Source organism: Phytopseudomonas straminea (assembly GCF_900112645.1).
Taxonomy (GTDB): Bacteria; Pseudomonadota; Gammaproteobacteria; order Pseudomonadales; family Pseudomonadaceae; genus Aquipseudomonas; species Aquipseudomonas straminea.
Map to the genome: position 1 here is coordinate 1 of NZ_FOMO01000006.1, position 112,695 is coordinate 112,695.

Genomic DNA, 112,695 nt, shown 5'->3' on the forward strand with positions numbered 1-112,695 from the left:
CCTCATTTGCTGTCAAGCTGTTTTTGAAGAATTTTTTCTTTCTTCTCAACACCTTGCAGCGCCCGACCAGACCATCTTCTCTCCAGCGGGAGGCGCATTCTACAGCGTTACAAACCGCTGTCAACACCCTCATTTACCGCCTTCGATCAACCTGACCGAACCATCCACAGAACCACTCAAACCGCCCTGTCGATGCCGGCGCATTCTACTCGAATTCGCCGTCCGTGCAACCTTTATCTTCGTCTAACTCGTTGATCTACAAAGAGTTTTCAGATCAGACTGCACCGGAAGTGGTGCGCATTATAGGCCCCTCGAAACTCAGGTCAAGGACTTATTTCATTTTCCCTGAACTTTCTGCCCTGCCCTGCCGAAGCGCGGGATTCTGCGCATCAAAGCGGGAATCCGTAGTAGCAGCAACAGCGCACCAATGACAGCGTAAACCGTCCACTCTTCAAGATCTGCGCGGACAATCCACAACATATGCAGCAGAGCGAGCGGCAAAATCAGGTAAACGAGGCGGTGCAGCTTCTTCCAGGACTTACCCAGGCGCCGCTGGCTATAACGGTTTGAAGTCAGAGCAAGGAGCAGCAAGCCGAACAGCGCGATAGCCCCAACAATAATGTAAGGCCGCTTGCGCAGCTCCACGGCCAACTGTGACCAATCCAACCCCAGGATGAATACCGCATACGCCGCCAGGTGCAGAATCCCATAGGCGAAACACCACAGGCCAAGCTGACGGCGCACCGCCATCCAACCCGACCAGCCACTGAGTTTCTGCAAAGGCGTCATGCCCAGGGTGATCAATAGAAGGATGAGCGCGCCCAACCCGAGGCGCTCGACCAACACCTTGCCTGGATCGGGCCCCAGGGCGAACGACCAGGCCTGATACAGCCAATACAGCGGCCATACGGCGACCAGCAGGAAAACGAAAAGACGCCAGAACGGATGCCGCATCAATAGTTCTTCCGCAGATCGAGATTGCTATAAAGGCTAGCGACCTCATCGGCGTAGCCGTTGAACATCTGGGTCTCGCGTACATTGGGGCTGAACAGCCCGCTAGGCAGACGGCGCTCGCGAGCCTGGCTCCAGCGCGGATGGTCGACGGAGGGGTTTACGTTGGCATAGAAGCCGTACTCCTGGGCCGCAATGCTTTGCCAGGTGGTCTTCGGCTGCTCGCTGACCAAGCTGATGCGTACGATCGACTTGATGCTCTTGAAGCCATACTTCCATGGCACCACTAGCCGCAGCGGCGCACCGTTCTGATTGGGCAGTTCGCGACCGTACATACCAACGGCGAGGATTGCCAGCGGATGCATGGCCTCATCCAGACGCAGCCCTTCCACATATGGCCAGTCGATCAACGCGAAGTTCGAGCGCTGCCCCGGCATGCTCTCGGGATCCTTCAGGGTTTCGAAACGGATGTACTTGGCGGCCGAGGTCGGCTCGACCTTATCAAGCAGCGCAGAGATGGGAAAGCCGATCCATGGGATCACCATCGACCAGGCCTCGACGCAACGCAGTCGGTAGATGCGCTCCTCGAGCTGATACGGTTTGAGGAAATCCTCCAGCGCATAGCGCCCCGGCTTGCCAACCTCGCCATCGATCACCACGGACCAGGGCTCGGTTTTCAAGCTGCCGGCGTTCGCCGCCGGATCGGACTTGTCGGCGCCGAACTCGTAGAAGTTGTTGTAGTGGGTCGCATCCTGGAATGGGGTGATCGCCTCATCCTTGACGGTGACCGCATCCCACTTGGTCGCAGCAATGCGCTTGGCCAACCAGTCCGGCGCGCTGCTGGCCGCAACGTCGGCATAACGCTCGCCGGTAGATTGCGCCCAGGCAGGCAGGCTGCTCAGCGCCATCCCGGCTGCAGCAGCGCCCATAAAGGTGCGACGGGAGAGATAGATCGATTCGGGGGTGACATCCGATTCATTGCATTCGGATGACTGACGCAGCTTGATCAGCATGGTGACTCCGCAGTATCGGGACAGGCCTGCCCAATAGACTACGGAGTCTGCAGGAAATTACATCACTCCACTGGCTTGCGGCGACGCAAACGCAGCAGATACTGGATCGGACCAGAAGCGGCATAGGCCAGGAAGATCAGCAACAGGATGCGCGGTGGATCGCTGAATACCACGGCGAACACCAGCACCACAGCCAGAATCGCCACGAACGGCACACGGCCTTTCAGATCCAGATTCTTGAAGCTGTTGTACTTGATGTTGCTGACCATCAGCATGCCGGCGGCAGCGACGAGGATGGCGACCACGAATGACATGTTCGAGCCCTGAATACCGAAGTCACTGAACGCCCACACGGTACCGGCCACCACGCCAGCAGCGGCCGGGCTGGCCAAGCCGATGAAGTAGCGCTTGTCGACGCTGCCGATCTGCGTATTGAAACGCGCCAGGCGCAGTGCAGCACCGGCCACATAGATGAAGGCGACCATCCAGCCGACCTTGCCCATGCTGCCCAGCGCCCACTCGAAGGCCAACAGCGCCGGTGCGACACCGAAGGCCACCATGTCGGACAGCGAATCGTATTCGGCGCCAAAGGCGCTTTGGGTATTGGTCAGGCGGGCAACCCGGCCGTCCAGACCATCGAGCACCATGGCCACGAACACCGTGGCAGCGGCCACGTAGAAGTTACCGTTCATGGCGTTGATGATGGAATAGAAGCCAGCGAACAGGTTCGCGGTCGTGAACAGATTGGGCAGCAGGTAGATGCCGCGATGGCGAACCTTGCGCCCCTCGTCGTCATGCCCCTCCTCAATATGCTCGTCGATGGGCAGTAAGCTGTCGTCGTCTCGGGACGACTTGGGCTCTTGCGGACGCTCGCTCATGAACAACACCTTGCATCGGATTTGAATTTTCGACCGAGCCACCGGACAAGCGTTCGCCCTAATCGGCCTGGATACCCAGGCTTTATACCAGAAGCCCGTCCTAGAACGAAAAAACGCGGCCGGGGCCGCGTTCTTCTTGGATCGATTCGACTCAGTTCTTGGCTTTGTCGACGATCTTGTTGGCTGCAATCCACGGCATCATGGAACGCAGTTGCTCACCGATCACTTCGATACCGTGAGCTGCGTTGTTACGACGCTTGGCGGTCATCGACGGGTAGCCGGTAGCACCTTCGCTGATGAACATCTTGGCGTACTCGCCGTCCTGGATGCGCTTGAGTGCATTGCGCATGGCCTGACGGGATTCGGCGTTGATGACTTCCGGGCCGGTCACGTACTCGCCGTACTCGGCGTTGTTGGAGATCGAGTAGTTCATGTTGGCGATACCGCCTTCGTACATGAGGTCGACGATCAGCTTCAGCTCGTGCAGGCACTCGAAGTAGGCCATTTCCGGCGCGTAGCCCGCTTCGACCAGGGTTTCGAAACCGGCCTTGACCAGTTCGACGGTACCGCCGCACAGAACGGCCTGCTCGCCGAACAGGTCGGTTTCTGTCTCGTCCTTGAAGGTGGTTTCGATGATGCCGGTACGGCCGCCGCCAACGCCCGAAGCGTAGGACAGCGCGACGTTCTTGGCATTGCCCGAAGCGTCCTGGTAAACGGCGATCAGATCAGGGATGCCGCCGCCTTTGACGAACTCGGTGCGCACGGTGTGGCCCGGGGCCTTAGGTGCGATCATGATGACGTCTAGGTCGGCACGCGGAACGACCTGGTTGTAGTGGATCGAGAAGCCGTGGGAGAACGCCAGGGTGGCGCCCTTCTTGATGTTCGGCTCGATTTCGTTCTTGTACAGGGCGCCCTGGAATTCGTCCGGGGTCAGGATCATTACCAGGTCGGCAGCGGCGACGGCGGAAGCCACGTCGGCAACTTTCAGGCCGTGAGCTTCAGCCTTGGCAACGGTAGCAGAGCCTTTACGCAGACCGACGGTGACGTCGACACCGGAGTCCTTCAGGTTGCACGCCTGAGCGTGGCCCTGGGAGCCGTAACCGATGATGGCAACTTTCTTGCCTTGGATGATCGAGAGGTCACAGTCTTTGTCGTAATAAACTTTCATGTTCTTGGCTCTTGTGTATCGAAAGGGATGGGGTGCCAGAGCACCGCGACAGAGCCACCTTAAGTGATTCGCCCCATTGCGTAAAATGATATATTCGCAACACTGCATGCCGATATATGAAACACAAATGGATACTCACGCACTCAGCCTTTTTCTCTCACTCGCCGACAACCTGCACTTCGGCAAGACCAGCCGCGAGCAGCATGTCAGCCCTTCTGCTCTGAGCCGCAGCATCAAACAGCTCGAGGATGAAGTCGGAGCACCGCTGTTCGTGCGCGACAACCGCTCGGTGCGCTTGACCCGCGAAGGCCAGCAATTTCGCGAATACGCCAGCAACGTCATGAATGGCTGGCAGGCCATCCGCCAGACCTTCAAGCAGGATCAGCTGGTGCTGCACGGTGAGCTGTCGCTGTACTGCTCGGTGACGGCGAGTTACAGCTTCCTTTATGAAATTCTCAGCAGTTTCCGACAGGACTACCCGCGCATCGAAATGAAGCTGCACACCGGCGACCCGGCCAAGGCCGTCGAGCGAGTGCAGCAAGGCCTGGAAGACTTGGCCATCGGCGCCCGTCCGGACAATTTGCCTGCCGGCGTTGAATTCCAGTCGATCACCCGCTCGGCGTTGCGCTTCATCGGCCCGCAATCCCCGCAGCTGCTCAGCGACGAACAACTGAAGAACCCAGGAGCAGAGAGCTGGCAGGACGTGCCGCTGATTCTCTCCGAGGAGGGCCTGGCGCGAACCCGCACCGATCGCTGGCTCAAACACCACAACATCAAGCCGCGTATCTACGCTCAGGTCAGCGGCAACGAAGCCATCGTCAGCATGGTCAGCCTGGGCTTCGGCATCGGCGTGGTGCCGCAAATCGTGTTGGACAACAGTCCACTGGCCGCACGGATCCGGCTCTACGACATCCAGCCGCCGCTGACCGAATACGACATCGGTCTGTTCGCCCTGCAAAAGCGCCTCAAGGATCCGCTGATCGCTGCCTTCTGGAACCGCAGCAGCGAATCGCGCCCATAAAAAACCCCGCACATGGCGGGGTTCTTCATTTCCTTTTCGCGATCAGATGCTCAGCACCTTGTCGCCGCGGGCGATACCGGTGACACCGCTGCGTACAGTTTCCAGGATCAGCGCGGTGCCGATGGCCTGGATGAAGCTGTCCAGCTTGTCACTGGTACCGGCCAGCTGGATGGTATACACGCTCGGCGTCACGTCGACGATCTGCCCACGGAAGATGTCGGTGGTGCGCTTGACCTCGGCGCGCTGGGCGCCGGTGGCCTTGACCTTGACCAGCATCAGCTCGCGCTCGATGTGGGCGTTTTCCGACAGGTCCACCAGTTTGACCACCTCGATCAGCTTGTTGAGGTTCTTGGTGATCTGCTCGATGGTGTCGTCATGACCGATGGTGGTCAGCGTCAGACGCGACAGGGTCGGGTCCTCGGTTGGCGCCACGGTCAGGCTTTCGATGTTGTAGTTGCGTTGGGAGAACAGGCCGACCACACGCGACAGGGCTCCCGGTTCGTTTTCCAGCAGCAGGGAAATGATATGACGCATGTCAGGTACGCTCCGTCTTGCTCAGCCACATGTCGCGCATCGCGCCACCACGAATCTGCATCGGGTAGACGTGCTCACTGGTATCCACGGCGATGTCGAGGAACACCAGGCGATCCTTGATCGCGAACGCCTCTTCCATCTTCGACTTGAGATCCTTGAGGTCGGTGATGCGCATGCCCACGTGGCCATAGGACTCGGCCAGTTTGACGAAGTCAGGCAGCGATTCCATGTAGGAGTGCGAGTAACGGCTGCTGTACTGCATGTCCTGCCACTGGCGAACCATGCCCAGCGCGCCATTGTTCAGGTTGATGATCTTCACCGGCAGGTCGTACTGCAGGCAGGTCGACAGCTCCTGAATGTTCATCTGGATACTGCCCTCGCCGGTCACGCAGGCGACATCGGCATCCGGGAAGTTCAGCTTGACGCCCATGGCGGCCGGGAAGCCGAAGCCCATGGTGCCCAGACCACCGGAGTTGATCCAGCGATTCGGTTTGTTGAAGCGATAGTACTGGGCCGCGAACATCTGGTGCTGGCCCACGTCGGAGCTGACGTACGCCTCGCCCTTGGTGACTTCGCACAGCGTCTCGATCACGGTCTGCGGCTTGATGATGCTGCCGTCGCCCTCGTTATAAGGGAACAGACGGCCGCCACCGCGCCACTCGTCGATCTGCTTCCACCAAATGGCCTGGGATTCCTTGTCAGGTGCCTGTTCGATTTCCTTGAGTGCGGCGACCATTTCGGCCAACACGCTGTCCACCGGGCCAACGATCGGGATGTCGGCCTTGACGGTCTTGGAGATCGACGCCGGGTCGATGTCGATATGGATGATCTTCGCGTTCGGGCAGAACTTGGCAGCGGTCTCGCCGTTGATGACGCGGTCATCGAAGCGCGCGCCGACGGCCAGGATCACATCGGCGTGGTGCATGGCCAGGTTGGCGGTGTAGCTGCCGTGCATGCCGAGCATGCCGACAAACTGACGGTCATCGCCCGGATAGGCGCCAAGGCCCATCAGAGTGTTGGTGACCGGCACGTTGAGGGCACGAGCCAGCTCGGTGAGTTGCGTCGAAGCGCCGCCGAGGATCACGCCACCGCCGGAATAGATGATCGGGCGCTTGGCCGCGACGAGCATTTCCGCCGCCTTGCGAATCTGGCCAGAGTGGCCACGGGCAGCCGGGCTGTAGGAGCGCAGCTTGACCTTCTTCGGGTAGCTGTATTCGAACTTCTGGGTCGGATCGCCCATGTCCTTGGGGATATCGACGACCACCGGGCCCGGACGGCCGGACTCGGCCAGGTAGAAGGCCTTCTTGATCACTTCGGGGATTTCCGAAGGATGCTTGATGATGAAGCTGTGCTTCACGATCGGTCGGGAGATGCCAACCATGTCGACTTCCTGGAAGGCGTCGGTGCCGACCACGGTGCTGGCCACCTGACCGGAGATGATCACCATCGGGATCGAATCCATGTAGGCGGTGGCGATACCGGTCACGGCGTTGGTCGCACCCGGGCCGGAGGTCACCAGTACCACGCCGGCCTTGCCGGTGGCACGGGCATAGCCGTCCGCCATATGGGTCGCTGCCTGCTCGTGACGAACCAGGATGTGGGTCACCTCCGGCTCTTTGAACAAGGCATCATAGATGTGCAGGAGGGCACCGCCCGGGTACCCATAGATGTACTTAACGCCTTCGTCACGCAATGAGCGGACGACCATTTCAGCGCCGGATAAAAGCTCCACGTTGTTCACCTCTATTACGCCAGAAAACCGCCCTTTTGCAGGGTCGGCCCGAGTAGGTTTACTGCCAGCAGAGCATGAGCGACTGTGGTCGCCGACTACGTCAGCTACAACTGAGCAAGTATTGGGACTGCCCCAGATCTGTTGCGGGGCTTTCCCACCCAGCGCGAGGTAACGCGTTGCGGGTGTAACGAAAGGTCGGCGCGGGTAGCGCCTCATGTCTACTGAGCTGAAGCCAGCTTGCGGCTGGCCCCACTACAGCGAGCAGCCGATTGTTGATATTCGCCAGCGGCAAGTCAAGCGATGCGTGACGGAATATGCAATATCCGGCAACAACGCCGCCCGCGTGCAAGCCGATGCGAAAGCGGCGCCGATGTGAAACAGACCAGACTGTGCCGAACGCCGATTGGGTATAGTGGTGGCCTGCGTTGCAACTTCACGCTCCCCACACTTCAATCAGTCGATGGACCCTGGATAAGGAAACGCCATGCGCCGCATGATTCTCACCAGCAGTCTGCTGCTCGCCCTGAGTGCGAGCGCCATGGCAGCACCGATCTACAAATGGGTCGACGCTCAGGGCGTTACCCACTTTGGCGAGCAGCCGCCACAGGGTCAGCAATCGACCACGGTCAATCCGTCGGCAGCGCCACCTTCCTCCACCACGCCAGAAGCGAAACCGGCGCCGACCTTCGACGCCATCGCCGACCCCGAGCAGGCCGCGGCCGATGCCAAGGTGAAGCAGGAAGTGGCGGCTCAGGAAGCCCAGCGCAAGAAGTACTGCGAGACCCAGCGCAACAACCTGGCGCAGCTGGAGAATAACCCACGAGTGCGGGTGGAAGACGGCGGGGAAATGCGCCGCCTGGGCGAGGACGAGCGCCAGAAGCGCATCGCCGACGCCAAGCAGGCGATCAAGGATAATTGCCAGTAAACAGTAGCGGGCCCTAACGGCCCGCGCTGATCAGGCGATCGAAGTCGCCCAGCGCCTTGAGCAGCGCGGCGGCCTCGTAATTGTCGGCACCATAGACCTGTTCGGCCATGGGCAGGATGCCCGACACGGCCGGCAGGTCAGCGCCCGCTTCGATGATGACCTTCATGCGGGGCAGGAATATCCACTGCAGCCACTGGGAAAAATCCAGGGTGTCGACGCAGAACGGCTGCTCGCTGGACAGCGCTTCCACGCTCGGCGCGCAAGCTTCCCACAAACCCTGAACTCGCAGCGCCCGCTCGATCAGCAACAGCTGATCGGCAACCAGGGCAGACGACGCAGCACTCACAGATTGACCCGAGCCCGCTCGCGAGCCTGGGAAGCACCAGCGGCGTCGCCTTGCTGCTCACGGGACTTGGCGATCAGCTGCCACAGGCTGGCTTGCAGCGCCGGGCGGCCATTGGCGTAGCTCAGGCCACGACGGGCGAACTGCTCGGCCTGGGCAGCGTCACCCTGGGCCAGACGCACTTCAGCCAACCGATACAGAACCTGCGGCTCACGTGGGGCGATACGCTGGGCGCGCTCCAGACTGGACGCGGCGCCATTGAGGTCACCACCGGTCTGTTGCTGCTGGGCGCTGGTCAGCAGCGCCAGCACAGGGCCATCGAGCTGCTCGTCGGCCGCCAGACCGCCACCAGCGTTACCGCTGGGAATGCCGCTTGGCGTCGATGACTGGGATGGTGCCGAGTTGCCGTAATTGGGCGAACCCAGCGGCTCGCTGCTCAGCGGTGGCTCGTCGAAGGTCAGGCCACCGCTGTTGGCAGGCGCACCGGCCGGGGCCGAGTAGGTGTCGATCGGCGCCGACGAAGGCGCGCCGCCGCCCGGCACCATCACCACCACGCCGGAATCCTCAGGCATGGACTGCGCCTGCTGCTGTTGCTGCGGCGCATTGTTGTAACCACCGCCTGGGCGGTCGTCCTGCTCGTAAGCCGAACTACCGGAATCCACAACCGGGATGGAACCACGCGGAACGCTGGCACAGCCACCCAGAACCACCGAGGCGGTCAAAACGGGAATCAACCACTTGCTCACGGCAAACCTCTCTTATTCCAACCAGCCTTTCACCCAGTCCATCACCGAGTCGACGGGCGCCTGAATACCACAACCTGTGCCCGGTGCCGGTTCGCTGCCGCGAATATACGGCATCTGTACGGCACCCGGACAATTCTGCGCCGAGCCCTGCCCGGTCGCTGCATCCACCCAGGCCATCACCACGTTATCCGGCACCGGCATGTCCAGCGGCAGCGGGTCAGCGCGCCGCATGAAACCGGTCCAGGCCTGCAGCGCGCCGGTCGCGCCGGTGAACGGCGTCGGGCCGTTGTCGTCACGGCCCATCCACACCACGGCCAGCAGATCCTGGCTGAAGCCAGCGAACCAGCTGTCACGCGAGTCGTTACTGGTACCAGTCTTGCCTGCCAGTGTCAGCGAACTCGGCAATTGGCTGTAGACCGAGCGGCCGGTGCCTTCGCGCATGGTGCGCTGCATGGCGTTCTGCAGCAGGTAGATGGCACCAGCGTCGAAACGCTGTTGAATCTGATACGGATAACGCTTGAGCGGTTCGCCCTCGGCGGTCAGCACGCTGCGGATACCGCGCAGCGGCGTATTGAAGCCGCCACTGGCGATGGTCTGGTACATACCCGTGACTTCCATCGGGGTCAGCGCACCAGCACCCAGCAACATCGACGGATAAGCCGGCCACTGGCGAGACACGCCCAGGCGCTCGAGGGTTTTGAGCACATTTGGCACGCCCAGTTCCAGGCCGAGTTTGGCGGTGGAAAGGTTGTAGGAATGCGCCAGGCCCTGATACAGGTAAATGCTGCCGTGGGCCTTGCGATCGTAGTTCTGCGGCTTCCATACCTGGCCGTCCTGGCCCTTCACCGAGAAGGGTTCATCCTGCACGCGAGTGGTCAGGGTGTACTGGCTCGGACGCTCCAGGGCCGTCAGGTAGATGGCCGGTTTGATCAGCGAGCCAATCGGACGAACAGCGTCCAAAGCGCGGTTGAAGCCGGCGAAGCGTGCCTGACGGCTGCCGATCAGCGCTTGGATCTCGCCGGTTTCCGGATTGGTCACCACCATGCCGGCTTCCACCTCGTCGGCGCCCTTGCGGCCGGCCTGACGCTTGAAGGTATCGGCCAGGGCCTCTTCAGCTTTGATCTGCAGGATCGGATCGAAACTGGTGAAGATGCGCAGGCCTTCCTCGGTCAAGTCTTCGTCACGGTAGTCCTGGCGCAACTGGCGTTTGACCAGATCCAGGAACGCCGGGAACGAGCCATTGGCCATGCTGCCGCGTTGGGTCACGCCCAATGGACGCGCCTTGGCGGCGGCCGCCTCTTCGGGCGATACCACACCCTGCTCGGCCAGCAGGTCGAGGATCATGTTACGGCGATTCAGCGCCCGCTCCGGGTTGCGGCGCGGGTTGTAGTAGGTCGGCCCCTTGACCATGCCGACAAGCAGCGCCACCTGATCGAGTTTGAGCTCGGACAGCGGCTGGCTGAAGAAGTACTGGCTGGCCAGACCAAAGCCGTGCACCGCGCGCTGGCCGTCCTGACCGAGGAACACCTCGTTGAGGTAAGCCTCGAGAATTTCACGCTTGTCGTAGTGCAGCTCCAGTAGCACTGCCATCATCGCTTCGGTGATCTTGCGGGTCAGGCTGCGCTCGTTGGTCAGGTAGAAGTTCTTCACCAACTGCTGGGTCAGGGTGCTACCGCCCTGGCGTAACTGGCCAGCGGATGCGTTGATCCAGATGGCGCGGGCGATGCCCTTGGGCGATACGCCGAAGTGGTCGAAGAAGTCGCGGTCCTCGACCGCCACCAGGGTTTCCACCAGATAGGCCGGCACCTGATCGAGCTTGATCAGCACGCGGTCTTCCTGATGCGCCGGATACAGGCCGCCAATCAGCATGGGTTCCAGGCGTGCCACGGCCAGGTCCTTGCCGTCGGATTTGGTCAGCGAGGCGACGTAGTCACCGGAGAAGCGCACGTTGACCTGCTGGGCCGGCTCGGCACTCTCGTAGAACTGGAAGCCGCGCGAATAAAGCGACACGTTATTGCCGGAAACGGCCACGCCGCCAGGACCATCCACGGCACTTTCACGGCGATAGCCCAAGGCGTCGACTTCCTTGAGCAAGTCGTCCTTGGCCAGCTTCTGGCCGACGAACAGCTCAAGTGGCCGGGCGTAGACCTTGGCCGGAACGGTCCAGCGTTTGCCGGAGAATTTCTCCTGGACGATGGCATCGAGGTAAACCGCAAAACCGGCGAACAGCACCAGGCCAACCAGGCCGAGCTTTACAGCCCAGCCCAGCAAGGGGCGCATGCCACGGGGGCGGCGTTTGGAACGGGAGCGGGAAGATCGGGTACGAGTCATGGCGCGGCATTATACGCACTTTGCGAAGCGCCGGCAGCGACCGCCAGCGGTTTGCAGTACGCAAGCCAGGGCCCATAATGCGCGCCTGTTCCCACTTCTAGAAGCCAAGGATCGCCCGTGAGCCAAGCCCTGATTACCGCCTTGCAGAACCCGGCCCTTTATCCGCATCCGGTGAGCGGTTTCAGTGTCATCGAGACCCATATTTCCTGGGTCGTGCTGACCGGTCCCTTCGCCTACAAGATCAAGAAGCCGGTGAATTTCGGCTTTCTCGACTTCACCTCACTCGAAGCACGCAAACACTTCTGCGAGGAGGAGCTGCGCCTCAATCAGCGTTTGACTCAGGACCTGTATCTGGAGGTTTTGCCGATCAGCGGTAGCGCCGAGGCCCCGCTGATCGGCGGCGACGGCCCAGCATTCGAATACGCCCTGAAGATGCGCCAGTTCCCTCAGGAACAATTACTGGCCCAGGTACAGGCGCGCGGCGAGCTCAATGAGTCGCATATCGACGCACTGGCCAAGCAGATCGCCGCCTTTCACGCTGACACCCCCGTGGTCGCGGCCGACCACGAGTTATGCAACGCCACCGCCATCGTCGCCCCGCTGCGCCAGAACTTCGAGCAGATCCGCCCGATGCTCAGCGACAAAACCGACCTGCAGCAGCTCGATGCCCTGGAAGCCTGGACCGAGAGCAGCCTGGAGCGCCTGTGGCCCGAGCTGGAAGCGCGGGCGCGCGACGGCTTCATCCGCGAGTGCCACGGCGACATCCACCTGGGTAACGCAACCCTGCTGGACGGCCGCGCCACGCTGTTCGACTGCATCGAGTTCAACGAGCCCTTCCGCTTCACCGACATCGCTCTGGACACTGCCTTCTTGGTCATGGACCTTGAAGACCGCGGCCTCAAATGCCTGGCCCGCCGCCTGCTCAATGGCTGGCTGGAGCACACCGGCGATTACGGTTCGCTCAAGCTATTCAACCTCTACAAGACCCACCGCGCCCTGGTGCGTGCCAAGGTCGCGCTGTTCCGCCTCGGCCAGGAGCAGGACGCCGTGCAGCGCGCGGTGATCCTGCGCCAGTACCGCGCCTACGCCAGCCTCGCCGAAAGCTACAGCGCCATCCCGTCGCGCCTGCTGGCGATCACCCGCGGCGTCTCGGCTGTCGGCAAGAGCCAGGTGGCGCTGCGTTTGGTTGAGGCTCTGGGTGCAATTCGCATCCGCTCCGATGTCGAGCGCAAGCGCATGCTCGGTCAGCAAATCGGCAACGAGCTCAATGGCGGCATCTACAGCCAGGACGCCAGCGAGGCGGTATATCAGCGCCTTAACGACTTGGCCGAACTGACCCTGCACGCCGGCTATCCGGTTGTGCTCGACGCCACTTTCCTGAAGCGCTCACAGCGCCAGGCGGCGCAGCGCATTGCAGACGAAACCGGCGTGCCTTTCCTGATCGTCGACTGCCAGGCGCCGGATGCTGTGCTCGCCAGCTGGCTGCAGCAGCGTCAGGAGGAAGGCAGCGATCCGTCGGATGCCACCCTGGCGGTGATCGAGGCGCAACGTGCTAGTCAGGATCCACTGGAAGACGCCGAACTCCCCTACTGCAAGCGCGTCGACACACCGGATGCCGCCAGTCTGGCGGAGCTGGTCAGCGCGGTGCGCCAGCGCTTTCCGAGCCTCTGACGGCCGGCCAGCGGCGCGGTAAAGCTCTTCTATACTGGCAGTAAGCCTCCCTCGGATGACTGCCACCATGAGCCAACCGCACCAGCTGGACACCCCGCTCTACCGCCTTCTGCACAACGACGACGTCGCCGCCTTCAACCAGCAACGCCCCCAGGGCGAGCCCATCGACCTGCGCGGCGGCGACTTCCGGGGCCTCGACCTGCGCACCCTCGACGCCACGGGCATCGACTTCACCGACGCCTATTTCCGCGGCGCCGACCTGCGCGGCGTGGACTTTCGCAACGCGCAGCTCGAAGGCGCCAGCATCGCCCATGCGCAGATCTCGGGGGCCTATTTCCCGATCGAACTCAGTGCGGACGAAATCCTCATGTCGATGAATTTCGGCACCCGGCTGCGCTACCGCACCCACCCCAACCATCAGTAGCAGCCTGTAACGCGCTGCCTGCGGCAGCACGGTCAGATAGCACTACACTTTGCGGGAGCGGCCAGCGACAGGCCGCCGAGGAGGCGGTGTGAACGACGAATTGCAGACCCTCAAGAACCTCGGCAAGACTTCCTCGCAATGGCTGCACGCGGTGGGCATCCACAATGCCAGCGACCTGCGCCGCCACGGTGCGGTCGAGGCCTATCGGGCGGTGCGCGCCCGCGGTTTTCGGGCTTCCAAGGTGCTGCTGTATTCCATCGAGGGCGCGCTGCTCGACATTCACTGGAGCGAGCTGCCGATCACCCGCAAGGAAAGCCTCAATTTGCAACTGCAAGCTATCGCCAGCGATGATTGAATCAATCGACTTCGCAGGGTCAACCTGCGCTGGAACAGGCGCTGGTTCACAAGCCCCAGCGAGACCGATTTACCTGGAACGCGGCGGGTATTATCGTTTCAGGGATTTTCGTGCGCATCCAGCATGAGCCGCCCAAGGAACCATCATGTATCTACTCGGGGAACAACCGGCCTACGCCGACCAACTGATCAGCCGCTTGCAAAGCATCCCCGCAAAACTCCTCGACGGGCTCACCCCATGCGGTGAGCCGCTGCAGATCGAGCGCAGCGAGAACCTGGCGGCGGACCTGCCTAGCAATCAACTGTTCATCATCGACAACGGCCTCCTGCATGCACTGGTTGACGAGCGCCCGCTGTTCTACCTCCAGGAGGGTGATCTGGTCGGGCTGCGTCAGGGCATCGACCTGCCGAGTTGCCGCTATACCAGCGACGAGCCGCTGACCTTGATCCCCTACTCGCGCAGTGACGTGTTCAAGCACATCTATGCCGAAGAAGCGCGCCAGGAGCTGTTCATCCAGTACCTGGTCGGGCATACCGCGCTGCTTTCCGATGCCCTGGCGCGCATCAAGCAGCCCGAGATCCGTCCGGCCACCGGCTTCAAGCATTTCGCCCAGGGCGACGCGCTAATCAATCAGGGCGACGAAGCCGACCACGTATTCATCATCATCGAGGGCCATGCCGAGGCTTTCGTCGACGATGTGAAGGTCGGTGATGTACAGAAGGACGAGATCTTCGGCGCCATGGCGGTGTTCACCAACGAGAAACGCAGCGCCACCGTGCTGGCCAGCCAGCCCTGCACCGTGATGGTAATTCCCAAGGATCAGTTCCTCAGCCTCATGGAAAGCAACCCGCGCATCGCCCACAGCCTGGTGGAAAGCATGGCGCGGCGCATCGACCTGCTGAACAAGGAAATCACCGGGCTACGCCAGCCGAGCTGACAATCAATGCGTTTATCGAGAACCCGGCCATGCGCCGGGTTCTGTCTTTTGGAGCGCCGGAAACGCTATGGCGGTGATCGCCGAAAATAATTTCCAATCAACGATTGACTATGTAATGAGAATTGCTATTATTTTCATCAGCTGATCGCGAGATCGGCAGATAAGCTAAAGAGACCTTAGGTCGGACTCTTCAGGTTATCTCCTCATCAGGCTAATCACGGTTATTGACCCGGCACTTTGCCGGGTCTTTTTTTGCCTGGTGTTTTCCCGGAGAGCTGTTGCCAGTAATCCGTCACCTCGTCGGGCGGCGCCGCATCCGCTGGCGGGCTAAACCTCAAGCGTTCGGGTGGCCGGCGCGTCGCTCCGCCCAACGGGTGAACAGCGAAGCGCTGACGGCCAGCACGCCGCAGCCGGAAATGACCAGCGCCATCGGCACAGCACTGCCGTCATGCAGCGCACCGACCAGCGAGGCCGCGCTCGCCGCGATGGTGAACTGCAGGCTACCCATCAGCGCCGACGCACTGCCAGCATGGCGGCCCTGGCCGGCCATGGCGCAGGCCGAGGTATTGGGCAGCAGAATACCCAGCGAAGCGATGCAGCCGAACAGCGGGATCATCAATGGCCACAGCGCCTTTGGCCCGATCCACGCCAACACCAGCAAAGTGGCGCCGCAGGCCAGGTAGAACCAGACGATCCGCCGCGCCCAGTAGGCCGGCCCGTGCCGCGCCACCAGCCAGGCATTCACCTGGGCGGCGAGAATGAAACCTGCGGCGTTGGTGCCGAACAGCCAGCCGTAATGCTCGGCCGGTACGCCATAAAGCTGGATGAACACGAAGGGCGAGCCGGCGATATAGGCGAACATACCGGCAATCGCCAAGCCGCCGGTCAGTGCATGGCCGATAAAGGGCAGGTCGCCGAATAGCCGCCGATACTCGCGCAGCGCGCCGCTCAGCGGCGGCGGCTGAATGCTCGGGCTGAGGGTTTCCGGTAGCCAACGGCCGAGGGCGAACAGGCAGGCGGCGCTGAACAATGTCAGGCAGATGAAGATCGACGGCCAGCCGAACAGGTTCAGCAACAGCCCACCGGCTACCGGCGCGAGGATCGGTGCCAGGCCCATCACCAGCATCAGTTGCGAGAACACCTTGGCGGAGCTGATCGGGTCGCACAGGTCGCGCACCACTGCGCGGGAAATCACCATCCCCGCGCAACCGCCCAGGGCCTGGACGAAACGTGCAGCGATCAGCCATTCAAGGCTCGGTGCCAGGGCGCAGGCCAGTGACGCCAGGGTGAACAGCGACACGCCGACCAGAAGCGGCGTGCGCCGGCCAAAACGGTCGGCCAGCGGCCCGTAGACCAATTGCCCGATGGCAAGGCCGGCGAAATAGGAGGCTAGCGAGAGCTGTACATGTTCGGTGTCAGTGGCAAACGCTTGCGCCAGCGTGGGGAAGCTGGGCAGGTAGAAATCGATGGCCAGTGGGCCGAAGGCGCTGAGCGCGCCAAGAATCAGTAACAGGCGAAGCGGCATTGGCAAGGTACTCGACAGGTGTCCCACCTCGGGATGAATGGAAAGCGAACGCGGCGCGCGTCGAAAGCAGGTGAGACGTGCGCAATTACATACAAGTTCGTCTGTAAAACAAACATCGGCTGCAAAAAATAATTACACTCGCAGCTTCCTGAACCGATTGATCCCTGTCGTATGCGCCGAACCAAAGAGCAAGCCGAGCAGACCCGCACCTCCATCCTGGCCTCCGCCGAAGTGCTGTTTCTGGAGAAAGGCGTCGCTCATACCAGCCTCGAACACATCGCCAAGCACGCCGGTGTCACCCGCGGCGCGGTGTACTGGCATTTCCAGAACAAGGCCCACCTGTTCCACGACATGCTCAGTCAGGTCCGCCTGCCACCTGAACAACTGGCCGGCCGCCTGCAGGAAGACCAGGCCAATGGCCTGCAATCCCTGCATGCGCTATGCGTCGAAGGTATCGCCGGCATCGCTAAAGATGAGCAGAAGCGGCGCATCTTCACCATCCTGCTGCATCGCTGCGAATTCACCGAAGAACTGCGCGAAGCCGAAGAGCGGCACGATGCCTTCGTCAATCAGTTCATCGCCCTGTGTGAAGGCATCTTCGCGCAGCCCGCCACCATGAAGAGGCTGCGCCCTGGCATGACGCCGCGACTGGCAGCCCGCACCCTGCACGCGCTGATCGTCGGCATGCTCAGCGACTGGCTGCGCGACGACAAGCTGTTCGATCCGGTGCAGGACGGCCCGGTGATGTTCGACGGGCTGTTCCGCGGCCTGATCAGTGACTGGTCTTAGCCGCTGGTACCGCTTCGGCCTTGTAGCCTTCGTTAATGATTGCCTCGAGTACCTGATCGACCGGGTGCGTGGTATGCACGCGCACCTCGCCGGCAGCCAGGTCCACCTGCACCTGCGCCGCACCATCGACTGCCTGGACGGCGCCGGTGATCGCCCGCTCGCAGTGCGCGCACGTCATGCCTTCAACCTTGAATATTTGCATCGTCTTCTCCTCAGCCCGTAGGCGCTGATTGGGGTGCCGGCGAGTATCGGGCTTGCCCTCGTGGCAAGGTCAACACGCGGCTTGTTGAACCCGCCAACCTCAGCCAAGCTCAGATCACTCAACCATCCTATGGTCTGACCATGCGCCACCTTCTGTTCTCACTATTTCTCGCCCTACCCCTGCCGGCACTCGCCCAGGTACTGCCGTCGCACACCACCATGGGCGACGGTTACGCCGTGCTGATCATTTCCCGCGAGCGCCTGGAAGTGGCCTCGCCGTGCGAATTCGGCGTGTACCTGCAGGATCAGCTCGCCGCGCGGCTGTTCCAAGGCCAGTCGGTATCGTTCAACCTGCCGCCCGGCGATGTCTCGGTGCGCTTGGGCATGATCGGCACGGAAAGCTGCCAGGCCGGCATCACGCCCCTGGACAGCCAACGCATGGTGCTGCAGGCCGGTGAAATCCGCCGCTACCGCATCGCACTGAACCCTTCTGGCCCCTACCTGACGCCCGCGCCTTCCAGCCAGTGATTTCGGACGGTCGCAGCAGGGCTTGACCTTGCCCATATGGCAAGGTTGATCCTGTAGGCATCTGTCAGGCATCACGGAGGCCACCATGTCCAGCTTCGATCTGCCGATTCGCGGCATGACCTGCGCCAGCTGTGCCGGCCGGGTCGAACGCGCCCTGCGCGGCGTGGCCCAGGTCAGCGACGCCAGCGTCAACCTGGCCAGCGAGCGGGCACGGGTACAAGCACCGGCAGAGCAACTGCCGGCGCTGGTGGCTGCGGTGGAAAAGGCTGGCTACGAAGTACCAGGACAGACACTGGATCTGGCCATCACCGGCATGACCTGCGCCAGCTGCGTAGGGCGCGTCGAGCGGGCACTGAGCAGGCAGCCCGGCGTGCTCTCGGCGAGCGTCAACCTGGCTACCGAACGAGCGCGACTGCAAGTGCTGCCGGGCACCGATACCCAGGCGTTGCTGAAGGCAGTGGATGCCGCGGGCTATTCGGCCAGTACGCAGGAAATGAACACCGACAAAGACGACAGCGCCGAGCGCCAGTTACGCAACGAACGCTGGCGGCTGGCACTGGCCCTGCTGCTGGCCGCGCCGCTGGTGCTACCCATGCTGCTCACGCCTCTTGGCGTGCACCTGATGCTGCCGGCCTGGGCGCAGTTCATGCTGGCCACGCCAGTGCAGTTCATCCTCGGAGCCCGGTTTTATCGCGCCGCCTGGCACGCGTTACGCAGCGGCGCCGGCAATATGGATCAGCTGGTCGCCCTCGGCACCAGTGCCGGGTATGGCCTGAGCCTCTATCAATGGACGATCACCCCGCCCGGGCAGATGCCGCACCTGTACTTCGAAGCCTCGGCGGTGATCATCGCGCTGATCCTGCTCGGCAAATACCTGGAGAGCCGCGCCAAGCGCCAGACCACGGGTGCCATTCGCGCCCTGCAGGCGCTGCGCCCGGACGAGGCAACTCGCCTGCAAGGCGGTGTCGAACAGCGGATCGCGGTCAGTGCGCTGAGCATCGGCGACCAGATCGTAGTCCGGCCCGGCGAGCGCTTCGCAGTCGACGGCAAGGTGTTGGAAGGCCACAGCCACGCCGACGAGGCACTGATCAGCGGCGAAAGCCTGCCCCAAGCCAAGGCGCCGGGCGATCAGGTGACCGCCGGCGCGATCAATGGCGAAGGCCGCCTGCTGATCGAGACCACCGCCCTCGGTGCGGAAACCGTGCTGGCGCGCATCATCCGCCTGGTCGAAGACGCCCAGGCCGCCAAGGCGCCGATCCAGAAACTGGTGGATCGGGTCAGCCGGGTATTCGTGCCGGTGGTCCTGCTGATCGCCCTACTCACCCTGATCACCTGGCTGGCCATCGGGGCAGGCATCGAGCAGGCGCTGCTTAACGCCGTCGCCGTACTGGTGATCGCCTGCCCTTGCGCCCTGGGCCTGGCGACGCCCACGGCGATCATGGCAGGCACCGGCGTGGCGGCCCGCCACGGAATTCTGATCAAGGACGCCGAAGCCCTGGAAGTCGCCCATGGCGTGACCGTGGTGGCCTTCGACAAGACCGGCACCCTGACCTCCGGAACACCGCGGATCGCGCACCTGCACGCCGCCGGGATCGATGACCAACAAGCGCTGCGCTTGGCTGGCACGCTGCAACAAGGCAGTGAACACCCACTGGCCAAGGCCGTACTGCTGAGTTGCCAGGAGGCTGGCCTGGCACTGACCACGCTCGGCAACAGCCAGGCTCTGGCCGGCCGCGGCATTGCTGGAGAAATGGAAGGTCGCAAGCTGCTGCTCGGTAACCGCCGTCTACTGGAGGAAAGTGGCGCCGCCGAGCCAACTGAACTGGCAGAATCCGCACGGCGTTGGGAGGCAGAAGGACGCACGCTCTCATGGCTGGTCGAACAAGGCTACGCTCCACGGGTGCGGGCCTTGTTCGCCTTCGGCGATACCCTCAAGGACGGTGCCCAGGACGCTATCGCCTCCCTCAAGGTCCGGCATATCGACAGCCACCTGATCAGCGGCGACAACACGGGCAGCGCCGGGGCGGTTGCCCGCCAGCTGGGTATCGAGTCGGTGCATGCTCAGGTGCTACCAGCGGACAAGGCGCGTATCGTCCGCGAGCTGAAGGCCAATGGCGTTGTGGCCATGGTCGGCGACGGCATCAACGATGCCCCGGCCCTGGCAGCGGCACACGTCGGCATCGCCATGGGCGGCGGCACCGACGTGGCCATGCAGGCAGCCGGCATCACCCTGATGCGCGGCGACCCGCGCCTGGTACCTGCCGCCCTGGATATCGCCCGGCGCACCTATGCGAAGATCCGCCAGAATCTGTTCTGGGCATTCATCTACAACCTGGTGGGTATTCCCCTGGCGGCTTTCGGGCTGCTCGACCCGATGCTCGCCGGCGCGGTCATGGCGTTGTCGAGCGTCAGCGTGGTGAGCAATGCCCTGCTCTTGAAAACCTGGCGCCCCCATTTCGAGGATTAACGCGATGAATATCGGTCAGGCCGCCAAGCACACCGGGCTCAGCGCCAAGATGATCCGCTACTACGAAGCCATCGGCCTGCTGCCCAGCGCCGGGCGCAGCGAGAGCGGCTATCGCCAGTACGGCGAGGATGACCTGCAGCGCCTGCGCTTCATCCGCCGCGCCCGTGACCTAGGCTTCTCGCTTGCCGAGTCCGGCAGGCTGCTGGCCCTGTGGCACGACCGCGAGCGGGCCAGCGCCGATGTGAAGGCTCTGGCGGTGGAACATATCGAGGCACTCAACGGCAAGATCGCCGAACTCGAAGCGCTGCGTGACACCCTGCAAACCCTGGTCGATCACTGCCAGGGCGACAATCGCCCCGACTGCCCGATCCTCGAAGACCTGCAGGCAGGCAGCAGCTGCTGTCAGCCTGCTGCTGCGGCGCCCAGCGCCAGACGCTGAAGCGCCGCGCAATCGGCGACGAAATGATCGGTCAGCTCCGGCCAGGGATTGCTCGGCAGGTTGACCAGCACAGTAGCAGTGCCGGCGGCACGGCCGCTGGCCAGGTCATGGCGGTGATCGCCGACCATCACCATGTCCTGGGGGGTGACCTGCCAGCGGTCGGCCAGGTGCAGCAGGCCGCCTGGGTCGGGCTTGGGCGGCGCCTCATCCCGGCCGAGGATGTCGGCCGGCGTGAAGCAGTCGTCCACGCCGATGGCCTGCAAGGTCAGCAGTGCCAGCTCACGGGCGTTACGGGTGAGAATGCCCAGGCGCAGGCCGCGGGCATGCAGGCCACGCACCAGGGCTACCGCGCCAGCAGCCGGGCGTGAGGCGATGGCCAGTTCACGTTCGTGCTCCAGCAACCAGGCGTGCTTGGCCTTCGACACCTCAAGCGGCAAGGCGGCCAGGTGATGGAGGATGTCGTCTTCGGGCGGGATGTCCAGCGCCACGCGGATGGCGGCGAAATCGTGCACGGCAATGGTCAGGGTGCCGTCCATGTCGAACACCCAATGGGTATAGCGCTGCAGGCTCATCGCCCCTCCGGCAAGCGTGGAATCGAGGCCGCAGCATACCTGCTCGCTAGCGGTTGATCACACCTACACCTCAGCGCCAGTCTTCACGCAGGCGGATCAAACCTTCCTGGGCGACCGAGGCGACCAGCTGGCCCTGGCGGTTGAATACGCTGCCACGCGAGAAGCCGCGGGCGTTGCCGGCCCAGGGGCTGTCCATGGCGTAGAGCAGCCAATCATCCATGCGCAGGTTGCCATGGAACCAGATGGAGTGGTCGAGGCTGGCCACCTGCATGAACTTCTGCCACACCGAAACGCCGTGGGGCAGCATCGAGGTGGTCAGCAGGTTGAAGTCCGAGGCGTAGCCCAGCAGGTACTTATGGATGGCCGGAATGTCCGGCAGCTCGCCGTCGGCGCGGAACCACACGTACTTAACCGGTTCGCTGACCTGGGGGGCGAACGGGTTGTCGACGGTGACCGGGCGGATCTCGATGGGCTTGTCGAACAGCACGCGCTCGCGCACCCGCGGCGGCAGCATGTCGGCGACCTGGCTGGCCAGTTCGGTCTCCGAGCGCAGGCCCTCAGGCCCTGGCACGTCGGGCATCTGCGCCTGGTGGTGGAAGCCGTCTTCCTGGTACTGGAACGAGGCGCTGCAGGTGAAGATCGCCTTGCCCTTCTGCACCGCCGTTACCCGGCGCGTGCTGAAGCTGCCACCGTCACGCACACGGTCGACCTGGTAGACAACCGGCAGCGTGGCATCGCCCGGGCGCAGAAAGTAGCCGTGCAGCGAATGCACATGGCGGTCGGCCTCGACCGTCTGGGTGGCCGCCGACACGCACTGGCCAAGTACCTGACCACCGAAGAGCTGGCGAAAGCCCAGATCCTGGCTCACGCCGCGGAACAGGTTTTCCTCGATGGCTTCCAGGCTCAGCAGTGCCACCAACTCATTCAGGACTTGACTCATAAGCGATCTCCACGGGCCCTATCCAGGGCAATGCTGCGACACGCGCGGGCTGCGCGGATGCTGAATGGTAATGCCTTTGCCGCCGCTCAGGAATCGCGCCGTGGTGTCATGGACGACAGGCTCAGCTCCGCTTCGGCCATTCGCTGCGGGGCATTTCATACAGCACGTGGCGGCGCAGCGGGTGCCCGGGCGCCAGCGACGGGTGCTCGAATTCGCCGGCGGCCTGCATGCCGAGCCCCTGCATCACCCGCTGCGATGGCGTGTTGGAAAGCGTGGTGAATGCCACCACGCGATCAACCGCCAGCTGCGTGAAGGCAAAATCCAGCGAGGCCCGTGCCGCTTCCTGGGCCAGGCCCTGGCCCCAGAATGCTGGCGATAGGCGCCAGCCAATCTCCACCGCCGGCGTGAAACTCGCCTCGAAGCCGACATGGGCCAATCCGGTCATCCCGACGAAGCGCTCGTCCTCGCGGCTCCACAGCGACCAGAAGGTAAAGCCATGCTCCGCGAAGTGCTGCTGCAAACGAATGAGCAGCGCCTGGCTCTGCTCGCGGTTCAAGGTCGCCGGGAAATGGCGCATCACCGCCGGGTCCACGCACAGCGTCGCCAGCTCGTCCAGGTCCTCGTCACGCCAGGCGCGCATCAGCAGGCGCGGCGTCTGCAGCTCGGTCCCTTCCACTTCGCTTCTCATGCATACTGCCTCAGGTTCACCCGATGACCGCCATTGTATGCCCCTGCCGCTGATCTACCACGACGACTACAGCCCGCCGTTCCCCGACGGCCATCGCTTCCCGATGGAGAAATTCCGCCTGCTGCGCGATTACCTGGTGGCCAGCGGCCTGACTCGAGATGAAGAACTGCTGCGCCCGGAAATCTGCCCGGCCGATATCCTCGCCCTCTGCCACTGCCCCGCCTATATAGAGCGCTACCTGAGCGGCGAGCTGAGCCACGAAGACCAGCGCCGCCTCGGCCTGCCCTGGAGCCCGGAACTGGCGCGGCGCACCGTGCGGGCCGTCGGCGGCTCGCTGCTGGCCACCGAGCAGGCCCTGCAGCACGGCCTGGCCTGCCACCTGGCCGGCGGCACCCACCACGCCCACTACGATTACCCGGCGGGCTTCTGCATCTTCAACGACCTGGCGGTGATCGCCCGCTACCTGCTGGAAAGCGGCAAGGCCGGGCGCGTGCTGATCTTCGACTGCGACGTGCACCAGGGCGACGGCACCGCGCGCCTGCTCGAGCACGAGCCCGACGCGATCACCGTGTCCCTGCACTGCGAGCAGAACTACCCGGCGCGCAAGGCCAGCAGCGACTGGGACATCCCGCTGCCGCGCGGCATGAGCGACGCCGATTACCTCAAGGTGATCGACGACACCCTGGCTTATCTGCTGGCCCTGTACCAGCCGGACATCGTGCTCTACGACGCCGGCGTCGATGTGCACAAGGACGACGCACTAGGCTACCTGCAACTCACCGACGCCGGCGTCGCCGCCCGCGACGAGGCCGTGCTCAACCACTGCCTGGGCCGCGACATTCCCGTGGCCTGCGTGATCGGCGGCGGCTACAGCAAGGACCGCCACGCCCTCGCCCGCCGCCACGGCATCCTCCACCACAGCGCCGCGCGGGTATGGCAGCAGCGAGGGCTCGGGTAGCACCGCTGCGAGCAGACCTTCCCTCAACAAACATGTGCTCGCAGAATAATGGCTGACTGCTAGCAGTCACCTCTGCCCGCTGCTAGAGTCGCCGCCTCACACACAAGGATGTTTCCATGCAAGCCAATGCCTACCAGGCGCCCAGCGCCAACCTCGAAGTAGAAAGCGTGTACTGCCGTCAATGCGGCTCGCGCATTACAGCTACCGCGCAGACCTGTTCGAACTGCAATGCCAACCAGAATCTCAACCCTCGCAGCAAAATCACCGCGGGCCTGCTCGCGCTGTTCCTCGGCGGTCTAGGCTTCCATCGTTTCTATCTGGGCCAGTGGTGGGGACTGTTCTATCTGCTGTTCTGGGGCACTGGCATTCCAAGCCTGATTTCGCTGATTGAGGCCATCGTGTTCTTCTGCACCAGTGAGCAGAAATGGAATGCCAAATATGGCCGGACCAAAGGCAGTGCCTGGTTGATCGGCCTGGCCGGTGGCTTTGCCATGCTGGTAATGATCGGTTTTCTCGCTGCCACCGCGATCCCCGCATACCAGCAATATGTAGAGAGGGCCAAAGCCGCCCAGGCCAGCATGCAACAGCAGACCGAGTCGCAAGCGCGTCAGCAGTAGTAAGCAGTACGGGCGCCGCTCTGTGCGGCGCTCATGCCCGATGGCGAAGCCTGCGTTAGAATGCGCGCCAGCCCAACTTCGCCAAGCCTTATGACCCAGAACTCCCTGTCCGTCGCCATCATCGGCGGCGGCCCTGCCGGCCTGATGGCCGCCGAAACCCTGGCACTCGCTGGCGTGCGGGTCGGCCTCTACGACGCCATGCCCTCGGTAGGCCGCAAGTTTCTGCTCGCTGGCGTCGGCGGCATGAACATCACCCACTCCGAAGCCTATCCAGCCTTCGTCGGCCGCTACGGCGAGCGCGAGCGGGAAATCCACGCCCTGCTGCAAGGCTTCGATGCCGATGCACTGCGCGAATGGATCCATGGCCTGGGCATCGACACCTTCGTCGGCACCTCGGGCCGCGTATTTCCTACCGACATGAAGGCCGCGCCTCTGCTGCGCGCCTGGCTCAAGCGCCTGCGCGAGGCCGGTGTGCAGTTGCACACCCGGCACCGCTGGCTGGGCTGGAATGCCGACGGCAGCCTGCGTGTGGAGGGCCCCGAAGGTGAAAAGCAGCACCGCGCCGATGCGGTGCTGCTGGCCCTGGGCGGTGGCAGCTGGCCGCGGCTCGGTTCGGACGGCAGCTGGGTGGCACGTTTGCAACAGGCTGGCGTGCCCGTCGTGCCGCTACAACCAAGCAACTGCGGGTTCGACGTGGCGGCCTGGAGCCCGCTGCTGCGCGAAAAGTTCGCCGGTGCGCCGCTGAAGAACGTGGCGCTGGGTTTGCCAGACGAAGCGCCGCGCCCAGGCGAATTCGTGCTGACCGCCACTGGCATCGAAGGCAGCCTGGTGTATGCGTTGTCCGCTGGCATTCGCCAGCGCATCACTCGCGACGGCAGCTGTAGCGTCTACCTCGACCTGCTGCCACAGCGCAGCGAAGCGGCCCTTGGCAACGCCCTGAGCAAACCCCGCGGCTCGAACTCTATGGCCAAGCACCTGCATCGCCAGGCTGGCCTGGATGGCGTGAAGGCGGCGCTGCTGCGCGAGGTGACGCCCGCTGAGCTTTTCAACGATCCCCAGCGCCTGGCCGCAGCCATCAAGGCGCTGCCGATCACCCTGCGCCAGGCGCGCCCGATCGAAGAAGCGATCAGCAGCGCCGGCGGTGTACCTTTCGAAGCCCTCGACGACAATCTGATGCTGACGCAACTGCCCGGCACCTTCTGCGCCGGTGAAATGCTCGACTGGGAAGCACCCACCGGTGGCTACCTGCTCACCGCCTGCTTCGCCAGCGGCCGCGTGGCCGGCCAGGGCATGCTGCGCTGGCTCAAGGCCCGCGCTCGATAATCCAGGGAAGAGGAAAATCCATGCTCACGAGCCTGCAACTCAAAACCTTCGTTCCGGCCAGGGACTACCCCCTCAGCCAGGCCTTCTACACCGCCCTGGGCTTCAAGGCGGCGTGGCAAACGGACGAGATGAGCTACTTCAGCCACGGCGAGCACTGCGCCTTTCTGCTGCAGAACTTCTACGTGAAGGAGCAGGCGGAGAATTTCGTCATGCACCTGATGGTCGATGACGTGCAGGCCTGGTGGGGCCATGTGCAAGGGGAGAACATCGGCGAGCGCTTCGGCGTGCGCACCTTCGCCCCAGAGGATCAGCCCTGGGGCATTCGCGAATTTATCGTCTTCGACCCCAGCGGCGTGCTGTGGAAGATCGGCCAGGAAATCTGAGCCCGGCCGCTTCCGTCGCCATTGCTAACGCTTCCCCTTCGGCTTACCACCGAAACTCGGCACCTTGCGGATAGCCTTGACCGGCGGTTCGGCCGGCTCGTCGCTTTCCATCCAGCGGCCCAGACCACCGGCTTTACCGCCGCCCACCACCTTGGGCTTTTTCGGTTTCTTGGGCTTTTTCACCACCAGGCCACCAGCGACCGTCTGCGGCACGCGGTGGTCGGGGATGAAGTCCGGTTCGTCGACGCGCTGCAGGATCTGCTGGATCAGCGCCTCGATGGCCGACAGCAGTTGCACCTCGTCGGCGCAGACCAGCGATACCGCCTGGCCAGTGGCGCCCGCACGGCCAGTGCGGCCGATGCGGTGCACGTAGTCTTCGGCGACGATGGGCAGGTCGAAGTTGACCACCAGCGGCAGGTCGTCGATATCCAGGCCACGGGCGGCCACGTCGGTGGCCACCAGCACGTCGACTTCGCCAGCCTTGAAGCGCTGAAGGGCACGCAGGCGCGTCGGCTGCGGCTTGTCACCGTGGATCGAGTCGGCTCGGATACCTTCGGCCAGCAGCGCCTGCTCGAGCTCGTCGACGCCCTTGCGGGTCTTGGCGAACACCAGCACTTGCGACCATTTCTTGCTGCGATACAGGTGCAGGAACAGCTCGGCCTTGCGCTTCTTGTCCACCGGAATCAGCCACTGCTTGACCGACTTGGCGGCGGCGTTGCGCGGGCTGACTTCGATGCTCAGCGGCTCGCGCAGCATGTCCTTGGCCAAACCGCGGATGGCGTCGGAAAAGGTCGCGGAGAACAGCAGGGTCTGGCGTTTCTTCGGCAGGGCGGCGAACAGATCATCCAGCTCGCGGGCAAAGCCCAGGTCGAGCATGCGGTCGGCTTCGTCGAGCACCAGCACCTGCAGCTGGGAAAACTTCACCGCGTTCTGACGGTACAGGTCGAGCAAACGGCCCGGCGTGGCGACCAGCACATCAAGGCCCTTGCGCAGCTTCATCATCTGCGGGTTGATGCTGACCCCGCCGTACACCGCATAACTGCGCAGGGGCAGGAACTGCGAGTAGGTCTGCACGCTCTGCTGCACCTGCTCGGCCAGCTCGCGGGTCGGCACCAGCACCAGGGCGCGCACCGAATTGCTGGCAACCACTGGGCCTTCCATCATCAGGCGCTGCAGGATCGGCAACGTGAAGGCGGCGGTCTTGCCAGTGCCGGTCTGCGCCGCCGCCATGATATCGCGGCCCTTGATGATCGGGCCGATGGCCTGGGCCTGAACGGGCGTCGGGGTCTTGTAGTCGAGGCCGTCGAGACAGCGCAGCAGGGGTTCGATCAGGCCGAGGGAAGCGAAGGTCATGGCGGGCACATGGTGAGCTAAGGAAATGGCGCGCAGTTTAGCGCGTCCGGGTGGCTATCGCTCGGCCGTTGCCACCCGAGGGACGTAGCCTTCGAGCGCAGCGACACCCGGCAAAGAAAAACCTGGGTATCGCTGCGCTCACCCCAGGCTACGCGGCAGCGAGCAGCGCGCGTACCTTGGCGGCGGACATGCCCTGCAGCTGACGCAGGAAGTCGTGATCGACAGCGCGGCGGCCATGCTGCTCGCGCAGCACCTTGCACAGGTGCAGGGTCAGGTTGGCGGCCATTTCCGCATCAGCCAGCGCCCGGTGCGCCTTGCCGGTATCGGGCAGCCGCGCCCAGCGGTTGAGGTTGCCGAGCTTGTGGCTCGGCGCACCCGGCAACAGACGCCGCGACAACAGCAGCGAACAGGCGAAATGCTGCACGCGGGTACGGCCGATCAGGCCCAGCTCGGCGTCCCAGAACTTCTGGTCGAACGCGGCGTTGTGCGCCAGCATCGGGATGTCGCCGACGAATTCGGCGACCTCATGCATCACCTCGGCGGCTGGCGGCGCGCTGCGCACCATGGCGTTGCTGATGCCGGTCAGTTGCTCGATGAAGGGCGGCACCCAGGCGCCGGCGTTCATCAGGCTCTGGTAGCGGGCGGTGATCTGACCGCCTTCGATGATCACCACACCGATTTCGGTGGCGCGCGCCTGTTGGGCCGGCGACATGCCGGTGGTTTCGAAGTCGATGACAGCGATGGGTTTCACAGGAACCTCAGTGTTTGAGCAACAGATGGCCCTCGATGGGCACGTAACGGCTGGCTGCGCGCACCAGCGACTGCGCGGTAAGCCCGGGCACGCCGTAAGCCACGGCTTCGACGCCATGACGCTGGCGAATGCGCTCGAGCAGCAGGTCGAAATCACCGTCGCCGGAGGCCAGCACCACGCTGTCGACATTCGCCGCGGCGTCCATCACGTCGATGGTGATGCCCACGTCCCAGTCGCCCTTGGCCGAGCCGTCGCTACGCTGGATGTAGGGTTTGAGCTTCACGGTGAAGCCCAGGTTACGCAGGATCTGCTGGAACTGCTGCTGCTTGGGGTCACCGCGGTCGATGGCGTAAGCGTAGGCCGCGACGATCTCGCCGCCCGCGGCCAGCTCGTTCCACAACGCCGTGTAGTTGAAGTGGCAGCCATAGGCCTGGCGCACGGTGTAGTAGAGATTCTGTACGTCGGCGAACACGGCAATTTTCTTCACCGGACATCCTCACAAGGGCTCGCGCGGGTTGCACGGCGGCCAGTATGCCAGCCCTGGCCCCTAGAGGTCGAAGGCAGCGCCACGGCGGCGACGAACGTCATCACTGGTGGCAGGCCGGCCACGCTCGTATCATGGCGGCCTGTTTTTCTGGCTACGACCATTCATGAATCCCCTCGACGCCCTGCGTGACGCCTGGTTCTTCTTCCGGCAAAACCTCTTGCACATCCTCGTGCTGTGCCTGCCCTTCCTGCTCCTCGAAGCCTTCCTGAGCCTGCACCTCGAAGAGCTGGTCAGCGCCGCCAAGGTGCCGCTCTATGAAGTGCTGCTCGGGCTGTTCTTCTATCCGCTGTACAGCGCCGCGCTGATCCTGTTCATCGACGCGCGCAGCCGCGGCGAAGCGCCGGGCAAGGGCGCGCTGGTGGCCATGAGCCTGAGCCTGTGGCCGCGCTTCGTGCTGCTGGCCGGCATTGGCACCCTGGCGATCATGCTCGGCATCTCGCTGTTCATCCTGCCCGGGCTGTGGCTGATGGTGCGGCTGGTGTTCGCCGATTACCTGCTGGTGCTGCGCGGCCTCACGCCATTGCAGGCGCTGCATGCCAGCCTGCAGCTGACCGACGGACACTTCTGGCCGATCTTCACCTGCGTGATGCTGGTGATGGTGCCGCCATGGGTCGCCAGCTTCTGGGCCGGCGATATCGCCAGCGAGCCCGCCGCGCGCCTGCTGCTGGATATGCTGTTCGGCCTCTGCCAGCTGTTCACCACGGTGGTGGTGTTCCGCCTGTATATGCTGCGTGCGGGCGACAATACGGCGCGCCTGCCGTAACCTTCTCCGCACAACTGCATCCCATCGAGACCAGCCCGTGGCAAGAAAATCGCGTAGAGAACTGGCCAAAGACCGCGGCGACCTCGGCGATCTGCCGGTAACGGTCAAGGACGTCGCCCTCAGGGCCGGCGTATCGCCGATCACCGTGTCGCGGGCGATCCAGCGGCCGGAGCTGGTGAGCGACGCCACCCGCGCCCATGTTCTGGAAGTGGTGCGCGCCATGGGCTACGTGCCCAACCTGATGGCCGGCGGCCTGGCCACCAGCAAGAGTCGCCTGGTGGCCATTGTGCTGCCGACCATCGCCAACTCGATCTACGCCAGCGTGGTGCAGGCGATCATGGATCGTCTCGCCGAGGCGGGCTACCACACCCTGGTCGGGCCCAGCGGCTATATACCGGAGCAGGAGGAAGCCCTGCTGGCCGCCATTCTCGGCCGGCGCCCGGACGGTATCGTGCTGACCGGCACCTTCCACACCCAGGCCAGCCGTGAGCGATTGGCGTCCGCCGGTATTCCGGTGGTCGAGGCCTGGGACCTGAGCGATAACGGCCTGGACATGCAGGTGGGCTTTTCCCACGAACAGGTCGGCGCCACTGTGGCCGAGCACTTCTTCGCCAAGGGATACCGCCGCTGGGCGGTGATCGGCGTCAACGACCCGCGGGCGCTGCGCCGCTGCAAGGCGGTGATCGGCCGACTCGCCGAACTGGGTGTGAATAACGTGGCGGTGCAGACGCTACCGCTGCCCGCCACCTGGGAGGTCGGCCGCAAGGGCCTGGCCAACCTGCTCGATGCAGGCGAGAAGCCGGACTTCATCTTCTGCAGCTCGGACACCGTCGCCCTCGGCGTACTGGCCGAAGCCTCTACCCGCGGGCTGAACGTGCCAGGCGACCTCGCCGTACTGGGATTCGGCGACACCCTCAATGGCCAATTCGCCGACCCGGCGCTGTCCACCGTAAGCGTCAATGCCACCGAGATGGGCCACCAGGTCGCCGAAGCCCTGCTGCGTCGTTTCGATGGCCAGAGCGCAGAGCCGAGAGTGGATACAGGCTTCACGATCGTTGAGCGCGGCAGCACGGCTCGAACCTAGATTCGTAGGCAATTGATGGGTTTCACCTACGCGGCCCGCCCTATCCACAAACTGGCCAACCGGCCGAGCACCGTGTCGATACCCGCTTAGCCATCATCGAGTGGACCAGCACCGCCCAAGGCAAAACCACCTCTCGTAGCCTGCGGTAGAGCACAGCGATATCCAGGTTTGCGATGTTCGCGCCGCGATGCCCCGGGTGCCGCTACGCTCGCCCGGGCTACGAACTGTGGGAGCGGGCCATGCCCGCGAATGACTTGTGCCCCAATAATCCATTGACGGGTTGCACCTACGCGGCCCGCCCCACCCTACGTCCTACCTTTCAGGACCACATGCGCGTCCACCGAGCCGTAAATTTTCGCTTGAATGATAACGTTATCTGGCTATGATGATAACGTTATCTTAAGCGCTGCCCGATACGCAGCCAGACACTCCCTAACGTCAGTAACGGCACAGGAACCACGCGATGAACAATAACAACACTCATGCAGGTACCCCGGTTATCACCGCTCTGGAAGTCATCCCGGTCGCCGGGCACGACAGTTTTCTGCTCAACCTCAGCGGTGGCCACGCGCCCTTCTTTACCCGCAACCTGCTGATCCTGCGCGACAACGCCGGCCACGTCGGCGTCGGTGAAGTGCCGGGCGGCGAAGCCATTCGCCAGACCCTGGAAGACGCCCGACAACTGCTGCTCGGCCAACCCATCGGTCAGTACCAGAAACTGCTCGGCCAGGTGCGCCAGACCTTCGCCGACCGTGACTCCGGCGGCCGTGGTCTGCAGACCTTCGACCTGCGCATCACCATCCATGCGGTCACCGCCGTCGAGGCTGCCCTGCTCGACCTGCTCGGCCAGTACCTGGACGTCCCGGTCGCCGCCCTGCTCGGCGAAGGCCAGCAACGCGATGCCGTGGAAATGCTCGGCTATCTGTTCTACGTCGGCGATCGCAAGAAGACCGACCTGCCCTATCGTCAGGAAGCCGATGCCGACAACGCCTGGTTCCGCGTGCGCAACGAAGAAGCGCTGGACGCACAGGGCGTGGTGCGCCTCGCCGAAGCCGCCTACGAGCGTTATGGCTTCAAGGACTTCAAACTCAAGGGCGGCGTGCTGCGCGGCGACGAGGAAATCGAAGCGGTGACCGCCCTGGCCGAGCGCTTCCCGGAAGCGCGCATCACCCTGGACCCGAACGGTGCCTGGTCCCTGGCCGACGCCATTCGCCTGTGCCGGGACCAACACCATGTGCTCGCCTACGCCGAAGACCCCTGCGGCGCCGAGAACGGCTATTCCGGCCGTGAGGTAATGGCCGAATTCCGCCGCGCCACCGGCCTGCCGACCGCCACCAACATGATCGCCACCGACTGGCGGCAGATGGGCCATGCGATCCAGCTGCAATCGGTGGACATCCCCCTGGCCGACCCGCACTTCTGGACCATGCAGGGTTCGGTGCGCGTAGCGCAGATGTGCAACGACTGGGGCCTGACCTGGGGCTCGCACTCCAACAACCACTTCGACGTGTCCCTGGCCATGTTCACCCATGTGGCAGCGGCCGCGCCGGGCAAGATCACCGCCATCGACACCCACTGGATCTGGCAGGACGGCCAGCACCTGACCAAGGAGCCGCTGCGTATCGAAGGCGGTCTCGTGCAGGTGCCGAAGAAGCCCGGCCTCGGCGTGGAGCTGGACATGGACGCCGTAGCCAAAGCCCACGAGTGCTACAAGGGCATGGGCCTGGGCGCGCGCAACGATGCGGTGGCCATGCAGTATCTGATCAGCGGCTGGACTTTCGATAACAAGAAGCCCTGCCTGGTGCGCTGAGCACGTTTAGTCAATTGGTGGGCTAGCGCTCACCCTGCAAAACTGTGTGAGGGCGCCATGCGCCCGAATCGCGAGTATGAGCTAGGCAGCCCCGCCCACTCCCACGGCCCGACGCTGATCTGGCTACAGTGGTTGACCTAACCGTGATTCAACTGCGCCTTGAGCCGATCACGAAAGCTCTGGATCAGCGGTTCCCGTGATCGACCACGGCGCAGCGCCAGGGTGAAAGGCGCCTGGTAGCCGAAGGTGGTGGGCAGCAGCACTTTCAGACGTTTCTGATCGGCCCACTGCTGGGCGTAATGCTCGGGCAAATAACCGATGTAGGCGCCGGAAAGCACCAGAATCAGCTGCGCCTCCATCGACTCCACCGTCGCTGCACTGTGCTTGAAACCATGGCGCGCCAGCTCGGCCTGGCTCCAGTAGCCACGGCCGACCATACGCTGCTGGGTGATCACTTCCGCCGGAATCTGCCGCTGGGTATACAGCGGGTGCCTATCGCTGCAGTAAAGCCAGTGCTGCTCGCGGTACAGCGCCTGGTAGATCAGCCCGTTGGTGCGCACCGAAAAGGCGCCGATGGCCAGATCCAGCCGGTTCTCCAAAACCCCCAGTTGCAACTCCGCCGGACTGAGCACCGCCAGGTGCAGGTGCACCGCCGGGTGTTCCTGGCTGTAGGCGCCGATCACCTCGGCCAACGGCAGGGACGGATCGCTCACCGTCGAATCCAGTACGCCCAGATTCAGAGTGCCCCGCAGCTCACCCTTGAGCGCCGCCGAATAGCGCTCGAACCCCTCCAGCTCGGCCAGCAGCCGCAGTGCCTCCTGATGGAACAGCTCGCCCTTGCTGGTCAGGCTGAAGCCGCCACGCCCGCGATGGCAGAGCACGAAGCCGAGCTGCGCTTCGAGCTGGCTCATATAGGTGCTGATCGCCGAAGTAGAAAGATTCAGCTCCTGCTGCGCCGCAGCGAAACCCTGGTGGCGCACGACACAGACGAACAGGCGCAGCAGCTTGAGATCAGGCATTGGCGAACCATGACGGTGAAAAGAACCGGGCCCATGCTAAAGCCTGCTCGTTAGTTTAGGAATTTCTGAACTGATTATTTGCGCTGCCCGATTCTTCACGCCGCCAACCCTGACCAGAATCGGACCACGACAACCACAATAACTGCGAGGCCCCCGTGGATAATTCCCTCCACCAGCCCCTGGGCGGCAACGAAATGCCCCGTTTCGGCGGGATCGCCACCATGCTGCGCCTGCCCCACGTGCAGGCACCCGAAGAGCTGGACAAGCTCGACGCTGCCTTTATCGGCATCCCCCTGGATATCGGCACCTCCCTGCGCTCCGGCACCCGCTTCGGGCCACGGCAGATCCGCGCCGAGTCGGTGATGATCCGCCCCTACAACATGGCCACCGGCGCCGCACCCTTCGATTCCCTGAACGTGGCCGACATCGGCGACGTGGCGATCAACACCTTCAACCTGCTCGACGCCGTGCGCATCATCGAAGAGCACTACGATCGCGTGCTGGCCCACGACATCATTCCGCTGACCCTGGGCGGCGACCACACCCTGACCCTGCCGATCCTGCGCGCCATGCACAAGAAGTACGGCAAGGTCGGCCTGGTGCACATCGACGCCCACGCCGACGTCAACGATCACATGTTTGGCGAGAAGATCGCCCACGGCACCACCTTCCGCCGCGCCCAGGAAGAAGGCCTGCTCGACAGCCAGCGCGTGGTGCAGATCGGCCTGCGCGCCCAGGGCTACACCGCCGACGATTTCAACTGGAGCCGCAACCAGGGCTTCCGTGTGGTGCAGGCCGAAGAGTGCTGGCACAAATCCCTGGCCCCGCTGATGGAAGAAGTGCGCGCCAAGGTCGACGGCGGCCCGGTATACCTGTCCTTCGACATCGACGGCATCGACCCGGCCTGGGCGCCCGGCACCGGCACTCCGGAAGTCGGCGGCCTGACCACCATCCAGGCGCTGGAAATCATCCGCGGCTGCCAGGGCCTGAACCTGATCGGCGGCGACCTGGTCGAGGTCTCCCCGCCCTACGACACTACCGGCAACACCTCGCTGCTGGGTGCCAATCTGCTCTACGAAATGCTCTGCGTGCTGCCGGGTGTGGTGCGTCGATGAGCCGCAAAGCCGAAGTGCTGAAGGCGGCTGCCGGGCTGGTGGACGCCTTCGCCCATAACGATACGCCGCGTTACTTCGCCTGCTTCAGCGAGGACGCCACCTTCGTGTTCCACACCCTGGCGCAGCCGCTGCTTTCGCGCGCTGCCTACCAGGCGGTGTGGCAGCAATGGCAAGCCGAAGGCTTCGCAGTGCTCGACTGCCGTTCCAGCAATGGCCACGTCAGCCTGCAGGGCGACGTGGCGATCTTCATTCACGACGTCGCCACACATTTGCGCGTAGCCGGCGAGGAACAACACCTCAACGAACGGGAAACCATCGTGTTTCGTCACCAGGACGGCCGCTGGCTGGCCTGCCACGAGCACCTGTCGGCTTAGAAGTAAAGAAGCCCCTTGGCGTGAGTGAACCGCCTGAAGTTCGCCGCGCCGGATACACCTTGCGACTTGGAACCCGTTGGGTTTCCCGCGGCCTTGCCGCACTGCCAGAACACCACCACCCGATGACTGTCGGGGGTGCATAACAGGATCAGCGTGCCTGCGCTGCCCCTATAAAAATCGTGAAAAGGCGCTGGAGAACACCATGAGTAACGCGACGCGTATCGAGACCTTCGGTGTCGAGCAGATCCCCGACAACCAACGCAGTGCCACACCCACCGATCTGTTCCGCCTGATCTTCGGCGGCGCCAATACGTTCTCCACCGCCGTACTGGGCAGCTTCCCGGTGCTGTTCGGCCTGTCTTTCCAGGCCGGCATGTGGGCGATCGTGCTCGGCGTCGCGGTCGGTGCGCTGATCCTCGCGCCGATGGGTCTGTTCGGCGCGCTCAATGGCACCAACAACGCCGTGTCCTCCGGTGCCCACTTCGGCGTGCACGGGCGTATCGTTGGCTCGTTCCTGTCGCTGCTCACCGCCGTGGCGTTCTTCTCGCTGTCGGTATGGAGCTCCGGTGATGCGCTGATCGGCGGCGCCAAGCGGCTGATCGGCCTGCCCGAGAACGACCTGACCCTGGGCCTGGCCTACGGTCTGTTCGCGGTGCTGGTGCTGGTGGTGTGCATCTATGGCTTTCGCTTCATGCTGTGGGTCAACAAGATCGCCGTGTGGGCCTCCAGCCTGCTGTTTCTGCTCGGCATCCTGGCGTTCGCCGGGCCCTTCGATGCCAATTACGCCGGCACCGTCAGCCTGGAGCAACCGGGCTTCTGGGCGGCCTTCATCGGCGCGGCGCTACTGGCGATGAGCAACCCGGTGTCGTTCGGCGCCTTTCTTGGCGACTGGTCGCGCTACATCCCCAAGCACACGCCCAAGCGCCGCATCATGCTGGCGGTGCTCGCCGCCCAGGCCGGCACGCTGATTCCCTTCCTGTTCGGCCTGTGCACCGCCACGCTGGTGGCCACTCAGGCGCCGGATTACATCGCCGCCAACAATTATGTGGGTGGCCTGCTGGCCATCTCGCCGGCCTGGTTCTTCCTGCCGGTGTGCCTGATCGCGGTGATCGGCGGCATGTCCACCGGCACCACCGCGCTGTACGGCACCGGGCTGGACATGTCGAGCCTGTTCCCGCGGCTGATGAGCCGCGCTGGCGCCACGCTGCTGATCGGCGTGGCGGCCATCGCCTTCATCTTCATCGGCCGCTTCGCCTTCAACCTGGTGCAGAGCGTGTCGACCTTCGCGGTGCTGATCGTCACCTGCACCAGCCCGTGGATGGTGATCATGATCCTCGGCCTGATCGTGCGCCGCGGCTTCTACCACGCCGATGACCTGCAGGTATTCACCCGCGGCGAGCGCGGTGGCCGCTACTGGTTCCACAACGGCTGGAACTGGCGCGGCCTCGGCGCGTGGATTCCCAGCGCGGCAGTGGGCCTGTGCTTCGTCAACCTGCCGGGCCAGTTCGTCGGCCCGCTGGGTGAGCTGGCCGGCGGCATCGACATCAGCCTGCCGATCACCCTGGGCATGGCCGCAGTGCTCTACCTGACCCTGCTCAATCTGTTCCCCGAGCCAGCGAGCGTCTACGGCCCCGTTGGCCCGCGCTGGGTGCGCCTGAAACCTGACACCAGCGCCCCGGTGAACGGTGCCGGGCTCGCCTGACAGCTTCGCACCGGGCGCGCTGCGCCCGGATCTTCACCAGAAAACGAGAACAACACCATGATTCTGGATATATCCGTCGTCATCCTTTACGCCGCCGGCATGTTGCTGCTCGGCTGGTATGGCATGCGCCGCGCGCGCAGCCAGGAAGATTACCTGGTGGCCGGCCGCAACCTCGGCCCGGCCTTCTACATGGGCACAATGGCCGCGACGGTACTCGGCGGCGCCGCGACCGTCGGCACCGTGCGCCTGGGTTACGTGCACGGCATTTCCGGTTTTTGGCTGTGCGCCGCACTTGGGGCCGGCATCATCGTACTCAACCTGTTCCTGGCCAAACCGCTGCTCAAGCTGCGCATCTTCACCGTCACCCAGATTCTCGAACGCCGCTACACACCGGCGGCGCGCCAGGCCAGTGCGGTGGTGATGTTCGCCTACGCACTGATGATCTCGGTGGTCTCGGTGCTGGCCAGCGGCACGGTGCTGCAGGTGCTGTTCGACCTGCCCTTCTGGGCGGCCATCCTGCTGGCTGGCGGCGTGGTGGTGGTGTATTCGAGCATCGGCGGCATGTGGTCGCTGACCCTCACCGACATCGTGCAGTTCGCGATCAAGACGGTCGGCCTGATGTTCGTGCTGCTGCCCATCTGCCTGTACCGCGTCGGCGGCTGGGACGCGCTGGCGGCCAAGCTGCCGGACACCGCCTTCAGCCTGACCACCATCGGCTACGACACCATCCTCACCTACTTCCTGATCTACTTTTTCGGCATCCTCATCGGCCAGGACATCTGGCAGCGCGTGTTCACTGCCCGCAACGAGAACGTCGCCCGCGTAGCCGGCAGCCTGGCCGGCGTGTACTGCGTGATCTACGGGCTGGTCGGCGCGCTGATCGGCATGTGCGCCAAGGTACTGCTGCCGGACCTGGCCAACGCCAACAACGCCTTCGCCTCCATCGTACAGAGCGCGCTGCCCGACGGCATTCGCGGCCTGGTGATCGCTGCTGCCCTGGCCGCGATGATGTCCACCGCCAGCGCCGGTCTGCTCGCCGCGTCCACCACGGTGACCGAAGACCTGCTGCCGAAACTGCGCGGCGGTCGCCCTTCGAGCCTGGGCGTCGCCCGCCTGTTCACCCTGCTCACCGGCCTGCTGGTGCTGGCGATCTCCCTGGTGGTCAGCGACGTGATCGGCGCTCTGACCCTGGCCTACAACCTGCTGGTGGGCGGCATCCTGATTCCGATCCTCGGCGCCATCTACTGGAAGCGCGCCACCACCACCGGCGCCATCGCCAGCATGGCCCTGGGTTGCGCCACCGCCCTAGTGTTCATGTTCAAGGATGGCCTGGAAGCCAATACGCCGATCTACTACAGCCTGGCAGTCGGCCTGCTGGCCTTCGTGATCGGCAGCCTGCTGACCCGCCCACAGGCGCGAGCTGCCAGCCTCGCCTGACCCCGTTACAGGTGCCGGCGCTGCTACCGGCACCTGCAAATCCATCAGCAAGGAGCCAGCATGACCACCTGTGGTGAATTTCTCGTCAAGCAACTCCAGGCCTGGGACGTCGACACCGTGTTCGGCATTCCCGGCGTGCACACCATCGAGCTGTACCGCGGCCTGCCGGGCAGCGGCATCCGCCACATCACCCCGCGCCACGAGCAGGGCGCGGGCTTCATGGCCGACGGCTATGCGCGCGTTTCCGGCAAGCCCGGTGTGTGCTTCATCATCACCGGGCCGGGCATGACCAATATCGCCACGGCCATGGGTCAGGCCTATGCCGATTCGATCCCGATGCTGGTAATCTCCAGCGTCAACGAACGCGAGCGCCTGGGCCGTGGCAACGGCTACCTGCACGAGTTGCCGGATCAGCGTGCTTTGGTGGCCGGCGTCGCCGCCTTCAGCCATACGCTGATGAGCGTCGACGAATTGCCCGACGTGCTGGCCCGCGCCTTCGCGGTATTCGATGGCGGGCGGCCACGGCCGGTGCATATCGAACTGCCGCTGGACGTGATCACCGCATCCGCCGACCACCTGAGCGTGCAGCCGCGCGTTACAGCTCCGCGCCCCGCACCGCAGGCCGATTTGATCCGGCAGGCGGCGCAGCACCTGAGTCAGGCCCAGCGCCGGCTGCTGCTGATCGGCGGCGGCTGCGTGAACGAGCCCGATGCGGTGCGCCGCCTGGCCGAGGCGCTGGATGCACCGACCGCGCTGACCATCAACGCCAAGGGCCTGCTGCCGACAGCGCATCCGCTGCTGATTGGCAGCAACCAGTCGCTGCCGCCGGTACGCCAACTGGCGCAGGACGCCGATGTGGTGCTGGCTATTGGTACCGAACTGGGCGAAACCGATTACGACGTGGTATTCGACGGCAACTTCAGGATCAGCGGCGAACTAATCCGTGTCGATATCGACGCCGAGCAGTTGCAGCGCAATCACGCGCCGGCATTGGCGATCAACAGTGACGCCGGCCTGGCCATCGAAGCGCTTCTGAAGCAATTGCCGCAACGCGAGCGCGACGAACACAGCAGCGGCGCCAAGCGCGCATGCGCAGTTCGCCAGCAGCTGGCTGACGAATTCACTGGCTGGGCGCACTACCGTCGCCTGTTCGACTGCATCCTCGAAGTACTGCCAGAAGCGCGCTTCGTCGGTGACTCGACGCAAACCGTGTACAGCGGCAACCATGTGGTCGAACTGGACGGCCCGCGTCGCTGGTTCAACGCCTCCACCGGCTACGGCACTTTGGGCTATGGCCTGCCGGCGGCCATAGGCGCTCGGCTGGCCGAACCGACCCGCCCGGTGATCAGCCTGATGGGCGACGGCGGCATCCAGTTCACCCTGCCGGAGCTGGCCAGCGCCGTGGAAGCGCGGGTCGGCATCATCGTGCTGCTGTGGAACAATCAGGGCTATGGCGAGATAAAGCGCTACATGGAGCGCCGCGACATCACCCCACTGGGCGTCGACATCTACACCCCAGACTTTTTGACCATCGCCCGCGGCTTCGGCTGCCTGGCCGAACGCGCCCGCGACCACGCACACCTGCAAAGCCTGCTGCGTGAGGCACCAAGCGACCGGCCACTGCTGATCGAAATCGCCGAGGCGCCACCGTTCGCGCCGTAAAAGCACAGCACCGGTCGCTACTTGCGCGGCTTCGCCCGCGCCGTCGGCTCGGCGATCAACGGATCGTCGGGCCAGTAGTGTTTCGGGTAGCGGCCCTTCAAGTCCTTCTTCACCTCGGCGTAGGTGGTGCGCCAGAAGTTGGCTAGATCCTGGGTAACCTGCACTGGCCGCCGCGCCGGGGACAACAAGTGCAGCAGCACCTGCTGACGACCATTGGCGATGCGCGGCGTTTCGGCCAGGCCGAACAGTTCCTGCAAGCGCACCGCCAGCACCGGCGGATGTTCGCTGTAATCCACACCAATACGCGAGCCGGACGGCACGCCGATGCTGCGCGGCGCCCACTCGTCCAGGCGCTGGGGCAGCGGCCAGGGCAGCAGGGTTTGCAGCATGGCGTGCAGGTCGAGATTGGCGAAGTGACTGAGCCGGGTGACCTTGCCCAGGTAAGGCGCCAGCCAGGTTTCCAGCGTGGCCAGCAGCGCCGCATCCGATACATCCGGCCATTCGCTGCCGGCCTGGGTTTGCAGATCGAGCCCGCGCAGCAGCATCACCCGCGCCTGCCACTGGCGCAGCTCTGGCGTCCACGGCAGCAGCGCCAGGCCCTTGCGCCGCACCAGACCGAGCAGCGCCGTAGTGCGCGCCTCGGCATCCAGCCCTGGGAGCGCCTCGCTGCTGAGCACAAGATCACCGACCTTGTGCTGTCGCTCGGCGCGCAGCACGCCTTCGCGCTCGTCCCATTCGAGCAGATCCAGGCTGCTCACCTGCTCGACCAGCACCGACTCGAACAGCGCCGGCTCCAGCTCCGCGGCCAGGTAGATGCGCTCCTCGCGCTGGCCGTGGCGGCTGCCCAGGTCGGCAACCACCAGCCAGCTGTGCTTCATCAGAGCATCGGCTTCGCCAAACTGCGCGGCACGCCCGTTGGCCAGGCGATATTCGGCGCCGCCCTCGCGGCGCTGGCGGGCGATGCGGTCCGGGTAGGCGAATGCCAGCAACGCGCCCAACCAGCGGCCGTGTTCGGGATCGCCCACCGGCTCGCTGACCGGCACCCGGCGCAGATACCCCTGAAACTGTTTGGCCAATTGCCGAGCCCGTTGCACGCCACCCTGAGCACCGCGCGCAGCCCAGCTCTCACCCGACAGCAGCGCTAGGCGGCTATGCAGGTCGGCACCGGCGCCACGCAAGATGTCGCGTTCGCCCAACAGTGCCGCCAGGTCACTGGCCAACTCGCCGAGGCCCAAGGCCTGGCCACGTAATAACAGATGAGCGATACGCGGATGGGCCGGCAGCTCGGCCATGGCCTGGCCGTGAGCAGTCAACACGCCACGTTCGTCGAGGGCGCCGAGGCGCTGCAACAGGTCACGCGCCTGGGCGTAGGCGGCAGAGGGCGGCGGGTCGAGCCAGACCAGCTCGTCCACCTCGACGCCCCATCGGGCCAACTGCAGCGCCAGGCCGGCCAGGTCGGCCTGCAGAATTTCCGCCGCGGAATACGCTGGCAATTGTTCGTGCTGTGCCTGGGACCACAGCCGGTAACACGCCCCGGGTTGCAGACGCCCCGCACGGCCAGCCCGCTGAGTGGCCGAGGCGCGGGAAATACGCGCGGTATCCAGGCGCGTCATGCCGCTGCCCGGGTCGAAACGCGGCACGCGCGCCAGGCCGGCGTCGACCACTACGCGCACGCCATCGATGGTCAGGCTGGTCTCGGCGATGTTGGTGGCCAGCACCACCTTGCGCAGCCCGGCCGGCGCCGGCTCGATGGCCGCGCGCTGGGCCGACAGTTCCAGCTCGCCATGCAGCGGGCAGACGCGCACGTCGCTGCGCCCGGCCAGCGTTTCGTCCAGTTGTTCGGCCACGCGGCGAATCTCCGCCTGGCCGGGCAGGAACACCAGCAGGCTGCCGGGCTCGTCGTCCAGCGCCTGCAAAACGGTTTGCAGCACCCTCGGCTCGAGCCACTCGCCGGCCTGCCAGGGCGCGTCCCAGCGAATGTCCACCGGGTACGTGCGCCCTTCGCTGCGCAGCACCGGCGCGTCATCGAGCAAACCAGCCAGGCGCTCGCCTTCCAGGGTCGCGGACATCAGCAACACCTTGAGCGGCGCCTCGCCACTGTCAGCGCCGCGAAACATCGCCCGGCCATTTAGGGTCAGCGCCAGGGCCAGATCGGCATCCAGGCTGCGTTCGTGGAATTCGTCGAAGATCACCAGGCCCACGCCTTCCAGCGCCGGGTCGTCCTGCAGGCGCCGAGCGAGAATGCCCTCGGTGACCACCTCGATGCGCGTGCTGGGGCCGACCTTGCTGTCCAGGCGGATGCGATAGCCCACCGTCTCGCCGACCTTCTCACCCAGCTCGCTGGCCAGCCGCTCGGCAGCGGCGCGGGCGGCCAGGCGCCGCGGTTCGAGCATGATGATCCGTTGCCCGGCCAGCCACGGCTGATCGAGCACGGCCAGCGGCACGCGGGTGGTTTTGCCGGCACCGGGCGGCGCCTCGAGCACCACTTCATCGCGGTCGGCTAGGGCGCGGCACAGGTCAGGCAGCAGGGAATCGATCGGCAGGGTGTTCATCGGGACTCCATTTCAGGCTGGCGATTATAACGGCGAACCGCCGCCCTGCTTGCCCTGTCTTATACCGTCGAAAGCTGCGAATTGCTGCGCCACAGCAGCTTTGCCATGCTCGCCTTGCTATAGTGGCGTCCACTTTTTCTGGAGGTGCTCGATGCGCACGAAATCCCGCGTTATCGGCGGCGTTCTCGCCGTTACATTGGTCACTCAACTGTCTGCCTGCGGCACCATCTTCTTTCCGGACCGCCGCGGCCAGATCGAAGGCCGCGTCGACCCCCTGGTCGTCGGTCTGGACGCCATCGGCATTCTCTTTTACGTGATTCCCGGCCTGATTGCCTTTGGTATCGACTTCGCCACCGGCGCCATCTACCTGCCAGGCGGCACTACCGCGCAGGTGGACACCCAGTCGCTCAAGGACGTGGTGGACGCCGACGGCAAGGTCGACAATGCCAAGCTCAAGGCGCTGATCGAAACCCAGACTGGCCACAACCTGCCGCTCGACGACCCGCGCCTGATCCAGCACAGCGGTAGCGCTGAACAGCTGGCGGCTTACGGTCTGCGCCCTTCCGCCTAACGCCCCCCGGCCCGTCAGCAATGACGGGCTCAGCTTAACCCCATGGATCGCCCATGACCCTCGACCGCCAGCACGCCCGCCTGATGCGCCAGGCCACCGCTGCAGCGCTCTGCGTGGCACTGACCCTGGTGCTCTGCAAGGCCATCGCCTGGTGGGCCAGCGGCTCGGTCAGCCTGCTCGCCGGCCTGACCGACTCGCTGCTCGACAGCGCCGCCTCGCTGCTCAACCTGATCGCCGTGAACATCGCCCTGCGCCCTGCCGACGATGATCACCGTTACGGCCATGGCAAGGCCGAAGCTCTTGCTGGTTTGGGCCAAGCGCTGTTCATCGGTGCCAGTGCCATCCTGGTTGCCGTGCAGGGTTTCGAGCGCTTGCGCCAGCCCGAGCCATTGACCGCCCAGGCGCTCGGCATCGCAGTTATGCTGCTGTCCATGGTGCTGACCGTCGCCCTGCTGATGTTCCAGCATCACGTGGTGCGCAAGACCGGCTCCACCGCGATCCACGCTGACTCGCTGCACTACCGCTCCGACCTGCTGCTCAACGGCGGCATCCTCCTCGCCCTGCTGCTCGCCTATCTGGGCTGGCAACAGGGCGATGCGCTGTTCGCCATCGGCATCGCCGCCTACATTCTATGGAGCGCGGTGAGCATTGCCCGCCAGTCGGTCAGTGTGCTGATGGACCAGGAACTGGCCCCCGACGTCAGCACCCGCATGAGCGAGCTGGCCTGCGCCGTACCTGGCGTCATCGGCATCCACGACCTGCGTACACGCCTCTCCGGTACCCGCTGGTTCGTGCAACTGCACGTCGACCTGCCCGGCAACCTCACCCTCACCGAAGCCCACGCACTGTGCGAGCAGGTGGAAGATGCCATCCGCGGTGAATTCGCTCAGGCCGAAGTGCTGGTGCATGCCGACCCGGCCTAACCGCACCGTTTTGTGGCAGGCGATGCGCTACCAGAAAAACACTGAACCGTCATTGCGAAAGGCCAGTCAGCTTCACTAAGCCCAAACGATTTGGGCGGGACGCTCCCGGCTCTCCTCACCCTCAACCAGGGCGGCACCGGGAATCTATTCGTGATGAGAGGATTACCACATGAAGCGCGTATCCATGTTCGTCATTGCCGCCGTACTGGCCGCACCGGCCTTCGCAGCTGATGACCTGTGCACCGTCAACCTGCAGAAACTCGACAACGCCATGACCACCAAACCGGTGGTGGCCGAGCCCCTCAAGCAGCAGGTCGAGGAAGCCAAGAAACAAGCCACCGATGCTCAGGCAGCCGGCGACCTGAAGACCTGCGGCACCCACGCTCAGCGTGCCCTGCAGCTGCTCAACGCGCCGAGTGAAGACGGCAACAGCGCTGATAGCTGACCATGACACAGGCCGGTTCCAGACCGGCCTGTTTGCGAGCGCGCCGTGTCGCCCGGGTCGACGCCACGAACCCTTTTGGCGTACACTGCGCATCTCGCAAGTTTCGGGGCCGATTAGGATTCGACGCCGGTGGCGAAGCTCGAGGTGCATGCCGACTTGGTAACAGAAGTCGTAAATCCACTGTTGCAACTTTCTATAGTTGCCAATGACGAAAACTACGAGGGCTACGCTCTCGCTGCGTAAGCGGCGCGACTAGTCCTTCTGGTAGCTTCGGCTCCAGCGATCACTAGGGGATGCCTGTAAACCCGAAGTGATTGTCATGCAGAACAGGATCGCCGCGTAGTACGTTGTGGACGAAGTGGCTAAAACTTACACAACTCGCCCAAAGCACCCTGCCCGTCGGGCGGCTGAGGGTTAACTCAATAGACACGGCTAAGCATGTAGTACCGACAGTGGAGAACTGGCGGACGGGGGTTCAAATCCCCCCGGCTCCACCAAATAAACCCCTGATTTTCCTAGCGAAAGTCAGGGGTTTTTCTTTGAGTGTCGACAAAGTGTCGAAACCTTAACGCAGTCCAATCGGGATAGATGGATTCATGGAAGATAAGAAAAAGCTGGCAACAGAGCAAAGCGACAGCCTAGATAACTTTATCCAGCTAATAAGAGCAAATTTAAAATCCATCATAAAAGTGGCACCAATAACCATTGGTTTTTCCCTCTTCCTGATTTATTTTTGCGAATATCAGTTCTTCCCAAGCTTTGACCTTTTCTCACTAGGATCATTATTAGTTTCTGCATCTGTATTAGGACTCGCAGTGTTCTTAGCCATAACACTAGGAACCTGCATACCTGGGTTACTGTGGGCTGATGTTTTCTTCAAAGACAAGGAAGTTAGAGATGAGCTTGGCTACTTCCTACCAAAAGACGAAAAGAATGAGCGGCTAGCAAATACAACATTCATTCGGTCTTATTTTCTTTGGCCGACAACGTTATGCTCATGCACTATTATTTACGTCCTATTTAGCGACAATGACTATGCTAGCTACTTCATTGCACTGCCTCTACTAGCATGTTTAGTTTTGGCATTAGAATTAAGTTCCCGATACAAGCTATCGGGTACAAGTTTAGTAAAATTCATACTCGCAAGCACGATGGCATACACGCTCGCAACCATCATAAGCCTAGCGGTGGGCATCTTCAGCGTAGAAACCCATTTACCTGAGGGCTCCGACTTCTCTCAGATTATGTTGCTGATCCTAATAGCACTTACAATGAATATTGTATTTGCAACCTGCGCAATCTCACTCCAAAACCTAAAAAACAGTCAAACAATATTTTTCAGCACATTATTTTCACTACTCTTGTCGCTCGGAAACAACCTATGGGGAATATTACCAGAAGGTATAGCGAGGATACTTGGCGTCGGAAATTATATCGCACAGGAAATTCACGTGAGCGGCAACCCTTGCGAAATCAAAACAATACCTTGGAAACAAGGCGAAAATGGATTATGCACGTTAGAGAATACAAAAATAATATGGAGCCTCGGAGATACATACAGAATAAGAATCTCGATAAGTGAGAAACTGATAGACGTAAGCATACCAACCGGTGATGTGATTTCAGTAATCAAGTCTGCTGAAAGGGATAAGAAATCGGCAACCCGGGACCAAAGTTAATTGCATCAACAAGGTGGTCTGGAGCCAAATGCGCATATCGCATGGTCATTGCCAAACTCGAATGCCCCAGGATGCGCTGCAACGTGACGATGTTTCCGCCGTTCTGGATGAAATGGCTAGCGAAGGTATGGCGCAGAGCGTGCGCTGCCTGCCCCTTCGGAAGCTTGATGGTCGTACGGGCCAAGGCACGGCGGAACGCGGTAATGGCGGAGTTTGGCTGGCCATGCTCACGCCAGTGACGAACGATCCTGGCTTCAAGCTCGACAGAGATCGGCACCGATCGCACCTTGCCGCTTTTGGTGCCGCTGAAGGTGATCACACGGTTACGCACCGAATGCGGCTTGAGCTTTTCGGCCTCAGACCATCGAGCACCAGTAGCCAAGCAGATCAATACGATGATTTCGACGTGCGGGTTATCGCAGCCCGACCGGATCGCCTGCAGGAGTTCGGCTATCTGCTCATTGGTCAGCCAGGACAACTCACGTTCCTGGACACGCAACGGCTTCACCAGCTCCAACGGGTTCGGGTAGTCGATGACGCCCAGGCCGCGAAGCTCGTTGTATACGGCGCGCAGGTAGCCCAGCTCGTTATTCAGCGTCTTAGGTGAGGTGCCAGCTTCCATCCTCAAACGCCGGTCATTCGCATAGACGTGTGGGTCGAGTCGGATAGCCACAGGATCGCGCAGGCGATCAGCCAAATAGAGCAGCTTGCGCAGGCGACCGGCTGCATATCGCAGGGAGTGGCCGTGCAGGTCGTACCAGAGCTGCATGAGGTCAGAGAGCCGTCGTTTGTCCTTGGGCTTGGGTGACCAATGCTTGTCTTCTACGAGCTTGGCACGGCACGAGGCTTCGAAGCGCTGGGCTTCACCCTTGGTCTTAAACGTCTTGCGGAAGCGCTTGCCCTTGATGGGCTCAACATCGACTTTCCAGCGACCGTCAGGCTGTTGCGTTATTGCCATCAGACCGCCCTACCCCACCGCACATGGCGTTCCTGCAGCAGATGCTTGATGTGTTTGTAGAGATCGTCCTGGGTCATTTCCTTGGCGGCGTAGTGATCGCGGATGACCGGCCAGCAGTCCCATTGCTGCAGGGTCTTAAACGCCTTTTTTGCGCCCACCTTTTCCCTTGCCAGCAGGCTGACGAAGTTTCCCAGGAACAGCTCCACGTTCTTGCCTGAGAAGCCACGCGAGGTCTTGTAGTAGCGTTTGTATTCGGTGTCATCGAGCAGAGAGTCCACCGGCAGATCGACGCGCACGTCTTCACGGATCAGCGTCCAGATGGGCTCAAAATAGCCAGGGCGGCAGAGCAGCTTGAATTGACGCAGGCCATAGCGCCAAAGACCGTCCAGATGCCCCGCGAAGGCGGCAAAGGAGCTGGTGTCGATCACTGCATGGGTTTTCAGATCGAAAGAGCCGCTGGCGAATTGCTGGATGACCGAGTGGTGATAGCGCAGCTCTACGCGCCACACGTCAGCGTCAGGATCGTAGTTGTCCGGATCTTGCGGGTCGAAGCTGTCGCGGCGCTTCCACACGCTTTCCCAGTAGTCCAGCTTGTCGGTTGCCCGGGCTTGCTCGGTCTTGTTGTAGATGGCTAGTTGCACGCCGCTGGCCGAGCCGAACATGAAGGTTTCACCACGACCGTAGGTGCTGGACTTGGTGGTCCAGTTGATTTCGTTGATGCCGGAAATATCACGTTGGGTACGTGCACGACAGTGCATGCGGGCGACTAGATCCACTGGCGGTTTCCAGCCCTGCAGATCCAGGGCGAGGTGGACGGCGCATTGGTTGATTTCACGATGGGTCAGAACAGCCGAGGCGTAATAGTCCATACGATCTTGCAGGCGCTCAGGCGACAGGGCGTCGATAGCATGGGGCGAGACTTCGATTTTCAGGTGGGCGCCGATGGCGTCGATCTTGGCGTTGAAGTTCTTCACCAAGAGGATGATGCCCAGGTCAGCGTTCTGCAGCTTGTACTGATAGCCAGAGTCTTTGCTGACACGACCTGAGTGCCAGATCTGGCCAGCGAATTCGACCATGGCGCCGGGCTTCTCAAACAGGCACATAATCTCAGGGCGGATCAGGCCCCGGTACAACTGGCGCACGGTATCCACCCCACAGCGGAGCAAGCGGACGTTAGTCAGATCGGTCAGTGCCGCTGATGCCGCATCCATGAAAAGACGACCCGTCTTGCTCTCAAGGCCGGTTGCTCGGTCAATCCGTCGCTGATCTTTAACGCTCATGTGTTTTTCCTCTATTGGCCAGTAATGGCCACTTTCAAGCTGATTTATCTGACGTGTTACAGGGACGTCACCGGGCGCCCGTCGCGCGCCCGGCGGTGTCACGGGCTGCGCCCAAACCACCGCCGGGCAACGCGCCGAACGAAAGATCCATCCACGGCCCCGCATCAGCCGGCATCAGCTCGTTGTGGTTCAGGGCTTGTATGCGGGCAGTTATGAGCACCACTAGGTTGGTGGTACGTACGCGGTTGGATTCGTAGCGAAACGCGCGCCCCAGGTAGGGGATATCGCCGAGGATGGGCACGGAGCTGACAGAGCGATCGGTCTGTGTGGATCGCAGCCCGCCGAGCATTACCCCTTGGCCATCCTTGAGCTGCACCTTCGTGAGGATGCGGCGGGTATTGGTGATGATGTCGGAGGCTCTGGTCTCGTCGGCCACACTTGAAGCCGACTGGCTGACCTGCAGCTCTATCGCATCGGCCGGCGTGATGAAGGGAGTGACCTGCAGGGTTACGCCCACATCCTGGCGCACGATGGTTTGAAACGGATCTGATGCCGGCGTGGAGCCGCTGGTGGTCTTGCCGGTGATAAAGGGAACGTTCTGGCCGACGACGATGGAGGCGGGCTCACGGTTGAGAGTCAGCAACTGGGGCGTGGATAACAGGTTGCTGCTGGAGCTGGAGCGCACCGCCTGCAGGAAGGCCGATATGGACGGGCCGGAGAACGTGAGGCTGAAGCCAAGATCGGAGCGATCAGCCGACCGGATACTGCGCCCCGAGAGGTTGAGGCGATTGGCTGTTGCAGCCGCATTGAGGCCGAGTGCTTCGAAGTCGTTATCGGAGAGCTCAGCCACCACCGCGGTGATTTGCACTTGCCGCCGCGGTCGGTCGATTTCCGTAACCACCTCTTTGATGGCGTCGAGCTGGGGGCGTGTGGCGGTAACGATCAGGGCGTTCGAAGTGGGCGACGGTGTGACGAGTACCTGGCCAGTGGTGTTGTTCTCAGTGTTGCGGTCAGCGCGGGAGGCCAGCACATCGCGCACGGACTGTTCGGCAAAGTCGGACTGAAGGTGTTGGAGCTGAATCACCTCAGTGACCAGGACGGGTGATTCCTGAATCGGTTGCGCGCTGATGCGGATCGCGTTGGGGCTTTTGGAGTAGTGAAAGCCGGACGACAGGACGGCGTTTTCCAAGAGCTGTTCGAGTTCCTGAGGGCCATCGAAGGTGGCGAAGATGGAGATCGGCGCGGAGCGGATATCGGAGCCGACCACCACCGATTTATTGAGCATCACAGCGGCCCACTCTACGAAGTCCTGCAGGGTGGAGTCGTAGAGTTCGATCTTCTCCACGGCAGCGCGGGCCAGGGTTGAAGTGAGTGCGAGCGGCAGCAGTGCCAGGGAGAGCCAGCAACGTTTCATGGCCGATTACCTGTAGACGGTGAGAGAGTCAGTGCCACGCAGCAACCGCACTTCTCGCGGCCCCCGTGGATCGATGGTGATGGCGCGGGACAACAGATCCTCGGAGCGAATGCGCTTGCCGTCGGGATCAACGAACACATAGCGGGCCTGCCCGGACAGGAGCCCATAAGAGGCGATGCGGTAGCCCTCGAACTCTTCAGCCAAGGTGGCTTTTTTCTCTTCCTCTACAGCGGCTGGTTTTTCCTGTACGGCAACGCCCGGTGTACGAATCCAAGCGATGGCCGAGAACACCGGCAGCGAGACAAACAAGGTGATCAGGCCGCCCAGGAAAAAGGCGTTCACCACCCGAGTGCGGCGGAAAAAGATTTTGGTGGTGCGCATGAGAAACCCCAGGTCGCGAGGTGATGCAGGAAGGCGGCGATGCCAGTAGCCGGGCGGGAGCATGGAATACGAGCCTTTGTCGTAGTCCTTGTTGTATTCCTGGGTGGTGTCGTAATAGCTGTAGAACTCTTTGCCCTGATAGAACCAGTCCTCCACCTTGGGCGAGTTGAACTTGGCGCCGTATTTCACGATGGCCTGATGCAGCTTTGGCAGATTGCCTTTCCACATGCCCAGGCTCAGCACGCGCAGCGGCAGGCGGAACACGAAGGGAATCTTCAGCTTGTCCCAGCGGTTGATGTACACCACGTGTTCAGCGATGGATTCGCGGATCTGCTTGTCGATGACGTTGACGTTTTGCACGCACAGCCACAGATCCCAGCGGCGTTTGCGCAGGAACAGGAAGAACTTCAGCAGGTCGGTACGTCCACCCGAGTTCCAGTCGCGGGAGTTGAGCCACACGCCGGCTTCGTCGAGAAAGATCCCACCGAATTTTTCCTCGTCGTAGGTTTCATGGCCGAAGCCCAGGCCGATCAAATCCTCAGCGGATGGCAGATCCGGCAGGCGGACAAGGCGCGAGTACTTGTTATCGGCCCGGCACAGCTTGTCCATTTTCACATCGACGTTGACCGCAACGCGGCGACGGGCTTTGAGGTACTCAAGAATCTTGAGAATGCAAAGCAGGGTTTTGCCAGCACCCAGCTTGCCGGTAACGATATAGACGGCCACGGGCGATCCTCAGGTGTGGATAAACTTTTCGGTGAGGCGGTGTGCCCACATGAAGATCAGCGATTGCAGCCGGGCGAACAGCAAAATGGTGATACCCGCGCTGAGGTTGGACGGCAGAAACATGCGGCCGAAACTGATCAGGTCGGGCGCCATGGCGTTTACCAGACCACCGGCAATGCCGTTGATTGCGGCGGCGAAGGCCATCAGAAGAACGCCGATGGCGGCGATAATCGCGAGGAACAAGACGACCTTGCGAAAGAACTTGGTGATGAACTCGAAAAACGGCGCGATCAGCGGCGTGATAAAGGCCAGCAACCAGCCATTGAGGCGCTTGAACAGGTTGGGGAAGAACTTGCCCAGCCAACCGGTAATCCAGCGAAGCCCAAACATCAGAAGCCTCCTTTCTCAGCTTTAGCGTTTTCCAGCCGCAGACCGGCATAGGCGATGCGCCACACCCCGATAAGGGTGAGCATCCAGATGATCCACTCGAGCAATGGCTTGATACGGCTCAGCTCGCAGGCGTCCAGCCGCAAATTGGTGTGCAACTTGCCGGCATCAATCTTCACGTCGAAGGGCGAACACGACGTGCTACGGGGTAATACGCCGTCGATGATGTAAATGGCCTTATAGGCAGCGGTGCCGGGGCCAAACCACTCGTTGTTAACGATGTTGGAGATGTCCGCCAGGGTGGCGATATCCGAGGCTTCTTGAGCGGCTAGCGTGTCGGTCATGCCCTGGCCGAAGACACCGGCAAAATTGCCGGCAAGTCCTGCAGCAGCTTCGCCAATGCTCTGATCGTCGCCGTCACCTTCCCCGTCGTACTTCTCGCCCAGGGCATCCTCTGCAAACTCTTTGAAGGCATCGCCCAGGTTGCCCAAGGCCTTGCTGATGCCATCGAGCAGGCTGTTGGTCTTGTCGATCTTGGGGCCGAGTTTTTCTTTGTCGCCGTCACCATCACCACCGGGCGTGCCGGGTTCTCCGTCGCCATCACCAGGGCCGTTACCGTCATCGCCTGGATTGTTAGGGTCGGTTGGATCGGTGGGGTCTGTTGGATCAGTGGGATCGGTTGGCGGGCAGACTTCGCCGGTAGATGGGTCGCATTCCTTGGGTGGATCTTTTACGCAGGTAGTGCCTGACCAGCTGTAACCAGGGCCGCAGACCGGAGGCGGATCGCTGGGATCTGGCGGCTCGGTCGGGTCAGTGGGGTCGGTTGGTGGCGTAGTCGGGTCAGTTGGGTCAGTCGGCGGGTTGCCGAGACCGGACGGCGTGTCGCCGCTCTGGCAAACCTGGCCGTTGTAGGTAGCGAGGCCCCAGCAAGCAGAGATGCCTTGATCATTGGTGCCGCACTCGCCAGACCATGCAGCGCGGCAGCCCTCCTGGCAAATGTATTCACCGGGCAGACTGGAGCCACCGTTAGGCACGTTGGCAAAGAAGCTGAAGCGTTGACCGGTAAGCGGCTCACAGTTTTTGGGTGGTTCTTCGCATTGACCGTTAGCAGGGTTGAAGGTCTGACCCGTGGGGCATCCGGTGCCACCACGACTGATCAAGATATCTTCGACTGGTCCTTTGATATCTGGCTGATCAGCTGAGCCGGCATTGAAGTAATAAACACATACGCCAGTAGTCGACGTTCTTACAGAGGCAGATATCGAGGTAATGGATTTCACTTGGTTTTTAACCCAGCTACAGGCGGCAGACGGGGAAGCAAAACGAGGGCTTAACGCGCTGTTGTAGTGGGATTGCCAATAATAATCCTCAGCAAAAACAAACTGCCCCCACCCCATAAGGGTGAGAGCAAGTAGCAGGCGGAGGCCGAAAGCCGTGCGCATCAGTCGACCCCCAACCCTGTTTAGGCGCCCGCAGCGCTGAACACGCGACCGGCGATCTTGAACAGGGCCACACCACCACGGATGACGCCGAACAGCACGGCACCGGCAGCCATCAGGGTGCCGAACGCGAGTGCCAGATCGGTGAAGACTTCGAGCAGCTCAGGCGGGACGGTGATTGCAGCATTGGCGGAACCGGCAGTCAGCGAGGCTGCACCGGCAGTGATCAGAGCGAGCGATTTGCCGCCCAGTGCTTTACCGACACTGGCCTCGTTCTGTACGAGCTGGCTGCCACGAATGGCAGCTTCTTTTTTGCTTTGGTACATGAGTTGTTTCCTCAGTTGGTTGAAGCGTCGACGATTTCCTTCCAGCCCAGCCGGAAGGCCCCCCAGGACACGCCAATCCCGAGAGCACCCACAAAGAGCCCAGCGATAACGAGGTACTGCCCCCAGGTGAAAGCCATAAACCGTTACCTCTGGTGCCCGTGGATTAGGCCAAGGGCGGCGATGGTCACCACGCCTTGAATGAACTGCAGGGCCCAGAGATCACCGAGGGTGACGTTGGCCAGATAGGCGTCGATTCCCATGCGGTGAGCTCCAGGCGGTAAGGGTTAGGCTTTGGCCGGATCGGCAGGCTTGCCGGTGCTGGCAGCAGGCGCGGGGCTCGCCGTGGTGCGGGCTTTGTTGTCCACGGCTTCGATATGCAGGGCGAGGTTCTTGCCCTTGTTCTGGCCGCCGCGGGCCACGTCGAAGGTGATGCGCACCAGTTGCAGGGGCTCGAACTGGGCGCCGGCCATGAACACTTCGTCGGCAGCGTCTTCAGCGATCGCCATGCCGATGATCGACAGGCCGTGTTCGGTCTTGCCGTCCGGTTCGTCGCCGTAGAAGACCTTGGCGTATTTGGTGTCATCAACTTGGGTCATCTGAGTGCCCAGGAATGCAACTTCCATAGTCGAACGTGCCATTGGGTGTTTCCTCTTTTCAGTTGCGCGTAATTGCGCGGTTTTGCCTTTCAGCAGGCCGAGCGAGTCCGTGCAGGTGAACTTCAACGTTCAAAACCTGCAGGTGCTTATCGGTCTACCGGGGGTTAAAGCCGGGTCAGGCGGTGCCTGATCGTTTGTTCACACCAAGGGCCTTGCCCTTGTCATCCCATTTCGCCACCGTCGCCCGCGACTGGCGGTGCGCGCGGTGAACTGGCCGGGTGATCGAGTTGGCCAGTCACGGACGCCGGAGGCGACTGATTCGGCTGCCCACTACGGCGCGGGCAGAACTCACGGCGCAGCAGCAGGAAGGCGAACAAAAGGCCGAGGGTCACGAAGCAGATGACCAGAAGGCAGTACGTGATAACCACAAACAGCTCAGGCGACATACACCACCCCGTGAACGATTGGGCCTTGTAGGGCTTCTACGATTTCCTGCCATTCATCCACACCCCAGTTTTCCGGGATGCCTTTTTCGTTGGCAGCGTCCTGTTGGTGCTGGATGCGGCCCAACTGCTGGCTGGCCAAAGGCAGCAGCTCAGCAGCTTGGGCGACAGTCAGGACGATGCCGGGCATCAATCGGTTTCCTTGCAGGCAGATACGGCCTGCAGCACAGCTTCCGAGGCGACCTGCTCAAGGCTTTGCATGCTGAGAATAGAGAGGATGGCGACCAGAGAGGCGCCCATCACGAAACCGAGCAATACAGGCCAGAACGCTTGATCAGCCATGGCTCAGCTCTCCAACTCGAACAGATCCCAGCGCGGGACGTAGGGCGTTGGCTTGCCGATGTTTTCCACCATGTACCAGTACCGAGGCGGGCGCGGTGTTGGCGAGTGCTGGGGACAGGTAAAGCCCGAGACCCAGCGGTACGTACTGCTCACGTGCAGCCAGTGCCCGTTCACCAGCCGCATTTGGCCAACGACCGGAAAACAGCGAGAGGGGAGGCATTGGGTGCAGCGTGGCGACAGGCTGATAGGCCCCAGTCTTTTGACATAGCAGACAGAGCAGTCGCAGTCCGACCTGTGGGGCTGGTGCAGGTACTTTTGCATCGATCATCTGCCCTCCCCCATGGCTACGCGGAAACCGATAGCGATTGCACCGATAGAAGCGGCAACGATTGCAGCGATGGCCTGTACAGGCACATCGACGACCAGTGCCCAAAGACTTTTGAACAGGTGGCTAAACAGCACGCAGAAGGCGACGTAAGCCGAGAGCCAGAACAGCCAGACGCATAGGTCTTTGAATTGCTGAACAGAGAACAGGGCAGGTGCTTTCATCACTCCCACTCCTCTTCCATGAGCTGCTTGGTCAGCAGTGCAACGTTCACCAGCACGTATTTGCCGATCTTCTTGGATGGCAGGTAGCCGTTGCGAATCCAGCCCCGGACGGTGTCGTGCTCGTTCTCCATGCGAATCCAGTTGGCGAACTCGCGCCATGGCATCACGGGCGGGGCTCCAATCACACGGCTTAAAGTCAGGTCGGTTCCTTCCACAATCTTGCCCTTTGTTGCACTATGAAGGTCTATGTTGGGAAAAATGAACCGGCAATATTTGCCGGTTTCATATTGACGATTATAGGCATGCGTAAAACTATGCCTAGCAATATTTGCCGGTTATTTAGACGAAATCAGAATATGAGAGAACGCATAATCGCTATCCTTGAGCATAAGAAGCTCACAGCGAAGCGGCTCGAAGAGCTCAGCGGGATTGATCGCGAGAAGTGGTATGCGCTCAGGAAAGGCGGCCGAAGGGTCAACGAGGATGACATCAAAGTTATCGTTGATATCGCCCCCGAATACGCCCTATGGCTGGTTAGCGGCCAGATCGCACCCGAGAGTGGCCAGACAAGCCCCGATTACGACGAGGCCAACCGAACCTTGACCGGTCAAAACGCGGGATAGCGATCACTCAGGAAGTAGCTAGGCGCTGGTACGCCCGAAGGGAATCGAGATAGGGATGAAACGGATTATTGCGACAGCGAGCTTAGCCATCTGCATGTCCGCAAATGCGGACTTGTTCGACGATGCAGCCAAGGGCATCGGCGACTACGTTATGAAGCCTATGGCCGACTCCCTCAATAAGCGGGTGCAGCGTTCCCTAGCCGAAGGGAATGGCCCGATGGCCAAGGGCGCCAGAGCTAACCTCAAGCAACAAGAACTCGCCGAGAAAGAAGCGAATCGTGGCGTGCGCCGGTCGGTTAAAGACTGCATGAAACCGGGCAACGTAATCGATGACGACGTACAAGAGTGCGTACAGGGCTATCGAGAGAAAACGTGGTGATTAGCTAGACGCACACAAGGATGAACATATGAAAGCTGACAAGGATGACGCACCTACCTACGTCAGACCGAGCGCCCGCAGAAGCAACATGACAACATGGGTTGTTGCTTCATTCCTGGGCAGCGCCTTCACAGTCGGTCTGCTATACACACTGAGCTCGCTTTATATGCAGGACAAAGTTGATCGGCGAGCGAACACACCTAAGCCAAAGCCAGCTCCCGTTGCAGAAATCACTAGAGCGGCGCCTGCAGAGAAAGACTGGGACAGGATAGTGGAAGAGCAGGCGCGACGAGACGCAATGTCTGAGCAACGATATGAACAGCCCACTGGCTTAGATAGCGACGCCGTCAAACAAACCGTTTTCGACGATAAGAACTACACGCGTAAGGATGCGATAAACCTGATCAACGCCAGAGAATGGGGCTCTGCCGAACCATACGAAGAAACTCGAAAGCACCAAAAAGAGCAAAAGATTCTGGTGATCGGCCAAGAAAACACGACAAAAGACTGGATTTGCTCATACCAAGGAAAGGAAGGAAGCATAAAACAGCGTGACTGCAAATCACGTTACCAGTTGAACAACAGAAATACAGAGCGATAAGAGTTGGGCCTGTTCATCCATATGAAATATTTGAGCGTATTATTAAAAACGCTAGGATGAGTGCGCATCTACCGACATCATTCGCCTCATTTCCGCTAACGCAGAATTCTTCGCTTCGCGAAATTTTATTACGAACTCAGCGGGAGTGTGACCGTCAAGTGACTGGGTGAGAACATTATGTGCCGCTGTGATTGCATTTAAAACCAAGCAATCCATCGACTCGGGGATGTATATCCTGACTTTGTGATAGTGATTCGCAGCAGCTCTGATTTTGTCTCGGTATTCGTTCCACTCACTCGGATTGCGTATAAACTCAGCATATAGCTCGAGCTCTAGCATAATACTGTAAAGACTGGCTAGAGCTTTTGCTTGCTCTGCGTATATACCTCCGAACGAAATATTCATTCTCAGATTTGTTGCTTCTAATCTTGCTTTATATGAGCTTAAATCCTTATCTAGGAAGTGATGAACAAGCGATTTGAAAAGAAATCCAAGAGCGCCAAGGACTATAGAATTAGAAATCACGGCTGCGATTATAACTTCCCATACGCCTTCAGACATATTTGAGCCCCTGCAACCCAGTATGGGAGACCTTTTAATTACGGCGAAGCCGCAACTTAAAAGCTGTCGCTGTATTTGGCATCGTTAGCTGTGGCACACCTGAGACTCGAACTCAGAGCTACTCCTTCATAAACACCCTGAAACAAGGTGCTTATGAAGGGAGTTGCTTTACCAATTAAGCGAGTGGGCCATAAAACTTATCTACAATCTCTGCAGCTTTATCTAAGCTATAGCAATACTGAGAGCGAATATAATTTCTAGCTGACCTTTTTAGTTTTTCGTGATCTTCCCCATACTTTCTCCACTGTTCAAAAGGAACCTTAGAATAGACCATATCCTGCGCCGGTTCAAGTAAACTAGCGATTTTCTCCGTATAATCCAAAAGGAACTGACACCAAAATTTTATATCATGGAAGGAAACACTATTTGGCTCATTTGGAGCCGAGACCATTTGATACCTGGCCCTAATGAAATCAATAGATTCCTTTTTTGATTTAAAGAACTCAACTGCTTTAACTTTATTCTCTTCACTTGGATGCGCTATCGAGTTTCGTAGAATCCTAAAATAATTTATAGAATCAGTTTCGTATCTAAAATGCGTTTTATTATCTGGCAACTTTGTGAAGTTTTTTTCAAGAACTTCTAATGGAGACACCTTTTCAGGTTTCACCCACTCAAATCCAAAAAACTTACACTCGGACTCAATCTCTTCCAAAAACAAGTCAAAGCCACTATAAATCGATACGATTGAAAGCCTGCTCTGGCTATTTAATATTTTCTTGGAAGCGATACCCTCAAGCTTTATTCCTGCTTCTGCAGCTTTCTGAGTCCAGTAATTGTCATCTGCATGTTCGAGCTTTTGAGATTCGAATAGAGAAACATGAACAGCGGCAGCCTGAGAAGTAAGCTCACCAATGAACAGCTTGAAGTTTCTCACGCTCGGAGGTCTATACATAATTATTACAGCTACCGTTTACTTAAGGAACGAGCTTAGTAGGTTGCGGCGAGCAAAACTAGCGTCTTAACCATTTACAGACTGGCCTAAGTCCTACCAGAATTACGGAATTAGGAATTAAATATCTCTTCTATGCTAGCCACTCGATAAGCTATATCCCAATAATCAAAACCATCTTCCACCCGATCAATCAGAACATCAAGGAATATGCTGGCAACGTCATAATTCCTCCGTTCAAAATCATTGAAATAAGGCAGTGGTGCTATTTCAAAAAACTCACGTCGCCCGTTAATTCGATGATCGTCCAAAATAGCGTGAGCTGCTCTTTCGGCAAGCCACTTATCACTTACGCGCCACACATGGTATATATTCATTGGCAAAGCCGTACCAGTGGTGTGGAGTTGCATTCGTCTTGCCGCGGGATTCTTACTGAGCCCAACCTTAATTAAATTATTGTTCAAGGGGTCTCTGAATACATATATGTAGCCAGCTTCCGGGGACTTGGTTTTTCTACTCATGCGGCCTACTTTTGCCTAACTGTTAACTACGCGACAGTGCTGCCGTATAAAATACCCGCTGGTGTCCGGCAACCTTATCTAGTACGTCATTAGGAGACACGCAAAATATCCAGATTTCAGGCGATCTAAGGTGACCTGATGGCTAGACGCTACCCGGCCACCGGAATGCTGTCTAGCTGCGTGTCGAAAAGTGTCGAAATCAACGGGCGATAGAGTGCCCCAACAGGCAGAAGGCATGAGACGAAAGCATTGATTTTGCTGGCGTTGGTCAAGGATAGGCAACAACAGGCACTAGAAAAAAAGGATTCAAATCCCCCCGGCTCCACCATCAACCACACAAGAGCTTGATTTCACAGGCTTTTGTGCTCAGTCTACCGGCCGTTCCTGGCCGGTGTGACACTGAGGTGTGACACTCATGTGGGGCATCGCTTCGGTGCCCACCATGAAACCCTCCCCCTCCTACCTCACACGCAACCGACACGGAACCTTCTACTTCCGCATCGTGATTCCACGACCATTGCGAGCCTTGCTCCATGGCCAGCGAGAAGTCAGGCGTACCCTGAAGACAGACAGCGAAAGGCTGGCGCGTAAGCGTGCCCGGCAATACGTCGCACGCTACGAAGCCATCTTTGACAAGGTAGTGAACATGGTTGAGCGTGATGAACTCGGCCTGACCGAGGCCGATTACAAGGAGCTGATGGAACTCCTCCCTGATACAAAGCCGACGCCGGATTTCTCCAGTCCGCAGGACGAAAACCAATCAGCCGAGCCCATTCTCTCCGAGAAGGAAATCGAGGCTCGCCAGCGCCGCAGGGAAGTAGAGCGCCTACTAACTGGAGCCTATGGCCGCCCAATACCAGCCGAATTAGAGCAGGTGGCGCAACGACTGCTAGAGCTTTCCCGCACCTACCAATCGACAGAGCTACGAGCAATCCTGCCAAAGCTCCGAGATCAGCTGGCGCTAAGCGGTCTTGCCTCGACAGCTCCAGCCTTGATTACACAGAGGCCTGACTTTGATCTTGCAATAGCAAAATGGACTCTCTACGACGTATGGAAACACCAGCTTGAACGGGACAAAGCCGATACCTCAGAGAAGGGCGGGCAAGCAAACCACGGAGGCACCTACGAAGAGAGCGAGCGCCGGGCTCGTGTGATGACCGTACTTACTCAGCACAAGGCCGTATCCCAGTTGACTAAACGAGACTGGCAGGCTGCTTACGACGCTGCGCGCAAGGTAAAAGTCCACGCTGTTGCATCCCTTAACCCCCCAACCCCTATAGATGACCTGACAACTGACACGCCAGAGCAGATGCTTGGGCACGAGGCGACAAGAGCCCTTATCGGCGCCATGAAAGACATTCAAAAGCACGCCGCTAGCATCCTCGATCTAACGACTATCACCCCAGATGAATTAGTCATTAAACCTGTTCAGGAAAGGAAAACAGCTCGCACGCGAGGCGGTAAGGCCTTCACGAACGCGGATATTGAAGCAATTTTTTCCGGCTACATTTATCGCGGAGAACTTCCAGCTAACAGAACCAAAGCGTATCCGTTCTGGTTCTGGCTTCCGCTTGTAGGCTACTTCACCGGCGCCCGCACGAATGAAATCGCACAATTGGATACTGCGGACATTCGAGAGATTGACGGCTATCCGTGCTTCGACTTTTGCCCCGATGCCCCAGGGGCCTTTGAAGCAAAGCGAGTTAAAACAGAGGAAGCGCGGCAGGTTCCTATTCATCCACGACTTATTGAATTAGGCTTTCTTGACTACGTCGAGAGCCAGCGAAGAGCCAAACAGAAAAAGCTCTTTGGGGACGGCCTTGCTTACCTGCCTCCTCGAAATGAAGATCTAGACCACAACAAAGAAGGGTGGGCCAAGAGCGCTAGCAAATTTTTTAACGAAGCACCTAAAGGCTATCTCGTCGAGATAGGCGTACATAAAGCGCATGATGGCAAAAGCCTGTATTCATTTAGACATACTCTTGAGACCAACTTGCGGAACGTTCGACGCGATGGGAAACAGAATGCAGAGCAGCACTTAATTGACTCAATTACAGGGCATGCCACAGAAGAACAGCAAAATACTTTTATAGACAAAACCGTAACAGATGCAATATCCGGGAGAGCGGCCAGGGACATGGGCGGGTTACATTATGATGAAGGCGCCGCAATCAGGCATAAACTGGAAGCACTAAAATTACTCCCCATACCAGAAGCAATTCTGCGATTAACTAGCTATCATGTGGATTTTGTTGAACGCTTTGGCGAAAGGCTTACCAAGAGCATAAACAGCCACCGCCGCAGGCGCCCGCGACTCATATAGCCCAATCAAAGCCCCGCCAAGCAAGCGGGGTTTTTAATGTCCGAAAAAAACCAGAAGAAGCTACGCCTCCATCATAACCACTGAAAAGGTGGAGCTATATTTTTCCGCCACTGAATCAAGCACCCCTCTGAGCGCATCCTTTTGTATATCTCGCCCCGTTGGAGTTACCAGCTTTTTCTCCACCTCGACATCCGTACTCAACAGCGTATATCGCCCACCCTCAGACTCTAAAACATTACCTTTAACAGAAATTATTGCACCAAGAACATTACCCCCAAGGGGGACAGAAATCATCACAACACACGCCACAGGCATACTTGAATCAAAATCGTCCCCTTCAACACCAAATTCAACTCGAAAAGCCCCCTTTAAGTTAAGAGCACGATCCATGTAATGAAGTACATCCGCATATTTAACCAACTCTTCCAAGGATATTTTTACATCACTACCAAGATCAAAGAATGAAGCCAACCTCATTGCACACTCTAGTGCCTCCAACTCCTTCTCATATACAAACTCTCCCTTACTGCCCTTTAAAGTAAACTCAAGCAGTGGATACCCCTCGAACTCCAACTCACAATTCAACTTCTTCCTTGCGCTAGCAATCAAGCCAACAAAAATAAGCAAATCCCTGAATTGTTTCAGCCCTGCACTTGCTCCAGCACCAAATGAGAAATTGTACACAGCCGCGCTGGTGTACGGATTTAGGCATATATCAAAGAAGTCACTCTCAACCCTCATCCTCGCCATTTCTCGCGGCACAGAAGAGTTAAATGGAGATACATATAGGCGCGCAGGAAAATCAGCACCAACAGAAAAAACATCCTCTTTAAATCTAATAACCCCGACAGCTGTGGGACTTAGACTTGGCATTTCCATTCGCCCATCTTTCAAACTAAGAAATGGATTTTCATCCTCTATCCCAAATCGTCTATAAAAACCTTTAACGCTAGATACAGGGACAGACTCCTTGGCACCTATAGAAACATCAATCAAATCCTGCAGATTTTGAGCACCCTCAGTTGTAAAGCGCATTTGCGCACAACCATCTTCAAACCCCGCCGAACTCAAAAGATCGGACTTATCCGAAACATATTTCGCAAGATCTTCCCCCACATACTCAACTATCTTCTCCCTTAAAGCATTACCACTAGCAACAGGCAGCTGCTCTGCCTCACCATAACTTATGGTCATTGTTTTCTTATTAAGTGCAACTCTTTCACCTAGCTCTCTAATTCTTTTTAAAACCCTGGAAATTATATCCTCACCCACATGCACTAAATACGCCCGTTCAACACCACTACCGCCATCAAACTCTAGAAACAAAAAGAAGGCTGGCATTGGAGCCGTAACCAGCCGCCGCAGGTTTGACAGCTTTATTGCCAAGCTCCGCTTTCTCTTATCAGTAGATTTCACTTGAACTTTGCATTCACACGGCCCCCTGTGCAAATCCATGGGCCCACCAGATGAGGAGAACGGAAATTCCACATAAAAATCCCACCCAGTGACATCGGCAGCTGAAGAGTCATTTGGAATAAGCCCTGCATCTGCACACCAAGCACTAAATATGCTCTCTCCCAAGCGCCCCAAATCCCTCATAACCCCTCCAAGCACCAATGCCATTCACAACTAATGATGCACGAACGAAAGCTGCACAAACAGCAACGCCCGGCCAATTGATGCTAATCCCCCTGTAGTGCTCCCAGAGATCAAATTTGGTGTAGTGAAAAGGCATGCCCATCAAGCCTCATCAATCCGTCCTTGTCAGCATATTTGCTGAGAATGTGCGGCGTACACGCCAAGAACTCGGACTCTCGCAAGAAGAGCTAGCCGAGCGTGCAGGCGTACACCGTACATACGTGGGCATGCTTGAACGGAGCGAAAAGAACGTGACGATCTACAACATCGAACGGATTGCGCTGGCGCTGGGCGTAGAGCCGGCCATTCTCCTGACCCGAACAGGGAGCCGGTGAGCCTTGCTGGATAAGCCCAAGCCCCAAGTGCGGGCGCCGGTTCAAATCCCCATTGCCACCCGGGGCGACAGCAACGTAGATTCTCGGTGAACCATCAACCAGCCCCATCAGGGTGTGACACTGCAGAGCTGGTGCTGGGCCTCAAGCGCAGGGATTTAGCGGCTTGTAGAGGGGACGTAGATTCACGGTTGACCATTCCCCCGGCTCCACCAAACAAACCCCTGATTTTCCTAGAGAAAGTCAGGTTTTTTTCTTTGGGCAGACTTCTCTATAAAAGCTTGCTACCTAAGTTCGGTAGGACCACACGGTTTAAATACGGTGGTAGTGCTAGGTCGGGGAGGCAGAGGAGCGGCGCAGCTGGCGCCCTCGCCTCTAACCATCGACACTCGAAAAGGGATTTCCATGAGAGCGTTTCTGATAGCGGGCCTGGCTTTGGCCGTCAGTGCCTGCGGCAACATTGCCAATATGCGTGCTTACTCCAAGGCCTATATGGAGCCAGCCTCGGGTGATACGGCACGGTTGCGCGTCATCACTAACGGTATGGCCCGTGGCGTGCCGGGCAGCGATTGCATCGACTGGCGCGTGCCCGGCGCCGGGATAATGGCCGTGGCCCAATCCGGCTTTGCCGACCAGAACAACGGCCGCAGCCTGGGGATGCCCCCAGGTGGCCGCGAAGTACGCGGCCACCTGGCGCGCAGCGAGATGAAAGTACCGGCCGGCAAGCCTTTTGCCATGAACTTCCAGAGCACCGGCTACATCTCGGGTGGCTATTCCTACAGCTGCCAGCAGACCTTTCGCTTCACACCGCAGGCGGGCCAGGACTATGAGCTGATCCTGCTGGATAGCGGAATGTGCGTGGTCGGCCTGCAACACTTGAACTCCGAGGGCAAAGCCGAGAACGAGCCTGTTGAAAAGGCTGGTCTCTGCAATGCACTGGATGCCTTTTAGTCTGCTGAAACCCCACGCTGCAGCCCCCCGAAAATAAAAAACCACGCCAGGCGTGGTTTTTTATAGCCGTTCGCATCAGGCCGTCGCCCTTTTCTGTAGCGGCGCGGTGGCGCGGTTGACCCGCGTCTTGGCGCCGAAGAAGGCCACGCTGAGAACATGCAGCGGGCCGATGCGCTCCAGCACCAGTTTGAATGCCACCGGCAGCAGCAGCCCCATCGCCATGCTGACGACGAAGACCAGCAAGTCCTCCTGCACCTGCAGCTTATTCAGTACGATGCGCGCCCCCGCCGTACCGAAGACGTGGAACAGGTAAATCTCGAAGGAGAAATAACCCAGCCAGGCCAGCGGCATGAAGTAGAAGCGCCGGGCGATCAGCAGGCTGATGGCGGCCAGGCCCAGCGCCGTTCCGACCAAGGCCAGGTTGGCATCGTCGAGGTCAAGCAGCGCGAACAGATAGGCCTGGTCGATACCCACCAGAATCACCAGCGCCGCGGCCATGGTGATGACGCTACTGCGGGTGATCAGTTGCGCGCTGAAGCGGTAGAGCCCCAGGCCCAGCAGGAAGAACGGCAACAGTTCCACCGCCCGGTCGAGGCTGAACAGGTTCGGGAAGCTCTCCGACGCGAAGGACGCCGCCAGGGCCGCGGCGAACACCAGCCCATAGTTGCGTAACGTCAGCAGCAGGCCAGCCTTCTCCAGCAGCGAAATCACCACGAAGATGCAGAAGATCGCCTGCAGGAACCAGAAGTGCGCGTAGCTGAAGAAGTAGATGCTGAAAATATCGCCCAGCTGCGGCTTGTCGTTGGTGTTGGGCACGATCATCTGCATGACGAAGAACAGCGTCGAGACCGTCAGTAGCGGTATGCCGACGCGTTTAAACTTGCCCTGGTAGAAGCGCGACAACTCACAGTCGGCGTTCACCGGCCGCAGCGCGTAGACATAGCCCGAGATGGCGGTGAACAGCGGCATGCGGATGTAAACGAGGGAATCGTAGAGGTAGCGCAACGCCGAGTCGTCCGGCACCTTCATGCCCAGGTCGGGCGAACTGCCGATGACATGGCCCGCTACCATCAGAAACAGCGCCAGTCCGCGAATCGTCTCAATTCGCAGATCCTTCTCGGGCGTGGTCTTGGTCATGCTGAGTCCTCTGTACTAGCTAAGCGAGACAGCGTTTCCCCGAAGATGGGAACGGATGCCGACGAATCGATCATCTGAGCGCGATGGGCTTCGACTAGTTCAGCGGTGAGGCACTAAAAGCGGGCAGTCCTGAAGCATGGGCCGATTGAGACAACAACCTGTACCGATGAAAGCGTCGAGAGAGTGCCAAAGTCGATACGGCACTCGGATCTAGAGGCGGATCGCAGGGAGGCGATAAGGAGCATCAGACCGGCCACCTTTTGAGGTGTGGCAGACTTCCCCATCAGCATGACGCCTATCGCACCCATGACAATTCGTCTGCCAACCAGGGCTTGCCGCCCCAGCTAAAGTAAACAACAGCCATCAAACCTTGAAACGACGCACCAGCCCACTCAGGTCGCCGGCCAGGCGCGACAGTTCCTGGCTGGCGGTCTGGGTTTGTTCGGCGCCGGCGGAGGTCTGGATCGACAGGTCGCGGATGCGCACCAGGTTGCGGTCCACTTCGCGGGCGACCTGGGCCTGTTCTTCGGCAGCGCTGGCGATTACCAGGTTGCGTTCGTCGATGCCGCTGACCGCCTGGGTGATGGTGCTCAGGGCCTGATTGGCGGCGCTGGCCTGCTCCTGTGTCTGGCGGGCCTGGTCGGCGCTGGTCATCAGGGCCGAGACGGTCTGGTTGGTGCCCTGCTGGATGCCGCCGATCATTTGTTCGATTTCTCGGGTCGACTCGCCGGTGCGATGGGCCAGCGAGCGCACTTCGTCGGCTACCACGGCGAAACCGCGCCCAGCCTCGCCAGCACGCGCGGCCTCGATGGCAGCGTTGAGGGCCAGCAGGTTGGTCTGCTCGGCCACAGCGCGGATCACGTCCAGCACCTTGCTGATGCTCTGGGTCTGCTCGGCCAGATTACGAGCCTGATCCGAGGCGCTCAGCACGTTGCCGGTCAGAGAGCCGATGGCGCTCAGGGTATCGGTGAGCTGCACCTGGCCGAAGCGCGCGGTTTCGGCGGCGGCTTTGGAATCGGCCGAGGTGGTTACGGCGTTGGACGCCACTTCTTCCACAGCGTGGCTCATCTCGGTCACGGCGGTGGCGGCCATCTCGATCTCGTTGTTCTGCTGCTGCAAACCCTGGGCGCTCTCGCTCATCACCGCACTCATCTCTTCGGTGGAGGCAGCCAGTTGCTCGGCGGACTTGCCAATGTGCTCCAGGGTGCTGCGCAGGGTGGTCTGCATGGAGTGCATGGCCTGCAGCAGCTGGGCCGCTTCGTCCTTGCCGGAGAGATCAAGCTGGCGGGTGAGGTCGCCCGAGGCGATGGTCTGGGCGGCGGCAACAGCACTGCCCAACGGCGCCGTCAGGCTGTGGGTCATCCGCCAGGACAGCAGCAGGGTTAGCGCCACGGCGACAATGATGGCCAGCACGGTGACTTTCTGCGAGTTGGCGAACAGCGCCACTGCCACTTCGGTGTGATGGTTGGCCTCGTCGAGGTTGATGCTCTGCAACTTGCCCGAGGACGCATTCATGGCGATGCCCAGATCGTTCAGCCGTTTCGCTAGCAGGTCGCGCACATCATCCATGCGGTCCTGTTTGATCAGGGTGACCAGGGTCGCGTCATGCTGCAGGTACTCATGGAAGATGTCGGTCAGTTTGCCGAAGTGCTCCTGCTCCTCGGGCGACACGATCATGGTTTTGTAGCGCGCCAGTTCGGCTTCGATCAGCACGCCGATGTCCTGGATCTTCACGTAGGTGGCATCGACCTTGGCGGGGTCGGCGGCCAGACGCAGGGTCTCCAGGCGCAGGCGTGCCAGCGCCAATGCCAGCTTGCTGCTCGACACGATAGCCGGAATCGAGTTCTGCTCGATCACTTCGCTCTCGCTGCGGATATTGCTCATCTGGTAAAGGCTGAACAGTCCCAGCATCACTACCAGAATGGCAATGGTGCCAAAACACAACAGACTCCGGCGGGCGATGGGCATGGATCGAAGGTTCATGGCGGATCTCATCCTTAAGAAGGTCGGGGAGCGAGGCAGGAGCGGCGGCAAGGCGTGCCGCTGCTAAACAGCGGAACTTTGTTACAAGGCTTAACAGGTTAGCAGCAGAACGTGGCTGAGGCGTACCTGAAAGTAGCTATCTAGAGCGGTCAAGCAGGATTCTCCAAGGGCAATCTTTCAGTGCCAGGCTGCGGTTTAATCAGTGCATCAAGAGCATGCTCTGCACGTTCATATCGACTTACCTGCAAGAAACTTTATTTTGTCGCCAAAATTTGGACGCCCAAGCTATCCAGTGATCTTGGCCGATATGCCATCCGCATAAGCAACGTATTTAGCTTTCACCTTCGTCCTCGTCACGCGCCCTCAAAAAACGCCTGCCTGTGCACGCTCGAATGCTTTCACTTTCGCGAAAGTCAGCTTGAGAAACCCGGAATTTACAGCCTTCCAGAGCGCCCCCAATACTGAGGTCGCCTGCGCAGGCATGGGCTCAGCCCGCAGTGCAAAGGCTTCCAGATAAGCGCATAACAACAAGAGGCGCCCTATGAACACGCCGAGCAATGCCGGACGTGAGCTGCCCAAGCTCGAAGTCCGCTCGATCGATTACGTGCCGCGTGAAGAACGCCATGGAAAGATCTGGCACCAGGGACCGTTCTGGTTCACCGGCAATTTCGTCTTCCTGACCATGATGGTCGGCTTCACGGGCCCGAGCATGGGGCTCGGCTTGCTGTGGAGCATCCTTGCGGTGGCGCTCGGCGCCTGCTTCGGCACCATTTTTATGGCGCTGCACGCCAACCAGGGCCCGAAGATGGGCTTGCCGCAGATGATCCAGTCCCGCGCGCAGTTCGGCAGCCGCGGCGCCATCGTGCCGTTCGCCGCGACGGTGTTCGTGTACATCGGTTTTATCGTGTTCGGGGTGATTCTGGTCACCCAGGCGCTGCAACTCGTGCTGCCGGGCTCCAAGGCGTTCTGGTACCCGGCGCTGGTGGTGCTGTCGATCATCCTGGCGGTGGTGGGTTATGACCTGCTGCACTTCGTGCAGCGCTGGCTGACCTATGTGCTGATTGCCACCTTCGCCGTGGTTACGGTGATGGCCGTCACCGCCCTGCCCCAGGCCTCGACCGTGACGGTAGCCGCCACGCCGCACTGGGACACCACCGCGTTTCTGGTGCAGCTGTCTCTCGCCGCCGGCTACAACATCAGCTATTCGGTGTACGTGTCCGACTACTCGCGCTACCTGCCCGAGGATGCGCCGAGCGGCAAGCTGATCTTCTGGACGTACCTGGGCGCGGCCGGCTCGGCGGTGTGGCTGATGTCGCTGGGCGCGGTGCTGGCCACCTACCTGCCGGGCGCCGATGGCATCGTCGCGCTGGTAACCACCGGCAACTACTTCTTCGCAGGTTTTGGCGTGTTCGTGGTGCTGGTCGGCGCCGCCGCGCAGCTGTCGGTGACCGGGGTGAACTGCTACGGCGCGATGCTCACCGGCCTCAGCGCGGTGGACGGCTTCCGCCCGGTACGCCCGACCCTCGGCCTGCGCGTGGTTGGGCTGACGCTGGTGGGCGTGGCATCGATCATCGTTTCGCTTTCGCTGCCCGAGGCGTACATGACCAGCTTCAATGGCTTCGTGCTGCTGATGCTGTACTTCCTGATCCCGTGGACGGCGGTGAACCTGGTCGACTTCTATGCGGTGCGCAAGGGCCAGTATTCGATCAGCGAAATCTTCAACCCACAGGGCATCTATGGGCGCTGGGCCTGGCAGGGCATTGCGTCCTACGCCGCGGCGTTCCTCAGCATGATTCCGTTCTTCTCGCTGCCCTTCTATGTCGGCCCGGTCACCGAGGCGCTGGGCGGTGCAGACGTGGCCTTCATCCCCGGCCTGCTGGTGGGTGGCGGCCTCTATTACCTGCTGGCCCTGACCGGCAACGAGCGCCCAAGCGCTGCACCGAATCAGCTCTAACCACTTCCTTGTTTCTGCAAACCTACCTCTGAGGGCGGCCGGGCCGCCCTCGCTCACCCGCTTTTCAGGTGCATGCCCATGAACGAGAAAACCATCGCCCTTATCCAACAGCCACCAGCAGTGCTCGACACCGCGCAAACGCTGGAACGCGCCGTCGCGCATATCGCCGAGGCCGCGGCCCGTGGTGCACAGTTGATCGTGTTTCCGGAAACCTGGGTGAGTGGCTACCCAGCCTGGGTGTTCGGTATGGCCGGCTGGGACGACGCCCATGCCAAGCGCTGGTATCAGCGGCTGCTGGCCGACAGCCCGGTGCTCGGCGCCCACGACGATATGCATGATGGCCTGGCACCGATACGCGCCGCCGCCCGCGAGCACCAGGTGAGCGTGGTGGTGGGCATCAACGAACGGGCACGGGCGCAGAGTGGCTCGCTGTTCAACTCGCTGGTGACCATCGGCGCTGACGGCTGCCTGCTAAACGTGCACCGCAAGCTCACCCCGACGCACACCGAGCGCAACGTGTGGGCCAATGGTGACGCCGCCGGCCTGCGCGTGGTGGACACACCGGTCGGCCGCGTTGGTGGGCTGATCTGCTGGGAGCACTGGCACCCGCTAGCCCGCCAGGCGCTGCATGCCCAGGACGAGCAGATCCACGTCGCCGTCTGGCCGGACATGCCTGAGATGCACCATATCGCCGCCCGCTCCTACGCCTTCGAGGGGCGCTGCTTCGTGCTGTGCGCCGGGCAATACCTGACCACCGCTGATCTGCCCTTTGACCTGCTCGATGCCTATCGCCAGGGCGCCGGCGCTGAACAATCGGTCGATGGCGTGCTGTTCGCTGGTGGCTCCGGAGTGGTCGGCCCGGATGGCATGTGGCTGGCGCCGCCGCTGGTGGGCGAGGCTGGCATCGTGATGGCGACTCTCGATTTGGATTGCGTCGATGCCCAGCGCCACGACCTTGATGTGGCCGGGCATTACCTTCGCCCGGATGTGTTCGAGCTGCACGTCGACCGCCGCCCGCGCACCGGCATCGCGCTGCGCGACAGCTGATTGCCCTCGCTGGCGCTGACGAACCCTCGCCAGCGCCATCTTATTTATCTCTTCGAATAACTCATCATGAACGACGTACTGCTTGCCACTGCCCTGCTGTCCCTCGCCCTTGGCGCCCTCTCCGGCTTCGCCGTGCTCACCTGTGTCGACTACCCGGAAAAGGCCCGCGCACTGGGCGTGATCAATCCGATGCGCATTCGCCAGGCGCATATCGACTGGATAGTGATGGGCACCGTGATGGTCTCCACCGCCCTCGCCGTGCCCGACATGCCGGGCTGGATCTACGCGCTGGTGATGTTCGGCGGCGTGGTCAATCCGCTGACCTTCGTGCCCATGGCCTTCTCGAAGACCGTGGACACGACGCAGGCGTTTCGCCTGGTATCGCTGGTGTCGTTCACCTCATTGAGTCTGGGGTTGGTGCTGGCGGCAGGGCATTTCATCAGCACCCATTTCTGAGCACAGCGGCGAACGGAGAGCTGCCATACTCGGCGGGCCTTTAACACAGCCCCAATGAGCGGACGACACCATGCTGGCCAACCTCTCGGATATCGACCTGAAAATGCTGCGCATCTTTTGTTCGATCGTCGAGGCGGGCGGCTTTACCGCCGCCCAGGTGCCGCTGAACACCAGCCTGCCGCGCCTGAGCGTTACGGTGCGGGATCTGGAGACGCGCCTGGGTTACACCCTGTGCCGGCGCGGCAAGGGCGGCTTCCAGCTGACCGAGCAAGGCGCCCAGGTATACGCCGCCGCCCAGGAGCTGTATGCAGACATGGAGCGCTTCCGCCAGCGCCTGGTGCTGCTCAATGCTCACCATCCGGAAACGCTGCGCGTCGGCAGCCTGGACAACCTGATCACCCTGGAGCCGGCGCCCCTGCCCTACGCTCTGAGCAAGCTGCGCGAAGCTATCCCGGACACTCGCCTGGTGCTACAGGTGCTCACCGCCGAAGGGCTGGAACAGGCGGTGATCAATGGCGACCTGGATCTCGCCATCGGCGTGTTCGATCACCAGCTCTCGGGGCTGCATTACCTGGAGTTGTTCGGCGAGGAACAGAACCTCTATTGCGGCCGGGGCCACCCGGTGTTCGAACGCGCCGACAGCACGCTTGGCGATGCCGATATCTTCACCGCCCAGTACGTCGACCGCGGCCTGGTGGTGGAGAACCGCAAGCCGTTCACCTTTCCGTTCAACAGCGTATCCAGCGCCGCGTCGACCGAAGCCGTCGCCTCGCTGGTCGCCTCCGGCCACTTCATCGGCTATCTGCCTACCCACTATGCCGACGTGCTGGTGGCGCGCGGCGTGCTGCGACCGATATGGCCAGCGCGCTTCGCCTACCACGCGACCTGCCACTGCATCACCCGCCAGGGCAGCGCCCGCAGCGCGTCCATGGAGATCTTCATCGACGCGCTGCTCGACGCGGCGGCGCTCGCCTCATAGATCTGAACGCGAGTAACAAAACGTTGCGGATCATTTTCTAGACGATACAACATAACATTACTATATTGCCCGCCCGTTTTTCTTATCGGGCAGTGTGGCGCTAGCTCCTGCTCGTCAATCGGACTTGCCAAGGATCTGCCCATGCCTCTCAGAACCCGCCCTCACCTTTCACTGCTCGCTGGCGCCCTCGCCGCCTGGCTGACACTGACATCCGGCCACGTCGGCGCCGAAGATCGCGTGTTCGACGTGGTCGCGCCGTTCGAGATCGGCGGGCTGGATCCGGCGATTTCCGGTTTCATTTTCCAGCGCATGCAGATCACCGAAACCCTGCTCGAGGCCGATGCCAAGGGTCAGCCACTACCGGCACTGGCCGAGCGCTGGAGCGTTTCGGGCGACGGTAGGCAGTGGACCCTGTCGATCCGCCAGGGCGTGAAGTTTCATGATGGCAGCGACCTCACCGCAGCCGTCGCCGCTCATGCTCTGGAGGCGGCGCGCAAGAAGCCCGGCATGCTGCGTGACGCGCCGATCACCGCGATCAGTGCCAATGGCAATGACGTGGTGATCGCCCTGAGCAAGCCCTTCAAACCGCTGGCGGCGCTGCTGGCGCACTCGTCCACCAACATTCTGGCCAGCGCAGCCTATGACGCCGACGACAACGTCAAGCAGATCATCGCCACCGGGCCCTATCGGCTGACCCTGCTGGAGCCGCCGCAGCGCCTCGCCGCCGAGCGCTTCGACGGTTACTGGGGAACCAAACCGAGTATCGAGAAGGCCACCTACCTCGGCGCCGGTCGCGGCGAAACCCGCGCTCTGATGGCCGAGAGCGGTGGTGCTGAACTGGTGTTCCAGCTCGATCCGCCGAGCATCGCGCGCCTGCAGCGCAACCCCAACGTGCAGGTGCTGATGGGCCCGGTGCCGCGCGTGCTAGTGCTGGCGGCGAATGCCGGCAACGGCGCCACGGCGCCGGTCGAGGTGCGCCGTGCCCTGAGCCTGGCGATCAACCGCGAAGGCATCACCGCCGCCGTGCTGCGCGCCCCGGGTACTGGTGCGACGCAGATGTTCGCCGACAGCGTGCCGGCCTGGCATGACGCCAGCCTGCCGCCACTGAAGTACGACCCGCAGGCGGCTCGTGACCTGCTCAAGGCCCAGGGCTGGGCGCCAGGCGCCGACGGCATTCTGGAAAAGGACGGGCAGCGCCTGCAGCTCAAGCTGCTCACCTACTCCGACCGCCCGGAACTGCCGCTGATCGCCACCGCCCTGCAGGCGCAACTACGCGAGGTGGGCGTGGATGTGGAGGTTGCCGTGGGTAACGCCAGCGCGGTTCCCGCCGCCCATAACGACGGCACCTTGCAACTGGCCCTGTACGGGCGCAACTACGCCCTGGTGCCCGACCCGCTGCTGACCCTGATGGCCGACTTCGGCAACGGTGGCGCCGAGTGGGGCCCGCTGGGCTGGAACAACCCGCAGTTCGACCAAACCCTGACCGCCCTGCTGGCCAGCAATGACCCGGCCGAGCAACAGCAGCTGCGCAACAAACTGATGGCGCTGGTGCAGACCGATCTGCCACTGATTCCGATCGCCTGGTATCGCCAGTCCATTGCCGTGTCCAAGCAGATCGAAGGCGCCGCTATTGACCCATTCGAGCGCACCTTCGGCCTGAGCACCATGCGGTGGCGCCCATGATCCGGCTGCTGGGCTTTCGCCTGCTGCAGGCGGTAATGGTCGCCGTGCTGATCGGCGCGCTGACCTTTCTGCTGATGAGCCTGCTGCCCGGTGATGCCGCCTACCGCATCGCCGCCGGGCGCTATGGCTACGACATGGTCAACAGCGCCGCCGCTGAAGCGGTGCGCGCCGAACTGGGCCTGGACCAACCGGTACTGTGGCGCTTCACCGCGTGGATCGGCGACTTGCTGACCCTCGATCTGGGCAACTCGCTGGTTACCGGCCGGCCGGTGATGGACATGGTCGCCCACGAACTGGGCAGCTCCGTGCGCCTGGCGGTCGGTGCCGTGCTGCTGTCCTTTCTGATTGGCCCGCCGATCGGAGTGATCGCCGGCTTGCGCCCGGGTGGCGTGCTGGATCGCGGCCTGCTGCTGCTCAGCACGGTCACTCGCGCCATCCCGCACTTCGTGCTCGGGGTGATTCTGGTGATGATCTTCTCGGTGTGGCTGATGGTGCTGCCGTCCGCCGGCCACGGCAGCTTCACCCACACCATCCTGCCGACGCTGACCCTGGCGCTGGGGCTCGCGGCGGTCTCCTCCCGGGTCGCAAGGGACGCCACCGTGGCGGTGGCGTCGTCCGCCTACTTCGCTTTCGGGCACCTCAAAGGTCTGAGCGGCACCCAGGTATTCCTGCGCCACGGCCTGCGCAATATCGGCGTGCCGGTGGTGACCTACCTCGGCGTACAGCTGGTGTACCTGATCGAAGGCGTGGTGGTGGTCGAGACCCTGTTCGCCTGGCCGGGCATCGGCCATGGCCTGGTGCACGCCATCGTCCAGCGCGACGTGCCCATGGTGCAGGGCACCGCGTTGGCCATGGGGCTGATGTTCGTGCTGCTCAATACCGCCGTGGACCTGCTCAACCACCTGATCGACCCGCGCCGGAGAACCGCATGAGCCTGGAAATCGCCATCGCCGAGGCGGCGCCCGCACCGCGCGCGACCGTCCTTTACATCGGCCTCGCCCTGCTCGCGGCACTGGTCGCCTTCGCCGTCTGCGTACCACTGTTCTGGGGCGTGGACATCGCCAAGCAGGACTACAGCGCGATTCTCGCAGGCCAGAGCAGCGCCCATCCGATGGGCACCGATCACCTGGGCCGCGACATGCTCGCGCGCCTGGCCGCTGCAGTGCGTCTGTCGCTGGGCCTGGCGCTAGTCAGCGTCGCCACCGCGGCCATCCCCGGCGTGCTGCTGGGTATCCTGGCGGCCTGGAAAGGTGGTTGGGTCGACAAGGGTCTTGGGCTGCTGGCCGAGATGTTCCTGGCCCTGCCCGGCCTGCTGTTGGTACTGCTGATCGTGGCCATCTACCCCGGCTCGTTTCTCGCCCTGTATGGCGCGGTGGCGCTGGTGCTGTGGATCGAATATTTCCGCATGACCCGCGCCCTGGCGCGCACCGTGCTGGCCTCGCCAGCGGTGGCCGCCTCGCAACTGCTCGGCTTCGGTCCGCTGTACATCGTTCGTCGCCACCTGTTGCCGGAACTGGCTCCGCTGCTGATGACCATCGCCGCCTTTGGCGCGGCCGCGGCGATCATGGCCATCGCCGCCCTGGGCTTCGTCAGCGTCGGCGTCAAGCCGCCGACCGCCGAGCTGGGACTGATGATCACCGAGCTGCTGCCGTACTTCGCCGAAGCGCCGTCGGTGATCGCCCTGCCGATCACCGTGATCTTTCTCATCGTTCTGTCATTGCTGCTGATTGCCGGGGGGCGCAAGCCATGAAACCACTGCTGAGCACCCGCGCCCTGGAAATCCGTACCGCCAGCGCGCAACTGGTCGAGCCGCTGTCCATCGACCTGTGGCCAGGCAAGGTGCTGACCATCATCGGCGAAACCGGCTCGGGCAAGAGCCTGTTCGCCCAGGGCATCGTCGGCAACCTGCCACCGGGCCTCGCCGCCCACGGCGAGATCGAACTCGCCGGCGGCCTGCGCGAACCCGGTCAGGCCAACGGTCGCCGCGCCACCTGGGGTCGCGAACTCGCCGTACTGCCCCAGGAACCCTGGCTGAGCCTGGACCCGACCATGCGTGCCCTCGATCAGGTGGCGGAAACCTACCGCTACGTGGTCGGCAAGAGTGCTCAGGAATCCCGTCAGCAGAGCCGTCAGGACCTTGCGCAGTTGGGCATCGAACAGGCCGAGGCGAAGTTTCCCTTCCAGCTCTCCGGCGGCATGGCCCAACGCCTGGCCTTCGCCGCCACCCACGCCGGTGGCGCCAAGGTGATGATCGCCGACGAACCCACCAAGGGCCTCGACAGCGCGCGTATCGGCGAGGTGATCGGCCTGCTGCAGGCGGGTATCGCCGAGGGCGGCGCGCTGCTGATCATCACCCACGACATCGAGGTGGCGCGCCGGCTCGGTGGCGAGGTGATGATCATGCTCAAGGGCCGCGTCATCGAGAGCGGCAGCGCCGAGCAGGTCCTCGACGCACCGAGCCACGAATACACCCGCCGCCTGCTGAACGCCGATCCGGCGCGCTGGCCGCGCGAAATGCCGTCAACGCTGAGCGGCGAGCCGGTGGTGCAGGTGCGCGACCTGGCCGTGGAGCGTGGCGAACGGGTGCTGTTCGAGGGCTTGTCGTTCGACGCGCGCCCGGGCGAAGTGGTCGGCGTGACCGGCCCCTCGGGCTGCGGCAAGTCGACCCTGGGCGACGTCATTCTCGGCCTGATGCAGGCGCGCAGCGGCAGCGTGACCAAGCACCGCGAGGCGCCGCGCGTGGCCTTCCAGAAGCTCTACCAGGACCCGGTGGCGGCCTTCGCGCCAACGGTCACCCTGGGCCGCTGCCTGACCGATCTGGTCAAGCTGCATCGCCTCGATGCCAGCCGTATCGACGGGCTGCTGCACCGCCTGCGCCTCGACCGCGGCCTGCTCGACCGCCTGCCCGGCAACGTCTCCGGCGGCGAGCTGCAGCGTTTTTCCCTGCTGCGCGTGCTGCTGCTCGACCCGGTGTTCATCTTCGCCGACGAACCCAGCTCGCGCCTCGACCTGATCACCCAGCAGGAGATGATCGAACTGCTGGTGGAAACCGCCCGGGAACGCCGCACTGCGGTCTTGCTGGTCAGCCACGACGAGGCGCTGATCGAGGCGGTAGCGGATCAGCGTATTCGCCTGGGCAGCTGAATGGGTACGGCGGATTCAGCTCTTGGCTGAACCGCCGTCCGCAGCCAGCATCTCGTCGATCCAGCGCACCTGACGCTCCAGCTTTTCATCCGTCTGGCCCTGCTGAGCACGGGTCAGGCCGGCCAGGGTCTTTTGCTTGAGGCGCAGCAGACGCTGCCACTTGGCGAGAAAAGCCGGGCTGCGGTCTTGCAGCAACAGCGGGCCGAAGTACAGCTCCCGTTCGCTGTAGCACGTCGGCTCGCTGGGCGCGGCAACGATGATTTCGTAGAAGAAGCGATTCTCCTGCAGCAGCTCTTCATGGCGGATGCGGTAGCCGTTATCCATCAGCCACTGACGCAGCGGCTGTTCGCCGCCATTGGGTTGCAGGATCAATAGCTCGTTTCCGGCGAGCCGCGTCCTGTCCCGCGCGAGGATGTCGCGAATGGTCTCGCCGCCCATGCCGCAGAAGCTGATGGCGGTGATGTGGTCGCCAGGCTCGATGGCCGCCAGACCATCGGCCAGGCGTACGGCGATGCGATCACCCAGCTCGTGTTCGCGCACGCTGCGCGCGACCGCGCGCAATGGTGTGAGCGCTACCTCGCCGGCCACCGCCGCGCTGATCACCCCGCGCTGCATCAGGGCGACGAGCAGGTAGCCGTGATCGGTGCCGATATCGGCAAGCCGGGCCCCGGTGGGCACCTGGGCGGCGACGCGCTCAAGGCGTGCGGAGAGTTGGCGTGGGTTCAACGGCGGCCTCGTGGTCAGCGCGCGTAACCAAGGCTTGGCCGCGCGGCCGGCGATTCTGTCGGCCAACGGCCGGCGAGGCAACTGCCAATGGCACTGCCGTGGCGTACTCAGCAGGCGCGCTGGCCGCCGATCAGTGCGCTCACACTGAGCGTGCCCACCTGCACACCTTCACAGGTGCGCGCCTCCTCCAGGCATTGCAGGCAGTACTGCGCATCGACGCCGTGGACACATAACAGGTTCGTGGCGTCCGCATCGAGCAGGATGGCGCCGGCCTTGCGCGAGCGCATGTCCGGCAGCAGCTCGCTAACCACTGCGGCCAGACTCAGTTCGCTAGCCTCGGCGACGTGATCCGGCCCATTGCTGGAATCCAGGCCGTAATACATGGCGTCGATGGGCCCGACGCTGCTGCGAATGGAGCGGATCATCGCGCGGGCCTGCTCCGGGTGCGACAGGTCACCGGTAAAGGTGCGGGTGGCGATATCCTCGCTTTCCAGCACGCTGGTCAATGCCTTCACGCAATGCCCATGGTCGGCCACCAGCACCACGTCATAGCCCTGGTTGCCATACTGTCGGGCGGCCAGCGCACCCACGCTGTTGTGAGCCCCAAAAACCACGAACGTGCGACTCATGCCTCACCCCACCCAAGAGTTGTGCACAGGCGCAGCACGCCGGCATCGCCTTGTGGGCGGCGGCCACCTTGCCTCGGCGGCCGGTTGGCCGTTGCGGGCGATGGTCACCCGGCAACATTGCCTGAACATTGCGCCGCGTTTTTGCCGGCTCCGCTACTATGTGCAGCTCCGATAAACCGCGCGGTAACGCACCTTGCGAATCCTCCTCGTCGAAGATGACCTGCCCATGGCCCAGGCCCTGCAACAGGCGCTGGGCCGGCACGGTTTGCTGGTGGATTGCGTGCACTCGCTGGCAGCGGCAGGCGCGACCCTGCGGCTGAACGTGCATGACCTGTTGATTCTCGACCGTGGCCTGCCCGATGGCGATGGCGTGGGTTTCATCGCTACCGCCAGGCGGCTCTGCCCGGCGCTGCCCATCGTGCTGCTCACCGCCCGCGGCGAGATCGCCGAGCGGGTCGACGGCCTCGATGGTGGCGCCGACGATTACTTGGTCAAGCCGGTGGCGGTCGACGAGTTGCTGGCCCGGGTACGGGCGATTGCCCGGCGCCCGGCCACCATGGTTCTGCCTACCGCGACCCTTGGCGCGCTGTCGTTCGATTTCAGCGCCCGCGAGGCCATCGTCGATGGCCAGGCGCTGCCGTTGCCACGGCGCCAGCTGTTGATTCTCGAGGCGCTGATCTACCGCCAGGGTCGCACCGTACTGCGCGAGAACCTTCACGAGGCGGTGTATGGTCTGGCGGACGAGATCCAGTCCAACGCCCTGGACGCCCACGTGTCGCGGCTGCGCCGGGCGCTCAAGGACGCCGAGACCGGCGTGGAGATCGCGGTGATCCGCGGCGTCGGCTACCTGCTCAAGGAAAGCCGATGAAAGCCGTCCACAATCCATCGCTGATCGGTCGCCTGCTGTGGTCGCTGTGCATCATGCAGGTGGTGGTGCTGGTGGCGGCGATCGCCGGCACCCTCTATCACATCATCGACGACCAGTTCACCTTCATGGACGACGCGGTGATCGACGTCCTGGAAGACTCCATCGCCATCACGCCCCAGGGCCTGGTATTCGAGCCCAACGAGCCGTTGCGCGAGTTGCAAGCCACTAACCCTGGTCTATGGGTGGTAATCGGCGACGGTAACGGGCGCCGTGAAGAACTTGGCAGTGTGCCGGGCGAATACCGCGAACTGGCGAATTACGTTTCAGTGCTCGGCATCTCACAGATACGCGCGCTGCCGGAGCACCGTCATCTGACCATGCGCATCGAGGTCAAGGAGATCCAGGGGCAACGGGTGCACATCATGGTCGGCGGTGTGGCGGACCTGAGCTTCACCAGCCTGATCGTCCAGGCCACCGGGCTGCTCAGCCCCTACTTCCTGACGCCGCTGCTGCTCTTCACCCTGCTGGCCACGCCCATCGTGGTGCTGCGCGCCATGCGTGGCGTGCGCCGGCTGGCCAGCCGCGCTGCGGCGCTGGATATATCCCAGCCCGATGCGCACCTGCCCGAGGATTCGGTGCCGCGGGAAATCCGCCCGCTGGTCAGTGCCTTCAACGCGGCCATGGAGCGATCCAGCAAGGCCTATCACGCCCGTGACCGTTTCCTGCGTGACGCCGCCCATGAGCTTCGCATGCCGATCGCCGTGTTGATGGCACGCCTGGACGGCATGCCGGCACACCCCATCAAACCCATGTTGCAGATCGACCTGGCACGCCTGGCCACCGTGGCCGAGCAGTTGCTCGACCTGCAACGGCTGCAGTCGCCAAAGGTGGAGTTCGAGGTAGTGGATCTGGTCGCGCTGAGCCGCGAAGTGATTTCCGATATCGCCCCCGTGGCCCTGACCCGCTGTGACGACCTGGTGCTGGAGGCACCCGAACATCCGGTGTGGGTGATGGGCCAACCCAGCGCCCTGAGCCGGGTGATCACCAACCTGCTGCAGAACGCTCTGGTGCACGGCGCCGGCGTGGGCAGCATCAGCTTGCAGGTCGGCGCGAACGGCAGCATGGCAGTGGCGGACCAGGGCCCAGGCGTAGCGCTGGAAGATCGCGAGCAGATCTTCCAGCCGTTCTATCGCGGCAAGACCGAACAGCCGGGCCACGGCCTCGGCCTGCATCTGGTACAGGAAATCGTGCGGGCCCACGGTGGGCGTATCACGGTCGAGGACGCCACCGGCGGCGGCGCCATATTCAGGGTGCAGCTGCCGCTGGCTCCGGCTTAAGCGAGCGCGACAATCAGGCGCAAGGGCTGGCGCCTACACGGCGGCTGGCCAGCGGGCGAATCACGCTGAGCAGCCCCAGCAGCGCGATGCCGGCGCCGACCCACAGCGGCGCGCGCAGGCCGTAGCCGGCCTCGATGGCCGCGCCACCGGCCCAGCTGCCGAACGCCAGCCCGGCGGTGATCACCGACGTGTGCAGGGTGTTGACCAGGGCGCCGGGCTCGGCGGCCTTCATCACCCGCGCGACCATCGCCGGGTTGAGCGCCACGCCGGTCAGGCCGATGGCGATAAAGCAGGTCAGGTTGAGCCAAAGGTTGTCTCCGGCCACGGCGAAGCCGCTCATGGCCAGCACCAGCACTACCAGCCCAAGGCCTAGCGCGGTGAAGGTATGGCTGTCGGCGAAACGGCCGACCACCATGTTACCGATCAGATTGGCCACACCGTAGAGCGCCAGCATCGGCGCGACCTGGCCGGGCGCCAGGCCAACCTCTTGGATAAGGATCGGCGTGCAGTAGCTGAAGGCGGCGAAAGTCGCGCCAATGATCAGCCCGCTGGTCAGGTACGCGCCCCACAGGCGGCGGGTGCGCAGGGATTTGATCTGTTCGCCAAGGCGAGCTTCGCCGCCAGCCTCGCCTTTAGGCAGGCGCATGGCAGCCAGCAGCGTACAGACCAGCGCCAGGCCGACCACCGCCCAGGCGCTGGCGCGCCAGCCGTGATGCTGCTCGATCCAGGCGGTCAGCGGCACGCCGGCCACCGGCGAGAGCATCAGGCCGGCGAGCACCACCGATACCGCGCGACCGCGTTCCTGATTGGAGACCATCGCCGCACACAGGGTCATGCACAGACCGATGCAGGCCGCACTGGACACGCCCATGATGATCCGCGCCAAGGCCAACACCGGGTAGCTGGTGGCCGCCGCGGCCAGCGCGCCGGCCAATACGTACACGGCCAGCAAGCCGACCAGCGCCGGCTTGCTACCAATGCCGCGCGACAGCAGCAGCACGGTCACCGGCGGGCCGCCGAGCGCCATGCCCAGGGCGTAGAAGGCGATCAGGTTGCCGACCTCGCCCAGGCTCACCGAAAACGCCTCGGCCAGGGCGGGCATCATGCCGGCAACCATGAATTCGGCCGTGACCAGCGAGAAGATCGTCGCACCCAGCAGGTAGATGGTGAACGGCAGTTTGGGACGAGCGGACATGGGCGACCTTGAGTCTGGAAAAAACGGGTCGCCACCCTATGCATTCAAGCCGCGAGGGTCAAATGAACGCGGTGCATACCGCTCATGCCCAACGGCAATGGTGCGATCTAGACGCCTACTTCACGCATGCTCAGCCTTCCGGCTCGCCGCAGTCGGCTATCCCATTTCGGCACAAGTTAACATTGTTAATCATTAATCGATTTTACGGAACGGAAATTGCCTTATTGTGAGAGCAACCGCATCGAACCGCAGTAGAGGTTTCGAAAATGCACAGTTCTCTGGTCACCATGTCCGATTCGCCTCAATTCGCGCCGCCTTCGGCAATCCGCTACCGGCGCTCTCAGGATATCGAGGAACATGCTCAGCTTTCAGGCTGGCAACTGCGTTACGACCAGCTCAGCGCCGGCCGCTTCAGTGGCGAGATACTCGAGGTGCAGCTCGACGGCATGCAGCTGATCCGCGATCGCGCCAACCAGGCAATGCTCAAACAGGCGGCCACCTGGCCCGGCGCGATTGTTTTCGCCATGCCGATGCGCTGCGCCGACCCGCACCTGCATTGCGGGGGCCATTCGATTCACGCACCAAGCCTGCTAATCGGCCGCGGCGCCCAGCTGCCGGAACTGCGTGTGCATGGCGATCTGGATGCAGTGTGCATCGCCATCGACGAGCAATCGTTGCAGCGCACCCTGCACCAGCAACAGCGCGAACTCGACCTGACGCGTCTGTCGCGCTGTTACCAACTGCTCGGCCAGGCCGACCAGCAGCAGCTGATCAGCCTGTTCAGCAGCGTGCTCGACCAGCAGGCGCCCGGCGCCGCGCTACTCGACCACGGCACCATCCGCGGCGCCATCCGCGATGCGGTGATCATGCATCTGCTGGAGCTGATCGACAGCGAAGACGACCACTCGCTGTCGCCCAGCGCGCGCCGTCGCATGGTCGACCGCGCCCGGGATTACGCCCTGGCTCATCCGGAGCGGCCGATCAACATTCTCGAGCTGTGCAACCAGATCGGCGCCAGCCGCCGCAAGCTGCAGTACTGCTTTCAGGAAGCGCTGGGCATCAACCCGATCGCCTACCTGCGCACCATCCGCCTAAACGCCGTGCACCGCCAGTTGCGCCACGCCAGCGAGGCCGATTCGGTACAGAGTATCGCCGCCAACTGGGGCTTCTGGCACCTGAGCCGCTTCGCCAGCGACTACCGCCAGCTGTTCGGCTGCAAGCCGTCGGAGACCTTGCGTCAGGCTCGCCAATACTGTGCTGAAAACGGATAACGGCAGGCGCTGAAGCCGCCCTAGGCTGACCTCCCACACAATAATAAAAGGGGTCAGCCATGACGGTTCGCCGTGCGTCACTCGTTCATCTCTCCGCCCTTCTCGGCGCCACCCTGCTGCTCGGCAGCCAGGCCCAGGCCACGGAAAACGGGGCACCTACCACGCCCGCTGGGCTCAACGACTTCGGTGCCGGCATGACGCCGCCGCCCACGCCGTTCGGCACCCTGGGCGTGCGCGCGGCCTACTACTCCACCAACCAGTTGAAGGATGGCGACGGCAGGAAGGTCAATAACGCCTTCTCACTGGACGTGCTGTCGCTTGGCGTGGCCTACATCCGCATGACCGACCAGCAGCTGTTCGGCGCCCGCTACGGCTTCGCCATCGTCCAGCCGTTCTTCCAAATGGACGCCCGACTGAAGGTCGATACCCCGTTCGGCCCCCTGCGCTTCGAGAAGGAAGTGTTCCGCCAGGCCGACACCCAGATCACCCCGTTGATCCTGCAGTGGGACGTTTCGCGCAACCTGTTCGTCAATACCAGCCTGCAGATTCAGGCGCCAACCGGCGATTACGACAAGGACCGGCTGATCTCCCCCGGCCTCAATCACTGGACCGTCTCGCCGGTGCTCAACGCCACCTGGATCAGCGACGGCGGCTTCGAGGTGTCGTCCAGCCAGCAGCTGGACATCAACAGCCGCAACCACGCCACCGACTACCGCAGCGGCACCGAGTACCGCCACGAGCTCGCCGTGGGCCAGCACGTCGGCCCCTGGACCGTCGGCCTGGGCGGTTACTACTACCAGCAGATCAGCGATGACGACGCGCCCAACCTGCAGACCGGCAACCGCGCCCGGGTCATCGCCGTCGGCCCGGCCGTGAGCTTCTTCAAACCCGGCCTGCCGCCAGTATGGCTGCATGCCTACAAGGAGTTCAGTGCCGAGAACCGCAGCGAAGGCTACAACGTCGCGCTGCGCGTCGCGTACAGCTTCTGAGGTGGCCGCCATGACGATCGAATCTTCCGTGTCATCCCAGGGCAGCGCACGCCAGGCCGTGACCCGCCGTGAAGGGCTGGTGCTGATACTGGGCAGCAGCCTGACCATCATGGGCTCGGTGATGGTCGCGCCCATCCTGCCCAAGCTCGGCGCCGAATTCGGCCCGCTGGAGCCGCGCGCCGATGTGCTGGTGCCGTTGGCCATCACCGGGCCGGCCCTGGCCATCGCGCTGTTCGCCCCGCTGGCCGGCTGGATCGCCGACCGCGTGGGTCGCAAGGCGCTGCTGGTCATCGCCACGCTGATGTACGCGCTGCTCGGCGTGCTGCCGGCACTGCTCGATGACCTCAGCCATATCGTCGGGGCGCGACTGCTGTTCGGCTGCGCCGAGGCGGCGATCATGACCTGCTGCGCCGCGTTGATCGCCGACTACTGGCAGGGCGAGGACCGCATGCGTCTGGTCAACCTGCAGGTGGTCGCCATCGGCCTGGTCGGCTCGCTGTGCTTCGTGATCGGCGGCGCGCTGGGCGAGCAGTCCTGGCGGCTGCCGTTCTACCTGTACCTGCTGCCGCTGCTGCTGATTCCCGCGATGCTGCGGGTGCTCTGGGAACCGCCGGTGCGGGTGGCGAGCAGCCTCGAGGCGGACGACACACCGGTGTCCATCCCGCGTCTGGTGGTCGGCTACCTGCTGATTCTCGGCGGCATGGTGCTGGCCGTGGTGGTGCCGGTGCAGTCGCCGCTGCTGCTGGCGGGCATGGGCATCACCTCCAGCACGATGATCGGCGCCTGCGCCGGCCTGGGCCTGCTGTCCAGCCTCGGTGGTTCGATAGCCTGGCCGCTGCTGCGCCGCGCCCTTGGCATTCCCGGTTGCAATGCCTTGCTGCTGGGGCTGATGGCCACCGGTCTGTGGCTGCTGATCCACGCTGGCAGCTATCAGGACATGCTGATCGCGGTGGTCGTCCATGGCCTTGGCGTCGGCCTCCTGGTGCCCAACGCCATGGCGCCGGTAATGAACGCCCTGAGCGCCACCACCCGCGGCCGCGGCCTGGGCGGCTTTACCGCCTGCCTGTACATCGGCCAGTTCGCCAGCCCGCTGGCGGTCGCCACGCTGACGGCACTGGGTTACGACCTGCGCGACGCCATCGGCTGGCTGGCCGCCGCCAGCCTGGCCTACGCGGCCATCTGGCTGGTCGCCGCACTGGTCGGCCCACGCGCCGCGCCCGTCGTCTCCCATCCCTGAATTTCCCTTTGCCCCGCTGGCGTGCCAGCGGGCGTTACTCACTAGCCGAGGTTTGCCATGAGCGACATTCACACCCTGATGGATCACTACGACGCCACCGGCCTGGCCGGCCTGGTCGACAAAGGCGAGGTCAGCCCCGGCGAGCTGCTGGAAGCGGGCATCGCGCGCCTGGAACAGGTCGAGCCGCAGCTCAACGCAGTAGCCGAAAAACTCTACGACAGCGCCCGCCAGGCCAAGCTCGGCAATGGCCCGTTTCGCGGCGTGCCGACGCTGATCAAGGATCTGTTCGCACCGCTGGACGGCGCGCGGATGAGTAACGGCTCGCTCGCACTCGGCGAAGCACGCATGGGGCTGGACGACACCCTGGTCAGCCGCCTGCGCGAGGCTGGCTGCCAGTTCATCGGCACCACCACGGCGCCGGAATTCGGCACCTCCTACACCACCGAGTCGACCCGCTTCGGCGCCACCCGCAATCCGTGGGACACCGCGCGCAGCGTTGGTGGCTCCAGCGGCGGCGCGGCGGCACTGGTCGCTGCCCGGGTGGTGCCCTTCGCCCATGGCAATGACGGCGGTGGCTCGTTGCGCGTGCCGGCCTCCTGCTGCGGCGTGTTCGGCCTCAAACCCAGCCGCGGGCGCATGCCCAGCGGCCCGCTGACCGGCGAAGGCTGGGCGGGCATGAGTACCGCCCACGCGATCACGATGTCGGTGCGCGACAGCGCTGCACTACTGGATATCACTGCCGGTGCAGACCTCGGTGCGCCCTACGCTGCGCCGTGGCAGCACGAGCCCTTCGTGGACAGCCTGCGCCGCCCGCCGCGCCCGCTACGCATCGCCCTGGTCGAGCACCTGACGCCCTGGACCACCGGCCCGGAGGCGCTGGCTGCGGTGCGCCACACCGCCCAGCTGTGTGAATCCCTCGGCCACCATGTGCAGCACGCCAGCCTGCCGGTCGATGCCCTGGCCTTTCTCGATCAGGTGTTCGACATCATCGGCGCCAGCACCAGCAGCTACGTCACCCTGGTCGGCGAGATGCGCGGCGCGCCGGTCAGCCTCGAAGAGCTGGAGCCGCGCACGCGCATCATCCTGCGCGAGAAGGGCAACGCCAGCGGTGCTCGCTACGCCGATGCGGTCGCCAGCATTCACATGCTGGGCCGGCGCCTGGCCGCCTTTCTCACCGAATACGACCTGATCCTCACCCCGACGCTGACCCGCGAACCGCCGCTGATCGGCACCCTGGACCCGTTCGATGAGAGCCTGAGCCTGGCCACCCTGATCGACCGCTTCCACAGCTATTCGCCGTTCACCGCGCTGTTCAACGCCAGCGGCCAACCGGCCATGTCGGTGCCGCTGTACTGGACCGCCGGCGGCCTGCCCCTGGGCTCGCACTTCGCCGCCCGCTTCGGTGAAGAAGGCACCCTGCTCGCCCTCGCGGCGCAACTGGAACAGGCCCAACCCTGGGCCGGCCGCGTGCCCCCCGTAAGCGCCCAGCGCCGCTGAGGGGTACTGCGGGTATCGACCGCAAGGCGATACCCGCAACACCTAGCCCATCGATACATCTACATTTCCCGCTCCGCTCTGCCACCAAAACGCCCAATAAATGAGCAGCCGGCACCCACCGTGCGTCATTTGGTGACACGCCTGTTACAGCGCTTGCCCCGCGAAAACCCGCGTTCTTCGCCTAACTCTCTGTTATTTATCACGAATTCTTTGACCAACCAAACATGGCCCGACTCTTGCCTTATTGGCTAAACGGATAATTGGATACATTTATTCAGGAATGCCGCCATGCTCACCGTTCCGCTCTACGCCCAGCGTCAACCCGTCACAGCCGAGGAGGAGGCTTACAACTTCTTGCTCGGCGCGATCTGTGCGGGACGTTACCGCAAGGGTGATCGGCTGGTGGCCGAGGACATCGCTGCAGAGATAGGCACCAGCCGCATGCCGGTGCGCGAAGCCTTTCGCCGCCTGGATGCCCAGGGCCTTGTCACACTACGCCCCAACCGCGGTGCGGTGGTCAGTGGTTTGGATATCGAGGAAATGAGCGAAGTCTTCGAGATGCGCAGCGCCCTTGAAGGCCTGGCGATCCGCGTGGCGGTCAGCAAGGTAACCGAGCGCCACCTGACCCTGCTCGAGCGCCTGCTCGACGACATGGACGACTGCCGCGACGACGCTGCCCAATGGGTCGCGCGCCACCGCATCTTTCACGAATACCTGTGCAGCATCGCCGAGCGCCCGCGGCTGATGAAGCAGATCATCGCGCTCTACTCGCTGACCGAGGCACCGATGCGCCTGTGGATCGAACACGGCGAGAAGCCGCTCAGCGACCGCGAAGAACACGACAAGCTGCTCGACGCCCTGCGCACCCGCGATGCCGACCTGGCCGAACAGGTGATCCGCGAGCACATCGAGGGCACCTTGCCGGCCCTGACCCAGTTCCTGCAAACCGAACAATAACAACGGACGGTCGCCAACGACTGCCTCTCATCCCACTTCACTGCTGCCCTTTCGATCACAGCAAACGGAGTACCACCATGCGCCTAACATGCTCTCTCGCCGCCGCAATTTCCCTCAGCCTGGCCGCCTCGCTGGCCTCTGCTGCACCGGTCATTCCAGATCGCCTCAAGGACGTTAATAAGCTGACGTATTGTTCGGGCATGGATTCTCCACCGCTGGCTTCCTTCGACGCGGCGCAGAAGCCAACCGGGATGATCATCGAGCTGGGCGAGGAGATCGCCAAGCGCCTGGGCAACAAGGAAGTGTCGTGGCGCGTCACGCCCTTCTCCGGAATCATCCCAGCGCTGCTGGCCGGCCAGTGCGATCTGATCGTCGACCAGCTTTTCGATAAGCCCGAGCGCCGCCAGGTGATCGACATCGTCAACTACATGTACTCCAGCCAGTCGGTAGTGGTGCCCAAGGGCAACCCCAAGGGCGTCAAGGCGATGGGCGACCTGTCCGGCAAGAAGGTCGCGGTGCTCAACGGCTCGACCATCAAGACCTTGCTCGAAGCCGAGAACGACAAACTGACCAAGAACGGTAAAGCGCCGATGAAACTGGCGGTTTACAACAGTGACACCGACGCCTTCCAGGCGCTGCGCATCAACCAGGTCGATGCCTACGGCACCACCGTGGAAACCTCGGGCTACTACGCGGCGATGGCGCCGGACATGTTCGAGGAAGCCGTGCCGGCGTTCGGCCGCATCCTCACCGGCATTGGTGTGCGCAAGGACGACCAGCAGATGTCTGCCGCCGTGCAGCAGATCATCGATGACATGCGCGCCGACGGCAGCTACATGGCGCTGCTGACCAAATGGCACATCCCTGGCGACACGCTGGATTGAGGGCGGCACGATGAATTTCAACTGGGACATCTTCTGGCAATACCTGCTGCAACCCAGTGATGTGTACCTGCGTGCCTTGTGGATGACCTGCGTCATCGCCGTACTGGCGATGGCGCTGGGCTGCGTGATCGGGTTGCTGACGGCGCTGATGCGCCTGTCGAGCAACCCGCTCATCCAGGCACCGGCACGCTTCTACGTGTGGCTGATGCGCGGCACGCCGCTGCTGGTGCAGATCGTTTTCCTGTACACGGCGCTGGCGGCGGGCGGCATCTTCCGCTTCGAGGACCTGGACCTGGGCTGGGTGGTGATACCGGGCAACCTGCAGGCGGCGATCATCGCCCTGGGCCTCAACGAGGGCGCCTACATGGCGGAGATCATGCGTGCCGGTATAGGCGCCGTGGACAAGGGCCAGTACGAGGCCGGCCGCTCTCTGGGCATGACCTTCGGCAAGCTGATGCGCCGCATTGTGCTGCCCCAGGCGTTCCGGATCATCGTTCCGCCGCTGGGTAACGAGTTCAACCTGATGCTCAAGAACACCACCCTGGTCAGCGTGATCGGCGTGCAGGAGCTTCTGCTCAGCACGCAGATGATCACCTCGGCGACCTTCCGGGTGTTCGAGCTGTACCTGGTGGTGGCCATTTACTTCCTGGCGCTGACCACCCTGTGGGGCTTCTTCCAGACCTGGCTGGAGCGCCGCTTCGGGCAATCCGACCGGCGCCCGGCCACGGCCTCCAAGCGCATGTTCGGCAGCTACACGGCAAAACTCTTGAGGGGACGTTGAGATGCAGAGCAGTAATCAGGATCTGGTCATCGAAGCGCTGGATATCCATAAGGCCTACGGCGACCTGGAGATCCTCAAGGGCGTGTCGCTGCAGGTCAAACGCGGCGAAGTGGTGGTGCTGATCGGTGCCTCGGGTTCAGGCAAGACCACCTTCATCCGCTGCATCAACCTGCTGGAAGAAATTCAGAGCGGGCGTATCCGCGTCAACGGCCAACCCATGGGCTATCGCGAACGTCCGGGCGGCAAGCTGGTGCGCGACAGCGAGCGCAATATCGCCCGCCAGCGCCGCGACATCGGCATGGTGTTCCAGCGCTTCAACCTGTTCCCGCACATGACCGCGTTGGAAAACATCATCGAGGCGCCGACCCAGGTGCTCGGTGTCAGCAAGGCCCAGGCCCTGGAGCACGCCCACCAATTGCTCAAGCAGGTAGGCCTGGCCGACAAGGCCGACCACTACCCGTCGATGCTTTCCGGCGGCCAGCAGCAGCGCGTGGCCATCGCCCGCGCCCTGGCGATGAAGCCGCAAGCCATGCTGTTCGACGAGCCGACCAGCGCCCTGGACCCGGAAACCGTCGGTGAAGTGCTGCAGGTGATGAAGCAGCTCGCCGAACAGGGCATGACCATGGTGGTGGTCACCCATGAAATGGGCTTCGCCCGGGAAGTGGCCGACCGCGTCGTGGTGCTCGACCAGGGCGAACTGATCGAACAAGGCCCGCCCGAACAAATTTTCAGCGCACCCAGCCATCCGCGTACGCGGGCGTTCCTGAGTCGCGTACTGCCGGAGGTAACCGCATGCTGAGTTTTTCCGCCCACCGCTATCCCTATGCTTCGCAGCGCCAGAGCGTATTCGCCCGGCGCGGCATGGTGGCGGCTTCGCAACCCCTGGCCGCCGAGGCCGGTATCGACATCATGCGCCGCGGTGGCAACGCCATCGACGCCGCCATTGCCACGGCTGCCGCACTGACGGTGGTCGAACCCACCGGCTGCGGCATCGGCGGTGACGCCTTCGCGCTGGTCTGGGTCAAGGGCCAGCTGCACGGCCTGGACGCCAGCGGCCACGCGCCAGCGGCCCTGAACATCGAGGCGGTCAAGGCCGCCGGCCACAAGGAGATGCCGTTGTACGGCTGGACGCCAGTCACCGTGCCGGGCTGCCCATCGGCCTGGGCCGAACTGTCACGCCGCTTCGGTCGCCTGCCGTTCGCCGACCTGCTGGCACCTGCAATCAGCCTGGCTGCAGATGGATTCCCGCTGTCGCCAGTGGTCGCCCACCAGTGGCAGGTGACGCTGGACGAATACACCGCGCGCCGCGAGCCGGCCATGCAGGCCTGGTTCGACACCTTTCTGATCGATGGCCGCGCGCCAAAGGCCGGCGAGCTGTTCCGTAACCCGGCCCAGGCGCGCACCCTGCAGGCGCTGGCTGACAGCCAGTGCGAGAGCTTCTACCGCGGCGAGCTCGCCGAGACCATCGACCAGGCCTCGCGCGCCGCCGGCGGCTACCTGCGCAAGGAAGATCTGCAACGCTACAAGCCGCGCTGGGTCGACCCGATCAGCGTCAACTACCGCGGCTATGACGTGTGGGAAATCCCGCCGAGCGGCCAGGGCCTGGTCGCCCTGATGACCCTGCAGATTCTTCAGGGCTTCGAGTTCGACCATCGTGACAGTCTGCAAACCTGGCACCGCCAGATCGAGGCGCTGAAGCTGGCCTACGCCGACGGCCTGCATCACATTACCGACCCCGAGCACATGCGCGTCGCCGTAGCTGACCTGCTCAGCCCGGGCTACACCGAGCGCCGCCGTAAACTGATCGGCGAGCGCGCGATCAAGCCGGAAGCCGGCGACCCGCACGCCAGCGGTACCGTTTACCTGGCTGCCGCCGATGGCGAAGGCAACATGATCTCGTTTATCCAGAGCAACTACCACGGCTTCGGCTCCGGCGTAGTGGTGCCGGACACCGGCATCTCCCTGCAGAACCGCGGCCAGGAATTCAGCCTGGACGCCAATCACGCCAACGCCCTGGTTGCCGGCAAGAAAACCTTCCACACCATCATCCCCGGCTTCCTGACCAAGGACGGCGAAGCGGTCGCGCCGTTCGGCGTGATGGGCGGCTACATGCAGCCCCAGGGCCATGTGCAGATGGTCATGAACCTGGTCGACTTCGGCCTCAACCCGCAAGCCGCACTCGATGCACCGCGCTGGCAGTGGCAGGGCGACAAGAAGGTCGGCATCGAACAGGCGGCCCCGCGTGACGTGGCTGTGGCCCTGGCGCGCATGGGCCACCAGGTCAACGTGGAATGCGACTCCACCGACTACGGCCGCGGGCAGATCATCGTGCGTGATCCGCAAACCGGCGTGCTGTGCGGCGGCACCGAGCCACGCGCGGACTCCCATATCGCAGTGTGGTGACGCCGTTTTCTGAAATACCCGGGCCGCCGCAATGGCGGCCCGTTTTTTTAGAATCGGTCCACGAGCTGTCGGCTCGAATTTAGGGCTTTGACGGCGAAGTAGTGGTAGACCGTAGCAGCCTCTCAGGTCTGACTGAAACAACTCGGAGCGCAGGTCCTGTTCATAAAGTGCCTAGTGAGCGCTTTGCCCGCGCGCGCTGCCCCTTGAACAACCTGAACACCACGACGGCCAGCACGCCGACCACCACGGCCGCGGTGCACAGCAAGATCGAGTGGGTACTGGAGAACGCCGCCTTGGCCGCCGCGATCACCGCACTGCCCTGCTCGGCCGGCAACTCGGCGGCCACCAGGTAACTGTCGCCAATCGAACGCGCAGCTCGCTGTGCCAATGCTGCCGCCAGCTCTGCGGGCAAAGCGATGGTGTGGCCGTACACGCTGGACATGAATACGCCAAAGAAAGTAATTCCCAGCCCGGTGCCCAACTCGTAGGCGGTCGCCTCCAAAGCGCCCGCCGCACCACCCTTGCTGGCCTCCACCGCGCCCATGATGGCGATGGATGAAGCGGTCAGGCCGATGCTCAGCGCCAGCCCCAGCACGGCGAGCACCACCGGCACGCTGACGCCCGGCTCATGCAGATCGGCGAATGCCACGAAACCCAGCGCGCCAGCGGAAACCAGCAGCGACAGGCTGGCCACGCCGCGCAGGCCGAAGCGGTTGGATAGGTAGCCGGCCAGCGGCCCGCCGACCGCCGCCGCGGCCATGATCGGAATCATGAAGATGCCGGCCTCAAGCGGCGACTTGTCGAGCACGTACTGCAGCTCCATCGCCAGGGTCAGCTCCACACCGGCCAGGGCACCGATCGCGACCACCGCCATGATCAGCCCGGCCAGCAGCACCGGGCGGCCGAACAGCGACAGATCGAGCATCGGCTCGGCCGAGCGCAACTGCTGGCGGGTAAACAGGGTCAGCAACGCCAGGCCGACGAGCAGCACCAGCAGGGCCACCGGCAGCGGCTGGGTACCGCCGACGCCGGCCTTGAGGGCGTAGACCACGCTGATGATGCCGGCGATCAGGATCAGCGCCTGGCCGATGGCCCATTTGCCCGGCGTGGTCTCCTCGACGCGGGGCAGCAGTGCGAAGGCCACCGGAATCACTACCGCCATCACCGGCACGTTGATCAGGAACACCGAGCCCCACCAGAAATGCTCGAGCAGCGCACCACCGATCAGCGGGCCGACCGCCGCGCCCGCCGCGCCGACGGTGCCCCACAGGCCGAGCGCCATGGCCCGTTCGCGCTCATCCTCGAAGGTACGGCGGATGATGCCCAGCACGCAGGGCATGATCATCGATCCGCCGAGGGCTAGCAGTATTCGTGCGGCGATCAGCAGAGTCGGTGTGGGCGCGAAGGCTGCCAGCGTCGACGCCACGCCGAACACGCCGAGCCCGGCGAGCAGAATGCGCCGGTTGCCCACCCGGTCGGCCAGTGTGCCCATGGGCACCAACAGGCCGGCCATCAGCAGCGGGTAGATGTCGATGATCCACAGGATCTCCGTGCTCGTGGCGCCGAGCGCCTGGGTCAGCGACGGCACGGCGATATGCAGGATGGTCATGTCGATGACGATGGGCATGAAGGCCAGCATCACGGCGACGAGAATCAACCAGCGTTTGGGTACGGCACGCAACATGACTACTGCTCTCGGTGATCGGCGTTGGCCGCGGGGTCGTTCGCGGCGGTGATGATAGTACGTTCACGCAGGCCGCCGCCCAGCGCCTTGTACAAGGCCACGCTATTGACCGCTGCGTCGCAGCGCAGCTCCAGCAGGCTATGCTGGGCGGCGTACAACCCACGCTGGGCGTCGAGCAGCTCCAGGCGACCATCGACGCCGGCCTGATAGCGCAAGCCGGACAGCGCCACCCGGCGCTGGGCACTGGCCACCACACGGGTTTGCGCCTCGATCTGGCTGTCCAATGTGGCCGCGCCGGCCAGGGCATCGGCCACTTCGCGGAAGGCGGTCTGGATGGCGCGCTCATACTGAGCCACCGCCTCGGACTTGCGTACCTTGGCCAGGCGCAGTTCAGCGCGCAGCCGCCCGGCCTGGAACAGCGGCTGGGATAGCTGCGGCGTGAAGCGCCAGACCTGACGGCTCGGGTCGAACAGGCTGCCCAGCGAAGTGCTGGCATAGCCGAACGAGGCGGTCAGCGATACTTGCGGGAAGAACGCCGCCCGCGCCGCGCCGATATCGGCATTGGCCGCGCTGAGGGTCTGTTCGGCCTGACGAATGTCCGGGCGCACCAGCAGCATGTCCGACTGCAGACCGGCCGGCAGCCGCGCCACCAGCGGTTGCCGGGCGAGTTCCCGCGCCGCGGGCAGGTCAGCCGGCAGCGCTTCACCGACCAGCAACTGCAGGGCATTGCCGGCCTGGACATAGGCCCGCTGGCGCGCCTGCAGATCGGCCTCGGCACTGGCCACCTGACCTTCGGCCTGGGCGACATCCAGGCCGCTGTTCTGCTTGGCGTCCTGCAGCAGGCGCGCGAGCTTCAGAGACTGCTGCCAGTCCTTGAGGGTGCGCTGCGCCAGCTGACGCTGCTCGTCGGCCAGTTGGCGAGCGAAGTAGGCGTCGGCCACCGCCCCGATCAGGCTGATCTGCGCGGCATCGCGGCCCTGCTCACTGGCCAGGTAACGGGCCAGCGCCGCATCTGACAGCGAGCGCACGCGACCGAACAAATCCAGCTCGAAGGCGCTGACGCCGACATTCACGGCGACTTGGTTGCTCACCTCGCGTCGCGACTCACCGCTGTTGCCCTGCGCCAGGGCGCGCTCGCGGGTGCGGCTGGCATCCAGGGACACCGACGGCAGACGGGTGGACTGCTGGATGTTGAACATCGCGCGCGCAGCGTCGACGTTCAATGCCGCCAGACGCAGATCGCGGTTGTGCGCCAGGGCCAGCTCGATCAGGCGCTGCAACTGCGGGTCGGCGAACATCGTGCGCCAGCCCATTTCGCTGGCTGGCACGGCGGCGCCCTGCAGCGCAGCAGCCTCTGGAAAGCTGACCGGCACCGGTGGCGCCGGGCGCTCCAGTTCGGGCGTCATGGAACAGGCCGACAAACCGGTGACCAGGGCGACTACCAGAAAACAACGCATGATCATTGCTCCTCACCAGGCTGCGGCACTGCGGCGGTGCGCTGTGCGCGCCAAGCCTGAAAGCGTTCCTGCAGCCCCATCACGAACACGAAGAACGACGGCACGAAGAACACCGCCAGCAGGGTGCCGCTGAGCATGCCGCCGAACACGCCGGTGCCGATGGCGTGCTGGGTCTCGGCGCTGGCGCCGGCGGCGAGCATCAACGGCACCACGCCCAGGGTGAAGGCCAGCGAAGTCATCAGGATCGGCCGCAGGCGCAGGCGTGCGGCGGTCACCGCGGCGTCCACCAGCGAGCGACCTTCGCCGTGCAGCTGGCGGGCGAACTCGACGATCAGAATGGCGTTCTTCGCCGACAGGCCGATGATGGTGATCATCCCCACCTTGAAGAACACGTCGTTGGGCAGCCCGCGCAGCATCACCGCCGCTACCGCGCCGAGCAGACCGAGGGGCACCACCAGCATCACCGACAAAGGAATCGACCAGCTCTCGTACAACGCCGCCAGCACCAGGAACACCACCAGCGCCGAGAGCGCCATGAGCATCGGTGCCTGGGCCGCCGACTGGCGCTCCTGCAGTGATTGGCCCGTCCAGGCCACCGCATAGCCCTGAGGCAACTGGGCGACCAGGCGCTCCATCTCGGCCATTGCCGCGCCGCTGGAAACGCCAGGCGCCGCGCCGCCGGCAATACGCACCGCCGGGAAGCCCTGGAAGCGCATCATCTGCTGCGGCGACTCGCTCCACACCGGCGTCACCACTTCGCGCAGCGGCACCATGCCGCCGCTGGTGTTGCGCACGCGCAGATTGAGCACATCGTCGAGCTGCATGCGCGCCGGGGCGTCGGCCTGCAGAATCACCTGCTGCATGCGCCCGGCGTTGGGGAAGTCGTTGACGTACTGCGAGCCCATGGCCGCTGACAGCGTGCTGCTCACCGCCGCGAACGACAGGCCCATGGCCTCGGCCTTCTGGCGGTCGATGTTCAGGCGAATGCTCTCGCCCGGCGGCAGACCATCGGGATAAACGTCGCTGACCACCTTGCTCTGTCCGGCCAGCTCCAGCAGCTGCGCCTGGGCCTTGAGCAACTCGGCTTCGCCACGGTTGCCACGATCCTGCAGAAATAGCGTGAAGCCCGACGAGGTACCTAGCTCGTCGATGGCCGGCGGCATCAGGCTCATCACCGTGCCTTCCACGTTATCGGCCATGGCCTCCTGGGCCAGCGTCGCCTCCTCGGCGGCAGTGGCGCCGTGGCGCTGATCCCAGTCCTTGAGCATGGTGAAGGCCATGGCTGCGTTGGTGCCGGAACCCGAGAAGCTGAAGCCCTGCACCACCAGGTTGGTGTCCAGCGCCGGACGTGTGGCCACGTGGGCCTCGAAGCGTTTGACCACATCCAGGGTGCGTTCGCTGGTGGCGCCGGTCGGCAACTGGATGGAGGTCATGAAATAGCCCTGATCTTCTTCCGGCAGGAACGACGATGGCAACTGCTGACCGGCGACGGCCAGCACGCCGCAGAGCAGCATGAACACCACCATCATCCTTCCGCTGCGCCCGACCAGCCGGCTGACGCGTCCGGTGTAGCGCTCGGTCAGCCGCTCGAAGCCGCGGTTGAAGGCGCCGAAGAAACCGCGTTTCTCATGGTGATCGGCACTCACCGGGCGCAACAGCGTGGCGCACAGCGCCGGCGTCAGGGTCAGGGCCAGGAACGCCGAGAACAGAATCGACACCGCCATCGACAGGGTGAACTGCTGGTAGATCACCCCCACCGAGCCGCTGGCGAAGGCCATGGGAATGAACACCGCGGTGAGCACCAGGGTGATGCCGATCACCGCGCCGGTGATTTCCTTCATCGCCTGCAGCGTCGCCTCACGCGGCGACAGACCGCGGGTGACCATCAGGCGCTCGACGTTCTCCACCACCACGATGGCATCGTCGACGATGATGCCGATGGCCAGCACCATGCCGAACATGGTCAGCGAGTTGATCGAGAAGCCGGCCAGCAGCATCACCGCGAAGGTGCCGAGCAACGCGATGGGCGCGACGATGGCCGGGATCAGCGTGTAACGCATGTTCTGCAGGAACAGGAACATCACCAGAAACACCAGCACCATGGCCTCGAGCAGGGTGTAGATCACCTTCTCGATGGAGACCCTGACGAACGGCGCAGTGTCGAACGGCACCGAATAGCTCATGCCGGTGGGCATGCTCGGCGCCAGCTCAGCGAGCCGATCGCGCACAGCCTGAGCCGTGCGCACGGCGTTGGCACCCGGCGACAGCTGGATCGCCGCGCTGGTCGCCGACACACCGTTCTCGCGGTTGGAAAATCCGTAGGACTGCGCGCCCAGCTCGACCCGCGCCACGTCGCCGATGGTCACCCGCGAGCCGTCGGCGCTGGCGCGCAACACCACAGCGGCGAATTGCTCGGGCGTTTCCAGCTGGCCTTCGACGGTCAGCGGCACGGCCAGTCGCTGCCCCGGCAATGCCGGCTCATCACCGAGCCGACCGGGGGCAATCTGCGCGTTCTGCTGCTCGATGGCCTGGGACAGATCCCCCATGGTCAGGCCGAAGGCGTTCAGCTTGCTGGGGTCGACCCAGATGCGTAGCGCCTGCTCGGCGCCGAACAGCTGCACGCGGCCGACGCCCTCGATGCGGCGCAGCTCCGGCACGATATTGCGCGCCAGGTAGTCGCCCAGCATGACCTCGTCGAACTGGCCGTCCGGCGAAGTCATGCCGATCATCATCAGAAAGCCCGAGGCGGCGGATTCCACCTGCAGGCCGCTCTGGCGCACCACCTGGGGCAAGCGCGACTCGACCGCCTTGATGCGGTTCTGCACGTCCACCTGGGCCAGTTCGGGATCGGTGCCCGGCTTGAAGGTGGCGGTGATCTGCGCGCTACCCGAGGTGTCCACCGAGGACTCGAAGTACAGCAGGTTCTTGACCCCGGACAGCTCGCGTTCGACCAGGCTGACCACCGAATCGTTGAGGGTCTTGGGCGTGGCGCCTGGGTAGGTGGCGTACAGCGCTACCGACGGCGGCGCCACCGAGGGGTAGCGGGCAATCGGCAGTTGCGGAATGGCGATTGAGCCGAACAGCACGATGAACAGGGCGATCACCCAGGCGAACACCGGACGGTTGATGAAGAACTGTGGCATTTGAGTTTTCTCCCGATCAGCGCGCGGACGAGCTGGCCAGCTCGCTCGCGGTGCCGGCTTGCCACAGCCGCGCCTTGACCGGCGCGCCCTCAGCCAGGCGATCGAGGCCTTCGATCACTACCCGCTGGCCGGCGCTGAGGCCGTTGACGATGCGATAACGACGCCCAACCAGCTCACCAAGCTCGACCGGCACGCGCTGCACCTGCTCATCCTCGCCCAGCACCCACACGCTGGCCTGGCCGTCACGGCGCAACACCGCCTGTTGCGGCACACTCAGGGCATCGGTGTGGTGCGCCCGCGGCACCCGCGCCAGCACGTACATGCCGGGTAGCAGCTGGCGGTTGGGGTTGTCGACCTGTACACGCAGCAACACGTTGCCCGTGCCGGCATCCACGCTGATGCCAGAAAACAGGATCCTGCCGCTCAGCCCATAGGCCTTGCCGCTGCTGTCGAGGATCTGCACGGGCACGCCGTCGGCGCCAGGGGCCAGCCGGTTGCCCAGAGCATGGCGCCAGCGTTCCAGACTGGTGGCCGACTCGCGCACGTCGACATACACCTGATCGATCTGCTGCACGGTGGCCATGGGCGTGGTGTCGGTGGTCGAGACCAGGGCACCTTCGGAGACCTGCGCCTGGTCGACACGACCGGAAATCGGTGCGCTGACGGTGGCGTACTTCAGATCCAGACGCTTGCGCGCCAGCGTCGCCTCGGCCTGGGCGACGTCGGCGGCGGCCTGCTCGCGCTGGGAGGCGGCGTCATCAAAAGTCTGTTGGCTGACCGCTTCGGCGCTCACCAGCGGTTGCAGGCGCTCGACCTGGATGCGCGCGCGGGCCAGCACGGCCTGGGCACGCTTGAGGGCGGCCGTCGCGTTTTGCACCTCGGCCTTGAACGGCGCGGCATCGATCTCGAACAGCGCAGCGCCAGCCTGGATGTCGGCACCTTGCTCGAACAGCCGGCGCTGCACTATACCGCCGACCTGCGGACGAATCTCGGCGGTTCTGAACGCCGCGACACGAGCAGGCAAATCCTCGCTGACGTCCAGGGTCTGCGGTGTCAGCGTCATGACCGACACCTGCACGGGTTCCGGCTGTGCCTCCTGCTGCGGCGAATCGCAACCACTCAGCATCAGGGCGCACAGGCAAAGGCCCATGGCGTACCGCCCTCTTCGACTTCCCATAACCTCACCAACCTCGCAGATGTTTCGTTGCCTGCGCACCTGGCGCAGCATCAGGAGGCGAGTGTCGGTGCAAACAATCGGGATTGATTCGAGCTTTTGTGGAGATAATGTGGAGGCAGACGAAAAGGTGAAATTCATGACATTGCCGCCCACATCCAGCCAGGATGCGCTGATCCTGATTGCCGAGGACGAGAGCGAGATCGCCGAGATCCTCGCCGCCTACCTGCAGCGCGGTGGTTTGCGCACCGTGCACGCCCGCGACGGCCAGGAGGCACTGCTCCATCACCAGACGCTCAAGCCCGACCTGGTACTGCTCGATGTACAGATGCCGCGTCTGGATGGCTGGCAGGTGCTGGCCGAGATCCGTCACCGTGGCGACACGCCGGTGATCATGCTCACCGCGCTGGATCAGGACATCGACAAGCTGATGGGCCTGCGCATCGGCGCCGACGACTACGTGGTCAAACCCTTCAACCCGGCCGAGGTGGTGGCCCGGGTCAGCGCCGTACTGCGTCGCGCCAAGACCGGTGGTGCGGCCGGCAGCCGACTGCTGCGCGTCGGCCAGTTCCAGGTCGACCTGGATAACCACGAGGCCACGGTCAACTGCGACGACCGACAACACGCCCTCGACCTGACCCTTACCGAATTCAAGATCTTGGTCACCCTGATGCGCACGCCCAAGCGGGTATTCAGCCGCGCCGAACTGCTGGTCGGCTGCCTCCCCGAAGGCGACACCCAGGAACGCACCGTGGACAGCCACATCAGCAAGCTGCGCCGCAAACTGGAAAACCTCGGTATCCAAGGCACGCCGGTGAGCGTGCGTGGCGTCGGCTACCGCTTCGGGAGTGGCACATGAGCGGCGCGGTGAGTCTGCGCCGGCAGATCCTGCTGTCACTGAGCATCATGGCGTTGGGCGTGATCCTGCTGTCCATCGTCGGCAGCTACGCGTTCTACGCCATCGCTTCGACCCTGGCGCCCGGCAGCATCTCGGAAACCTGGGTGCCCTCGGGCATCGAAATGCTGTGGATGGCCGGCACCATACTGGTGGCGCTGTGCATCGCCGGCTACGTAGGCGTGCGCCTGTCCCGGCGCATTCTTACCCCGCTCAACTCGGTGGCCCACAGCCTGCGGGAGATCGCTCAGGGCAACCTGCAGGCCCGCGCCGCACCGGATGACCGGGCGCTGGGCGAAGCCGGGCAACTGGTGCGCGACTTCAACGCCATGGCCGAGCGCCTGCAGAGCGTGACCCGCGAACAGCAGTTCTGGAACGCCGCGGTGGCCCACGAATTGCGCACCCCGGTAACCATCCTGCGCGGGCGCCTGCAAGGCCTCGCCGAAGGCGTATTCACGCCCAGCACGGAAACTTTCGAAGGGCTGCTGCGCCAGGTCGAAGGGCTTGGCCGGCTGATCGAAGACCTGCGCGTGCTGAGCCTGGGCGACAGCGACCACCTGCAACTGGACCAGGCCAACACCTGCCCCGCCGAAGGTATCGCGGCCACCGTGCAGGCTTTCGCTGGTCGTTTACAGGCCCGCGGCTTCGAGCTGCAGTTGCAGCTCGATGAGCAGACGTGTGTGGTCTGCGACGAATTTCGCCTGCGTCAGGCGCTGATCGCCCTGCTGGAAAATACCCTGGCCCATGCCGACGCAGGCCCATTGCGAATCGAAGCCGGTGTGGTGAATGACAGCTACCAGCTGAGCATCACGGACAGCGGCCCGGGCATCGACACCGAACTGGCCAGCCAAGTGTTCGAGGCGTTTCGCCGTGGCGATCCGTCGCGTTCGCGAAACAGCGGCGGCAGCGGCCTGGGCCTGGCGGTGGTCCGGGCTATCGCTCAGGCCCATGGTGGACAGGCGCGCTGCGAACGGGCGGGAGGCGGAACGCGGTTTGTCGTGCAATTGCCGTTAGCTCACGAGCGCTAACGCCAGAAGTCGTCGAGATTGCTGAATCCCCACTCGGCTGGATCTTCACGGCTGACGATGCGGTCGTTGGCGCCAGACCTCGACAGATCGACCTCCTGCTGGGTAATCGCCACCTTGCTCTTCGCCGAGAAGAACACCCGCACAACAGGCGTGGTCAGCTTGCCGGGCAGCAAGTCGACCACCACACCAAGTCGCCCGGACTCCAGGCGCACCAGCGAGCCCAGCGGATAGATGCCGACCGTGCGCACCAGAGCATGGAACACATGGGTATCGAAATGACCGGTCCACTGTGCCATCCGAGCCAGCGACTCGGCCGGGTTCCAGGCGTGCTTGTAAGGCCGGTTGGAGGTAATGGCGTCGTACACATCGCAGACCGCGCCCATGCGCGCCAGCAGGCTGATCGCCTCACCAGCCAGACGGCCGGGATAACCGCTGCCGTCATATTTCTCGTGGTGCCGCAGGCAAACGTCCAGCGCCGACTCGGGCAGCGAACCGGCCGCCTGCAGCATGGCGTGGCCGCGCTCCGGATGGCTGCGCATGATGGCGAACTCGACCTCCGTCAGGCTGCCGGGCTTGTTGAGTACTTCCAGCGGCATGGCCATCTTGCCGACATCGTGCAGCAGTCCGGCGAGACCGGCTTCCCGGGCACGCGCCTCGTCCAGACCCAGTTGCCGGGCCAGCGACAGCATCAGCGCACACACGGCCACCGAGTGCATGTAAGTGTATTCATCCTTGCTCTTCAGGCGCGCCAGGCCGAGCAACGCCGAACTGTTGCGCGCCAGCGACTCGCCGATATCAGCGACCAGCGGCAGGCAGCTTTCGACATTGATGGCATTGCCCAGGCGCGCCTCCTGGAACAGCTCGGTGACGGCTTTCTTGGAACGATTGATCAGCTTGGCGGCGCGTTGCAGTTCGTCACGCACACTGCAGCTGGGCACGGTCGCAGGTGGCGAGACAGCTGGGGCGATGATCTCGGCGGGTACGACAATTTGAGCGGCCGAAGGCGCAGGCGCCTGAGCGGCCTGGACGGCGACATCCAGCCCCTTGCTGGTGTCGATCCACACACCGAGCACACCGCTCTGGCGCACTCGGGCCAGGTCTTCGGCATCCTCGATGACGAAACGACTTTTCCAGAATGGATGCGACAGCCAGTTGCCATCGAAGCCCTGGATGAACATGCCGATACGCACGGCCTGGGTGGGGATTTTTTTCAGCATGGGCGCCTCGATAGAACTCAGCGAACGCGTTGATGCCTGCTCACTAATCTAGCGCGTTTCAAGGCGATAAGGTGGCTGGCGCCGTCACCAATTACGGGTTAGTTTGACGCCCCTTTTCCCGGACGATGTGCTGCCATGCTGCCACGCAAGCTTCACCGCCTGACCATCCTCGGCCTGGTGTTTTTCATCCTCGGTCTGATCGGCGTCGTGTACGCCCTGTACCAGATATACACCGGCCCGCGCCCGGCCAACCCGGACCTGACCCGCAGCCTGGTGATCGCTGCCGGCATGCAGTTGACCGGCTACGTACTGCTCAACCGCAACCGCTGGAAAATGATGACAGGTAAGAACGGCAAATAAACGTCGCGCCGGATTGCCCGGCGCGGCTCTCTCTTCGAGCCTGTTCACGATCTTTGTGCGCATGAAACGGCAGCTGCAGCTACAAAGCAGAAGCGGTCGGTGAGCATGTAGGAGGGGCTTTAGCCCCGAGCTTTACTAGGCTGCAAAAAGCTCGGGGCTAAAGCCCCTCCCACCAGATAGCGAAAGGCCGCTCCCACCACTTAGCTACCAAAATCGACGAACCTGGCTGAAACATCATGAGCAGGTTCTTAGCGCAATGACCTCAGCGGAACGGCGGCTCGTCGAAGCTGCGCAGCTTGCGCGAGTGCAGCGAGTTGAGCTGGCCGCGCAAAAGATCCAGCGCGGCAATGCCGATATGCAAGTGCTGAGTCACCGCCCGCTCGTAGAACGCACCGGCCGCGCCCGGCAGCTTGATCTCGCTGTGCAGCGGTTTGTCAGACACGCACAGCAAGGTGCCGTACGGCACGCGCAGGCGATAGCCTTGGGCGGCGATGGTGCCGCTTTCCATATCCACCGCCACGGCCCGCGACAGGTTGATCAGCGGCCGTTCCTGGGCCCAACGCAGCTCCCAGTTGCGGTCGTCGTAGGTCAGCACGGTGCCGGTACGCAGGCGACGTTTTAGATCATCCCCACGCTCGCCGGTGACCTGGGCGGCGGCATCCTGCAGCGCCTGCTGCACCTCGGCCAGGGCCGGCAGCGGAATGTGCGGCGGTAGCACGCGATCAAGAATGCCGTCGCGGCGCATGTAGGCGTGCGCCAGCACGTAGTCGCCGATGGTTTGCGACTGCCGCAGGCCGCCGCAGTGGCCGATCATCAGCCAGCAGTGCGGGCGCAGCACGGCCAGGTGGTCGGTGATGTTCTTGGCGTTGGACGGGCCGACGCCGATGTTGACCAGGGTGATGCCGTCGCCATCGGTGGCCTGCAGGTGGTAAGCCGGCATCTGGTAACGGTGCCAGACCACGCTCTCGATAATTGCCTGCATCTCGCCTTCGGCCATGCCGCGTTCGACCACCACGTTGCCCGGCAGCACCATGCGGGTGAAGCGCGAGTCGCACTGCAGCATGTCCAGGCCATGGCGGATGAACTGATCGACGTAGCGGTGGTAGTTGGTCAGCAGGATCCATGGCTGCACATGGCGCCAGTCACTGCCGGTGTAGTGCTGGATGCGCTTGAGCGAGAAGTCGGTGCGCGCCGCGTCGAACAGCGCCAGGGGCAGCGGGTCGATGTTCTCCCAGTCGTATAGGCCGTCGGCGGTGCCATCGGTGGCGGCGGAGAGGTCGGTGCTGGGGAACACTCGCGCCAGCTCGGCGGCGGTCACGCCACTGCCGGCCAACTCGTCACCGCCCTCGACCACGTAAGGGTAAGGAATGTATTGCTCGCTGACCCCGACTTCTACGGTCAGGGTGAAGTCGGCCATCAGCGGCTGCAGCTGCTCGAGCAGGTACTTACGAAACGCCGCCGGATGGGTGATGGTCACGCTGTAGGTGCCGGGCACCTGTACCTTGGCGTAGGCGCGCACGGTGGTCGGCACTTCGCCCTGGCAATCGTAAGTCAGGCGCAGCTCGGGATAGCGGAACAGCTCCTGCTCGTCGGCATCGGGCCGCACGCGATCCTTGAGGTAGCGCTTGAGTGCCTGGCTCAGGCCTTCGGTGGCGCGCTGGTGCAGCGCGGCCAGGCGGTCAACGGCTTCTTCGGCAGTGTTGACGACGATAAAAGCGCCGTCTGTAGGAAGGGACATGCACGGTTCCTTATCGTGAATTGCACGGATCATAGCTGACACGTATTACCGTCAGGGTGCAAGGGGCGCGCTCATAACGACCAGGCTTCGGCAATGCGTTCCAGCGCGTGCTTGAGTTCGGCGCGGCTGCGCGCGGCGGCCAGGCTGATACGAATCGCGCTGGCCTGGGCCGGGCCGACGGCGAACACGTCCGCCGGCACCACTTCCACGCCTGCAGCCCGGCAGGCCGCCACCAGCGCGCCGCTGTCCGGCGACTGCAGCCACAGGTGCGGCGCCACCTCACGTCCCGGCGGCATACGCGAGCCCAATACGCGGCTCGCCAGGCGCCAGCGCTGCTGCAGTTCTTCGCGTTGCCAGGCCAGTTTGCGGGCGGCGGTGCCACTCTCGATCCATTCGCAGGCCAGTGCCAGACACAACGGCGACACCGCCCAGCTGGTCGCGTGGCCTTGCGGGTCGATGCGTTTGAGCAGCGCCTGGGACCCGTGCATGAAGCCCAGGCGCAGGCCCGGCGCCACGGTCTTCGACAGGCTGCTGACCAGCAGACTGCGCGCTGGCACCGCCGCGGCCAATGGCGCCTGGCTGCCAAGGGCGCCATAGATGTCATCCTCGATCAGCCACAGGCCATGGCGCTCCACCAGCTCGGCGATGCGCTGGCGCCGCTCGCCATCCATGCTGCTGCCGGTAGGGTTCTGCAGACACGGCGTGAGCACCAGCACCCGCGCGCCGGTGGCGCGTATCTGACGGTCGAGGTCCTGAGGAAGAATGCCGCGCTCGTCCATGGCCACGCCGTGCAGCGGCAGCCGCAACTGGCGGGCAGCGGCCTTGATGCCAGGCGCGGTGAAGGCTTCGGCGAGCACCGGGTCACCCGCCTCACACAGCGCCAGCAGCGCCGCCGACACGCCCTGCTGGGCACCCGCGCACAGCGCCACCTGAGACGGCGGTGTATGCACGCCGCGCTGCTGCAGCCACAGGCTGACGGCCACCCGCCCGCGCTGCTCGAGCTCGGCCGGCGCGTAGGCCTGCAGGGCATCCAGGCGCCCTTCGGCGATCATCCGCTGCAGGGTATGCGACAGGTCATCGCTGCCGCCATCGTGTACCGGCACGTTGGTCGACAGGTCAATGCCATCGACCGGCAGCCGTGGCTGCTTGAGGTGAAACAGGCTGGCTTCGTGGCTATCGGCCAACACGTAGGTACCGCGGCCGACCTCCCCGGACACCAGATGACGACGCGCCGCCTCGCGGTACGCCTGCATCACCGTGCTCGGGTTGATGCCCAGCGTCCAGGCCAGTCGCCGCTGGGGCGGCAGCCGTTCGCCGGGCTTGAGTTCACCCTTGCCGATGGCCACGGAGATCGCTTCGACCAGCGCCAGGTAAGTGGGCAGCGTGCTGCCCTGAAGGTCAGGTAACCACATTGCTTGCCATGCAATATAAAGATTTACCCATACAATGCCCGAGCCGTAGCATCTGGTCAAAGCCCGCCCGGAGCACTACCCGATGTTCGACCTCGCCGCCCTGCGCCAAGCCGTTACCCTGATCCGTCCAAGCATTCCGGCGACGCCGCAGTTCGCCTGGCCGCTGCTGGCCGAGCGCCTGGGTTGCGAAGTGTGGGTCAAGCACGAGAACCATACGCCGACCGGCGCCTTCAAGGTGCGCGGCGGGCTGGTCTATGTGGACCAGCTGTTGCGCCGCGAGCCGGGCATCAGTGGGCTGATCTCAGCGACCCGCGGCAATCACGGGCAAAGCATGGCGCTGGCCGCCCGCAAGGCCGGGTTGCCGATCGTCATCGTGGTACCGAAGGGCAATGCCCGGGAAAAGAACGCCGCCATGGCGGCTCTGGGTGCCGAAGTGATCGAGCACGGTTGCGACTTCGACGCTGCCCGCGCCAGGGCGGCCGAGCTGGCAGTGCAACGTGGCCTGCACTTCGTGCCCTCACTGCATCCGGATCTGATCCGCGGCGTGGCCACCTATGCGCTGGAGCTGTTCGAGGCCGCGCCGCCGCTCAAGCGCATCTATGTGCCCATCGGCCTGGGCTCAGGCATCTGCGGGGTAATCCGTACCCGCGACCTGCTCGGCCTGGATACCGAGGTGATCGGTGTGGTCAGCGCCGCCGCCGATGGTTATGCGCAGAGCTTCGCCGCCGGGCGGATCATCTGCACCGACAGCGCCGACACCATCGCCGACGGCATGGCCTGCCGCATGCCGCAGCCCGCAGCGCTGGAGATCATTCGCGCCGGCGCGGCGCGCATCGTGCGGGTCGACGACGACGAGATCCGCCAGGCCATGCGCATCTACCACGAAGACACCCACAACCTGGCCGAAGGCGCCGGCGCGGCAGCCCTGGCGGCATTGATTCAGGAGCGAGAGATAAACCGTGGCGAGCGCGCCGCCGTGGTGCTAAGCGGCGCCAACGTCGACCGCGCGGCGCTGGCGGCGATCCTCGCCTGAGGGCCCGAGCCGGCTAAACGCTGATCGACAGCGTCGCGCCGACCGAAACGGACAGGGACAAACCGCCGCCAGCCATTTCGCCTGCGGCTTTCTCGACCTCGGCGAGCTGCTTGTCGATGCCGTCGATGAGTTTCTTGTTCTCTTCGTCCGGCTTGCCGCTGATCTGCGAGCGCACCATGGCCAGCAGCTGCTTGAGCTGGGCGGCGACCTTCTTCAGTTCTTCGGCGTCGGCACGGCGCTGACGCTCGTTGCGCTCCTGGCGGGCTTGGCTGATCGCGGCCTGGGCCTGCTCTTCGGCATCCTGCTCCGGTTCGTCTTCCTGCTCGGCCTCTTCACCGGCCGCCAATTCGGCCGTCTCGGCATTCACCTCGGAGCTTTCAGCTACTGCCTCAGGCTCGACCACCACCTCGGCAGTCGGCTCTGCCTCGCTCACCGCCTCGGCCGTGACCGTCTCCTGCGCCGCCGTACTTTCGCCCTCGCCGGCCTTGGCGCCCATACCGACCGATGAGGCTGTGCCACCAGAGGGTTCCTTGAGCACCGCTGCAGCCTGCCCCAGTTCCTGTGCCAGTTGCTTGATCTGCCGCAGCGCGCCTTTGGCAGCAGAGGGCCCGAGCGCCACGACCAGCTGCTTGAGCATTTCAATACGGCGCTTGATGTCTTCCAGGCGCTGGCGCGCGGCATCCTTGCGAGACTCGTCCTGCCTGGCCTGCATCTCGCGCAGCTTGCCAAAGGCATCGCGCATGCTCTTCGCACGCTTCTGGGCGTATTCGCTGAGGGTGACGGTTACCGAGGGCTGCTGCTCCGGCTCGCTGGCCGCCTTCCCGGCTTCGCCTTTGCCTGGCTTCGCAGTGGTTGCAGCTGTGGTTCTAACCGGTGGCGCGGAGCTTGCGCCCGAGGGGGTGATGGCCGACATGCTACGTCCTGTGCCTGGCGAATGTGCACAGAGTATCGGCTCGCCAGACGACATCTTGAAGCCCTGCTGCCGAGCGGCAGGCAGAAAGCACGAAGCCCCGGCATGGGCCGGGGCTTCGCGTATCACGCTGGTAGCTACCAGCAGCGAGGTCAGTACTTGCTACGAAAATCGCGCAGTTCTTCCTCGGCCTTTTCCTTGGTCCAGCCATAGCGCTCCTGCAGTTTACCCGCCAGGTATTCACTATGGCCCTCGGCGACATCCACGTCGTCGTTGGTGAGCTTGCCCCAGCGCGCCTTCATATCGCCACTGAGTTGCTTCCACTTACCTTTGATGATGTCGGAATTCATGATGCATTCTCCAAGGAAGGAGGCAGGCCGCGGTGGCCTGCCCTGGCCCATGATCAGTCGGCAGCTTTCAGGCCGTCAGCGGAAACCGCTTGAACGCCTTTGATTTCCTTGGCTTTGGCAACAGCCAGGTCACGCTCGGCTTCGGTTTTCACTACGCCGGACAGGGAAACCACGCCTTTGTTGGTCTCGACCTTGATGTCCAGAGCGCTGAGGCCGTCGTCAGCCAGGAAGGACGATTTGACCTTGCTGGTGATCCAGGTGTCGGAAACGGCTTCTTCAGCCTTGTCCATGGTGTTGGCAGCCAGCATGGTCGGCTGGGTGCTGTTGTAGGTATCGGCGAAAGCGGTACCCGCCACGGACAAGCTCAGGGCGGTCGCAGTGATAGCGGCAAAAGCGAACTTATTGATTGGCTGTTTCATGGGCAACACTCCTGTTTCATTCAAGTTCGCCACATCCAACTTCAGGGCTGTGGCTTCCCCTTGAATATCGCAAGCGCTGTGCCAGGTTTTGGAATGATAAATAATCCTTAAAAAACAACAACTTATACAGATAAAAAGATAATGATTGCCGTGCAAACTGCAAGTTCAAGCGTAACGGCTCAGGCAGATTGCACGAAGTGACTTAATGCCATCATGCAAGCAGCGCATCCAAACTCTAGAAACGAAAAATGCCGGTCACGAGACCGGCATTTCGGGGCCACTGGCGAACCGGCCGCCTATTTGACGACCTTCAGGCTGGGGCGCCCACTCGGCCGCGGCGGTTCGTCGTCGGGCGGCGTCTGCTCATTCTCGACCTCTTCGACGTCGTTCTGCACGGGGGGCGGCTCATGATCGAACACCATGCCCTGGCCATTTTCCCGGGCATAGATCGCCAGTACAGCGGGCGACGGTACGAACAGGCTGTGGGCGACGCCGCCAAAGCGGCCTTCGAAACTGACCGCATCGTTATCGAGGGACAATTCACGCACCGCAGTGGGCGATACGTTGAGCACGATCTGCCCATCGCTGACGAACTTGCTCGGCACTTGAACGCCAGGATATTCGGCGTTTACCAGCAGATGGGGTGTGCAATCGTTGTCGACGATCCACTGGTACAGCGCGCGAATCAGATAAGGACGACTGGAGTTCATCAAACCTCCTGAACGTGGCGCGCAACGGCGGCGCACCGGAAAAATGGATCAGCGCATGGCTCGTTCGACGGACGACAGGCTCTGGCGAAAACTTTCGCGCGCGAACTGCCGGTCCATGTAATCGAGCAGCGGTTTGGCCGGCCTTGGCAGTTCGATCCCCAGCAGCGGCAGGCGCCAGAGGATCGGCAACAGGCAGCAGTCTACCAAGCTCAGCTCGTCGCTGAGAAAAAATGGTTTCTCAGCAAACAGCGGCGACACCCCCGTGAGGCTTTCGCGCAATTCCTTGCGCGCCTGCACCCGGGCCGGCTCCTTGCTGCGCGGGTCGAGAATCAGGTCGACCAGCGAGCACCAGTCGCGCTGGATGCGGTGCATCAGCAGGCGGGTGTTGCCGCGCGCTACCGGATACACCGGCATCAGAGGCGGATGGGGGTAGCGCTCCTCCAGGTACTCCATGATCACCGTTGGCTCGTAGAGCGCCAGGTCACGGTCGACCAGGGTCGGCAAGGTGCCGTAGGGGTTGGCTTCCAGCAGCTTGTTGGGGAAGCGGCCCTGCTCCACATCGATGATTTCCACAACGACGCTCTTTTCGGCGAGCACGATGCGGACGCGGTGAGAGTAGTGGTCGGCAGCGTCGGAATAACAGGCCAACCGGTTGGTCGCAGCCAAGGCGATCCTCCAGATTCGTGAAACGTGAACGCACCGGGAAGCGCTATTGTTAGCGACGGTTCCCGGCAGTCCCTGAGATGAGTGTTCAGGGCATAAAAAAGCCCGCGGGATACGCGGGCTGAGCATGATACCGGACGAACAGTTTAAAAACGTAGGCGAGGCAGCCAGCGCGAGGCAAAAACAGGCGAAAAAGCGGAGTGTACGAGTAGTACATGAGCATTTTTCGCCTGTTTTTAACGCTGCGATGGCAACGCAGGTAGTTTTTAATGCACATCCTTCCAGTATTCGCGCTTGAGCAGGTACGCAAAGACGAAGAAGAACGCCAGGTAGATCAGCACGTAGGTACCGATGCGCTGCATGTGCAGCTTGTTCGGGTCCGCCGAGTAGGCCAGGAAGGTCACCAGGTTGCGCACCTTGTCATCGAACGCCTGTGGGCTGAGCTGGCCGCTGTTGGGCTCGAGCACCAGCTGGTCGCAAGCTTCGTGGGTCAGCGGCGTACCGGTCAGCGGGTCGTACTGCTTCTTGCCGCCATCGACCACCTGCACCTGCTTGCAACCCATGTACTGACGACCCTGCAGGCGGCCCAGCACGTTGGGCATGCCGACGTTGGGGAACACCAGGTTGTTGGCGCCCAGGGGCCGCGCCGGGTCGTCGTAGAAAGTGCGCAGGTAGGTGTACAGCCAGTCGTTGCCACGCACCCGGGCGACCAGGGTCAGGTCCGGTGGCGCGGCGCCGAACCAGCGCTTGGCGTCCTCGGGCTTCATGCCGATGTTCATGTGATCGCCGATCTTGGCGTCGGTGAACACCAGGTTCGCCATCATCTGTTCCTCGGATACGCCGATGTCCGCGGCGACGCGCTCATAGCGCTGGAACTTGGCGCTGTGGCAGCCCATGCAGTAGTTGGCGAAGGTGCGCGCGCCGTCCTGCAGCGCGGCCTTGTCGGTCAGGTCGATATCGGCCTTGTCCAGGGCAACGCCGTGGCCACCGGCGGCCAGGGCGAAGGCAGGCAACAGCGCGACCACACATGCAGCGAATAGCTTTCTCATCAGCCTGTCACCCTTTCAGGAACGGGTTTGGTCTTTTCCATCCTGGTGTAGAAAGGCATCAGGATGAAGTACGCGAAATACAGCGCCGTGCACAGTTGCGACAGCAGCGTACGGCCCGGAGTGGGCGGCAGTACGCCGAGCACGCCGAGGATGACGAAGGACACGCAGAACACCAGCAGCCACAGCTTGCTCAGCCAGCCTTTGTAGCGCATCGAGCGCACCGGGCTGCGGTCCAGCCAAGGCAGCACGAACAGCACGGCGATGGCGGCGCCCATGGCGATCACGCCCATCAGCTTGTCGGGGATGGCGCGCAAGATCGCGTAGAACGGCGTGAAGTACCATACCGGTGCGATGTGCTCGGGGGTCTTGAACGGGTTGGCCTGCTCGAAGTTGGGCTTCTCGAGGAAGTAGCCGCCCATCTCCGGGAAGAAGAACACCACGAAGCAGAACACGAACAGGAACACCACTACGCCGACGATATCCTTGACCGTGTAGTAAGGGTGGAAGGGAATGCCGTCGAGGGGAATGCCGTTCTCGTCCTTGTACTTCTTGATGTCGATGCCGTCCGGGTTGTTCGAGCCGACCTCGTGCAGCGCCAGGATGTGCAGCACCACTAGGCCGAGGATGACGATCGGCAGCGCCACCACGTGCAAGGCGAAGAAGCGGTTGAGGGTGATGCCGGAGATCAGGTAGTCGCCGCGAATCCACTCGGTCAGCGCATCGCCGATATAGGGAATGGCGCCGAACAGCGAGATGATCACCTGGGCGCCCCAATAGGACATCTGTCCCCACGGCAACAGATAGCCCATGAAGGCTTCGGCCATCAGCATCAGGTAGATCAGCATGCCGAAGATCCACACCAGCTCGCGGGGCTTCTGGTACGAGCCATAGAGCAGGCCGCGGAACATGTGCAGGTAGACGACGATGAAGAACGCCGAAGCGCCGGTCGAGTGCATGTAGCGCAGGATCGCGCCGTGGGGCGTATCGCCGGTGCGCACATCGCGCATCAGCCCTTCGACCGAGGCGAAGGCACCTTCGGCAGTCGGGTTGTAGCTCATGGTCAGCCACACGCCGGTGAGCAGCTGGTTGACCAGCACCAGCAGGGCCAGGGAGCCGAAGAAGTACAGGAAGTTGAAGTTCTTCGGCGCGTAGTACTTGGCGAGGTGGTCGTTCCACATCTTGGTGGCGGGAAAGCGCGCGTCCACCCAGTCCATGAATTTGCTCATCATGCTTGCTCCTGATCCACGCCGATGATGATCACCTCAGCCGACTCGTAGCGGTGCGGCGGCACCGGCAGATTCAGCGGCGCCGGCTGCGACTTGTACACGCGCCCGGCAAGGTCGTAGCGCGAGCCGTGGCAGGGGCAGAAGTAGCCGCCTACCCAGTTCTCGCCAAGATCCGTCGGAGCCACCTCGGGGCGGAACGACGGCGAGCAACCCAGGTGCGTGCACAGCCCGACCAGGAGGAGGATTTCCGGCTTGATCGAGCGCGTTTTCGGGTCGACGTAACCCGGCTGCACCGAGTGCTGGGAGTCGGCATCAGCCAGCTGCCCTTCGATCTTCGTGAGGTTCGCGAGGATCGTTTCGGTACGCCGCATGATGAACACTGGCTGGCCCCGCCATTCGGCCACCATCTGCTGGCCCGGCTCGATCTTGGCGACGTTCACCTTGACCGGCGCGCCGGCGGCCTTGGCCTTGGCACTCGGGTACCACGACCCTACAAACGGAACTGCAGCCCCCACCGCCCCGGCGGCCCCAACCACCGAAGTGGCTGCCACCAGAAAGCGACGCCGGCCCGCATTCACGCCGTCATTGCTCATTCAGTCGTCTCCCATCGGCTTTCCGGCCTGTTGTGCAGGCCTCTAATTAGTACGTGTTGGTCAGCGCGCAGCAGCGGCCGGCGCAGGCGCGGCGCCTACCCTGCTCGTTCGGCCGGAGGCGCATCCATTCGACGTTCATCGGCGACTTTAATCCATTGCCCCGGCCATACGGCCCAGCCGTTTGATCGGCGGCATGCACAGGAAGAAGGTCGTGGCCGTGCGTCTAAAAGCGGCGCTACTGCAATCCGGCGCGAGATTCGCACAGGCCAGCCGGGCGACTCATGACGCGCATCAACGAAGCGGTGGGTAGCCGGCGCACGTCAGCGCTCGGGCAGAGCAGACAGGTAACGATGTAGCCTGGAGCCGCAATGAAAAACATCACAGGCGAATGCCCAGAGGCTGGCCAGCAAAAATGACCGGCCATAAAAAACGCCCAGCTCCGTGAGGAAACTGGGCGTTTTCGAGTACAGCAGCGAATTAACGCTTGGAGTACTGAGGACGCTTACGCG

The 112,695-nt window shown here is 62.8% G+C and carries 112 protein-coding genes, 1 tRNA gene and 1 other RNA gene (1 of these 114 only partly in view); 57 read left to right on the forward strand and 57 right to left on the reverse strand.

Annotation, left to right across the window (positions count from 1 at the left end; genetic code table 11):
- Positions 1–336: 336 nt before the first annotated feature.
- The 4 genes from msrQ to ilvC form a co-directional block, all read right to left on the reverse strand.
- Positions 337–954: a protein-methionine-sulfoxide reductase heme-binding subunit MsrQ gene (gene msrQ, locus BM279_RS15410; protein ID WP_093505127.1), complete on the reverse strand. Its 618-nt coding sequence runs from the start codon at positions 952–954 to the stop codon at positions 337–339.
- Positions 954–1,964 (reverse strand): protein-methionine-sulfoxide reductase catalytic subunit MsrP, encoded by a 1,011-nt coding sequence (gene msrP, locus BM279_RS15415; protein ID WP_093505129.1) that lies wholly within the window; start codon positions 1,962–1,964, stop codon positions 954–956. Before msrP ends, msrQ begins: the two co-directional genes overlap by 1 nt.
- Before the next feature lie 62 nt (positions 1,965–2,026).
- Positions 2,027–2,842, reverse strand: coding sequence for a CDP-diacylglycerol--serine O-phosphatidyltransferase (pssA, locus tag BM279_RS15420; protein ID WP_013789975.1), 816 nt, complete (start codon positions 2,840–2,842; stop codon positions 2,027–2,029).
- A gap of 151 nt (positions 2,843–2,993) precedes the next feature.
- Positions 2,994–4,010 carry a ketol-acid reductoisomerase gene (gene ilvC, locus BM279_RS15425; protein ID WP_013789974.1) on the reverse strand — a complete coding sequence of 339 codons (1,017 nt, stop codon included), beginning with the start codon at positions 4,008–4,010 and terminating at the stop codon, positions 2,994–2,996.
- A 127-nt stretch (positions 4,011–4,137) separates the two neighbouring features.
- Between ilvC and ilvY the strand changes: the two genes are divergently transcribed.
- Entirely contained in the window at positions 4,138–5,031 is an 894-nt protein-coding gene (gene ilvY, locus BM279_RS15430) for an HTH-type transcriptional activator IlvY (protein ID WP_093505131.1), read from the forward strand.
- A gap of 42 nt (positions 5,032–5,073) precedes the next feature.
- On the opposite strand, the gene ilvN is transcribed toward ilvY, so the two are convergent.
- Positions 5,074–5,565 (reverse strand): acetolactate synthase small subunit, encoded by a 492-nt coding sequence (gene ilvN / locus BM279_RS15435; protein ID WP_013789972.1) that lies wholly within the window; start codon positions 5,563–5,565, stop codon positions 5,074–5,076.
- A 1-nt stretch (position 5,566) separates the two neighbouring features.
- A complete protein-coding gene (locus tag BM279_RS15440; protein WP_093505564.1) occupies positions 5,567–7,297 on the reverse strand; it encodes an acetolactate synthase 3 large subunit in 1,731 nt (576 codons plus the stop codon).
- A gap of 214 nt (positions 7,298–7,511) precedes the next feature.
- Between BM279_RS15440 and BM279_RS23405 the strand changes: the two genes are divergently transcribed.
- Both BM279_RS23405 and BM279_RS15445 read left to right on the forward strand, forming a co-directional pair.
- Positions 7,512–7,673 carry a hypothetical protein gene (locus tag BM279_RS23405; RefSeq protein WP_167363155.1) on the forward strand — a complete coding sequence of 54 codons (162 nt, stop codon included), beginning with the start codon at positions 7,512–7,514 and terminating at the stop codon, positions 7,671–7,673.
- 108 nt (positions 7,674–7,781) lie between these two features.
- Positions 7,782–8,222 carry a DUF4124 domain-containing protein gene (locus BM279_RS15445; protein WP_093505133.1) on the forward strand — a complete coding sequence of 147 codons (441 nt, stop codon included), beginning with the start codon at positions 7,782–7,784 and terminating at the stop codon, positions 8,220–8,222.
- Positions 8,223–8,235: 13 nt separating this feature from the next.
- On the opposite strand, the gene BM279_RS15450 is transcribed toward BM279_RS15445, so the two are convergent.
- Genes BM279_RS15450 through mrcB form a run of 3 tightly spaced genes read right to left on the reverse strand, consistent with a single transcriptional unit; the run spans position 8,236 to position 11,642 of the window.
- Positions 8,236–8,568, reverse strand: a complete 333-nt coding sequence (locus BM279_RS15450) for a YqcC family protein (RefSeq protein ID WP_093505135.1) — start codon at positions 8,566–8,568, stop codon at positions 8,236–8,238.
- Positions 8,565–9,311 (reverse strand): tetratricopeptide repeat protein, encoded by a 747-nt coding sequence (locus BM279_RS15455; protein ID WP_093505137.1) that lies wholly within the window; start codon positions 9,309–9,311, stop codon positions 8,565–8,567. The genes BM279_RS15450 and BM279_RS15455 overlap by 4 nt, the downstream gene beginning before the upstream one ends.
- A 12-nt stretch (positions 9,312–9,323) precedes the next feature.
- On the reverse strand, positions 9,324–11,642 hold the full coding sequence (mrcB, locus tag BM279_RS15460; RefSeq protein ID WP_143103599.1) for a penicillin-binding protein 1B: 2,319 nt from the start codon (positions 11,640–11,642) through the stop codon (positions 9,324–9,326).
- A gap of 117 nt (positions 11,643–11,759) precedes the next feature.
- Between mrcB and BM279_RS15465 the strand changes: the two genes are divergently transcribed.
- The 4 genes from BM279_RS15465 (at position 11,760) to BM279_RS15480 (ending at position 15,029) form a co-directional block, all read left to right on the forward strand.
- Complete coding sequence (locus BM279_RS15465; protein ID WP_093505141.1) at positions 11,760–13,313, forward strand: bifunctional aminoglycoside phosphotransferase/ATP-binding protein; 1,554 nt, start codon at positions 11,760–11,762, stop codon at positions 13,311–13,313.
- Between the two features lie 67 nt (positions 13,314–13,380).
- On the forward strand, positions 13,381–13,737 hold the full coding sequence (locus BM279_RS15470) for a pentapeptide repeat-containing protein (RefSeq protein WP_093505566.1): 357 nt from the start codon (positions 13,381–13,383) through the stop codon (positions 13,735–13,737).
- 88 nt (positions 13,738–13,825) lie between these two features.
- Positions 13,826–14,092 carry a TfoX/Sxy family protein gene (locus BM279_RS15475; protein WP_093505143.1) on the forward strand — a complete coding sequence of 89 codons (267 nt, stop codon included), beginning with the start codon at positions 13,826–13,828 and terminating at the stop codon, positions 14,090–14,092.
- Positions 14,093–14,237: 145 nt separating this feature from the next.
- Positions 14,238–15,029 carry a Crp/Fnr family transcriptional regulator gene (locus BM279_RS15480; RefSeq protein ID WP_093505145.1) on the forward strand — a complete coding sequence of 264 codons (792 nt, stop codon included), beginning with the start codon at positions 14,238–14,240 and terminating at the stop codon, positions 15,027–15,029.
- 334 nt (positions 15,030–15,363) lie between these two features.
- Here the strand turns inward: BM279_RS15480 and BM279_RS15485 are convergent, their stop codons facing one another.
- A complete protein-coding gene (locus BM279_RS15485; RefSeq protein ID WP_093505147.1) occupies positions 15,364–16,554 on the reverse strand; it encodes a multidrug effflux MFS transporter in 1,191 nt (396 codons plus the stop codon).
- 171 nt (positions 16,555–16,725) lie between these two features.
- On the opposite strand from BM279_RS15485, the gene BM279_RS15490 reads away from it, so the two are divergent.
- Entirely contained in the window at positions 16,726–17,343 is a 618-nt protein-coding gene (locus BM279_RS15490) for a TetR family transcriptional regulator (protein WP_093505149.1), read from the forward strand.
- Here the strand turns inward: BM279_RS15490 and BM279_RS15495 are convergent.
- Entirely contained in the window at positions 17,327–17,545 is a 219-nt protein-coding gene (locus BM279_RS15495) for a heavy-metal-associated domain-containing protein (protein WP_093505151.1), read from the reverse strand. The two genes, BM279_RS15490 and BM279_RS15495, sit on opposite strands and share 17 nt — an antisense overlap.
- Before the next feature lie 140 nt (positions 17,546–17,685).
- Here BM279_RS15495 and BM279_RS15500 point away from each other — a divergent pair, with 140 nt between their 5' ends.
- The 3 genes from BM279_RS15500 to cueR all read left to right on the forward strand — a co-directional run bounded on the left by BM279_RS15500 (position 17,686) and on the right by cueR (position 20,978).
- A complete protein-coding gene (locus tag BM279_RS15500; protein WP_093505153.1) occupies positions 17,686–18,072 on the forward strand; it encodes a hypothetical protein in 387 nt (128 codons plus the stop codon).
- An 85-nt stretch (positions 18,073–18,157) separates the two neighbouring features.
- Positions 18,158–20,539, forward strand: coding sequence for a heavy metal translocating P-type ATPase (locus tag BM279_RS15505; RefSeq protein ID WP_093505155.1), 2,382 nt, complete (start codon positions 18,158–18,160; stop codon positions 20,537–20,539).
- A gap of 4 nt (positions 20,540–20,543) precedes the next feature.
- Positions 20,544–20,978: a Cu(I)-responsive transcriptional regulator gene (gene cueR, locus BM279_RS15510; protein WP_093505157.1), complete on the forward strand. Its 435-nt coding sequence runs from the start codon at positions 20,544–20,546 to the stop codon at positions 20,976–20,978.
- Here cueR and BM279_RS15515 read toward each other — a convergent pair.
- The 3 genes from BM279_RS15515 to BM279_RS15525 form a co-directional block, all read right to left on the reverse strand.
- Positions 20,942–21,550 carry an HAD family hydrolase gene (locus BM279_RS15515; protein WP_093505159.1) on the reverse strand — a complete coding sequence of 203 codons (609 nt, stop codon included), beginning with the start codon at positions 21,548–21,550 and terminating at the stop codon, positions 20,942–20,944. The two genes, cueR and BM279_RS15515, sit on opposite strands and share 37 nt — an antisense overlap.
- A gap of 70 nt (positions 21,551–21,620) precedes the next feature.
- Positions 21,621–22,490, reverse strand: coding sequence for an acyl-CoA thioesterase II (gene tesB / locus BM279_RS15520; protein ID WP_093505161.1), 870 nt, complete (start codon positions 22,488–22,490; stop codon positions 21,621–21,623).
- 121 nt (positions 22,491–22,611) lie between these two features.
- Positions 22,612–23,178 (reverse strand): GNAT family N-acetyltransferase, encoded by a 567-nt coding sequence (locus tag BM279_RS15525; RefSeq protein ID WP_093505163.1) that lies wholly within the window; start codon positions 23,176–23,178, stop codon positions 22,612–22,614.
- 37 nt (positions 23,179–23,215) lie between these two features.
- On the opposite strand from BM279_RS15525, the gene BM279_RS15530 reads away from it, so the two are divergent.
- The 4 genes from BM279_RS15530 (at position 23,216) to BM279_RS15545 (ending at position 26,459) form a co-directional block, all read left to right on the forward strand.
- On the forward strand, positions 23,216–24,136 hold the full coding sequence (locus tag BM279_RS15530) for a histone deacetylase family protein (RefSeq protein ID WP_093505164.1): 921 nt from the start codon (positions 23,216–23,218) through the stop codon (positions 24,134–24,136).
- 116 nt (positions 24,137–24,252) lie between these two features.
- Entirely contained in the window at positions 24,253–24,753 is a 501-nt protein-coding gene (locus tag BM279_RS15535) for an NINE protein (RefSeq protein ID WP_093505166.1), read from the forward strand.
- Positions 24,754–24,843: 90 nt separating this feature from the next.
- The gene (locus BM279_RS15540) at positions 24,844–26,076 is read left to right on the forward strand and encodes a TIGR03862 family flavoprotein (protein ID WP_093505168.1); all 1,233 of its coding nucleotides are present in this window, start codon (positions 24,844–24,846) and stop codon (positions 26,074–26,076) included.
- A 20-nt stretch (positions 26,077–26,096) separates the two neighbouring features.
- Positions 26,097–26,459 (forward strand): VOC family protein, encoded by a 363-nt coding sequence (locus BM279_RS15545; protein WP_093505170.1) that lies wholly within the window; start codon positions 26,097–26,099, stop codon positions 26,457–26,459.
- 24 nt (positions 26,460–26,483) lie between these two features.
- Here BM279_RS15545 and rhlE1 read toward each other — a convergent pair whose 3' ends face one another.
- The 3 genes from rhlE1 to BM279_RS15560 form a co-directional block, all read right to left on the reverse strand.
- The gene (rhlE1, locus tag BM279_RS15550; protein WP_093505172.1) at positions 26,484–27,812 is read right to left on the reverse strand and encodes an RNA helicase RhlE1; all 1,329 of its coding nucleotides are present in this window, start codon (positions 27,810–27,812) and stop codon (positions 26,484–26,486) included.
- A gap of 148 nt (positions 27,813–27,960) precedes the next feature.
- Positions 27,961–28,563, reverse strand: a complete 603-nt coding sequence (locus tag BM279_RS15555) for a 3'-5' exonuclease (RefSeq protein ID WP_093505174.1) — start codon at positions 28,561–28,563, stop codon at positions 27,961–27,963.
- Between the two features lie 7 nt (positions 28,564–28,570).
- A complete protein-coding gene (locus BM279_RS15560; RefSeq protein WP_093505176.1) occupies positions 28,571–29,050 on the reverse strand; it encodes an NYN domain-containing protein in 480 nt (159 codons plus the stop codon).
- A 163-nt stretch (positions 29,051–29,213) separates the two neighbouring features.
- Between BM279_RS15560 and BM279_RS15565 the strand changes: the two genes are divergently transcribed.
- From BM279_RS15565 to gudD, 3 genes are all read left to right on the forward strand, one after another.
- Positions 29,214–29,873, forward strand: coding sequence for a YciC family protein (locus BM279_RS15565; RefSeq protein ID WP_093505178.1), 660 nt, complete (start codon positions 29,214–29,216; stop codon positions 29,871–29,873).
- 37 nt (positions 29,874–29,910) lie between these two features.
- Positions 29,911–30,957 (forward strand): LacI family DNA-binding transcriptional regulator, encoded by a 1,047-nt coding sequence (locus tag BM279_RS15570; RefSeq protein WP_093505180.1) that lies wholly within the window; start codon positions 29,911–29,913, stop codon positions 30,955–30,957.
- Between the two features lie 463 nt (positions 30,958–31,420).
- Positions 31,421–32,767, forward strand: coding sequence for a glucarate dehydratase (gene gudD / locus BM279_RS15575; protein ID WP_093505182.1), 1,347 nt, complete (start codon positions 31,421–31,423; stop codon positions 32,765–32,767).
- A gap of 137 nt (positions 32,768–32,904) precedes the next feature.
- On the opposite strand, the gene BM279_RS15580 is transcribed toward gudD, so the two are convergent.
- A complete protein-coding gene (locus BM279_RS15580) occupies positions 32,905–33,786 on the reverse strand; it encodes a LysR family transcriptional regulator (RefSeq protein ID WP_093505184.1) in 882 nt (293 codons plus the stop codon).
- 155 nt (positions 33,787–33,941) lie between these two features.
- Here BM279_RS15580 and speB point away from each other — a divergent pair, with 155 nt between their 5' ends.
- The 5 genes from speB (at position 33,942) to BM279_RS15605 (ending at position 40,076) form a co-directional block, all read left to right on the forward strand.
- Entirely contained in the window at positions 33,942–34,901 is a 960-nt protein-coding gene (gene speB / locus BM279_RS15585) for an agmatinase (protein WP_027904422.1), read from the forward strand.
- Positions 34,898–35,275 (forward strand): YybH family protein, encoded by a 378-nt coding sequence (locus tag BM279_RS15590; protein ID WP_093505186.1) that lies wholly within the window; start codon positions 34,898–34,900, stop codon positions 35,273–35,275. The genes speB and BM279_RS15590 overlap by 4 nt, the downstream gene beginning before the upstream one ends.
- A 202-nt stretch (positions 35,276–35,477) precedes the next feature.
- Positions 35,478–36,977 carry a purine-cytosine permease family protein gene (locus BM279_RS15595; RefSeq protein WP_093505188.1) on the forward strand — a complete coding sequence of 500 codons (1,500 nt, stop codon included), beginning with the start codon at positions 35,478–35,480 and terminating at the stop codon, positions 36,975–36,977.
- 57 nt (positions 36,978–37,034) lie between these two features.
- The gene (locus BM279_RS15600) at positions 37,035–38,414 is read left to right on the forward strand and encodes a sodium:solute symporter family protein (protein ID WP_093505191.1); all 1,380 of its coding nucleotides are present in this window, start codon (positions 37,035–37,037) and stop codon (positions 38,412–38,414) included.
- Between the two features lie 60 nt (positions 38,415–38,474).
- Positions 38,475–40,076 (forward strand): 5-guanidino-2-oxopentanoate decarboxylase, encoded by a 1,602-nt coding sequence (locus BM279_RS15605; protein ID WP_093505193.1) that lies wholly within the window; start codon positions 38,475–38,477, stop codon positions 40,074–40,076.
- A 17-nt stretch (positions 40,077–40,093) separates the two neighbouring features.
- On the opposite strand, the gene hrpB is transcribed toward BM279_RS15605, so the two are convergent.
- Positions 40,094–42,628 carry an ATP-dependent helicase HrpB gene (hrpB, locus tag BM279_RS15610; protein ID WP_093505195.1) on the reverse strand — a complete coding sequence of 845 codons (2,535 nt, stop codon included), beginning with the start codon at positions 42,626–42,628 and terminating at the stop codon, positions 40,094–40,096.
- Between the two features lie 151 nt (positions 42,629–42,779).
- Here hrpB and BM279_RS15615 point away from each other — a divergent pair, with 151 nt between their 5' ends.
- The 5 genes from BM279_RS15615 to BM279_RS23205 all read left to right on the forward strand — a co-directional run bounded on the left by BM279_RS15615 (position 42,780) and on the right by BM279_RS23205 (position 46,246).
- The gene (locus BM279_RS15615) at positions 42,780–43,199 is read left to right on the forward strand and encodes a hypothetical protein (RefSeq protein WP_013789937.1); all 420 of its coding nucleotides are present in this window, start codon (positions 42,780–42,782) and stop codon (positions 43,197–43,199) included.
- 53 nt (positions 43,200–43,252) lie between these two features.
- On the forward strand, positions 43,253–44,122 hold the full coding sequence (locus tag BM279_RS15620; RefSeq protein ID WP_093505197.1) for a cation diffusion facilitator family transporter: 870 nt from the start codon (positions 43,253–43,255) through the stop codon (positions 44,120–44,122).
- Between the two features lie 169 nt (positions 44,123–44,291).
- Entirely contained in the window at positions 44,292–44,567 is a 276-nt protein-coding gene (locus BM279_RS15625) for a hypothetical protein (RefSeq protein WP_093505199.1), read from the forward strand.
- A 105-nt stretch (positions 44,568–44,672) separates the two neighbouring features.
- Positions 44,673–45,064, forward strand: a transfer-messenger RNA (tmRNA) gene (ssrA, locus tag BM279_RS15630).
- A 99-nt stretch (positions 45,065–45,163) separates the two neighbouring features.
- Entirely contained in the window at positions 45,164–46,246 is a 1,083-nt protein-coding gene (locus tag BM279_RS23205; protein ID WP_143103601.1) for a hypothetical protein, read from the forward strand.
- Here the strand turns inward: BM279_RS23205 and BM279_RS15635 are convergent.
- The 13 genes from BM279_RS15635 to BM279_RS15695 form a co-directional block, all read right to left on the reverse strand.
- On the reverse strand, positions 46,197–47,204 hold the full coding sequence (locus BM279_RS15635; RefSeq protein ID WP_093505201.1) for a phage integrase: 1,008 nt from the start codon (positions 47,202–47,204) through the stop codon (positions 46,197–46,199). The two genes, BM279_RS23205 and BM279_RS15635, sit on opposite strands and share 50 nt — an antisense overlap.
- A complete protein-coding gene (locus BM279_RS15640) occupies positions 47,204–48,484 on the reverse strand; it encodes a hypothetical protein (RefSeq protein ID WP_093505203.1) in 1,281 nt (426 codons plus the stop codon). The genes BM279_RS15635 and BM279_RS15640 overlap by 1 nt, the downstream gene beginning before the upstream one ends.
- A 67-nt stretch (positions 48,485–48,551) precedes the next feature.
- Positions 48,552–49,898 carry a type II secretion system protein GspD gene (locus tag BM279_RS15645; RefSeq protein WP_093505205.1) on the reverse strand — a complete coding sequence of 449 codons (1,347 nt, stop codon included), beginning with the start codon at positions 49,896–49,898 and terminating at the stop codon, positions 48,552–48,554.
- Positions 49,899–49,904: 6 nt separating this feature from the next.
- Positions 49,905–51,005 (reverse strand): zonular occludens toxin domain-containing protein, encoded by a 1,101-nt coding sequence (locus BM279_RS15650; protein ID WP_093505207.1) that lies wholly within the window; start codon positions 51,003–51,005, stop codon positions 49,905–49,907.
- A gap of 9 nt (positions 51,006–51,014) precedes the next feature.
- Positions 51,015–51,395 (reverse strand): hypothetical protein, encoded by a 381-nt coding sequence (locus BM279_RS15655; RefSeq protein WP_093505210.1) that lies wholly within the window; start codon positions 51,393–51,395, stop codon positions 51,015–51,017.
- Positions 51,395–52,834, reverse strand: a complete 1,440-nt coding sequence (locus BM279_RS23210; protein WP_143103602.1) for a hypothetical protein — start codon at positions 52,832–52,834, stop codon at positions 51,395–51,397. The genes BM279_RS15655 and BM279_RS23210 overlap by 1 nt, the downstream gene beginning before the upstream one ends.
- A gap of 20 nt (positions 52,835–52,854) precedes the next feature.
- A complete protein-coding gene (locus BM279_RS15670) occupies positions 52,855–53,157 on the reverse strand; it encodes a hypothetical protein (RefSeq protein ID WP_093505216.1) in 303 nt (100 codons plus the stop codon).
- 284 nt (positions 53,158–53,441) lie between these two features.
- Positions 53,442–53,795 (reverse strand): hypothetical protein, encoded by a 354-nt coding sequence (locus BM279_RS15675; protein WP_093505218.1) that lies wholly within the window; start codon positions 53,793–53,795, stop codon positions 53,442–53,444.
- Between the two features lie 393 nt (positions 53,796–54,188).
- Entirely contained in the window at positions 54,189–54,386 is a 198-nt protein-coding gene (locus BM279_RS15685) for a hypothetical protein (RefSeq protein ID WP_075933356.1), read from the reverse strand.
- On the reverse strand, positions 54,386–54,538 hold the full coding sequence (locus BM279_RS23410; RefSeq protein WP_167363156.1) for a hypothetical protein: 153 nt from the start codon (positions 54,536–54,538) through the stop codon (positions 54,386–54,388). The genes BM279_RS15685 and BM279_RS23410 overlap by 1 nt, the downstream gene beginning before the upstream one ends.
- A gap of 3 nt (positions 54,539–54,541) precedes the next feature.
- A complete protein-coding gene (gene pflM, locus BM279_RS23775; protein WP_167363157.1) occupies positions 54,542–54,859 on the reverse strand; it encodes a lysogeny maintenance protein PflM in 318 nt (105 codons plus the stop codon).
- Positions 54,860–54,862: 3 nt separating this feature from the next.
- A complete protein-coding gene (locus BM279_RS15690) occupies positions 54,863–55,087 on the reverse strand; it encodes a hypothetical protein (protein ID WP_093505222.1) in 225 nt (74 codons plus the stop codon).
- Complete coding sequence (locus BM279_RS15695) at positions 55,087–55,251, reverse strand: DNA-binding protein (protein ID WP_172140312.1); 165 nt, start codon at positions 55,249–55,251, stop codon at positions 55,087–55,089. The genes BM279_RS15690 and BM279_RS15695 overlap by 1 nt, the downstream gene beginning before the upstream one ends.
- 192 nt (positions 55,252–55,443) lie before the next feature.
- On the opposite strand from BM279_RS15695, the gene BM279_RS15700 reads away from it, so the two are divergent.
- From BM279_RS15700 to BM279_RS15710, 3 genes are read left to right on the forward strand one after another with little or no spacing between them, the layout of a single operon-like run.
- Complete coding sequence (locus tag BM279_RS15700) at positions 55,444–55,710, forward strand: DNA-binding protein (RefSeq protein WP_093505224.1); 267 nt, start codon at positions 55,444–55,446, stop codon at positions 55,708–55,710.
- Between the two features lie 55 nt (positions 55,711–55,765).
- Positions 55,766–56,089: a hypothetical protein gene (locus BM279_RS15705; protein ID WP_093505226.1), complete on the forward strand. Its 324-nt coding sequence runs from the start codon at positions 55,766–55,768 to the stop codon at positions 56,087–56,089.
- A gap of 28 nt (positions 56,090–56,117) precedes the next feature.
- Complete coding sequence (locus BM279_RS15710) at positions 56,118–56,690, forward strand: hypothetical protein (protein ID WP_093505229.1); 573 nt, start codon at positions 56,118–56,120, stop codon at positions 56,688–56,690.
- 652 nt (positions 56,691–57,342) lie between these two features.
- On the opposite strand, the gene BM279_RS23420 is transcribed toward BM279_RS15710, so the two are convergent.
- From BM279_RS23420 to BM279_RS15720, 3 genes are all read right to left on the reverse strand, one after another.
- A tRNA-OTHER gene (locus BM279_RS23420) sits at positions 57,343–57,441 on the reverse strand.
- Positions 57,427–58,188 (reverse strand): hypothetical protein, encoded by a 762-nt coding sequence (locus BM279_RS15715; RefSeq protein WP_208604542.1) that lies wholly within the window; start codon positions 58,186–58,188, stop codon positions 57,427–57,429. Before BM279_RS15715 ends, BM279_RS23420 begins: the two co-directional genes overlap by 15 nt.
- Positions 58,189–58,316: 128 nt before the next feature.
- Positions 58,317–58,724, reverse strand: coding sequence for a GIY-YIG nuclease family protein (locus BM279_RS15720; protein ID WP_093505233.1), 408 nt, complete (start codon positions 58,722–58,724; stop codon positions 58,317–58,319).
- Positions 58,725–59,166: 442 nt separating this feature from the next.
- Between BM279_RS15720 and BM279_RS15725 the strand changes: the two genes are divergently transcribed.
- Positions 59,167–61,047 carry a site-specific integrase gene (locus BM279_RS15725; protein ID WP_093505568.1) on the forward strand — a complete coding sequence of 627 codons (1,881 nt, stop codon included), beginning with the start codon at positions 59,167–59,169 and terminating at the stop codon, positions 61,045–61,047.
- 60 nt (positions 61,048–61,107) lie between these two features.
- Here BM279_RS15725 and BM279_RS23215 read toward each other — a convergent pair whose 3' ends face one another.
- Entirely contained in the window at positions 61,108–62,628 is a 1,521-nt protein-coding gene (locus BM279_RS23215) for a hypothetical protein (protein WP_143103603.1), read from the reverse strand.
- Between the two features lie 152 nt (positions 62,629–62,780).
- On the opposite strand from BM279_RS23215, the gene BM279_RS15735 reads away from it, so the two are divergent.
- Both BM279_RS15735 and BM279_RS15740 read left to right on the forward strand, forming a co-directional pair.
- Positions 62,781–63,020 carry a helix-turn-helix domain-containing protein gene (locus BM279_RS15735; protein WP_093505238.1) on the forward strand — a complete coding sequence of 80 codons (240 nt, stop codon included), beginning with the start codon at positions 62,781–62,783 and terminating at the stop codon, positions 63,018–63,020.
- A 402-nt stretch (positions 63,021–63,422) separates the two neighbouring features.
- Positions 63,423–63,968: a hypothetical protein gene (locus BM279_RS15740; protein WP_093505240.1), complete on the forward strand. Its 546-nt coding sequence runs from the start codon at positions 63,423–63,425 to the stop codon at positions 63,966–63,968.
- A 75-nt stretch (positions 63,969–64,043) separates the two neighbouring features.
- On the opposite strand, the gene BM279_RS15745 is transcribed toward BM279_RS15740, so the two are convergent.
- Together BM279_RS15745 and BM279_RS15750 are read right to left on the reverse strand one after the other, a co-directional pair.
- A complete protein-coding gene (locus BM279_RS15745) occupies positions 64,044–65,105 on the reverse strand; it encodes an acyltransferase family protein (RefSeq protein WP_093505242.1) in 1,062 nt (353 codons plus the stop codon).
- 363 nt (positions 65,106–65,468) lie between these two features.
- The gene (locus BM279_RS15750; protein WP_093505244.1) at positions 65,469–67,088 is read right to left on the reverse strand and encodes a methyl-accepting chemotaxis protein; all 1,620 of its coding nucleotides are present in this window, start codon (positions 67,086–67,088) and stop codon (positions 65,469–65,471) included.
- Positions 67,089–67,629: 541 nt separating this feature from the next.
- Here BM279_RS15750 and BM279_RS15755 point away from each other — a divergent pair.
- The 8 genes from BM279_RS15755 to BM279_RS15790 all read left to right on the forward strand — a co-directional run bounded on the left by BM279_RS15755 (position 67,630) and on the right by BM279_RS15790 (position 76,351).
- Positions 67,630–69,042, forward strand: coding sequence for a purine-cytosine permease family protein (locus tag BM279_RS15755; protein WP_093505246.1), 1,413 nt, complete (start codon positions 67,630–67,632; stop codon positions 69,040–69,042).
- Between the two features lie 78 nt (positions 69,043–69,120).
- Positions 69,121–70,089 (forward strand): carbon-nitrogen hydrolase family protein, encoded by a 969-nt coding sequence (locus tag BM279_RS15760; protein WP_093505248.1) that lies wholly within the window; start codon positions 69,121–69,123, stop codon positions 70,087–70,089.
- Between the two features lie 66 nt (positions 70,090–70,155).
- Positions 70,156–70,545 (forward strand): hypothetical protein, encoded by a 390-nt coding sequence (locus BM279_RS15765; protein WP_093505250.1) that lies wholly within the window; start codon positions 70,156–70,158, stop codon positions 70,543–70,545.
- Positions 70,546–70,615: 70 nt separating this feature from the next.
- Positions 70,616–71,524: a LysR family transcriptional regulator gene (locus BM279_RS15770; RefSeq protein ID WP_093505252.1), complete on the forward strand. Its 909-nt coding sequence runs from the start codon at positions 70,616–70,618 to the stop codon at positions 71,522–71,524.
- A gap of 141 nt (positions 71,525–71,665) precedes the next feature.
- Positions 71,666–73,207 (forward strand): ABC transporter substrate-binding protein, encoded by a 1,542-nt coding sequence (locus tag BM279_RS15775; RefSeq protein ID WP_093505254.1) that lies wholly within the window; start codon positions 71,666–71,668, stop codon positions 73,205–73,207.
- On the forward strand, positions 73,204–74,139 hold the full coding sequence (locus tag BM279_RS15780; RefSeq protein ID WP_093505256.1) for an ABC transporter permease: 936 nt from the start codon (positions 73,204–73,206) through the stop codon (positions 74,137–74,139). The genes BM279_RS15775 and BM279_RS15780 overlap by 4 nt, the downstream gene beginning before the upstream one ends.
- A complete protein-coding gene (locus BM279_RS15785) occupies positions 74,136–74,957 on the forward strand; it encodes an ABC transporter permease (protein ID WP_093505258.1) in 822 nt (273 codons plus the stop codon). The genes BM279_RS15780 and BM279_RS15785 overlap by 4 nt, the downstream gene beginning before the upstream one ends.
- A complete protein-coding gene (locus tag BM279_RS15790; protein WP_093505260.1) occupies positions 74,954–76,351 on the forward strand; it encodes an ABC transporter ATP-binding protein in 1,398 nt (465 codons plus the stop codon). The genes BM279_RS15785 and BM279_RS15790 overlap by 4 nt, the downstream gene beginning before the upstream one ends.
- Before the next feature lie 15 nt (positions 76,352–76,366).
- Here BM279_RS15790 and BM279_RS15795 read toward each other — a convergent pair whose 3' ends face one another.
- Positions 76,367–77,077 carry a tRNA (adenine(22)-N(1))-methyltransferase gene (locus BM279_RS15795; RefSeq protein ID WP_093505262.1) on the reverse strand — a complete coding sequence of 237 codons (711 nt, stop codon included), beginning with the start codon at positions 77,075–77,077 and terminating at the stop codon, positions 76,367–76,369.
- A gap of 107 nt (positions 77,078–77,184) precedes the next feature.
- The gene (locus BM279_RS15800; RefSeq protein ID WP_093505264.1) at positions 77,185–77,706 is read right to left on the reverse strand and encodes an SDR family NAD(P)-dependent oxidoreductase; all 522 of its coding nucleotides are present in this window, start codon (positions 77,704–77,706) and stop codon (positions 77,185–77,187) included.
- A gap of 193 nt (positions 77,707–77,899) precedes the next feature.
- Between BM279_RS15800 and BM279_RS15805 the strand changes: the two genes are divergently transcribed.
- Positions 77,900–78,574 carry a response regulator gene (locus tag BM279_RS15805; protein ID WP_093505266.1) on the forward strand — a complete coding sequence of 225 codons (675 nt, stop codon included), beginning with the start codon at positions 77,900–77,902 and terminating at the stop codon, positions 78,572–78,574.
- Positions 78,571–79,911, forward strand: a complete 1,341-nt coding sequence (locus tag BM279_RS15810; protein WP_093505268.1) for a sensor histidine kinase — start codon at positions 78,571–78,573, stop codon at positions 79,909–79,911. The genes BM279_RS15805 and BM279_RS15810 overlap by 4 nt, the downstream gene beginning before the upstream one ends.
- Positions 79,912–79,924: 13 nt before the next feature.
- On the opposite strand, the gene BM279_RS15815 is transcribed toward BM279_RS15810, so the two are convergent.
- Positions 79,925–81,106, reverse strand: coding sequence for an MFS transporter (locus BM279_RS15815; protein WP_093505270.1), 1,182 nt, complete (start codon positions 81,104–81,106; stop codon positions 79,925–79,927).
- A gap of 266 nt (positions 81,107–81,372) precedes the next feature.
- Here BM279_RS15815 and BM279_RS15820 point away from each other — a divergent pair, with 266 nt between their 5' ends.
- From BM279_RS15820 to BM279_RS15860, 9 genes are all read left to right on the forward strand, one after another.
- A complete protein-coding gene (locus BM279_RS15820) occupies positions 81,373–82,377 on the forward strand; it encodes a helix-turn-helix domain-containing protein (protein ID WP_093505272.1) in 1,005 nt (334 codons plus the stop codon).
- Between the two features lie 59 nt (positions 82,378–82,436).
- Positions 82,437–83,366, forward strand: a complete 930-nt coding sequence (locus tag BM279_RS15825; RefSeq protein WP_093505274.1) for a SphA family protein — start codon at positions 82,437–82,439, stop codon at positions 83,364–83,366.
- Positions 83,367–83,376: 10 nt separating this feature from the next.
- On the forward strand, positions 83,377–84,603 hold the full coding sequence (locus tag BM279_RS15830; RefSeq protein ID WP_093505276.1) for an MFS transporter: 1,227 nt from the start codon (positions 83,377–83,379) through the stop codon (positions 84,601–84,603).
- 57 nt (positions 84,604–84,660) lie between these two features.
- Positions 84,661–86,100: an amidase gene (locus BM279_RS15835; protein WP_093505278.1), complete on the forward strand. Its 1,440-nt coding sequence runs from the start codon at positions 84,661–84,663 to the stop codon at positions 86,098–86,100.
- A gap of 288 nt (positions 86,101–86,388) precedes the next feature.
- On the forward strand, positions 86,389–87,057 hold the full coding sequence (locus tag BM279_RS15840) for a GntR family transcriptional regulator (RefSeq protein WP_093505280.1): 669 nt from the start codon (positions 86,389–86,391) through the stop codon (positions 87,055–87,057).
- Positions 87,058–87,134: 77 nt separating this feature from the next.
- On the forward strand, positions 87,135–87,941 hold the full coding sequence (locus BM279_RS15845; protein ID WP_093505282.1) for an ABC transporter substrate-binding protein: 807 nt from the start codon (positions 87,135–87,137) through the stop codon (positions 87,939–87,941).
- 10 nt (positions 87,942–87,951) lie between these two features.
- Positions 87,952–88,722, forward strand: a complete 771-nt coding sequence (locus BM279_RS15850; RefSeq protein WP_093505284.1) for an amino acid ABC transporter permease — start codon at positions 87,952–87,954, stop codon at positions 88,720–88,722.
- 1 nt (position 88,723) lies between these two features.
- A complete protein-coding gene (locus BM279_RS15855; RefSeq protein WP_093505286.1) occupies positions 88,724–89,521 on the forward strand; it encodes an amino acid ABC transporter ATP-binding protein in 798 nt (265 codons plus the stop codon).
- Positions 89,515–91,125, forward strand: coding sequence for a gamma-glutamyltransferase family protein (locus BM279_RS15860; RefSeq protein ID WP_093505288.1), 1,611 nt, complete (start codon positions 89,515–89,517; stop codon positions 91,123–91,125). Before BM279_RS15855 ends, BM279_RS15860 begins: the two co-directional genes overlap by 7 nt.
- A gap of 160 nt (positions 91,126–91,285) precedes the next feature.
- Here the strand turns inward: BM279_RS15860 and BM279_RS15865 are convergent, their stop codons facing one another.
- The 4 genes from BM279_RS15865 to BM279_RS15880 are packed head-to-tail and all read right to left on the reverse strand — an operon-like array spanning position 91,286 to position 98,472.
- A complete protein-coding gene (locus BM279_RS15865; protein WP_093505290.1) occupies positions 91,286–92,809 on the reverse strand; it encodes an MFS transporter in 1,524 nt (507 codons plus the stop codon).
- Between the two features lie 2 nt (positions 92,810–92,811).
- On the reverse strand, positions 92,812–94,266 hold the full coding sequence (locus BM279_RS15870; protein WP_093505292.1) for an efflux transporter outer membrane subunit: 1,455 nt from the start codon (positions 94,264–94,266) through the stop codon (positions 92,812–92,814).
- 2 nt (positions 94,267–94,268) lie between these two features.
- Positions 94,269–97,409: an efflux RND transporter permease subunit gene (locus BM279_RS15875; RefSeq protein ID WP_093505294.1), complete on the reverse strand. Its 3,141-nt coding sequence runs from the start codon at positions 97,407–97,409 to the stop codon at positions 94,269–94,271.
- A 16-nt stretch (positions 97,410–97,425) separates the two neighbouring features.
- Positions 97,426–98,472 (reverse strand): efflux RND transporter periplasmic adaptor subunit, encoded by a 1,047-nt coding sequence (locus BM279_RS15880; protein ID WP_244154171.1) that lies wholly within the window; start codon positions 98,470–98,472, stop codon positions 97,426–97,428.
- A 250-nt stretch (positions 98,473–98,722) separates the two neighbouring features.
- Here BM279_RS15880 and BM279_RS15885 point away from each other — a divergent pair, with 250 nt between their 5' ends.
- Together BM279_RS15885 and BM279_RS15890 are read left to right on the forward strand one after the other, a co-directional pair.
- Entirely contained in the window at positions 98,723–99,442 is a 720-nt protein-coding gene (locus tag BM279_RS15885; protein ID WP_093505570.1) for a response regulator, read from the forward strand.
- Positions 99,439–100,506: an ATP-binding protein gene (locus BM279_RS15890; RefSeq protein ID WP_093505298.1), complete on the forward strand. Its 1,068-nt coding sequence runs from the start codon at positions 99,439–99,441 to the stop codon at positions 100,504–100,506. The genes BM279_RS15885 and BM279_RS15890 overlap by 4 nt, the downstream gene beginning before the upstream one ends.
- Here BM279_RS15890 and BM279_RS15895 read toward each other — a convergent pair.
- Entirely contained in the window at positions 100,503–101,723 is a 1,221-nt protein-coding gene (locus BM279_RS15895) for a cyclic di-GMP phosphodiesterase (protein ID WP_093505300.1), read from the reverse strand. The two genes, BM279_RS15890 and BM279_RS15895, sit on opposite strands and share 4 nt — an antisense overlap.
- Positions 101,724–101,858: 135 nt before the next feature.
- Here BM279_RS15895 and BM279_RS15900 point away from each other — a divergent pair, with 135 nt between their 5' ends.
- Positions 101,859–102,083 carry a hypothetical protein gene (locus BM279_RS15900; RefSeq protein WP_093505302.1) on the forward strand — a complete coding sequence of 75 codons (225 nt, stop codon included), beginning with the start codon at positions 101,859–101,861 and terminating at the stop codon, positions 102,081–102,083.
- A gap of 262 nt (positions 102,084–102,345) precedes the next feature.
- Here the strand turns inward: BM279_RS15900 and amn are convergent, their stop codons facing one another.
- Both amn and BM279_RS15910 read right to left on the reverse strand, forming a co-directional pair.
- Entirely contained in the window at positions 102,346–103,821 is a 1,476-nt protein-coding gene (gene amn, locus BM279_RS15905; RefSeq protein ID WP_093505305.1) for an AMP nucleosidase, read from the reverse strand.
- A gap of 71 nt (positions 103,822–103,892) precedes the next feature.
- Entirely contained in the window at positions 103,893–105,233 is a 1,341-nt protein-coding gene (locus BM279_RS15910) for an aminotransferase-like domain-containing protein (protein ID WP_093505307.1), read from the reverse strand.
- An 82-nt stretch (positions 105,234–105,315) separates the two neighbouring features.
- On the opposite strand from BM279_RS15910, the gene BM279_RS15915 reads away from it, so the two are divergent.
- Positions 105,316–106,266, forward strand: a complete 951-nt coding sequence (locus BM279_RS15915; RefSeq protein ID WP_093505309.1) for a threonine dehydratase — start codon at positions 105,316–105,318, stop codon at positions 106,264–106,266.
- Between the two features lie 13 nt (positions 106,267–106,279).
- Here the strand turns inward: BM279_RS15915 and BM279_RS15920 are convergent, their stop codons facing one another.
- From BM279_RS15920 to rpsI, 9 genes are all read right to left on the reverse strand, one after another.
- Entirely contained in the window at positions 106,280–107,179 is a 900-nt protein-coding gene (locus tag BM279_RS15920; RefSeq protein ID WP_093505311.1) for a hypothetical protein, read from the reverse strand.
- 149 nt (positions 107,180–107,328) lie between these two features.
- Entirely contained in the window at positions 107,329–107,526 is a 198-nt protein-coding gene (locus BM279_RS15925) for a CsbD family protein (RefSeq protein WP_093505313.1), read from the reverse strand.
- Positions 107,527–107,579: 53 nt separating this feature from the next.
- Positions 107,580–107,945 (reverse strand): BON domain-containing protein, encoded by a 366-nt coding sequence (locus BM279_RS15930; protein WP_075931644.1) that lies wholly within the window; start codon positions 107,943–107,945, stop codon positions 107,580–107,582.
- Between the two features lie 296 nt (positions 107,946–108,241).
- The gene (locus BM279_RS15935; protein WP_093505315.1) at positions 108,242–108,655 is read right to left on the reverse strand and encodes a ClpXP protease specificity-enhancing factor; all 414 of its coding nucleotides are present in this window, start codon (positions 108,653–108,655) and stop codon (positions 108,242–108,244) included.
- Between the two features lie 48 nt (positions 108,656–108,703).
- On the reverse strand, positions 108,704–109,321 hold the full coding sequence (locus BM279_RS15940) for a glutathione S-transferase N-terminal domain-containing protein (RefSeq protein WP_093505317.1): 618 nt from the start codon (positions 109,319–109,321) through the stop codon (positions 108,704–108,706).
- A 263-nt stretch (positions 109,322–109,584) separates the two neighbouring features.
- The gene (locus tag BM279_RS15945) at positions 109,585–110,367 is read right to left on the reverse strand and encodes a cytochrome c1 (RefSeq protein WP_093505319.1); all 783 of its coding nucleotides are present in this window, start codon (positions 110,365–110,367) and stop codon (positions 109,585–109,587) included.
- Positions 110,367–111,593, reverse strand: a complete 1,227-nt coding sequence (locus BM279_RS15950; protein ID WP_013789892.1) for a cytochrome b — start codon at positions 111,591–111,593, stop codon at positions 110,367–110,369. Before BM279_RS15950 ends, BM279_RS15945 begins: the two co-directional genes overlap by 1 nt.
- A complete protein-coding gene (gene petA, locus BM279_RS15955; RefSeq protein ID WP_093505321.1) occupies positions 111,593–112,186 on the reverse strand; it encodes a ubiquinol-cytochrome c reductase iron-sulfur subunit in 594 nt (197 codons plus the stop codon). The genes BM279_RS15950 and petA overlap by 1 nt, the downstream gene beginning before the upstream one ends.
- 477 nt (positions 112,187–112,663) lie before the next feature.
- Positions 112,664–112,695 carry the final stretch of a 30S ribosomal protein S9 gene (gene rpsI / locus BM279_RS15960; RefSeq protein WP_093505323.1) on the reverse strand. Its footprint extends 361 nt past the window's final position, so only the last 32 of its 393 coding nucleotides appear in the window; its start codon lies off the right edge, out of view; it ends in the stop codon at positions 112,664–112,666.

Bases quoted from the DNA above. Each gene is read 5' to 3' on its own strand.
- msrQ (WP_093505127.1), bottom strand. From the start codon at position 954: ATGCGGCATCCGTTCTGGCGTCTTTTCGTTTTCCTGCTGGTCGCCGTA.
- msrP (WP_093505129.1), bottom strand. From the start codon at position 1,964: ATGCTGATCAAGCTGCGTCAGTCATCCGAATGCAATGAATCGGATGTC.
- pssA (WP_013789975.1), bottom strand. From the start codon at position 2,842: ATGAGCGAGCGTCCGCAAGAGCCCAAGTCGTCCCGAGACGACGACAGC.
- ilvC (WP_013789974.1), bottom strand. From the start codon at position 4,010: ATGAAAGTTTATTACGACAAAGACTGTGACCTCTCGATCATCCAAGGC.
- ilvY (WP_093505131.1), top strand. From the start codon at position 4,138: ATGGATACTCACGCACTCAGCCTTTTTCTCTCACTCGCCGACAACCTG.
- ilvN (WP_013789972.1), bottom strand. From the start codon at position 5,565: ATGCGTCATATCATTTCCCTGCTGCTGGAAAACGAACCGGGAGCCCTG.
- BM279_RS23405 (WP_167363155.1), top strand. From the start codon at position 7,512: ATGTCTACTGAGCTGAAGCCAGCTTGCGGCTGGCCCCACTACAGCGAG.
- BM279_RS15445 (WP_093505133.1), top strand. From the start codon at position 7,782: ATGCGCCGCATGATTCTCACCAGCAGTCTGCTGCTCGCCCTGAGTGCG.
- mrcB (WP_143103599.1), bottom strand. From the start codon at position 11,642: ATGACTCGTACCCGATCTTCCCGCTCCCGTTCCAAACGCCGCCCCCGT.
- BM279_RS15470 (WP_093505566.1), top strand. From the start codon at position 13,381: ATGAGCCAACCGCACCAGCTGGACACCCCGCTCTACCGCCTTCTGCAC.
- BM279_RS15480 (WP_093505145.1), top strand. From the start codon at position 14,238: ATGTATCTACTCGGGGAACAACCGGCCTACGCCGACCAACTGATCAGC.
- BM279_RS15485 (WP_093505147.1), bottom strand. From the start codon at position 16,554: ATGCCGCTTCGCCTGTTACTGATTCTTGGCGCGCTCAGCGCCTTCGGC.
- BM279_RS15490 (WP_093505149.1), top strand. From the start codon at position 16,726: ATGCGCCGAACCAAAGAGCAAGCCGAGCAGACCCGCACCTCCATCCTG.
- BM279_RS15495 (WP_093505151.1), bottom strand. From the start codon at position 17,545: ATGCAAATATTCAAGGTTGAAGGCATGACGTGCGCGCACTGCGAGCGG.
- BM279_RS15500 (WP_093505153.1), top strand. From the start codon at position 17,686: ATGCGCCACCTTCTGTTCTCACTATTTCTCGCCCTACCCCTGCCGGCA.
- BM279_RS15505 (WP_093505155.1), top strand. From the start codon at position 18,158: ATGTCCAGCTTCGATCTGCCGATTCGCGGCATGACCTGCGCCAGCTGT.
- cueR (WP_093505157.1), top strand. From the start codon at position 20,544: ATGAATATCGGTCAGGCCGCCAAGCACACCGGGCTCAGCGCCAAGATG.
- BM279_RS15515 (WP_093505159.1), bottom strand. From the start codon at position 21,550: ATGAGCCTGCAGCGCTATACCCATTGGGTGTTCGACATGGACGGCACC.
- tesB (WP_093505161.1), bottom strand. From the start codon at position 22,490: ATGAGTCAAGTCCTGAATGAGTTGGTGGCACTGCTGAGCCTGGAAGCC.
- BM279_RS15525 (WP_093505163.1), bottom strand. From the start codon at position 23,178: ATGAGAAGCGAAGTGGAAGGGACCGAGCTGCAGACGCCGCGCCTGCTG.
- BM279_RS15530 (WP_093505164.1), top strand. From the start codon at position 23,216: ATGCCCCTGCCGCTGATCTACCACGACGACTACAGCCCGCCGTTCCCC.
- BM279_RS15535 (WP_093505166.1), top strand. From the start codon at position 24,253: ATGCAAGCCAATGCCTACCAGGCGCCCAGCGCCAACCTCGAAGTAGAA.
- BM279_RS15540 (WP_093505168.1), top strand. From the start codon at position 24,844: ATGACCCAGAACTCCCTGTCCGTCGCCATCATCGGCGGCGGCCCTGCC.
- BM279_RS15545 (WP_093505170.1), top strand. From the start codon at position 26,097: ATGCTCACGAGCCTGCAACTCAAAACCTTCGTTCCGGCCAGGGACTAC.
- rhlE1 (WP_093505172.1), bottom strand. From the start codon at position 27,812: ATGACCTTCGCTTCCCTCGGCCTGATCGAACCCCTGCTGCGCTGTCTC.
- BM279_RS15565 (WP_093505178.1), top strand. From the start codon at position 29,214: ATGAATCCCCTCGACGCCCTGCGTGACGCCTGGTTCTTCTTCCGGCAA.
- gudD (WP_093505182.1), top strand. From the start codon at position 31,421: ATGAACAATAACAACACTCATGCAGGTACCCCGGTTATCACCGCTCTG.
- BM279_RS15580 (WP_093505184.1), bottom strand. From the start codon at position 33,786: ATGCCTGATCTCAAGCTGCTGCGCCTGTTCGTCTGTGTCGTGCGCCAC.
- BM279_RS15590 (WP_093505186.1), top strand. From the start codon at position 34,898: ATGAGCCGCAAAGCCGAAGTGCTGAAGGCGGCTGCCGGGCTGGTGGAC.
- BM279_RS15595 (WP_093505188.1), top strand. From the start codon at position 35,478: ATGAGTAACGCGACGCGTATCGAGACCTTCGGTGTCGAGCAGATCCCC.
- BM279_RS15600 (WP_093505191.1), top strand. From the start codon at position 37,035: ATGATTCTGGATATATCCGTCGTCATCCTTTACGCCGCCGGCATGTTG.
- BM279_RS15605 (WP_093505193.1), top strand. From the start codon at position 38,475: ATGACCACCTGTGGTGAATTTCTCGTCAAGCAACTCCAGGCCTGGGAC.
- hrpB (WP_093505195.1), bottom strand. From the start codon at position 42,628: ATGAACACCCTGCCGATCGATTCCCTGCTGCCTGACCTGTGCCGCGCC.
- BM279_RS15615 (WP_013789937.1), top strand. From the start codon at position 42,780: ATGCGCACGAAATCCCGCGTTATCGGCGGCGTTCTCGCCGTTACATTG.
- BM279_RS15620 (WP_093505197.1), top strand. From the start codon at position 43,253: ATGACCCTCGACCGCCAGCACGCCCGCCTGATGCGCCAGGCCACCGCT.
- BM279_RS15625 (WP_093505199.1), top strand. From the start codon at position 44,292: ATGAAGCGCGTATCCATGTTCGTCATTGCCGCCGTACTGGCCGCACCG.
- BM279_RS23205 (WP_143103601.1), top strand. From the start codon at position 45,164: ATGGAAGATAAGAAAAAGCTGGCAACAGAGCAAAGCGACAGCCTAGAT.
- BM279_RS15635 (WP_093505201.1), bottom strand. From the start codon at position 47,204: ATGGCAATAACGCAACAGCCTGACGGTCGCTGGAAAGTCGATGTTGAG.
- BM279_RS15640 (WP_093505203.1), bottom strand. From the start codon at position 48,484: ATGAGCGTTAAAGATCAGCGACGGATTGACCGAGCAACCGGCCTTGAG.
- BM279_RS15645 (WP_093505205.1), bottom strand. From the start codon at position 49,898: ATGAAACGTTGCTGGCTCTCCCTGGCACTGCTGCCGCTCGCACTCACT.
- BM279_RS15655 (WP_093505210.1), bottom strand. From the start codon at position 51,395: ATGTTTGGGCTTCGCTGGATTACCGGTTGGCTGGGCAAGTTCTTCCCC.
- BM279_RS23210 (WP_143103602.1), bottom strand. From the start codon at position 52,834: ATGCGCACGGCTTTCGGCCTCCGCCTGCTACTTGCTCTCACCCTTATG.
- BM279_RS15670 (WP_093505216.1), bottom strand. From the start codon at position 53,157: ATGTACCAAAGCAAAAAAGAAGCTGCCATTCGTGGCAGCCAGCTCGTA.
- BM279_RS15675 (WP_093505218.1), bottom strand. From the start codon at position 53,795: ATGGCACGTTCGACTATGGAAGTTGCATTCCTGGGCACTCAGATGACC.
- BM279_RS15685 (WP_075933356.1), bottom strand. From the start codon at position 54,386: ATGCCCGGCATCGTCCTGACTGTCGCCCAAGCTGCTGAGCTGCTGCCT.
- BM279_RS23410 (WP_167363156.1), bottom strand. From the start codon at position 54,538: ATGGCTGATCAAGCGTTCTGGCCTGTATTGCTCGGTTTCGTGATGGGC.
- pflM (WP_167363157.1), bottom strand. From the start codon at position 54,859: ATGCAAAAGTACCTGCACCAGCCCCACAGGTCGGACTGCGACTGCTCT.
- BM279_RS15690 (WP_093505222.1), bottom strand. From the start codon at position 55,087: ATGAAAGCACCTGCCCTGTTCTCTGTTCAGCAATTCAAAGACCTATGC.
- BM279_RS15695 (WP_172140312.1), bottom strand. From the start codon at position 55,251: ATGCCATGGCGCGAGTTCGCCAACTGGATTCGCATGGAGAACGAGCAC.
- BM279_RS15700 (WP_093505224.1), top strand. From the start codon at position 55,444: ATGAGAGAACGCATAATCGCTATCCTTGAGCATAAGAAGCTCACAGCG.
- BM279_RS15705 (WP_093505226.1), top strand. From the start codon at position 55,766: ATGAAACGGATTATTGCGACAGCGAGCTTAGCCATCTGCATGTCCGCA.
- BM279_RS15710 (WP_093505229.1), top strand. From the start codon at position 56,118: ATGAAAGCTGACAAGGATGACGCACCTACCTACGTCAGACCGAGCGCC.
- BM279_RS15720 (WP_093505233.1), bottom strand. From the start codon at position 58,724: ATGAGTAGAAAAACCAAGTCCCCGGAAGCTGGCTACATATATGTATTC.
- BM279_RS15725 (WP_093505568.1), top strand. From the start codon at position 59,167: ATGAAACCCTCCCCCTCCTACCTCACACGCAACCGACACGGAACCTTC.
- BM279_RS15735 (WP_093505238.1), top strand. From the start codon at position 62,781: ATGCCCATCAAGCCTCATCAATCCGTCCTTGTCAGCATATTTGCTGAG.
- BM279_RS15740 (WP_093505240.1), top strand. From the start codon at position 63,423: ATGAGAGCGTTTCTGATAGCGGGCCTGGCTTTGGCCGTCAGTGCCTGC.
- BM279_RS15745 (WP_093505242.1), bottom strand. From the start codon at position 65,105: ATGACCAAGACCACGCCCGAGAAGGATCTGCGAATTGAGACGATTCGC.
- BM279_RS15750 (WP_093505244.1), bottom strand. From the start codon at position 67,088: ATGAACCTTCGATCCATGCCCATCGCCCGCCGGAGTCTGTTGTGTTTT.
- BM279_RS15755 (WP_093505246.1), top strand. From the start codon at position 67,630: ATGAACACGCCGAGCAATGCCGGACGTGAGCTGCCCAAGCTCGAAGTC.
- BM279_RS15760 (WP_093505248.1), top strand. From the start codon at position 69,121: ATGAACGAGAAAACCATCGCCCTTATCCAACAGCCACCAGCAGTGCTC.
- BM279_RS15765 (WP_093505250.1), top strand. From the start codon at position 70,156: ATGAACGACGTACTGCTTGCCACTGCCCTGCTGTCCCTCGCCCTTGGC.
- BM279_RS15770 (WP_093505252.1), top strand. From the start codon at position 70,616: ATGCTGGCCAACCTCTCGGATATCGACCTGAAAATGCTGCGCATCTTT.
- BM279_RS15775 (WP_093505254.1), top strand. From the start codon at position 71,666: ATGCCTCTCAGAACCCGCCCTCACCTTTCACTGCTCGCTGGCGCCCTC.
- BM279_RS15780 (WP_093505256.1), top strand. From the start codon at position 73,204: ATGATCCGGCTGCTGGGCTTTCGCCTGCTGCAGGCGGTAATGGTCGCC.
- BM279_RS15785 (WP_093505258.1), top strand. From the start codon at position 74,136: ATGAGCCTGGAAATCGCCATCGCCGAGGCGGCGCCCGCACCGCGCGCG.
- BM279_RS15790 (WP_093505260.1), top strand. From the start codon at position 74,954: ATGAAACCACTGCTGAGCACCCGCGCCCTGGAAATCCGTACCGCCAGC.
- BM279_RS15800 (WP_093505264.1), bottom strand. From the start codon at position 77,706: ATGAGTCGCACGTTCGTGGTTTTTGGGGCTCACAACAGCGTGGGTGCG.
- BM279_RS15810 (WP_093505268.1), top strand. From the start codon at position 78,571: ATGAAAGCCGTCCACAATCCATCGCTGATCGGTCGCCTGCTGTGGTCG.
- BM279_RS15815 (WP_093505270.1), bottom strand. From the start codon at position 81,106: ATGTCCGCTCGTCCCAAACTGCCGTTCACCATCTACCTGCTGGGTGCG.
- BM279_RS15820 (WP_093505272.1), top strand. From the start codon at position 81,373: ATGCACAGTTCTCTGGTCACCATGTCCGATTCGCCTCAATTCGCGCCG.
- BM279_RS15825 (WP_093505274.1), top strand. From the start codon at position 82,437: ATGACGGTTCGCCGTGCGTCACTCGTTCATCTCTCCGCCCTTCTCGGC.
- BM279_RS15830 (WP_093505276.1), top strand. From the start codon at position 83,377: ATGACGATCGAATCTTCCGTGTCATCCCAGGGCAGCGCACGCCAGGCC.
- BM279_RS15835 (WP_093505278.1), top strand. From the start codon at position 84,661: ATGAGCGACATTCACACCCTGATGGATCACTACGACGCCACCGGCCTG.
- BM279_RS15840 (WP_093505280.1), top strand. From the start codon at position 86,389: ATGCTCACCGTTCCGCTCTACGCCCAGCGTCAACCCGTCACAGCCGAG.
- BM279_RS15845 (WP_093505282.1), top strand. From the start codon at position 87,135: ATGCGCCTAACATGCTCTCTCGCCGCCGCAATTTCCCTCAGCCTGGCC.
- BM279_RS15850 (WP_093505284.1), top strand. From the start codon at position 87,952: ATGAATTTCAACTGGGACATCTTCTGGCAATACCTGCTGCAACCCAGT.
- BM279_RS15855 (WP_093505286.1), top strand. From the start codon at position 88,724: ATGCAGAGCAGTAATCAGGATCTGGTCATCGAAGCGCTGGATATCCAT.
- BM279_RS15860 (WP_093505288.1), top strand. From the start codon at position 89,515: ATGCTGAGTTTTTCCGCCCACCGCTATCCCTATGCTTCGCAGCGCCAG.
- BM279_RS15865 (WP_093505290.1), bottom strand. From the start codon at position 92,809: ATGTTGCGTGCCGTACCCAAACGCTGGTTGATTCTCGTCGCCGTGATG.
- BM279_RS15870 (WP_093505292.1), bottom strand. From the start codon at position 94,266: ATGCGTTGTTTTCTGGTAGTCGCCCTGGTCACCGGTTTGTCGGCCTGT.
- BM279_RS15875 (WP_093505294.1), bottom strand. From the start codon at position 97,409: ATGCCACAGTTCTTCATCAACCGTCCGGTGTTCGCCTGGGTGATCGCC.
- BM279_RS15880 (WP_244154171.1), bottom strand. From the start codon at position 98,472: ATGACGCTGACACCGCAGACCCTGGACGTCAGCGAGGATTTGCCTGCT.
- BM279_RS15885 (WP_093505570.1), top strand. From the start codon at position 98,723: ATGACATTGCCGCCCACATCCAGCCAGGATGCGCTGATCCTGATTGCC.
- BM279_RS15890 (WP_093505298.1), top strand. From the start codon at position 99,439: ATGAGCGGCGCGGTGAGTCTGCGCCGGCAGATCCTGCTGTCACTGAGC.
- BM279_RS15895 (WP_093505300.1), bottom strand. From the start codon at position 101,723: ATGCTGAAAAAAATCCCCACCCAGGCCGTGCGTATCGGCATGTTCATC.
- BM279_RS15900 (WP_093505302.1), top strand. From the start codon at position 101,859: ATGCTGCCACGCAAGCTTCACCGCCTGACCATCCTCGGCCTGGTGTTT.
- amn (WP_093505305.1), bottom strand. From the start codon at position 103,821: ATGTCCCTTCCTACAGACGGCGCTTTTATCGTCGTCAACACTGCCGAA.
- BM279_RS15910 (WP_093505307.1), bottom strand. From the start codon at position 105,233: ATGTGGTTACCTGACCTTCAGGGCAGCACGCTGCCCACTTACCTGGCG.
- BM279_RS15915 (WP_093505309.1), top strand. From the start codon at position 105,316: ATGTTCGACCTCGCCGCCCTGCGCCAAGCCGTTACCCTGATCCGTCCA.
- BM279_RS15920 (WP_093505311.1), bottom strand. From the start codon at position 107,179: ATGTCGGCCATCACCCCCTCGGGCGCAAGCTCCGCGCCACCGGTTAGA.
- BM279_RS15925 (WP_093505313.1), bottom strand. From the start codon at position 107,526: ATGAATTCCGACATCATCAAAGGTAAGTGGAAGCAACTCAGTGGCGAT.
- BM279_RS15930 (WP_075931644.1), bottom strand. From the start codon at position 107,945: ATGAAACAGCCAATCAATAAGTTCGCTTTTGCCGCTATCACTGCGACC.
- BM279_RS15935 (WP_093505315.1), bottom strand. From the start codon at position 108,655: ATGAACTCCAGTCGTCCTTATCTGATTCGCGCGCTGTACCAGTGGATC.
- BM279_RS15945 (WP_093505319.1), bottom strand. From the start codon at position 110,367: ATGAGAAAGCTATTCGCTGCATGTGTGGTCGCGCTGTTGCCTGCCTTC.
- BM279_RS15950 (WP_013789892.1), bottom strand. From the start codon at position 111,593: ATGAGCAAATTCATGGACTGGGTGGACGCGCGCTTTCCCGCCACCAAG.
- petA (WP_093505321.1), bottom strand. From the start codon at position 112,186: ATGAGCAATGACGGCGTGAATGCGGGCCGGCGTCGCTTTCTGGTGGCA.